Source organism: Uliginosibacterium silvisoli, from assembly GCF_036017035.1.
Classification (GTDB): Bacteria; Pseudomonadota; Gammaproteobacteria; order Burkholderiales; family Rhodocyclaceae; genus Viridibacterium; species Viridibacterium silvisoli.
The window spans coordinates 1866202-1979428 of sequence record NZ_JAYXHS010000001.1 but is presented as its reverse complement, the minus strand read 5'-3'; the positions used below and the strand labels follow the sequence as shown (position 1 = coordinate 1979428).

Here is a 113227-nt window from a genome sequence, read left to right as displayed (position 1 = left end):
CCGGATATCACGACAGTCATCGTCGCCGAGCCCACCGGAGCCGCCTGGGCCTTGTCGCGCGATCTCGCGGAGATCGTTGAAAACGCCAAGGTCACGACGGTATTGCAAGGCTGGTGCGAAGGGTTCGTCTGTCCTGCAATGTTCCTTGCCGGCAAAGAACGCATGTTCAGCGGTATCGCGCGCCCGGAAACCATGTATGTGAGCCTGCCGATATCCACCGGGAATTTCCCGCCAACTGGCGAGGATGCTCGTCGCCCTTGGTCAGACTTGACCGACTGGTGGCGTGAGCACACAAAACTCGGCCGCACGGAATTATGGCCTCGTCATGCGCCCGCACTGCGCTCAAGCATTGTGGCGCGGGTAGAACATCTGAAATTCTTCCACCCTTCAGCCAAGACGTCGAAAGGCTCCGCCATCGAATGCTGGGGAGAGAAGCAGGACTTTCTGAACTGCGTCCCCATGAGCGACAACCGCGATGCGCTTGACGCGGGAATCATTACCACGCTTGATCGATATGTCCCGGCAGACAAGAAAGAAATCACGCAAGATATCGCCCCGCCACCACCAAGCACGTTTGCCAAGCTGGAAGACTCTCCACTGAAAGTCGAAAAACTCAACGAGAAGTGTGAAGCGACGTACGAAGAATTTCTTCGCCACGACTCGCCCCGCGCTTTCGTTGTAAGCGCCAGCGGCGGCTGCTATTTCTCGTCGGCAATCGTCTTCACGCCCTACTCCAGTGCGATGGGCAAATGCCAGAAGGCCACAAAGAACGACTGCCAGTTTTACGCAGTTGACGACAAAGTGGTCTTCGCGGGATTCAAGCCCGCTCCTTGAACGGCATGCGCCGATTGTATTGACCCCACAAGAGGGGCGACACTTCGCGGTGTCGCCCCTTTTTCATTTCCCATGATTCCCTGGCTTGACCCTCGTTCACAACCGGGCTTCCCGCCTGTGCGCCGTGCCCTGACCGAGCCCAACGGGCTGCTGGCCGCAGGAGGCGAGCTATCGCCGGAGTGGTTGCTGACGGCCTACGAGTACGGCATCTTCCCCTGGTTCTCGGCCGGCGAACCTATCCTGTGGTGGAGCCCAGACCCCCGCATGGTGGTCTTCCCCCATGAGCTGCGCTTGACCCGCTCGCTGCTCAAAACCCTGCGCAATGAACATTTCGAGGTGCGCTGTGACACGGCCTTTGCGCAGGTGATGGCGGCATGTGCGGCACCACGCGAGCCGGGCGGAGGAACCTGGATCAGCCCTCAAATCCAGGACGCTTATTGCCGTATTCATGAGATGGGCTGGGCGCACAGCATCGAGGCATGGCGCGAAGACGAATTGGTCGGAGGTCTTTACGGAGTCGCCATCGGCCGGGTTTTCTACGGGGAGTCCATGTTCCATCGCGCGACAGATGCGTCAAAAGTCGCGTTCGCCCATCTGGTAAGACTGCTTGAGCGACTGAATTTCGCCGTGATAGATTGCCAGATGAGTACAGATCATCTGCGCTCGCTGGGTGGGCGCGAATGGCCCCGCGAAGAGTTCCAGGCCGGCCTGAAAGTCTGGACGCAAGAAAACGTGAGGCCCGGCAGCTGGGCTAAGGAATGCATGAGATTCGATTGGCGCTCGCAAGCATGAACACGACAACGAAGAGGCTCGGGCAATGTCCCTGCTGAAGGATCTCCCCTATTCCTTCCTGCAGTTCTATGCGACGGCGCCTTACGCATGCTCGTACCTGCCAGAGCGCACCGCGCGTTCGCAGGTAGCCACACCGAGCCACATGATCGATACGGCGCTCTACAGCGAGCTTGTGCAGAGTGGTTTCCGCCGGAGTGGGGTTTTCACGTATCGCCCGTATTGCGACGCCTGCCAGGCCTGCGTCCCTGTGCGTATCCGCGTCGCCGATTTCAATGCCGACCGCAGCCAGCGTCGTGCCTGGAAACGCCACTATCAGCTCGTTCCCCGCGAACATGCGATGACTTTTCGCGATGAGCACTACGACCTCTACCAGCGCTACCAGCAGTCTCGCCACGCCGGCGGAGGCATGGACCAGGACAGTCGCGAGCAATACACGCACTTCCTGCTGCAAAGCCAGGTGGACACGCGCATGGTCGAGTTTCGCGATCCTGACGGCGCATTGCGCATGGTATCGGTCATCGACTGCCTTACCGACGGCCTGTCCAGCGTTTACACCTTCTTCGATCCAGATCTGCCGCATGCCAGTTTCGGCACTTACAGCATCCTGTGGCAAATCGAAGCCTGCCGGATGATGGATCGGCCCTACCTGTACTTGGGCTACTGGATCCGCGACTCCGTCAAGATGAACTACAAGCAGCGTTTCCGCCCCTTGGAAGGCCGTGTGACGGGCGAGTGGCGGACGCTGTCTGATGAAGACATGGCGCTACTCGGCTAAGCGCAGCTCTTGCCCGGTTATTCGGTTAACCACAAGAGACCAGCATGCCCTCATGCATGGCATTATTGCGGACCCTGAACGAATCACCCGATCAGCGTCTCGATGACCGACAAGCCCTTTCAACGCGTTGTGCTCACAGGTGCCGCCGGCAAGCTAGGTAGCGTGCTGCGCGAGCCCTTGCGCGCGCTGAGCGCGACGCTGGTGCTCTCCGACATCAGTGAACTGGGCTCGCCGCTGCAAGCAGGGGAAGAGTTCGTCGTTTGCGACCTGGCAGATCATGGCGGCGTCGCCCAGCTCGTGGCCGGCGCAGACCTGATCGTGCATTTTGGCGGGGCTTCCCAGGAGCAGGCTTTCGAACCCATCCTGCAAGGCAACATCATTGGCCAGTTCAATCTGTACGACAACGCACTGAACAGCGGGGTCAAGCGCGTCATTCTCGCCAGCTCGAATCACGTGACGGGTGGCTACCGCGCGGATGAGGTCATCGATGCGAGTCAGCCCATGCGGCCCGACGGGCTGTATGCCGTCAGCAAGGGCTATGGCGAGTTGCTGGCGCGCTTCTACCACGACCGCCACGGGCTTGAAACCGTCAGCCTGCGCATCGGCACCTGCATTGCCAGACCCAAGAGCGCCCGCTGCCTTCACGCCTGGCTCAGCTACGGAGACCTGGTTGAGCTCGTACGTTGCGCCGCCCTGGCGCCAAGCGTTGGCTGTGCCGTCGTGTATGGCGTTTCCAACAACCAGCAGTCATGGTGGCGCGGAGACGATGCAGAGCGCATAGGCTACAAACCACGAGACAGTGCCGACAGCTATCGCGAGGAGCTCGCGAGCCTGCGCCCCAATGACGTCGCACCGCCCTGGCAGGGCGGCAACATCTTCATGCGCGACTATCGCAAACCGGAAACGCTAGGCACTTACAAGCCGAGTGAGCCGCCGGTACAGGCAGACCCCGACGTCAGCCACGATTGCTGAGCCGTCAGGCGACGGTAGCACTCTCGGGCGCAGCGCTGGCCTGACGCACTTTCGCCAATCTGCCCGGCTCCGGGCCAATGACGTAGTTGCCGTCCGGCAAGCGAACAACATAACCCGCGCGTAACAAGGATTGCAGAAGCCGCAGGATGGTGCTCTTGTAAAGCCCGGTGCGTCGCGCCAGAAGAGCCAGGCTAAGCGCCGTATCTTCTTCGCGAAAAGCCGAGAGAATCAATAACGCACGATCTACTGCTGCAACGCCAGACTGTGCTTCGCTCATGATGATGGGACCCGGGGATAATAGTTATCCTCCGGTATAGCCACTTTGCGCAGTCAGCGCAAATGCCATATGCAAATTTTTGTAGAAAGCCCGTCAAGCAAGCGGAATACTCCACAAAATTTACAGAAAACGACATGCCACATCAGTAAATGTCGGGCTCCACAGTGGGCGCACCCGCTTCGAGAAAGTCGAAATCGCATCCATCGTTGGCTTGTGTGACGTGCGTCTCGAACAAGCGCCCGTAGCCCCGCCCATGGTGAGGCGCAGGGCGCTGCCAAGCAGCACGTCGCCGCGCCATCTCGGCATCGTCGATCAGTACATTGAGGCTGCGTGCAGAGACATCCAGTTCGATCAGATCTCCATCCCGCACCAGGGCCAACGGGCCACCCACGAACGACTCCGGCGCGACATGCAATATGCATGCGCCGTAACTTGTGCCGCTCATGCGCGAGTCGGAAACCCGCACCATGTCGCGGACACCCTGCTCCAACAGTTTCTTCGGTATTGGCAGCTGCCCCCATTCGGGCATACCCGGAGCCCCCAGCGGACCCGCATTGCGCAAGACCAGCACGGATTCGGCAGTCACAGGCAAGTCCGGGTCATCGATGCGCGCTGCAAGGTCGGCACGGCTGTCGAACACGACAGCTGGCCCCGTATGCCGCAACAAGGCCGCCTGCGCAGCCCCGGGCTTGATGACAGCGCCGTCCGGCGCCAGGTTGCCGCGCAGGACGGCAATGCCATCACACGCCAGCAAGGGCTTGCCCACAGGTCGAATGACCTCCTCGTTGAAGGACTCGGCACCCGCGAGGTTCTCGCCAAGGCTCCGCGCGTTCACGGTGAGGCAATCCAGCGACAGCAGATGCGGGATACGTGCCAGCAAGGCGCGCAGGCCCCCGGCATAGTAGAAATCTTCCATCAGGAAGCGCCCCGCCGGGCGCAAGTCCGCTAGTAGCGGCGTGCGGCGTGCCAGCACATCGAAACGATCCAGCGTCAGCGGCACGCCTGCACGACGCGCCATGGCGATGAGGTGAATGACGGCATTGGTCGAACCTCCCAAGGCCAGGACCGTGACAATGGCATTATCAAAAGCGGCAGGCGTCAGTATCTGGTCCGGCCGCAAGTCCTCCCACACCATGTCGACGATGCGCTTGCCGGTCTGAGTCGCCATGCGCGGGTGTGCCGAATCAGCCGCCGGGATCGAGCTCGCGCCCGGCAGGGTCAGACCGAGCGCTTCGGCAGCACTGGTCATCGTCGATGCCGTGCCCATGGTCATGCAATGCCCCGGCGAGCGTGCAATGCCTTCTTCTATCTCCTGCCAGTCGGCCTCGCTGATCTTGCCGGCACGCAAGGCATCCCAGTACTTCCAGGTGTCCGACCCCGAGCCCAGCACCTCACCACGCCAGTTCCCGCGCAACATCGGCCCCGCCGGCATGAAAATGAACGGCAACCCCATGCTGGTGGCCCCCATCACCAGCGCGGGCGTCGTCTTGTCGCAGCCACCCATGAGCACGGCCCCATCCACGGGATGGGAGCGCAGCAATTCCTCCGCCTCCATCGCCAGGAAATTGCGGTACATCATGGTCGATGGTTTCTGAAAAGGCTCTGACAAAGAGATCGCCGGCAACTCGATCGGAAAGCCTCCTGCCTGCCAGATGCCGCGCTTGACCTCCTCGACACGCTGCTTGAAATGCGTGTGGCAAGGATTGATCTCGCTCCAGGTATTGAGAATGCCGATCACGGGCTTACCCGCATAGTCACTGCGATCAAAGCCCATTTGCGCGGTGCGTGAGCGATGGCCAAAGGCACGCAGATTGTGCGCGCCGTACCAGCGATGACTGCGCAATTCTTCAGGCTTCTTCGACATGCGTGCGGACTCCGAGCGGGGGAAAATGAAAACCGGGACGACCCGGATTGTGGACAGCCGATAGTGGTGAGCGACAACTGCTTTGTCAAACATTGTCAAACGGAATCAGCCGACGTTTGAGAGCGTGATTTTCCTCAATCCAAGTACTGTACAGCCCCCGCACGCAATGGATTAGAATGCCCGCCAGACATACATCCCGCTTTACAACTCGACATGCTGTAAGACAACAACCAGTCCGGAACGGGAGCGATGGCAGATAACACCGCAGCGAAAATCGAAGCAGACGCATCGGAGATCATCACTTCGCCACGCGTGGAAGTCGGGACAAGAGGTGTCAACCGGGTTGATACCGTCTATGCCAGCATCATGGATGCAATGTCGAACGGGGAGTTCCCGGAGAGCGGCCGTCTGCCGACCGAGACCGAACTGGCGCAACGCTTCGGCGTGTCGCGGCCAACCGTGCGCGAAGCGCTCTCGCGTTTACGTCTCGACGGCCTGATTGCCTCTCGTCGCGGCTCCGGCAGCTTCGTACTGCGTCGGCCGGATCGCAACATCAAACGCTTTGCTCCCATCGAAAGCCTGGCCGACGTCCAGCGCTGCTTTGCCTACCGCATTGCGCTCGAATCCGCCGCTGCGGGCCTAGCTGCCGAACTGCGCACCCCACGAGATCTCGACGAGATTGCCCGCGCGCTGGAGCATCTCGATCGTGTCCGCGAACAAGGCACGCTGGGCGTCGACGAAGACCTCCAGTTTCACCTGGCTATCGTACGCGCCTCGCAAAACATCTTTTTCGTCACCGCGCTGGAAATGGTCGGCGACCAGATGCGCGTTGCCATGCAACTCTCACGCAGTCTGTCACTCGAACGCAGCAAGGTACGCCGTGAAGTTGTGCAGGCGGAACACCGCGAGATCGTGAACGCGATCGACAAAGGCTCCTCCGTAGAAGCGGCTGAAGCCATGCGTCTGCACCTGGGCAATGCGCGGCGCAGGCTATTCGAAGGGCCGCAATCAGAGTAAGTTTGATGGCCCACACCACTCAGGCCATGGGCAGCACCGTCAGGGAACACAGGCAGCAATGAACCCGCGCAGCGAAATCACGGTCGGCCCCGAAGCGGTCGTCTCACTACCGTTCTCCAGCAGTTGTGGAGAGAGCCCATATTGGTCGCCGGTAGACGCCGCCTTTTTCTGGGTGGACATTCCCGCAGGGCGCATCCATCGCTGGTCACCAGCAGATAACGGCAGCGCCTCATGGCAACTACCCGAGCAAATCGGCTGCATCGTCCGACAACGCAGCGGAGGGGTGCTCGCAGCATGTGAGACCGGTATCTATTCCGCTGCGCTACAGAGTGCGCAAGCCACGGTAGTCAAACACGCCAGCATCGAACACCCCGCAGCCGGCATGCGCTTCAACGACGGTCGCTGCGATCGCCACGGCCGGCTCTGGGTCACGACCTTCATGACCAGCAGCGACAAGCGCGCCGTAGGTGGCCTGTTCCGCTACACCACAGCGGGTTTGAGCGAAGCCTTGCTGGATGGATTCATGACCCCCAATGGCATGGCTTTCAGCCCTGACAACCGCACGCTCTACATTGCGGACTCGCATGCGTCGGTGCGCAAGGTCTGGGCCGTCGATTTCGACATCGACGACGGTGTGCTCGGCACGAAACGCGTGTTTGTCGACCTCGCTGGTTACGCAGCGCGCCCCGATGGCGCGGCGATCGACACTGATGGCTGCTACTGGGTGGCCGGCATGGATGACGGATGCATCATGCGCTTCACGCCGCAGGGGGCGCTTGACCAGGTGATCCGCTTGCCGGTGCGTCACCCCACCATGTGTTCCTTCGGGGGGCCGGACATGAAGAGCATGTTCATCACATCACTCAAACGCAGCAACATTGCAGCCGAACTCGACCCCCTTGCAGGCAATGTCCTGTGCATTACGCCGGGCGCGCAGGGCATCATCGAGGAGCCTTTTGCAGGCTGAATTTGCGACTTTTAAATCATGTGCAGTGCAGCAAAACATATAGAGCCGCAGCACAAAATAATTACCGGCATTGCATGGTATCTTCGCACGGCGATAGCCGGCCAGACCGGTGCCGTGCGAAACAAGTAACCTGAACTTCGATCAGGACCAAGAGGCGGTTCCCGGCACGTCGGGAACCAGTGAGTTATCGATTTATCGATTGAATCTGTCACGTGATAGGAGATACACAAATGATGCGTGCTTCAAAACTGGCTGTAGCGACTCTGCTGGCCATTGGCTGCCTGAATGCGGTTCACGCGGCCGATGCGCCGAAGATCGCTCTTCGCGCCTCCGACATCTGGGATGATGACTACCCGACCGTGCGCGCACTCAAGAATGCAGGCGAACTGTTGGCTCAGCGTACCAACAACCGTATCACCCTGAAGGTGTTCTCCAACGGCTCCCTTGGTTCCGAGAAAGAAACACTGGAGCAAGTGAAGACCGGTTCGCTCGACGTCGTGCGCGTGAACATCTCGCCGATGAACAACATCTGTCCTGAAACGGCCGTGCCTGCACTGCCCTTCCTGTTCCGCTCGGTTGACCATCTGCACACCGTGCTCGACAGCAAGATCGGTGAAGAAATCCTGAAGACCTGCGAACCGATGGGCTATGTCGGTATGGGTTACTACGACAGCGGCGCACGTTCGATCTACGCCAAGAAGCCTGTGCGCAACCTGGCCGACGCCAAGGGCATCAAGATCCGCGTTCAGCAATCCGACCTGTGGCTGGCCGTTGCTTCGGCAATGGGCGCAAACCCGACACCGATGCCTATGGGCGAAGTGTACACAGCACTCAAGACCGGTCTGATCGATGCGGCCGAAAACAACATTCCTTCGTACGAGAACGGCAAGCACTTCGAAGCCGTGAAGTTCTACTCGATGACGGAACACTCGATGGCGCCAGAAGTCATTATGTTCTCGAAGAAGAAGTGGGACACCATCTCCGCTGGCGACCAAGCCATCATCAAGCAGGCTTTCCGCGACTCGATCCCGCTGAACCGTCGCGCCTGGGCTGAACGTGAAAACAAGTCCATGCAGAAGCTGCTGGCAGGTGGCGTGACCGTCGTGAAAGACATCGACAAGAAGTCCTTCCAGGATGCGATGGGCCCGGTTTACGCGAAGTTTGCTGGCACCGACAACATGAAGAAGCTGGTGAAGGCCATTCAGGACACACCTGACACCCTGCCAGCCAAGAAGTAATCGCGTACTGAAGCTTCAACCGTAGCAACCCGGCCGCCGTTCTGGCGGCCGGTTTTTAACACTTCACAGGAGGGTCCGCAGATGTACACACGCCTCTGCGCAATGCTGTCGAAACTCAGCCTGCAGATAGCAGTGGCCGGATTGATCGTGGTCATCTATTGCGTGCTGGCGCAGGTTTTCGGCCGCTATGTATTGAACAACACCCCGACTTGGGCTGAACAGACCGCCCTGCTTGTCATTCTCTACGTCGCCCTGCTCGGTACTGCAGTGGGCGTGCGCGATGCGGGCCACATTGGCCTGGATTCGTTTCTGGTCATCCTTCCGGCAAGGGTCCGCGAACGCATCGAACTCCTCATTCACGCGCTGCTGATCACGTTCGGCGGCATCATGGCTTACTTCGGTACGAAGCTGGCCATCGCACAGTGGAATATCCCGATTGAAGCACTGGGCTTGCCCGATGGCACCCGCTACGTTCCGCTCGCACTGTGTGGCGCATTGATGGTGCTTTTCTCGATCGAACACATCATTGCCACCCTCAAAGGTACGGAGGTTGAACCAGCATGGCACTGACCATCCTCAGCATTTCTTTCTTCATCTTCCTGATCCTGGGTGTCCCGGTCGTATTCGCGATCGGCCTCGGGTCTGTCGTCACGCTGTTGTATGAAGGCTGGCCCATCGACACGCTGTTCCAGAAGATGGTGGGAGACAGCGGCATGCACGTGCTGTCCTTCCTCGCAATTCCGTTCTTCATCTTTGCCGGTGAGCTGATGCTCTACAGCGGCATTGCCGATCGCATCGTCAGATTCGCCAAGGCCCTCGTCGGCCACGTGCGTGGCGGTCTGGGCATGAGCAATGTGGTGGCTTGTACCCTGTTCGGCGGGATTTCCGGTTCGGCCGTGGCTGACGTCTCAGCCATGGGCGCCGTGCTGATCCCCGTGATGAAGCGCGAAGGCTACGATGCCGACTACGCCGTCAACGTCACGACGCACGCGGCACTGGTTGGCGTGCTGATGCCCACCAGCCTGAACATGATCATCTTCTCGCTCGCCTCGGGCGGCAAGGTATCGGTGTTCGATCTGATCCTCGCTGGCATCATCCCTGCGATCCTGCTGACCGCAGCCAACCTCCTGGCCGCCTACTGGGTAGCCGTGAAGCGCGGCTACCCGAAAGGTGAATGGCAAGGCTGGAAGGAAGTGCTCGTCACCTTTGGTGGTGCACTGCCAGGCCTGTTCGTGGTGGTGATCATTCTGGCGCTGATCGTCGGCGGGGTATGTACCGCAACCGAATCGGCCTCCATCGCCGTGCTCTGGGCGCTGATCCTGTCGGCATTCGTTTACCGCTCGCTGAGCTGGGGGCAGTTCATCGCCGCCTGCGCCAAGGCCGTGAAGACCACTGGCATGGTGCTGACCCTGATCGGCATCTCGGCAATGTTCGGCTACTTCATGGCAATCTACTCGGTGCCCGAGCTGGCTGGCGAGTGGATGTCCCAGGTCTCGAGCTCGCCCTGGGTGATCTTCCTGCTGATCAATATCGCCTTGTTCGTGCTTGGAACCTTCCTCGACATGGCGCCGACGATCCTGGTGTGCACACCGATATTCATGCCGATTGCTGCCCAATACGGCATGGATCCGATCCAGTTTGCCATCGTCATGATGCTCAACTGCGCACTCGGTCTGAACACACCGCCCGTGGGCACGACGCAGTTTGTCGGTTGCGCGATCGGCGAGATCTCGGTGGGGCAAGTCATGAAAACCATTCTGCCGTTCTACGGCGCTCTGGTCGTCGTGATGCTGTTCATCACCTACATTCCGGCCTTGTCGCTGTGGCTGCCACAACTGGTGCATGGATTGAAGTAAGCGGACGAGCCATCCGCAAGAAAAGCCCCCGCCCTCGCAAGAGCCGGGGGCTTTTTGTTTGCACGCATTCCCTTCGCGCAGATGCATTGCTCAGCCCACTTCCGGCTATTCTGTCGGCTGTCCCATGCCGCTTGATCGAGTCGCACAATCACGTTCATGCAAACCTTGCGTATCTGCACCTACAACATCCACAAGGGCTTCTCCCAGTTCAATCGCCGCATGGTGATCCACGAGCTGCGCGACCGCCTGCGGCACCTCGATCCGGACATCACGTTCCTGCAGGAAGTGCAGGGGCTGCATATGGGACACGCCAGTCGACTGGCTGACTGGCCTCGCGAACCGCAGCACGAGTTCCTGGCGCAAAGCCGCTGGACGGCCGCCTATGGTGGCAACGCCGCCTACGAGCACGGTCACCATGGCAATGCCATCCTGTCGCGTCTGCCCATCCTGAACGCAACCAATCACGACGTCACGCTGCACCGTCTGGAATGCCGTGGTCTCCTGCACTGTGAATTGCTCCTGCCCGATGCTCCGCAGCCCATCCACGCCATATGCATACACCTGTCCCTCACCGAGCGGCAGCGCCTGAGCCAGATCGCCAGCCTGGTAAAGCTGGTCGAGAAGTACATTCCACGTGATGCCGGTCTGATCATCGCCGGCGACCTCAACGACTGGCGCAATCGTGCTGAAACGGGCCTTGGAGAACAGCTCGGACTGGTCGAAGCCTTCACGCACCACACCGGCCGCCCTGCTCGCAGCTTTCCGAGCAAGCTGCCCGTGCTGCGGCTCGATCGCATCTACGTCAGGGGCTTCCGCGTCGTCGATGTGGCCGTACACGCAGGAACGCCCTGGTCACGCATCTCGGATCATGCGGCGCTGACGGCCGAGCTCGCGCTTGAACGGACGTAGGGGCACGCAGGCATGAGCCGTCTGCTCTCCGGTAACGCAATCACCTTGTTGCGCAATGGCACGGAATTCTTTCCGGCGCTGCAAACGGCCATCGATTCAGCGCAAAGCTCAGTCCATCTCGAGACCTACATCTTCGAACCGGACCAGACCGGCCGCCGCATCAGCAAGGCGCTCTGCGCGGCGGCCCTGCGCGGCGTGAACGTGCGCGTCGTTGTGGATGGTTTCGGTTCGCGCAGCTTCATGTCATGCCTTCAGGCCGAACTGGAGCAGGCAGGCGTCCACGTCCAGATATTCCGGAAGGAGCTGGGCTTGCTCGCGCTACAACGTCGCCGCCTGCGGCGTCTGCACCGCAAGCTCACGGTGGTCGACAAGCTCACGGCCTTCGTGGGCGGCATCAACATCATCGACGATGCTGACAGCACAGAGCAAAGCTCGCCACGCTTCGACTACGCAGTACGTGTCGAAGGCCCCCTGGTCGGCCCGATCCAGGCCGCACAGGAAGAAATGTGGCGCATCCTGTCGTGGGCCAGTTTTCATCGGCGCCAACGACTACCCAAGGCGTCCGCCGTACCGACAGCGAATATTCCTGCAGCGGGAAACATCCGCGCAGCATTCGTGCTGCGGGACAACTTCCGCCACCGCAGGGACATTGAAGATGCTTACCTGAATGCCATCGCCCGGGCGCGCAACGAAATCATGATCGCCAACGCCTACTTCCTGCCCGGACGCAGGTTCCGGACCGCACTGCTCGACGCGCGCAGCCGCGGGGTAGGCGTGACGCTGCTACTGCAGGGCCGCATCGAGTACTGGCTGCTGCATCATGCTTGCGTGGCAATCTATCCCCAGCTGCTGGCTGCGGGCATCCGCATTGTCGAGTACCGCAAGAGTTTCCTGCATGCCAAGGTCGCAGTCATCGACGACGATTGGGCAACAGTCGGCTCAAGCAATATAGATCCATTCAGCTTGATGCTCGCGCGCGAAGCAAACGTGATCGTACGCAATCGGGATTTCACCACCACGCTGCGCAATAGCCTGCTCGACGAATCGAATGACGGAGGCATTGTCCTGTCGGCCGATCATTGGCGCCAGCGGCCATGGCGACTGCGAGTGTTGAGCTGGCTGGCTTTTGCGCTGGTCAGGTTGCTCACCGGCAAGCTCGTCCGCCACGAGGAATAGCCCCGGCCAGAAGGCTCAGGCTTCGACGCCGCTGGCGATCGCGGCACGCTGGCGCGGCACACGCGCCAAAGACCAATTGGCATGCGCCCAAGCCCACAGATCGCTCAGTGCCCCGCCCTTCAGCTCATCGGGCGGAGCCTGCCCGAGAAAGCCCAGGGCCTGCCACAAGGGCAGTACGGGCTGCGCGACATCCAGCGCTTGCGCGAGCGTCTGCTTGGACAGCTTCTCGCCTTGTGCATTGGTCGCGACCGGCAGGTGCGCATACTGCGGCGTTGCGTAGCCAAGTGCTCGCTGCAAGGCGATCTGCCTGCCTGTCGAGTCGAGCAGATCGGCGCCACGCACGATGTGGGTCACGCCCTGCTCAGCATCATCCACCACCACGGCAAGTTGGTAGGCAAACTGCCCATCCGCACGCAACAGCACGAAATCCCCCACATCGCGCGCCACATCTTCAGACTGCGCGCCTTGCACGGCATCCAGCCAACCTAGCTCGCCAATCGACGTGAGGAAACGCCAGGCGCGAGGCGCACGTCCCGGCAGCAGGCCGTGACGACAAGTACCGGGATAACGCCGCGAACCATCTCGTGCCAGATCGGAATCTGCCATTTCCTTGCGCGAGCAACTGCACGGGAACACCTGGCCGCGCGCAACCAAGTAATCCAGCACTTCGCGATAGCGCTCGAGGCGCTGACTCTGCACGACCACCGGCCCGTCCCAAGCGAAACCGAAAGCCTCCAGCTGGGCGAGAATCTTCTCTGCTGCCCCCGGCACGGTGCGGGGTGCGTCAATGTCCTCCATGCGTAGCAACCAACGGCCTGCCCGTGTGCGTGCTTCGAGGAACGACCCCAACGCGGCCACCAGTGAACCGAAATGCAGCGCGCCACTCGGCGATGGCGCAAAGCGCCCGATGTAAGGAATCTGATCGGAAGTCATTTACGAGAGGATCTTGCAAAAATGCACAACATTGCCACAGACGCTCGGGTGGGCGCCCACTCATGCTGCAGGCAGACAAAGATAGAATAAATCGGCATAAGTGCTGACGTTGGTGACCCACGCTAGCACGGCTTGATAACAGGCAGCACGGAACAAGCACTCTTCTCTGGATCTACCGCATGGTCGCCCTGCGCGCTGCCACATCCTGTCTGCCCCACGAGCTTGAGCGCCAGCGACTGCTGGCGGCCAGCATGCGTATCGGCATGATGGGCATGTGTGCCGTTACGCCACTTGGCGCCTTCTGGCTGGTTCAGCTCGGTTCGCCGTGGTGGGCCTGTCTGTGGGCGGCAGCCACCTGCACCTCGGCCCTTCTGAGCAAACCACTGGCAATACGCGTCCTGCGTGCGCGCAGTGCTCAGGAAGCGCTCACGGCGGAACGCATCTACGCCTTCAAGATGCTGCTATCCGGCGGCCTGTGGGGCGGGCTGGCGCTGTGGCCGGGCGCCAGCGAACTGGATCTGCTCGCGCTCGGCATCCTGCAGTTCCTCATCCTCATCGTCAGCTGCGTCTCGCTGGCCGCTTCGCGCCATGCCTTCCCCCTGCTGCTGACATCCATTGTCCTGCCCCTCACGCTACGCCTCCTCATTTCGCCGCCCGCTGCCCTGCCGCTGATCTCGGCGGGCCTCGTCATCGCGGCACTGGTCCTCGCGGTCGGCCACTTCATGCTTTACCGCACGGTGCGTCGGGTCGTCCTGCGGCGCCAGCAGCGCGACTCCCTCGCGCGCGAACAAGAAGCCCTGTTCCACGCCGCATCCGAAGGGATCCTACTGGTGCGCGAAGCCTGCATCGTGAAATGCAACTGGCAGGGCGCCGCCATGCTGGGCAGCAGCCCAGAACAGATCATTGGCACCACCATCGGCGAATGGCTGCACGAATCGACGAGCTGGCCGCACTACCTCGAAGACATGCGTGCGTCATTCTCGCTCAATGAGCGCTTCGGCTGCATCGCACGTCTGCGCAAGCGCGATGGCGAATGCTTCTTCGCCGAACTGTCAGCCAATCCTCTCGACGCGGACGACCTTGCCGCGGGCGTCGTACTCGTGACTACCGACATCTCGGTGCGCCTCGCCAACGAGGCAGCCCTGCGCAGCAGCGAGCAACGCTTCCGCCGCCTGCTGTCGCTATCATCGGACTGGTACTGGGAGCAGGATGCCGAATTCCGCTTCACGCAGTTGCGCGGTGCGCGCATGGATGACCCGTTCAACACTTTTGCTCATACCGTCGGCAAGCTGCGCTGGGAACTCGATATCGTCGGCGTCGACGAGCAACGCTGGGCCACTCACCGCGCCACGCTCGAAGCCCACTTGCCCTTCAATGACTTCACCTACCAGTTACGCACACGCAAAGGCGAACTGCGCTGGCTGTCCGTCACGGGCCATCCGGTGCACGACGAGGCCGGACACTTCTGCGGCTACCACGGCATCGGCACGGATATCACCGAGAACATCAGGCAGCAGGAGCGTTATCACCACCTCGCTCATCACGACACGCTGACCGGTCTGCCCAACCGCCGCCTGCTGATGGATCGGCTCGATCAATCCACCGCCCTCGCCAAACGCAATCTGCGCCGCGTCGCGGTGATGCTGCTCGACCTCGACAACTTCAAGGTCATCAACGACACCGACGGCCACTCCACCGGTGATCGCGTCCTCGTCGCCGTAGCGGAACGCCTCCGTGGCGCAATCCGTGAAGCCGATACGCTGTCACGCCTGGGCGGCGACGAATTCGTCGTGCTGCTGCCCGCCATCGAGAGCATTGCAGACGCCGAACAGGTCGCGAGCAAGATCACCGCCACGCTCACGCAAAGCCTCGACATCGGCGGCAGTACGTACGTGCTTGGCGTCAGTGTCGGCATCGCCATCTACCCTGACCACACAGCCATGCCCGACAAACTGCTTTCGCTGGCCGACGCTGCGATGTATCAAGCCAAACAAGGCGGCGGCAACCAGTACCGACTGGCCCAACTCAACGATCAGGGACAGTTGCCGCTCTGACGGAGACAAGCACACCGGCGTCGCAATGAAAAACGCCCCGCTGATTTGCGAGGCGTTTTTTATCTTCAAGCAAGTGCGCGATATCAGACGTTGAACAGGAAATTCATGACATCGCCATCCTTGACAACGTACTCCTTGCCTTCGGCGCGCACCTTGCCCGCCTCCTTGGCACCCTGCTCGCCGCCGTACTGAATGAAGTCGTCGTAAGCGATCGTCTGTGCGCGGATGTAGCCACGCTCGAAATCGGTGTGGATCACACCTGCCGCTTGTGGGCCGGTGTCGCCCTTGTGGATCGTCCAGGCGCGCACTTCCTTCACGCCTGCCGTGAAGTAGGTCTGCAAACCGAGCAGATCGTAACCGGCACGGATCAGGCGATTGAGGCCCGGCTCTTCAAGACCGAGATCGGCAAGGAAAGCTTTCTTGTCTTCATCATCAAGATCCGCCAACTCCTGTTCGATCTTGGCGCAGACAGCCACCACGGGCGCGCCTTCCTTCGCAGCGTGCTCGCGCAAGCGATCCAGATACGGATTGTTCTCGAAACCATCTTCCAGCACGTTGCCCGCATACATCGCCGGCTTCAGCGTCATCAGGCACAGCGGCTTGAGCAACAGCTTCTCGTCGTCCGACAAGGTCATGGTGCGCGCCGGCTTGCCCTCGTTGAGATGCGGCAACAGCTTCTCCAGCAAGGCCACGAGCTTCTGTGCGTCCTTGTCGCCAGACTTGGCTTTCTTGTTCTCGCGCTGGATGCCCTTCTCCACCGCAGTCATGTCAGCCAGCGCCAGCTCGGTCACGATCGTTTCGATATCAGCGATCGGATCGACACGACCAGAGACGTGCACCACATTCTCGTCATCGAAGCAGCGCACGACGTTCAGGATGGCGTCCGTCTCGCGGATATTGGCCAGGAACTGGTTGCCAAGGCCTTCACCCTTCGAGGCGCCGGCGACCAAGCCCGCGATGTCAACAAACTCGACGATAGCCGGCTGGATCTTTTGCGGCTTGACGATCTTGGCCAGCTCGGCGAGACGGGGGTCCGGCACTTCGACGATGCCGACATTCGGCTCGATCGTGCAGAAGGGATAGTTTTCCGCAGCGATACCCGCCTTGGTCAGCGCATTGAAGAGGGTCGACTTTCCGACGTTGGGCAGACCAACGATGCCGCATTTGAGACTCATGATGCTTTCCCGGGTTTCGGCGCCGCAGGGCGCGCGTTGATGATTTGACCTGCTGCATTCCAGTCGGCCGCGACGATCTTCGGCCACGCGCCCAATGCGCGCTCGATGGCTTCGTCGATCTCGACTTGCTCTTCACGGCGCGCGCGATTCAGCACGTAGTTTGCCACCTGGTTCTTGTCGCCTGGATGACCGATGCCGATGCGCAGGCGCCAGTAGTCTTGCGTCGACAAACGTGCGGTGATGTCCTTGAGGCCATTGTGCCCACCCAGACCGCCGCCGTATTTCAGGCGCGACTGTCCTGGCGGAATGTCGAGCTCATCGTGCACGACGAGAATCTCGTTGGGCAGGATGCGATAGAAATGGGCCAGCGCAAGCACTGACTGGCCGGAACGGTTCATGAAGGTCTGTGGCAGGAGGATCCAGACATCGCTATTGCCAATGCGCGAACGACCTGCATAACCGTGGAAACGGGATTCGTGGCTCAATGACACGCCGAGCTGCTGCGCAAGGCGCTCACAAAACCAAAACCCGGCGTTGTGCCGGGTTTCGGTGTATTCGGCCCCGGGATTACCGAGGCCGACAATCAGCTTGGGAGCTGGTTGCGATGCCACAGACAATTACGCGGCCGGAGCTGCGGCCTCGCCTGCTGCATCGTCAGTGCCACTACCGCGAACTTGCAGGATGGTGGCAACAACCGGATCGCCTTCACCGTGATGCACAACTTCGACGCCCTTCGGCAGCTTCAGTTGCGACACGTGCAGGGAGTGGCCACCGGACAGATCCTTCAGATCCACTTCGATGAACTCGGGCAGGTCGGCCGGCAGGCAGGTCACATCCAGATCGGTCAGCACGTGCGACACGATGCCGCCTTCGAGCTTCACGCCAGGGCTGACTTCAGCATTCAGGAAGTGCAGTGGCACCTTGGTGTGCAGCTTCTGCGAAGCGTCGACGCGCTGGAAGTCCAGGTGCAGGACGACCGGGCGGAACGGGTGCCATTGCGTAGCACGCAGGATGACGCTTTCCTTCGAACCTTCCACATCAGCAGTCACAACCGAGGAGTGGAACTTCTCGTTGCGCAGCAGGTGGAACAATTCGTTGTGATCAAAATTAACGTTGATCGCATCCTTGTTGGCACCGTAGATGATGCCCGGAATCACACCAGCGCGACGAAGGCGGCGGCTCGCACCCGTACCTTGTTCCACGCGCTTGGTAGCGGCGAATGTAAATTGCATATCAATCTCCAGATAACGATGACACCCGCGACCAGATGTCATCACACAAAAAGGGCATTGCCAGCGGCAACACCCTGAAACCTTCAAGACTCAGTCGTCGTCATCTTCTGTAAACAGCGACGACACAGACTCTTCATTACTGATGCGCAGCATCGTATCGGCCATCAGGGAGCCAATCGAGATCTGCTTGATCTTGCCCGTTGCCTTCGCGTCATCCCGCAGCGGGATGGTGTCAGTCACGACCAGCTGATCCAGATCCGAATCGGCGATACGGCTGATCGCGGCACCCGACAGCACAGCGTGCGTGATGTATGCCACCACGCGCTTCGCGCCCTGCTCTTTCAGTGCCTGCGCAGCCTTGCACAAGGTACCGGCGGTATCGACGATGTCATCCACGATCACGCAGGTACGACCCTGCACGTCACCGATGATGTTCATCACTTCCGACACGTTCGCCTTCGGACGACGCTTGTCGATGATGGCCAGGTCGGTCTCGAGTTGCTTGGCCACGGCGCGCGCACGCACCACGCCGCCCACGTCGGGAGACACCACCAGCAGGTCATTGACTTGCTCGCTCTTGCGCAGCTGGTCGAGCAACAACGGCGTAGCGTAGATGTTATCGACCGGGATATCGAAGAAACCCTGGATCTGGTCGGCATGCAGATCGACGGTCAGCACGCGCTGCACGCCCACGGCCTGCAGCATGTTGGCCACAACCTTGGCCGTGATCGGCACACGCGCCGAACGCGGGCGACGGTCCTGGCGGGCATAACCCAGATACGGAATCGCAGCGGTGATCCGGCCAGCAGATGCGCGCTTGAGCGCATCGACCATGATCATCAGCTCCATGAGGTTGTCATTGGTCGGCACGCAGGTCGGCTGGAGCACGAAAACGTCTTTACCACGCACGTTTTCGAGAATCTCGACATTGACCTCACCGTCGGAGAAACGTCCAACGGTCGCCGAGCCTACGGAAATTCCGAGACGCTTGACCACATCGGCCGCCAACTTCGGGTTAGCGTTACCGGTAAATACCATCAAGCTGCCGTAAGCCATTTGAACCTCATGACAAATGATTTGCCAAGTACTGTAAAGCATAAGGGCAGGCCGCTTTCTACACGGCCTGCCCGATCGTCTGGCTGGGGAAGAAGGATTCGAACCTTCGAATGCCGGAATCAAAATCCGGTGCCTTGACCAGCTTGGCGACTCCCCAAAACTCTTTTCACTCTCTGCTACGCGGCCTGATCAGAAGCCCACGCATGCAAAGGATGCAACTCGATCGAAGGGGCACACCACACACGCCACTCCGTCTTCAATTCTTCAACTACCTTTTCCGCCTGCGCCCGACTCGAACAAGGCAGAAAAACACACGCTCCAGAACCACTCATCCGCGGCCCAGCCCCCGAGAAACCAAAGGGCACCAAAGCATCGAGGGCTTTCTGCACTTCCGGATAAAGGCGGCATGCTACGGGTTGCAGATCATTGCGTGTGTGCCGCTGAAACCACTCCTGCACATCCGCCTGCAACTCCCCGCCAACTGGAGAGGCCGAGATTATGACGGCTTCAGTGTCGCGCGTCAAACCTTTATCACGAAAAATCTCTGGGGTCGGAACGGCTACGGGTGGTTCGACGACCACATACCAGGAAGTTGGCACATGCAACGGTACCAGCGTCTCGCCGATTCCCTCTGCCAGTGCGGTACGTCCGAACACGAAAAAAGGCACATCCGCACCGAGGGATACCGCCCAGTCCTGTAGCGTCTGGCGTGGCACTTCGAGCTGCCATAGCTTGTTGAGCGCGAGCAAGGTCGTTGCGGCATCCGAGCTGCCGCCGCCCAGACCGCCGCCCATTGGCAAACGCTTGTCCACGCGAATATCCGCACCGCGCGAGCAGCCCGTCTTCTCCTTCAGCAGCAGCGCCGCGCGAATAACGAGGTCCTGCTCAGGCGGCACGCCCGGCACATCGTTCACGCGATGAATCGCCCCGTCTGCCCGCACACGAAAATGCAGTACGTCGCCGTGATCCAGCATGAGAAAAGCAGTCTGCAACGTGTGGTAGCCATCGCTGCGACGGCCCGTTACATGCAGGAAAAGATTGATTTTTGCGGGAGCCGGACACGCGATGAAACCGGCCGCATCAGCGCCTAAAGCACCCATTCTTCGATTGCCAGGCGAATGCGCAAAGCACCGTGCTCGACTTCGATGGTCGAGGGCAAGGCCTCCGGCAATTCTGTTTCGTAGCTCAGTACTCGCACCGACCATCCCTGGTCGACAGCCTCAAGCAGACGCCCCTTGGCGTCGCGCGTCGCCGTGGCTCCATTGCCGACACGCCCGACCACCCAGCGCGACAAGGCCTCCAGGGGCACGGGCTGATCGGTAATGCGCGCCATCAACTGATCAGCCGAGCGCGCCTCGAAGCGCTCGCCATCAGCTGTCATCCAGCGTGCGCCGCTGGCATTGCGCTGCAATTCGGCCACCACCATCCCCAGGGATGACGAAAACCCGATCGCATCTTCCGCAACGGAATGCTCCCATGTCAGACGCATGGTGTCCGCGCGCGCGCTCTGGCGAATGATGGCGCGCCCCGACAATCCGAATCTCTGGATGCTCTCGCGCGCTGGTCGCGGCGGAATCGCAACGGGTGGAGGCGGAGCCGATGCGCAAGCCGTCAGCAAGCCTACGCACAACATGGCGCAGTATCTGCGCACGAAATCCATACGAACAGTCTTCACCAGCATCCGAACCTAGATCCTTTGATGTTCATTTCAGCAAGCGCCCCATGACTTCGATGAGCGCCGCGTTGTCCGGACTGCTCTTGCGCGCCTGCTGCCAGACCTCACGTGCTTCATCCTGCCGCCCCTGCTTCCACAAGACCTCGCCCAAATGCGCGGCAATCTCGGGATCCGCCTGCAACTTGTAGGCCTTGCGCAGCAGTTCCGCTGCCGCATCGAGACGATTCTGGCGGAAGCGCAACCAGCCCATGCTATCCACAATGGCAGCCTCATCCGGCGATAGCTTGATGGCCTGCGTCAGCAACTTGTCTGCTTCTTCCAACCGGATATTGCGATCCGCGAAGGAGTAGCCCAAGGCATTAAAGGCCGAGGACTGGTCGGGGCGTACAGCCATCAGATGACGCAGGCGCTGCTCCATGACGTCATAACGCTTGAGCTCTTCGGCAAGCATCGCAGCCTGATACAGCACCTCATGCTCATCTGGTTTGCTCACCAGATATTTATCCAGCAACTCCAGCGCAGCGACCGTCTGCTTGTTCTGGCGCAGCAGGCTCGCCTGCGCGAGCGTCAGCTCGACGGCATTGTCCGGGCTCTTCGCCGAGGCTTCTGCGAGTACGGCGCGCGCCTCTTCAGTCTTGCCCTGGCTGATCAGGATCTGTGCTGCGCGTGCGCGTGCGGTGATGTATTGCGTCCCCGGCTGAACGCTGCGATAGACACTGACCGCCTCTGCCGGACGGGAGGTTTCAAGGATCAAGCCGAGCTGCAGGCGCAGCTGGTCGACCTCGCGGTAGTTGTGATCGATCAAGCGCCGCAGCAAAGGCTCGGCTTTGTCGCTCTCCCCCGCCTGCACCATCGCAACGACTGCACCAAAAATCACATCATCATTATTCGGAAAGTCTGCGCGAAGCCGGTCATATGCTTCGGTAGCCTCATTCTTGCGGCCTTCCGCTGCCAGCCAGCGCGCATAGTCCTCACGCGCGCCGATCGATTGCGGGTAGCGCTTACCAAAACGCCCGAGCTCTTCCATGGCTTGTGTCTGACGCGCCTTGGGCACGGACTGCGCCTTGACGCGCGCAGCGGCCTCCCAATCCGGGCGCAGATCGAGCGCCTTCTGGCTAGTCCGCTCGGCCTTGGTCAGATCTCCTGCCGAGAGCGCCATGACCGAACGCACGAAATACGCTTCAGGCATATTCAGGTAAGGCTGTGTGAGGCGCTCGACCATCGCCAGCGCCGCAGCCTTGTCGGGGTAACGCACCAACAAACCCGGCAATTGCAGCAGGAACACTTCGGTCGGAGTCGTTTCCGACTCCAGCATGCGGCGTAGCGGCGGCTCGATCTCTTCGAGCTTGCTCATCTCGCCAGACATGGCCAACGCCAACGCCTGCAAGGAATTGGTGGCCTTGGGCTCGAGCGCAGCCCACAGCTTGGCGGCCTTGCCGGTCAACTCCGCCTGCCCGCTGGCCAGGCTCAGCTCAGTCGCACGTCGCGCAAGGCGCGCATCCTGCGTGCGCTGTGCCATGTCGACGTAGATATGCGCTGCCAGCTCCAGCTGACCACGCACAGCTGCAATCTCAGCCAGCATGACTCTCGCGAGTATTTCGCCACTCAGCTCGGTCACCACCTTGGGCGCTGGCTGCGGCGTACCAAGGGGTGCCGATTGCGTAAGGCCCGGCAGCGGCTCTGCCGCCTGAGGCGTTCCAAACACAGCCACCAGGGCCAAAGCGCACAACGAATGGCGAAGCGAACAAGACACGAAGGACGACCGGGTGAAAGAAGGCATCGTTGCTCCAGCGTTGCAGGGGGTGGATGGCATCAATTGCACGGCGGAGTCACAATTGCCACCCGCCACGATGGTAACAGCAAGACCCCGCACGCCGCAGCGCAGCGCCTGCAAGACAGACGAACGCAAGATGAAGGCCCGGGCGCAGCGCAGGAAGGTTACATGCCCGAACTCCCCGAAGTCGAAATCACCCGCCGCGGCATCGCCGACCACATCGCGGGCCAGACCATCACCGGACTTGCCGTCCGCCAACCGCAGCTGCGCTACCTGGTCCCCCAGGACCTGGGCGAAAGCCTCACGGGCCAACGCATTGATGCCGTCAGACGACGCGCAAAGTACCTGCTGCTCGACGTCAGCACGGGCAGCATCCTGATTCATCTCGGCATGTCAGGCAGTCTGCGGGTGCTGCCGAGCACGACGGCACCGGGCAAGCACGACCATGTGGATCTGCTATTCGGCGATCGCCTCTTGCGCCTTCACGACCCGCGCCGCTTCGGCGCCGTACTGTGGGTGCCGCCCCCCACCGAAGATCACGCGCTGCTGGCGCATCTGGGGATAGAGCCGCTCGAAGAGCAATTCACCGGCGCCTGGCTGTACGCCGCGACGCGCAAGAGCAGCACGCCAATCAAGCTGTGGATCATGAACGCGCAGCGCGTGGTGGGCATCGGCAACATCTATGCGTCGGAGAGCCTGTTCCGGGCCCGCATCCACCCCAATACTCGTGCAGGCCGCCTGTCGCTGGCGCGCTGCACGCGTCTTGTCGCCTGCGTCCGCGAAACCCTACAGGACGCGCTTGAGGCGGGCGGCAGCACCTTGCGCGACTTCGTGGCGGTCAATGGCAACTCGGGCTACTTCCAGCAGAGCTACTTCGTCTACGCCCGCGAAGGCGAGCCCTGCCGGGTATGCACGACGCCGATCCGCAAGCAGGTCATGGGGCAACGCAGCACCTTTTTCTGCAGCCGCTGCCAACGGCCGTAAACCTGTTTGCGGCGGACCCGAAACGCAAATTGCTGCAGCATGTGTCTCATCGGCGCGACCGGCGGGCCACTCGGGCGCGGAACGGCTTTTTCCGAGTATTGCGGCCGAACCAATTCCAGCTATGCTAGCAATCGAATAAGTAGTTAAGCGATTGATTGCTTAAGAAAACGACCGGCAATACCGCTTTCACGCTGCCGGCGCGACCGAGACCACCACGGGGAGGGGACCCGCACATGGCCCTGATTGACCAGTTTTCCGAATACTCACGCTGGCGCAATGAAGTCAGCTCGGCCGTCCAGCACTTGCGCTCCTGGCTGAACAACAACGACCTTTCCGACGCCCAGGCCGACATGCGCCTGCAGCATCTGCTCGATCGCCTCAAGGAAGACAAGCTCGTCGTGGCCTTCGTCGCCGAGTTCTCGCGCGGCAAGTCCGAACTCATCAACGCCATTTTCTTTGCGCAGTACGGCAGCCGTGTCCTGCCCTCCAGTGCTGGCCGCACCACCATGTGCCCCACCGAACTGGCCTGGGATAACGGTGCGACGCCAGGCATCCGCCTGCTGCCTATCGAAACACGCGGCCGTCAGGAAAGTGTGGCTGAACTGCGCCGCGTGCCTGCGGAATGGACGCTGGAACCCTTCGACGTACAGAGCGCGGAAAGCCTGCAGAAGGCTTTCCTGCGCGTCGCAGAGACCAAGCTCGTCACCCGTGAGGAAGCGGAGCGCCTCGGCTTCCCGATCGACGAAACGGGCAGCGAGGGCTCCCGCCCGGACGCCAATGGCATGGTCGAAGTGGCCTGCTGGCGCCATGCCATCATCCAGTTCCCGCATCCGCTGCTGGAACAAGGTCTGGTTATTGTCGATACCCCGGGCCTCAACGCCATCGGCTCGGAGCCAGAGCTGACGCTGTCGATGATCCCCAGCGCTCATGCGGTCCTGTTCCTGCTCGCCGCCGACACCGGCGTCACCCAGAGCGACCTGCAAGTCTGGCAAAAGCACGTCAATGTCGGTCGTACGCAGAAGAACGGCCGCATGGTTGTGCTCAACAAGATCGACGGCCTGTGGGATGGCCTGCGCAGCGAAGAACAGATCAACACCGAGATCAGCAAACAGGTGTCGACCGTGGCTGAAACGCTGGGCATCACCAGCGATCAGGTCTATCCGGTATCTGCTCAGAAGGCGCTGTACGCCAAGGTTCATCAGGATCGGGCATTGCTCGACCGCTCGCGCATCGACATTCTCGAAAACGCGCTGAGCACCGAACTGCTGCCGACGCGCCAGCACATCACGCGTGAAAACGCCCTGCTCGAGACCGGCGAAATCATCCGTCGCATGAGCGAAATCCTGACGGCGCGCGAACGCGGCCTGCAGGAGCAGCTCAAGGAGATGTCGGACCTGCGCGGCAAGAACCAGGGCGTCATCGAATACATGATGCGCAAGGTGCGCGCCGAGAAGGAAGAGTTCGAAAACGGCCTGCAGAAGTATCACGCCGTGCGCAGCGTGTTCACCAGCCTGTCGAACAAGCTGTTCTCGCACATCGGGGTCGACACCGTGCGCTCGGAAACTCGCCGCACGCGTGCACGCATGGTCGATGCGAACTTCTCCAAGGGCCTGCGCGAAGCCATGCTGCAGTTCTTCGGCAACCTGCGCGGCAACCTGCACAAGTCGTCCGACGAAATCGCCGAGATCACGACCATGCTGGACGCGATGTACAAGCGTTTTGCGGTCGAGCACGGTCTCAAGCTGGCACCGCCCTCAGGCTTCTCGACGGTGCGTTACGAGCGCGAAATTGCGCGCCTGGAAAAGGCTTTCGACGATCAGCTCAACACCATGAGCGCGATGATCACGCAGTGGAAAGGCACGGTCACGCAGCGCTTCTTCGACACGATCGCCATCGAAGCACGCCGCACGTTTGAAGTTGCCAATCGCGACATCGAACAATGGCTGCGTGCCGTCATGGCGCCGCTGGAAACACAGGTGCGCGAGTACCAACTGCAACTCAAGCGTCGCCTCGAAAGCGTCAAGCGCGTGCATGAAGCGACCGGTACGCTGGAAGACCGCATCGACGAACTCCGCCAGGCCGAAGCTGCACTAACACGCCAGCAGGAAGAAGTCGCCATGATGCGTAAAGCCATCGAATCCGCACTGGGCGCCTCGGCGCCCAACAGTGCCAGCGAGGTGCTTGCGGCCTGACCGGCTTCATCGCCAGAAAAACAAAGGGCGCCCGCGGGCGCCCTTTTTCATTGCTCGTGATGAGCCAACACCGGGCTCACTTCACTTCGGTGAGCTTGTAATACTTCTCCATCAATTCGTCCTTGCTTTCAACGATTTCCGGATTCAGCGGAATGCAGTCAACCGGGCACACCTGCTGACACTGCGGCTCGTCGAAGTGCCCCACGCACTCGGTGCATTTGGACGGATTGATCTCGTAGATTTCGACGCCTTGGGAAATGGCTTCATTCGGGCATTCAGGCTCGCACACATCGCAATTGATGCATTCGTCCGTAATCATCAGGGCCATCTTGCAACCTCTTTCAACTTCAATAATTCAGCCGGCTGCGCCGACCTTCTGCTTGATGCGTTCGGCCACCAGGGGATGCACGAACGTGCTCACATCGCCGCCCAGCAGGCCGATCTCGCGGACCATGGTGGCGGAGACGAACATGAACTCTTCGCTCGGCGTCAGGAACACGGTTTCGACGTCCGGATAGAGTCGCCGATTCATGCCTGCCATCTGGAACTCGTATTCAAAATCGGACACTGCACGCAGGCCGCGCACGATGATATGTGCGCCATGGCTGCGAATGAAATCCATCAACAGTCCTGAAAAACCCACCACCTTGACGTTGGTATAGGGCGCCAGCACGGCCGCCGCCAGCTCCACGCGCTCATCGAGACCAAACAGCGGGCGCTTGCTGCCCGTGCTTTGCGCCACACCCACGATCACCTGGTCAAACATGCGTGCAGCGCGGCGCACCAACTCCTCGTGCCCGCGCGTGAGGGGGTCAAACGTGCCGGGGTAAACCACAAGCCTGTTATGCATTACTGATTTACTCCGGTCAGCTCAAGTGGGTCAGGTAGGTGCTTCTGAATTGCTTCACGCGGACGCAGCTGCCGACAGCAAGTGATAATGCACCTGCCCGGCTTTGCCCGATTTGATGACGGTCAGGCCTGCATAGCTTTCAAGCGCGGTCTCAGCTTCGACATACAACCGCGCATCCGGAGCCAGCCATTGCGACAGATGCGGCGCCAGCTTCTCCAGCCAGCCTTGCCGGTACGGCGGGTCCAGCAGGATCAGATCAAAACGCTGCGTTTGCGGCGCTGCAATGAATTTTAGCGCATCACCCTGCAGCAACCTCACATTGTTTGTCGCGAGCGCGGCTTGCGTCTTCTTCAGATGAGCAAACACCTTGGGGACAAACTCAAGCATGGTGACTTCGGCAGCCCCGCGCGATGCGGCCTCGAAACCGAGCGCACCGCTGCCTGCAAACAGGTCAAGGCAGCGCAGGCCGGTCAGATCCTGACCAAGCCAGTTGAACAGGGTCTCACGCACGCGATCAGGCGTAGGACGCAAACCCATCGCGTCAGGCACTTCGATCAGGCGCGAGCGATGCGTGCCGCCAACAATGCGTACGCGGCTCATGGCTGCGCGCCTTGCTTGCTCATGCGGGCATTGCAATCCGGGCCAAGGGTGAGCATCTGGTAGACTTTCGGCAAAATCATGCGGTTTGCGTGCCTCCGATCCGGTGCGCGCGCAGCATCATAAATCAAGCCAGCTTTTCATCAGACCGACATGTTCAGTTTCTTCAAGAAATCCCCCGACAAATCGACGCCCGATGCGGCTGAAACCTCGCCCGAGGTGGCTGCTGAAGCGCCTAAAGCGGGCTGGCTGGACCGGCTCAAGACAGGCCTGTCGCGCACCCGTAACCAGCTCGGCGCGCTGGGCAGCATTTTCTCCCTGCGCAAGATCGACGAGGACCTGCTCGAGGAGCTCGAAACCACGCTACTGATGGCCGATTGCGGCGTCGAAGCCACAACCGCACTGCTCACCGAACTGCGCCGTCGCTGGAAGCAGGACAAGCTCGAAACCGGCGAGCAACTGCAGGCCGTGCTGGCCGAAGCCTTGCGCAATCTACTGTTGCCGCTGCAGGCGCCGCTGCAGACCGATGGCCACAAGCCCTTCATCATCATGCTCGCCGGCATCAACGGCGCGGGCAAGACCACCTCCATCGGCAAGCTCGCCCATCATTTCCAGGCGCAGGGAAAAAGCGTGCTGCTGGCAGCGGGCGACACTTTCCGCGCAGCAGCGCGCGAACAGCTCGAGGAATGGGGATCGCGCAACAACGTCGTCGTCATCGCGCAGGAAGGCGGAGACCCGGCAGCAGTGGCCTTCGATGCAATCACCTCGGCGCGCTCGCGTGGCATTGACATCGTGCTGATCGACACGGCCGGCCGCCTGCCGACCCAGCTGAACCTGATGGACGAGATCGCCAAGATCCGTCGGGTGATCCAGAAAGCCGAGCCCAGCGGCCCGCACGAAGTGTTGCTGGTGCTGGATGCCAACATCGGCCAAAACGCGATCGCCCAGCTCAAGGCCTTCGACAAGGCCATCAATGTCACCGGCCTGGTGGTCACCAAGCTAGACGGCACGGCCAAGGGCGGGGTGGTGGCTGCGATTGCGCGCACGATTCCGAAACCGCTGCGCTTCATCGGCGTGGGCGAAGGCATTGAAGACTTGCAGCCGTTCGATGCGACGGAATTCGTCGATGCCCTGTTCTCCGATAAAACAGCAGCCTGATGTGGTACAAACGCCGGGCGATATATGGCACCGGTCACAACCACATTGGAGACTAAAATATGCGTTTGCCACATCTGCTGTTATGCGGTCTGTTTTCGATGAATAGTTTTCTCCCCGCGATGGCTGCGGACACGGATTTCCAGACGCAGGGCATCAAGGACAACATGCCTACGTTCTACCAGGCACTGAAGGCCAAACTCAACTTCCAGATGGCGTGGACGCCTGCGGTGAAAGACCTGCCGGCGTGGCGCAAGACGGGCCGCGACAAGATGTGGGAGCTGACCCTGCAGTCGCCGGACAAGACGCCATTCGACGCCCGGGTCATCAGCGAAGTCGATCGCGGCAGCTACGTCGCACGCAAGGTCGTCTTCAACCTGACGGCAGAGAGCCGCGTACAGGGCCTGCTGCTGGTGCCCAAGGGCAAGGGCCCCTTCCCCGCTGCGCTGCTGCTGCATGACCACGGCTCGAAGTTCGACATCGGCAAGGAAAAGCTGATCAAGACCTGGGACAACGACGCTCGCCTGACCTCATCCCAGGGCTGGGCAGACAAGTTCTTCTCCGGTCGCTACCCGGGCGACGCACTCGCCGAACGCGGCTACGTCGTCCTGGCGCTGGATGCGCTGGGCTGGGGCGATCGCGCGGCGCTGACCTTCGAGATGCAGCAAGCGGTGGCTGCCAACCTGTTCAATCTGGGCAGCTCGCTGGCAGGCACGATGGCGTTGGAAGATTCGCGTGGCGCCGACTTCCTCGCGTCGCAAGCCGAAGTCGACAAGAAAAAGGTGGCGGCAGTCGGTTTCTCGATGGGCGCTTTCCGCGCCTGGCAGGTCGCGGCCTTGTCCGACTCCATCACCGCAGCCGTCGTGGTGAACTGGATGGCGACGACCGATGGTTTGATGGTGCCGGGCAATAACCAGCTCAAGGGATCATCGGCGTGGAACATGCTGCATCCGGGCGTGCTGCGCTATCTCGACTTCCCCGATGTCGCCAGCCTGGCGGCACCAAAACCGATGCTGGTTTTCGCCGGGGAGAAGGACGGTCTCTTTCCCGTCGATTCGGTCAAGACAGCTTTCGGTAAGATGGCGAACGTCTGGGGCGCATGGAAGGCCGCAGACAAGCTCGATACGCGCATCCTTCCCGGTACGCACGAATACCTGAAAGACACGCAGGAAGCGTCTTTCGACTGGCTGGACAAGCAGTTCGGGCGCGCCAAATAACAAGAGAACCGTTTGGATCTGTAGCGAGAGGCCGTCAGCGGGCTCAGTTACCCGTTCGGAGCAGCACCGGAACCGGAGTGTAGGTCACTACATGAGGATTTCGAGCACACGAGCGTGTAACTGCGGAACCCCGGTCACGGTCTCGCAGGAAGATCGAACGGCTCTGCACAGGGGCTTCGATGATCCAGTTTGAAAACGTCAGCAAGCACTATCCTGGCGGCCACGAGGCCCTGACAGACCTGAGTCTGGAAATCCGTCACGGCGAACTGCTGGTGCTCGCCGGACACTCCGGCGCAGGCAAGAGCACCCTGCTCAAGCTCATCGCCGCGCTGGAGGCACCCACCGCCGGCCGCGTGCTGGTCAATGGTCTCGATGTCGGCCGCATGCGCAAGTCGCAGATCCCTTACCTGCGCCGCAGTCTCGGCCTGGTGATGCAGGAGCATCGCCTGTTGATGGATCGCAACGTGTTCGACAACGTCATGCTGCCGCTGGTGATCGCTGGCGACGCCCCGGCCGATGCGGGCAAGCGCGTGCGCGTGGCACTCGAAAAGGTCGGCCTGGCGAAGTTCGAGACGGCGATGCCGATCACGCTCTCCGGCGGCGAGCAGCAGCGCGTGGCAATTGCGCGTGCCATCGTCAATCGCCCCTCCATCCTGATCGCCGACGAGCCGACGGCCCACCTCGACCCTGCTTATGCCCGCGAGATCGCAGCGCTGTTCCGCAGCTTCCACGCAGCCGGCGTGACGCTCATCCTGGCCACGCATGACGACACGCTGTATTCGCCCTACGGCGCACGCCGCGTTGAACTGGCGCACGGAAAGCTGCTGTCATGAGCGCTCATTTCCCCGCCATCCGCCAGGCGCTTCAGCGCCTGGTGAGCAAGCCGCTGACGACTTTGCTGTCGGCCCTCGTCATCGCCATCGCATTGGCCTTGCCCGCGCTCGGCTATGTGCTGGTCGACAATGTCGCCAGCCTGGCGCGTGGCATTTCCGGCAAGCCGGAGATCAGCGTCTTCCTGAAAGTCGACGTCCCGACAGAGCGCGTCAAGGCCATCGAGACCAGGCTGCGCGCCAACCCGCAGATCGCAGCCCTGCGCTTCGTGCCGCGCGATGAAGCCCTGAAGCAGCTCGCCGCGCGTGGTGGCTTCGGTGACGTGACCGGGGCGCTGGCCGACAATCCGCTGCCGGACGCTTTCATTCTTGATCCGCGCGACGACAGCCCGGCAAGCTTTGAAGCGCTGCGCAACCAGATCAGCACCATCCCCGAAGTCGCCCAGACCCAGCTCGATTCGGAATGGGTGGAACGGCTCCACGCGATCGTCGCCCTGGCGCGCAGCACCACCCTGTTGCTCGCCAGCCTGCTCGGCACTGCCCTGATCATCGTGACCTTCAACACCATCCGCCTGCAGATCCTGACGCAGCGCCACGAGATCTCGGTCAAGTTGCTGCTGGGCGCCACGCGTAACCATGTGCGCCGCCCTTTCCTCTACTTCGGCCTGTTGCAAGGCCTGCTGGGCGGTCTATTGGCCTGGGCGCTGGTCGCGGGCCTGTTGCGGGTGATGGCGCCGCAAATCGAAGCTCTCGCTCAGCGTTACAGCATCGTGCTGGCCATCGGCGGTCCCGCTTTGTGGCAGGCGGCCGTACTATGCGCCTTTGCCGCCCTGCTCGGCTGGCTGGGCGCGGCTATCTCGGTGCGGCGCCACCTGCACGACGGCCTGGTGGACTAAGCAGCCACGCATTCCGTCAAAAAGAACGATCTTGCTCTGTTGCGGAACGGACTGACAGTGCGGCCTTGTTTGCGCTAGAACGGCTCCCATATAGGTGACGGACTTCACGCCCATTGGGCAGCAGGTGCCGGAACTTTTCCTGGCTCTTAGCACTCAACCACTGAGAGTGCTAAAATCGTTCTCGACAGTAGTCGCAAGGAGCTAGACATGACATCTTCTGCATTGATATTCCCGACGCCCAGCGCGCTGGGCAGCATTGATCAGTACATTCAGGCCGCCAACCGCTTCCCCATGCTCACCGAAGAGCAGGAGAAGGCACTGGCGCGTCGTCTCAGCAACGCCAACGACCTCGATGCCGCGCGCCAGCTGGTCTTGTCGCACCTGCGTCTGGTGGTTTCGATTGCCCGTAACTACCTGGGCTATGGCCTGCCACACGCCGACCTGATCCAGGAAGGCAATGTCGGCTTGATGAAGGCGGTCAAGCGCTTCGACCCGGATCGTGGCGTGCGTCTCGTGTCCTTCGCCATCCACTGGATCAAGGCCGAAATCCACGAATACATCCTGAAGAACTGGCGTCTGGTGAAAATCGCCACGACCAAGTCGCAGCGCAAGCTGTTCTTCAACCTGCGCAGCCTGCGTAGCCAGAACGGCGAAGCGCCGCACAGCCTGACGAATTCGGAAGCATCCGACATCGCCGAACGCCTGGGCGTGAAAACCGAGGAAGTCTTCGAGATGGAATCGCGCTTTGCCGGCGGTGATGTGGCGCTGGAAGGTTCGGGGGACGACGATGAAGATCGCCATTACTCGCCGATCAGCTGGCTGGTCGACCCGGCCGCGGAGCCGGCCGAAGTGCTGGAAACCGCGCAGATCGAACACCTGCAGGACACCGGCCTGAAGAGCGCACTGGCGAGCCTCGACGAGCGCAGCCGCGCCATCGTGCAACGTCGCTGGCTGGTTGCTGAAGACGAGACTGCTGCAACCCTGCATGAGCTGGCCGCAGAGTACGGTGTATCCGCCGAGCGCATTCGCCAGATCGAAGTAAAGGCCATGCAGAAGATGCGTGGACAGCTGACGATGGCCTGATGCGCGACTGCATCGCCATGAAAAAGGCCGACATGATGTCGGCCTTTTCTTTTGTGCGCGCGCTACGCCTTATTTGCCGGACAGCAGCAACTTGATATCGGCCAAGAGGTTTTCAGGTGTTTCGCCGTAACGCACGAACAAGCGCGCGCGGCCCTTGGTGTCGAAGAGATAAATGCCGGCGGTATGGTCCATGGTGTACTTGCCGCCAGCAATGTCGCCACGCTTCTCGTAGAACACATTGAAGGACTGAGCAACGGCCTTGGTCTGCGCCAGCGTGCCGCGCATTGCGATGAAGCCGGGATTGAAGGCCGTGACGTACTGGCCGAGCAGCTCTGGTGTATCGCGTTCCGGATCGACAGAGACGAGTATCACCTGCAGGCGCTTGCCGTCTTCGCCGAGTTTGTTCGTCACATCGGCCATCAGTGCCAGACTGGTCGGGCATGCGTCCGGGCACTGCGTGTAGCCAAAAAAAACGGCCACGACCTTGCCAGAGAAATCGCCGATGGATCGGCTCTTGCCGCTCGCATCCGGCAGGTTCAGTGCAGCGCCGTAATCCGCGCCAGTAATGTCGGTCGCGTTGAACTGCGGCGCCTTGTCACATGCTGCCAGCAGCGACGCCAGCAACAAGGCAGCAAGAACTCTGGGGAAGACTGTCAGCGCGCGCACGAAAGCCTCACTTGAGATAGTGATCGACCAGCAATGCCGCGAAAATCAGCGACAGGTACAGGATGGAAAAACGGAAAGTGCGTTTCGCAAGGTCATCGCTGTAGTTACGCAGCAGCGCAATGGCATAGGCGATGAAAACTGCATTCAGCGCCAGCGAGCTGATCAGGTAGACCATGCCCGCCATGTGGCTGGCGAACGGCAACAGGGTCACGCCGGTGAGGATGAAGGTGTAGAGCAGCACGTGCAGGCGCGTGAATCTCGAACCATGCGTCACCGGCAGCATCGGCAAACCCGCTGCGGCGTAGTCCTTGGTGCGGTAAAGGGCCAGCGCCCAGAAATGCGGCGGCGTCCACGTGAAGATGATGAGGAACAGCAGACAGGCGTCGGATGAAACCTCGCCGGTCATGGCTGCCCAGCCGAGCACCGGCGGCATGGCGCCCGATGCACCGCCTATGACGATGTTCTGCGGCGTATTCGGTTTGAGCAAGACGGTGTAGATGACCGCGTAGCCCACGAACGTAGCCAGCGTCAGCCACATGGTCAGTGGATTGACGGCGTGGTACAGCAGCGACAGCCCCGCGCCACCCAGGATGGCCGAGAACAGCAGGGTTTCTTGTGAGGACAGCTGCCCGCGCGGCAATGGCCGCGCCCGCGTACGCGCCATCTTGGCGTCGATGCGCTGCTCGATCAGGCAGTTGATGGCTGCAGCGGCACCCGCGACAGCGGCGATACCCAGCGTTGCGGCAAGCACCAGTGCCGCAGGCGGCAAGCCGGCAGGCACGGCGAGGAACATGCCGATGATGGCGCAGAAGACGATCAGCGTATTCACACGCAGTTTCGTCAGCGCGAGGTAGGCCTGAAGTTTTTGCAACAGGCTTACGCCGTGCCTGCTTTCAAGTTGCGAGCCGTTCATTCCAGATCCTTTCCATATGCGCGCCCGCCGTCACGGCGCGTAGCCGGAAGTTGATCGACACCACAATGACAACCAATAACGCCGCTACTGCATTGTGTGCGACAGCAACCCCCAGCGGCAGGGCAAACACCACGTTGGAAACACCCAATGCAATCTGTGTGATCACGGCAATCATCAGGAACGCGGCCAGCCCGCGCAAAGCTTCGTGGCGCATCAGGCGCACGCCGAAAATCAGCAGGTACGCGCCGACAACCACAGCACCGATGCGGTGACTCCAGTGAATGGCCGTCAGCGCAGCGGCCGACAACAGCTCACCTGTCGCGGTACGGCCCAGCTCGCGGAAGAGCTGGAAGGCTGTGCCGAAATCCATCGACGGCAGCCAGCCATTCTGGCAAGTCGGAAAGTCCGGGCAGGCCAGCGCAGCATAGTTGGTCGATACCCAGCCTCCCAACGCAATCTGCAGGGCCAGCAACACCAGGGCGGTACGTGCGGCAAAGGCGAGTCGCGTCCCGGCCGCATGACGCGCCGCACCGGACTCCCGCTGCACGACCCAGGTCAGCGCCCCCAATGTCGTCAGCCCCAGCAGCAGGTGCGTGCTCACCACCGCGGGCATCAGCTTGAGCGTCACAGTCCAGGCCCCGAAAGCCCCTTGCAGGCAGATGAGGCCGAACAGTGCAAACAGCTGCCCTGGCGAGATGCCCTGCGCGCGCCAGCGACGCCAGGCGAGCACGGCCATGATCAGGCTCAGCAGGCCGAGCGTCGATGCGAAATAGCGATGAATCATTTCCTTCCACGCCTTATGCATGGAAACGGGGCCGTGTTCGTCAGCCGCGTGCGCCGCCTTGATTTCGTCCTGGGCATGATGTGGCGACAGCTCGCCATAGCAGCCAGGCCAGTCAGGGCAACCCAGCCCGGCGTCGTTGAGGCGCACATAGGCGCCGAGCACGACAACAAAGAAGGCCAACAACAGGGAGGAGAGAGCGAGTTTGCGGATCATGTCGGTGAGCACGGGTTCCGTAGCCCGGAATTTCAACCGGGTGGCCGAGGTTCAGCGGGAATACTTGAGCAACTTCTGCAGGTCCTTGACGATGCCTTTCGGCTCGGCATTTTCCGGGAAACGCATCATGAGGTTGCCACGCGGATCAATCAAGGCAATTTGTCCTGCGGGACCTACGGCGCTGGCGAGCGCGGGATCGCTGACCACCAGCAAACCGGGGTGATCGGCCAGCAATTTCGCCTCGGGCTGGCGTGCATCGTCGAAGACCCACAAGCGCGCTACGCGGTCCATGTTGGCGCCTGTAATCGTGCGGATCTGGCGCGTGTAGTAAAGCTCTTGCTGACAGGCCGGATCGCAAGCGCTCGGCGCGCGCACGGCAAGCGTCCACTTACCGCGGATACCCTCGACCAGCGGAGCCCCATCAAGCGTCTTGAGCGTGGCGACGGGTAACGCCACGGGCGGCGACACGACCTTGCCGTAGCTGGCTTGCGCGGAAGGTCGCCAGACGTAGAACGCACCATACGCCGCGAGGACTGGCGCCAGACAGACCAGAAAGAGGAGCACCAGCGTGCGACGCCCTTTTGCAACTTGCTCGGCCGTTGGCGCGGCGGGGGAGAGAATCTGCTCGCTTTTCATTACATCCTTACGCCTTCTTCCGAGGGGACCGACGCCACTGGCGCCAGCCGAAGAATCCAGTCAGGCCAGCAGCCGTGACGGCAAATACAAACCACTGCAAGGCATACGCCTTGTGCTTGCCCACGCCAAGATCCGGACGCGGCCAATCGCGCAGCAAGGCGTCATGACCATCGCTCTCCTGAAACAGGATCAAGGAGCTCACCTTTTCCCCCAAGCGCGTCGCGAAGTGCGCAGGGTCGGCACGCTGCCAGACTGCCCCGGCTTCCTTGCCGTCATCCAGCCGGAAACCTGTCAGATCGGGCTTCAACATCAAGCCGTTCAGCGTAACGTGTCCGGCAGGTGTCGTAATCACAGGCAAATTGCTACGCAACAAGCCGGCGGCAACCCAACCACGATTGACGATTACCACACCTCCGCCGCCATCCAGCCGCAAAGGGGTAAGCACGTGGTAGCCCGTCTGCTTTTCACGCACACGATTGTCGAGAAACACGGTTTGCGGGGCAATCCAGGTGCCGCTCAACGCAACTCGCTGCCATTCCTCCAGCGTTGCAGCCGACTTCGCGGGTAAAGGCGCGCCGGCGGCATCCAGATGAGCCTGCCGCTCTGCCTTGTACTCGGCACGATGCACTTGCCAGAAGCCCAGGCGCACGCACAGGACGCACATCAACACACCCGCAACATACGGCGTGAGGCGAACAATCATGCGGCGGAATTCAGGCACGGGAAGTCTTGAACAAAACCTTGAATAAAGCCCACAGGCACATCGGCCAAGGCGGAAAACTATTGCGGAGCGCCATTCAGCAGCGCGCTAGAATCACGGCCTGAAATTCTACGGAAACGACATCATGCGTTGGGTCGTCATCGCACTATTGTTGGCCATCATGGCCAGCCTGGGCTCAGGTCTTTTCTCGCTCGTCAAAGACAAAAGCAACAGTGACCGCACCGTTCGCGCGCTGACCTGGCGCATCGGCTTGTCCCTGCTGCTTTTCTTGTTGGTACTACTGATCTACCGCATGGGCTGGGTGTCAGGTCACTTATTGGGCTGACTGACCTCAAACCTGCCCCTGACTCGCAACACCGTTCAGGGCGTCAACAAAATGCGGCGAGAGCGTGGCTGGCAAGGCGGCTCGCGCAGAGCAGTGCTTAGGCACGGCGAGCGAGCCAACGATGACCAGCTGCGCTCGCAGCCCATTTTTGTTGGCGTTCCTAGAGTACGTACACCACGATGAACAGTAGCAACCAGACGTAGTCCACAAAGTGCCAGTACCAGGCCGCCGCCTCGAAAGCGAAGTGGCGGTCGGCCGAGAAATGGCCAGCCAGCGAGCGCCCCAGGGTCACGATCAGCATGATCACCCCGATGGTCACATGCAAGCCGTGGAAGCCGGTCATCATGAAGAAGGTCGAGCCGTAGATGCCGGAAGTCAGCTTCAGGCCTTCGTGATAGGCGTGGATGTATTCCTCCGCCTGGCAGCCCAGGAAAACCAGGCCCAGCAGGATCGTCAGTGCGAGGAAGATGTTGAACTGCTTGCGATCACCCTTACGGATCGCCCAGTGCGCCCAGGTCAACGTCGCTGCCGAGGCCAGCAGTAGCGCGGTGTTGATCGCAGGCAGCCAGTCTGTCGTCATGACGCCCAGAAACAGACCGACCAGCACGACAGTCAGCACCAGCACCAGTTGTAGCTGACCACGTTGTCCGTGCTCCAGCGGCTTGTGTGCGTAAGTCACGGCAGCACCAGCTGCCACCATGAATGCCAGACCCAGCATGCTCTTGCCGAACGAAATCGTCGGAGCCATGGTCATTTCGAGCTCGCCCAACGGGCCAGCCGTTGGCCACGCGGCCTTGAACGCCGGCCAGAAGAGATTGCCGTCAGCACTCCCCAGATCATGGATGCCGATATGGCGCACATAGAACAGGGCGCCGAAGAAGGCGGCAAAGAACATCACTTCGGAGAAAATGAACCAGCCCATACTCCAGCGAAATGCCTTGTCGACCTGGGTGCCGTACTTGCCACTCTCCGATTCGCCGGCCACCGCGCCAAACCACGCGAACAACATGTAGATCAGCACAGCAAAGCCAGCGGCCACCAGCCAGGGGCCGACATCGAGATGGTTGACCCAGAACGATGCGCCGGCACCCAACAGCAACAATGCAAGCGAGCCGATCAGCGGATAGGTCGAGGGTTCGGGGACGAAATACTTATCTGTGGTCTGGCTCATGCTGGCCTTCTCCAAGGTTTTGCTTGATTTACTGAATTCAAAAACGACTGGTTTCGAAACTGTCGCGGACGCTTCACTGCGCGGCCTGCGAAATCACAAAGCGGGCGAGCATCGCGATGCTCACCACGAAAATTATGCCGCCAATCACTCCCGCCACGATCAAGTGCTTCGCCTTGAACTGCGCCGCATCGCGTTCGTATGCACTGCGCTTGCGGATGCCGATGAAGGCTCCCAGCACTGCACTTACCGTCGCAAAAAAACCCGGCCTGCCCTGCTTGCCACCCTCGCCATCGGCCACATCCGACCTCACTTTTGCGTGCCTTCCACTTCAAAGAAAGTGTAGGACAAGGTAAACACCGGCACTTCCGTCGGCAGCTTGCTATCCACCGTAAAGACCACCGGCATCACACGCTTCTCATGCGCCGCAAATGTCTGCTGGCGAAAACAGAAGCACTCCAGCTTCTGCACATGCCGTTCCGCAACCATTGGCGTGTAGCTCGGAATAGCCTGTCCGGTTACCGCCCGGTCCAGCGTATTCTCGACTTCGTAATCCACCCGCACCATCTGGCCCGGATGCACTTTCACACTTTCCTGCAGGGGCTTGAAGCGCCATGCTGAATTGCGTGTATTGGCATCAAACTGCACCAACACCGTCCGTGAAGTGTCGACCTGCGTATTGCTTACGCCCTTGTCGGCACGCCCCAGATTATTGAATCCGGCGATCTCGCAAATTGTCTTGTAGAACGGAATCAGCGCAAAACCGAACCCGAACATCGCGCATGCAGCAATCAACAACTTGATCCGCAGGGTGCGGTTTTCGCGCTTCATCTACCACCACACCTGCTGCTTAGAAACCGAACAACCATGTCTTCGCGACGAAGCCGGCAAAAAACGCCAGCGCGATCGATCCGAGTATCAGCAGGGTGCGCACATTCCGGCGTTTCCTGTCTTCCATCACGAGGGCGCTCAGTGGTGCTCCAGATAGCTCGGTGCTTCAAACTTCGGTGGCGTATCGAAGGTGTGGAAAGGCGCAGGCGACGGCACCGTCCACTCCAGACCTTCTGCACCGTCCCAAGGCTTGTCAGCGGCCTTCGGGCCACCCTTGATGCACTTGAGCACGATGTACAGGAAGAACACCTGCGACAGGCCGAAACCGAAGGCGCCGACCGTTGCAATCTCGTTGAAGTTCGTGAAGAACGGGTTGTAGTCCGGGATGCGACGCGGCATGCCGGCCAGACCCAGGAAGTGCATCGGGAAGAAAGTGATGTTGAACGAGATCATCGACAGCCAGAAATGGCGCTTGCCGAGCTTCTCGTCGTACATATAGCCGGTCCACTTCGGAATCCAGAAGTAGGTACCCGCGAACAACGCGAACAGCGAACCCGCCACCAGCACGTAGTGGAAGTGCGCCACCACGAAGTAGGTGTCCTGATACTGAATGTCAGCCGGCGCGACGGCCAGCATCAGGCCGGTGAAGCCGCCCATGGTGAACACGAAGACGAAGCCGACGGCGAACAGCATCGGCGTCTCGAAGGTCATCGAGCCACGCCACATGGTGGCGATCCAGTTGAACACCTTCACACCGGTCGGCACGGCGATCAGCATCGTCATGTACATGAAGGTGATCTGCGTCACGGCCGGCATGCCGGTCGTAAACATGTGGTGCGCCCACACGACAAAGGACAGGACTGCAATCGAAGCCGTGGCATAGACCATCGATGCATAGCCGAACAGCGGCTTGCGGGCGAAGGCCGGGATGATCTGCGAGACGATGCCGAAAGCCGGCAAGATCATGATGTACACCTCGGGGTGACCGAAGAACCAGAAGACGTGCTGGTACAGGACCGGATCACCGCCGCCGGCGGCATTGAAGAAGGACGTGCCGAAGTGGCGATCCGTCAGCAACATGGTGACGGCACCGGCCAGCACCGGCATCACGGCGATCAGCAAGTAAGCGGTGATCAGCCAGGTCCAGCAGAACATCGGCATCTTCATCAGCGTCATGCCGGGTGCGCGCATGTTCAGGATGGTCACGACGATGTTGATGGCGCCCATGATCGACGAGGCACCCATGATGTGCACAGCGAAGATCGTCATGTCCATGCCCATGCCCATTTGCAGGGACAGTGGCGCGTAAAGCGTCCAGCCCGCAGCGGTCGCGCCGCCGGGCACGAAGAACGAGCCCACCAGCAGCAGCGCAGCGGGCGGCAACAGCCAGAACGACCAGTTGTTCATGCGCGCGAAAGCCATGTCAGGCGCGCCAATCATCAGCGGCACCATCCAGTTCGCGAAGCCGACGAAGGCAGGCATGATCGCGCCGAACACCATGATCAGCCCATGCATGGTGGTGAGCTGGTTGAAGAACTCGGGACGCACGATCTGCAGGCCGGGCTGGAACAGCTCGGCGCGGATGGTCAGCGCCAGCACACCGCCGGTGAGGAACATCATGAAGCTGAAGAACAGGTACAGCGTGCCAATATCCTTGTGGTTGGTCGCCGTCATCCAGCGACGCCATCCGGTTGGCATATGGTGGTCATGGTCGTCGTGACCGTGGTGATCATGTCCGTGAACGGCGTCAGGGGTAACTGCGCTCATGTTCAGCTCCTGTGGGGATTCTGTGATGTGGATTCTGTGTGCAGGCGACAATCAGCTGGCCGTCGCAGGCTTCGGCTCGGACGCTGCGGCGGGTGCCGCCACGGCAGCAGAGGCTGCGGCTGGTGGCGCATTCTTCGCAGCAGCTTCAGCAGCCCGGGCAGCTACCCATTCGGTATAAGCCTGCGGTGAAACCACGCGCACGACGATGGGCATGAAACCGTGATCCTTGCCGCACAACTCGGCACAATTGCCGCGGAAGACGCCTTCCTTCTCGGCCTTGAACCAGGCATCACGAATGAAACCGGGAATCGCGTCCTGCTTCACGCCAAAGGCAGGCACCCACCAGGCGTGGATCACGTCCTGCGCAGTCAGCAGGATGCGGACCTTCTTGCCCACGGGAACGACAACTTCGTTGTCGACTTCCAGCAGGTAGTTTTCCCCTTTGTATTCGCCCTGATCAACCTGAGCGCGCGGCGTCGACAAGGTGGAGAAGAAGCTGATGCCCTGCCCTTCACCCTGCATGTAGTCATAGCCCCACTTCCACTGATAGCCCGTAGCCTTGATGGTCATGTCCGGATTGGACGTGTCCTTCATGGCCAGCACGGTCTTCGTTGCAGGCCAGGCCATACCCACGAGAATCAGTACCGGAATGATGGTCCAGAGAATTTCAACGGTGGTGCTCTCATGGAAGGTCGAAGCGACCGCCCCCTTCGATTTGCGGTGCGCGAAGACCGAATAGAACATCACGCTGAACACTGCAACGAAGATCACCACGCAGATCCAGAACATCCACATGTGGAGGTTGAACAGATCTTCGGCGATATGAGTAACGGGATTCTGGAAATTGTACTGACCGTCCAGCGCCAACGCCGGAGTTACAGCCAGCACACCCCCGATGAGAGCTGCTGCGCGTACTGCCATTTTTTTCATGTTTTTGAACACCTTTGTCGCAAGCCCGATCGTGACGCCACAGGAAAGCGCGCCAAAATTTGCGAGATGAACATGCTTGGGTCGATTTCGGGAGCCACGCACAGCAACGCAGCAGGCGTGATTTTGATCAGCGCGGATTTTCGCACAGCCTTGAAATGAGCGGCAAGAAGATTGATCAGAAACAAGCCGTCGCAGGCCTGAATAGCGTACGAAACATGCACTTGACGACGCTCGCTGCGGTTTTTTCAGGGCCATCTGCATACAAAACGCCCCATTCCGTCTGCTCATGCCAGCTGCAGATTGCGCGCAGCGGCGGCCGCCGCGGTGCGCGTTTCGACACCAAGTTTTTCAAAAATATGTTCGAGGTGCTTGTTAACAGTGCGCGGGCTCATGCCCAGGATGTCGGCAATGTCGCGATTGGTCTTGCCGCGTGAAACCCATAGCAGCACCTCGCCTTCGCGCGCTGTCAGCTGCGGCGGATTCCAGCCGTTGCCCGCTGGCGCGGCGTCACCGCGGCTCAATGCGACGATGCCTACCGCCTGGTCTGCCTCGCTGACCCGACGCGCGCGCAGCTTGCCTCCTGTCAGCGGAATCAGGCACTCATCCTGATTCTGTCTGAGCACCAGGATTTCCTGCAGCGGCGCCGCCAACACCGAGCCCTCCGTCAGCTGCAGCCCCGCCGGCGCCTCACCCGACAACTCGCGTAACAATATGCGCGCCGCTTCGTTAGACCACAGCAAGCGCTCGCCATCGGTAGCCAGCATGGCGACATCTGCCGCGTTCACGGCCTCGCGCGTCGCGCGCACGAGCCGCGCCGTGCGCGTGTGCGCCTGCAGGCGGGCGATGACCTCGGGCGGCGCCACCGGTTTGGTCACGTAGTCATTTCCACCCACCTCGAAGCCGCGCACGATGTGCTCCGTCTCGCCGAGGCCGGTCATGAACACCACCGGCATGTCGTCGAAGCGTGCACGGATCTGGCTGCAGGTCTCGAAGCCATCCATGCCCGGCATCTGCACATCGAGCAGGATGGCGCCGGGCGCGTGCCGGTCGAGATGGCGCAGCGCCTCGGGGCCACTGCGCACTGCATGCACCTTGAGACCCGCACCGCTAAGCTCCTGCGTCAGAAGCGCGATGGTGTCGGCGCTGTCATCCACGAGTAGCACATCGCAGTAGTCGTCATGCATCGGCATGCTGGGTCACCCGTTCGTCAGTGTGTTCGCCCGAAGGCTCCGCGTGCGACTGCTCCGCAATGGCTTGCGTCAGGCGCGCATTGAATTCCTGGATGTCATGCTCGATCAGTGGCAACAGTCGCGCGATCCACGCTTCGCATTCCGGCGAGTCCTCCTGCAGCTCGGCGAAACGTGCGCGCAAGGCACGTGGATAACCGCCCGCCGACAGCGCGAGCAATTCACGCAAGACATCGCATGACGGCGCCGTCACCGCGACGCCATGTTCGCCCTCGCGGATCCACTGCAGGCCGAGCACTTCGCGTACGGTCTGCAGCAGATCGGCTTCGGCCACCGGTTTGACGACGAAGCCGTTACTGCCGCTGCTTTGCGCAACGGAGTTCGGTTGCTCGGTGTTCTCATGCGCGTTGGCGGAGACCATCACGATCGGTGACATGAAGCCGCGCTCGCGCAATTGGCGACACACCTGCCAGCCCGTCGTATCGCGCAGATTGATATCGAGGAGGACCAGGTGCGGCTTTTCATCGGGCTGCATGGATTCGATCAGCGCCAGACACTCATCGCCACTGGCCGCATCGGCGATGGAGAAGCCCAGCGGTTCGAGCATGCCGCGCAGCACACCGCGATGCGCAGCCTCGTCGTCGACCACCAACACACGCCGGATGCCGCCCGCATAACCGCGGATCGGGCTATGAGCGACCTGCCCGTCTGCAGCGCTCAGCGCCGGCAGATAGACGCGCACCGAGAAGCGGCTACCCTCGCCGACACGACTCTTGAGCTGGATGTCGCCACCCATCAAGTCCACCAGCAGGCGCGTGATGGTCAGGCCGAGCCCTGTGCCCTCGACATCGGACGGACCCGTGCCGCGCTCGAAGGGCTGGAAGATGCGCTCATGATCCGCCTGTGCGATACCGACGCCCGTATCCGCAATCGTGATGTGCGCGATCTCGCGGCGATAGCGCACCAGCAGGCTCACGCTGCCCTGCTCCGTGAATTTCACGGCGTTGCCGAGCAGGTTGATCAGGATCTGCCGCAGACGTTTCGGATCGGCGTGCACGCGCGCTGGCAGCTTGCCATCGAGTTCGTAGCGGAACTGCAGGCCCTTGGCCTCAGCCATCGGCCGCAACATCTTGACGATCTGGTCCAGAAATTCGCGCAGGTCCACCGCCTCCTGCTCCAGACGCAGCTTGCCCGCCTCGATGCGCGACAGTTCCAGCAAACCATCGACGAGACTGGCGAGATGCTCGCCGCTGCGGCGGATCGTGCCGACTGCATCGCTCTGCGACTCCAGCATCTTCTGCCGCAGCAGGACCTGCGAATAGCCGAGGATGCTGTTGAGCGGCGAGCGCATCTCGTGACTCATGCCCGTAACGAAGCGGCTCTTGGCGAGGTTGGCGTTCTCGGCCAGCTCCTTGGCTTTCTGCAAGGCCGCGTCGGTCTGTCGGTGCGCATCGATTTCGCGCTGCAGCAGCTGGTTCTGCCGATCCGACTCTTCCTGCGCGACGTGGCGACTCTCATTGGCCAGCACCAGCCACCAGGTCACCACTGCGATCAGCAGGAACACGCCGGCAAACACTTTCCAGAACAACACATCGAGATCGCTGGACACCGACAGCGGCTCCACGTGCATGCGCAACCGCTCCTGTGCGTGCAGCAACCACAGCATGGCGCCGAACACACACGACGAACCGACCAACACGAGGCTGTATTGCCCGACACGGCGGATCATCGCGGGCGACACATTGGCGGGCACGAACCAGCGCACCACGTCGGTCAGTTGCTCGTGAATGCGTGTACCCGGTTTGCAGCGGTCGCCACAACGCGCATCCAGCGTGCAGCACAGCGAACAGATCGGACCACCATAAGCCGGGCAATGCGCCATGTCGTCGGATTCGAACTTGTTGCGGCAGATCGCGCAGCGCATGACCTTGTGGCGCGGCCCGAAGTCGACCGGCTCGCGCGCCATGGCGTAGCGGCTGCGCGTGGCGAGCGCGATGAGCGGCGCGGCAAACAATGCGACCAGCAATGCAACCGCGGCAGACGCAGGCTTGATCGCCTGGCCGAATGCGCCCGCGTAGGTCGCCACCGACAGCACCGACGCCAACAGCATTGCGCCGAAGCCGGTGGGATTGATATCGAAGAGATAGCCACGCCGGAACTCGATGTTCTTCGGCGACAGGCCGAGCGGTTTGCAGATCACCAGGTCCGCCACCACTGCACCGACCCAGGCCACCGCGAGATGCGCATAGAGCCCCAGCACCTGGTCCAGCGCCTCGAACACGCCCATCACCATCAGCAGGATGGCGATCAGCACATTGAACACCAGCCACACGACGCGACCGGGATGGCTGTGCGTCAGGCGCGCGAAGAAGTTCGACCAGGCCAGCGACCCCGCGTATGCATTGGTGATATTGATCTTGACCTGCGAGACGATCACGAACAGGCCGGCGAGGAAGATTGCACCGGCGCCGACTCCGACAACCTCCTGGAAACCGGCCAGGTACATCTGCATTGGCTCCAGTGCACGCTGCAACGGCAACTCGTGCTGAAGCGCGAGGAAAGCGAGGAAAGCGCCGCCCACCATCTTCGCTGCCCCCAGCACGATCCAGCCTGGTCCGGCCGTGATCACCGCAGCCCACCAGCGAAGGCGCGTTTCTTTGGTCGGCTCCGGCATGAAACGCAGGAAATCCACCTGCTCACCGATCTGAGCGATCAGCGAGGCTGCCACCGTCGCCGCTGCGCCGAAGGCTGCCCACGAGAACTCGCCCGTGCCGTTGTTACGTCCGTTGAGCGAGGCGAACGCTACGTACGCATGCGGGTCCTTCAGCGCCACGGCAACGAAGGGCAAGGCCAGCAACACGATCCACAGTGGTTGCGTCCACAGCTGCAGGCGCGAGATCAGTGTCACACCGTGCGTCACCAATGGAATCACGATCAGCGCGCTCAGCAGGTAGCCGAGCGAGCGCGGCATGTCGAACCACAACTCGAAGGCCTGCGCCATGATGGCCGCCTCGAGCGCGAAGAAGATGAAGGTGAAGCTCGCGTAGATCAGCGAGGTGATCGTCGAGCCGAGATAACCGAAGCCGGCACCGCGCGCCAGCAGGTCCATGTCGAGGCCACGACGTGCGGCGTGATAGGCGATCGGCAGGCTTGTGAGAAAGATTACGAGGCTCACCACGGCGATGGCCCACATCGCGTTGGTGAAACCGTAGCTCAGGGTGATCGATGCACCAATAGCTTCCAGTGCAAGGAAGGACACTGCACCAAAAGCGGTATTCGCCACGCGGAAGGCGCTCCACTTGCGGAAGCTGCGCGGCGTGAAACGCAGCGCGTAATCCTCCAGCGTCTCGTCCGAGACCCAGCGATTGTAGTCGCGCCGTATCTTGATGATGCGCTGTACCGGTTGCGGTCGTGCGACGGCCTGGTCCACTTCTGTGCGGCTCCCTGAACTTTTCTTGTTCTTATCAAGGCAAGGGTTGTGCCGGTACGCGTTGCGGCGATGTCGGTTCATATATGGGAGCGGGCATGACCCGGCCCTGTTGTCGTTCGTGGTGAAGTCGAAGCATGGGCCGATATGTTCATTACCCGGCCCACACCTCGACTTCATTTACTGCCCGATGCAAACGCTCTGGTGGGTAGCCCCTCGCCCTCACCATTTCCGTTCCACACCCGGCCTTGCGGCCTGCATCACCTCTCCCGTGATGCTGCGAATCATCTTCCTCACCAGATGCGTAGTGCACTACGTCAAACAACGTATTTCTGACTACGCATGCCGGTTCGAAGATGCATCCCAACAACGCAACAGGTGATGCGTTGGCATTTCACAGGGAGAGCACAATGAGCCAGCACGAACGATCCAGTAACCGTCGCCGCATCATGCAGGGCCTCGTGGCCATGCCGCTGATTGCTGCATCCGTCATCAGCTTTGCTGCCAATCCGCCGACGGCACAGGTCAACACGACCAAGCTCGCCGTGACCGACACGGAAGTCACCGTCGGCCAGTTGCACTCCGCAACCGGCACGATGGCCATCTCCGAAACCGGTTCCATCCAGGCTGAGCAGCTCGCCATCGACCAGATCAACGCCATGGGCGGTGTGCTCGGTCGCAAGATCAAGGTGATCAAGGAAGACGGTGCGTCCGACTGGCCGACCTTCGCCGAGAAGTCAAAGAAGCTCTTGATCAACGACAAGGTTGCCGCCGTGTTCGGCTGCTGGACCTCTGCATCGCGCAAGGCCGTGTTGCCGATCTTCGAGAAGGAAAACGGGATGCTGTACTACCCGACTTTCTATGAAGGCCTGGAGCAATCCAAGAACGTGATCTACACGGGCCAGGAAGCCACGCAACAGATTCTGTGGGGTCTCGACTGGGTCGCCAAGGAGAAGAAGGCCAAGACCTACTTCCTCGTGGGTTCCGACTACATCTGGCCACGCACTTCGATGAAGATTGCGCGCAAGCACATCGAAGGTCACCTCGCTACCAGCAAGGTCGTGGGTGAAGAGTATTACCCGCTGGGCCACACCAACTTCAACTCCCTGATCAACAAGATCAAGGCAGCGAAACCGGACGTCATTTTCATCGCGGTGGTGGGCGGCTCCAATGTGTCGTTCTACAAGCAGCTCAAGGCTGCAGGCGTGACGGCTGCCAAGCAGACCCTGCTGACCATCTCGGTGACCGAGGATGAAGTGCTCGGCATCGGCGGTGAAAACATGGCCGGCTTCTACGCCTCGATGAAGTACTTCCAGTCCCTCGATAACGCCAACAACAAGAAGTTTGTTGAAGCTTTCAAGGCCAAGTATGGCGCCAAGGCTGTGATCGGCGACGTGACCCAGGCTGCATATCTCGGCCCATGGCTGTGGAAAGCAACCGTCGAGAAGGCCGGCAGCTTCGATGTCGACAAGATCGCCGCAGCGAGCAAGGACATCGAGTTCAAAGGCGCGCCTGAAGGCTACGTGAAGATCCACGAAAACCATCACCTGTGGAGCAAGACACGTATCGGCATGGCGCAAGCGGATGGTCAGTTCAAGGTGGTTGCGGAGTCGCCTGAGCTCATCGAGCCGAATCCGTTCCCGAAGGGCTATCAGTAATCAGCTCGTCATCCCGGCGAAAGCCGGGATCCAGGTTGCTCGCGTGGAGCTGGATCCCGGCCTACGCCGGGATGACGACGTAAGTGTCTTCTGAAACGAATCAAAACCGGGGGGTACGCCATGTCATTTTCCGAAATGCTCAACATCGGCATGATGCAGGGCTTCGCCGGCCTCAGCCTGTTTGCCGTGCTGTTGCTGATGGGCCTGGGGCTCGCCATCATCTTCGGCCAGATGGGCGTGATCAACATGGCGCATGGCGAGTTCATGACCATAGGCGCCTACACCATCTTCCTGTTCTCGACCGTCACCGAGAACTACTTTCCAAAACTCGTCCAGTCCTACTTCCTCTTCGCGATCATCGCAGCCTTCCTGATCGCGTTCGCCGTCGGCTGGTTCATCGAGTGGGCGCTCATCCGCCATCTCTACAAACGTCCGCTGGACACCCTGCTTGCCACCTGGGGCGTATCGCTCGGCATGCAGCAATGTTTCCGCTCCTTCATCGGCCCGAAGGAAGTCAGCCCGACGCTGCCCGACTGGCTGATGGGTTCCTGGTCGCCGCATGAAGGGCTCGACATCCCCATCAACGGCATGTTCGTGATGGTGCTCACCCTGGTCGTCACCGGCGGCGTGCTGCTGGCCTTGTACAAGTCGCGCTGGGGCCTGCGGGTTCGCGCCACGGTCGCCAACCGCACGATGGCAAATTCCATCGGCATCAACACCAAGAAAACCGACCGCCTGACCTACGCCATCGGCTGCGGCATTGCCGGCATTGCCGGTGCAGCCTTCACCACGATCGGCTCGACCGGCCCTACCAGCGGCTCGCTCTACATCGTCGATGCCTTCCTCGTCGTGACTTTCGGCGGCGCAGCCAGCCTGCTCGGCACCGTGGCCTCGGCCTTCGGTATCGCACAGATGCAGTCGATCAGCGAGTTCTTCATGACCGGCTCGATGGCCAAGGTGCTCACGCTGCTGACCATCGTGATCATTCTCATGATGCGCCCCCAAGGACTTTTCGCTTCGAAGATTCGCCGTTGATCGCTGCATAGACAGCACACGCCCTGCACAACAGAAACGCACGAGGTATCAAGATGCTCAGCAAACTCAAAACCTGGATCGACCAACGCGGCCTCAACGGCTTCGTCATCCTCGCCATCCTGCTGGTCGTGATCTTCCCGCTGGCGATGGACATCTTCCGCCTCAACCTCGTCGGCAAGTACCTGACCTACGGCTTCGTCGCCATCGGCCTGGTCATGGCCTGGGGTTACGGCGGCGTGCTGAGTCTCGGCCAGGGCGTGTTCTTCGGTCTCGGTGGTTATGCCATGGCGATGTTCCTGAAACTGGAAGCGTCGGACCCGATCAGTACCAAGATCCAGTCCACGCCCGGCATCCCCGACTTCATGGACTGGAACCAGCTGACCGCGCTGCCAATGTTCTGGAAGCCCTTCCAGCATCTGCCGCTCGCCATGCTCGCGGTGATCGTGGTGCCAACCCTGCTCGCCTTCATCATCAGCTTCGCCATGTTCAAGCGCCGCGTCGGTGGCGTGTATTTCGCGATCATCACACAGGCGGTGGCGCTGATCCTCACCGTGCTCATCATCGGCCAGCAGGGCTACACCGGCGGCGTGAACGGCATCACCGACCTGAAGACGATGCTGGGCTGGGACATCCGCACCAACAGCGCCAAGTACATCCTCTACTTCGTCACCGTGGCGCTCCTGCTCGGCAGCATCTACCTGTGCCACTGGGTGCAGAAGAGCAAGCTTGGCACGCTGCTACTCGCCATGCGCGACAAGGAAGACCGCGTGCGCTTCTCTGGCTATGACGTGGCGATGTTCAAGGTCTTCGCCTTCTGCCTCGCCGCACTGCTGGCCGGCATCGGCGGCGCGATGTTCACGTTGCAGGTCGGCTTCATGTCGGCGAGCTTCGTCGGCATCGTGCCGAGTATCGAGATGGTCATCTTCGCCGCAGTCGGCGGGCGCATGTCGCTGGTCGGCGCCGTGTATGGAACCCTGCTGGTCAACTTCGGCAAGACCTACTTCTCCGAGAGCTTCCCCGACCTGTGGTTGTTCCTGATGGCAGCGCTATTCATCGGCGTGGTGATGGCCTTCCCGAACGGCCTCGCCGGTGTCTATACGAGCCACGTCAGGCCCTGGGTCATCAAGCGCTGGGCTGCGCGTGGCAAACCCGGCGGCACGGCCAAAGCGGTTGTCACCAACGAAGCCGCGCCGGAAGTGACCGTGATGGAAACACCGGCCACGACACCACGCACTGTCGCACCGATGAATGCCGGCATGGGCGGCATTCAAGGCCAATCGGCCTAAACCAGCGCTCAATCACAGGTACGGGAGCCACATCATGAGCAACACAGATTTCGTACTCGCAGTGGAAGACCTCACCGTCTCCTTCGACGGCTTCAAAGCGATCGACTCGCTCAATCTCTACGTCGATCAAGGCGAGCTGCGCGTGATCATCGGCCCTAACGGAGCCGGCAAGACCACGCTGCTCGACCTGATCTGCGGTCGCACGGCAGCCAGCGCGGGCAGCATCAAGTTCAAGAACGACGAAATGACAAAGCTGCCCGAATACAAGCGCGTGCGGCAAGGCATCGGTCGCAAGTTCCAGACACCTTCGATCTACGAAAACCTCAGCGTCTTCCAGAACCTCGAAGTCTCCTTCCCGCGCGGGCGCGGCGTGTTCGGTGCGCTGGCCTTCAAGTGCGATCAGGAAGTGAAGGACCAGGTGCAGAAAGTCGCCACCGAGATCGGCCTCGCCGACTCGCTCGATCTGGAGGCCGGTCTGCTCTCGCATGGCCAGAAGCAGTGGCTGGAGATCGGCATGTTGCTGATGCAGGACCCGGAGCTGTTGATGCTCGACGAGCCCATCGCCGGCATGAGCGCACGCGAACGCGAAGTCACCGCCGACCTGCTCAAACGCATCTGCAAGAACCGCTCGATGATCGTCATCGAACACGACATGGCCTTCGTCGCACAGATCGCCGACAAGGTCACCGTCATGCACCAGGGAAAGATCCTCGCCGAGGGCTCGATGGACAAGGTGCAGAACGATCCGAAGGTCATCGACGTATATCTCGGTCATTAGGAGAAAGAGCCATGCTGAACGTAACCGACCTCCACGTGGCCTACGGCCAGAGTGAAGCCCTGCACGGCATCTCGTTCGAGGCGAACAAGAACGAGACGGTCGCCATCATGGGCCGCAACGGCATGGGCAAGACCACGCTGTTCAAATCGCTGATGGGCGTGCTGCCGACCAAGAGCGGTTCGATCCAGGTGGCGGGCAACGAAGTGTCGAAAGACGAGAGCTATCGCCGCGTCGCCAAGGGCATCGCCTACGTGCCACAGGGCCGCATGATCTTCCCGACGCTCAGCGTCGAAGAGAACATCCAGACCGGTCTCGAAAACGCAGCGGTGAAGAAAGTGCCGGAAGAGATCTACGCGCTCTTCCCCGTGCTGTGGGACATGCGCCGCCGCAAGGGCGGCAACCTCTCCGGCGGTCAGCAACAGCAACTCGCCATCGCGCGCGCACTGGTCACCAATCCAAAGGTACTGCTGCTCGATGAGCCGACCGAGGGTATCCAGCCCTCCATCATCAAGGACATCGCCAAGGCGCTGAACGAGATCCGCAAGCTGCGCGAGATCACCATCGTGGTTTCCGAGCAGGTGCTGAGTTTCGCCATGGACGTGGCCGACCGTTTGTTTGTGATCGAAGGCGGGCGCCTCGTGCACGAAAGCCCGCGTGCCACCACTGACGTGGCGAAGATCAAGCAGTTTCTCTCGGTGTAGTGAGGACCAGGGCTGTCTGCACACGGCAGAAGTGACGCGTGCAGACAGCCCTCTACTAGCAGCCGGGAGTCTTTTATTTCTGTTCTGTCTTTTGTCTGAAGCACGGGATGCGAGCCATGGCAACTCGCCCCACTAAAATCAAGGAGGTGTGCGATGCCTGAAACACTCATCAAGGTCGACCTGAAGCAGTCCCCGTACGAGAACGAGAACATCCACAACCGCTGGCATCCGGACATCCCGATGGCATGCTGGGTCAACCCCGGTGATGACTTCAAGCTCGAGACCTATGACTGGACCGGCGGCTTCATCCAGAACAACGACAGCGCGGACGACGTACGTGACGTCGACCTGTCCACCGTTCACTTTCTCTCCGGCCCGGTCGGCGTGAAAGGTGCAGAGCCCGGTGACCTGCTCGTTGTCGAGCTGCTCGACATCGGCGCCAAGGAAGACAGCCTGTGGGGCTTCAACGGTTTCTTCTCGAAGAACAATGGCGGCGGCTTCCTCGTCGATCACTTCCCGCAAGCGCAGAAATCGATCTGGGATATTGAAGGCATGTTCACCAAGAGCCGCCACGTGCCCGGCGTGCGCTATGCAGGCCTGATCCACCCCGGCCTCATCGGCTGCCTGCCCGACCCCAAGCTGCTCGAGACCTGGAACACGCGTGAAGTCGACTTCATCGCCACGCAACCGGATCGCGTACCGCCGCTGGCCAACCCGCCCTTCGCCAAGACTGCACACCCCGGCAAGGCCAAGGGCGATGTCGCCGCCAAGATCGCCGCCGAAGGCGCACGCACCGTGCCGCCGCGCGAGCATGGCGGCAACTGCGACATCAAGGACCTGTCACGCGGCTCGAAGATCTTCTTCCCGGTCTACGTCGAAGGGGCAGGCCTGTCGGTCGGTGATCTGCACTTCTCGCAAGGCGATGGCGAAATCAGTTTCTGCGGCGCCATCGAAATGGCTGGCTGGGTGCACATGAAGGTCTCGCTGCTCAAGGGCGGCATGGCCAAGTACGGCATCAAGAACCCGATCTTCAAACCGAGCCCGATCACGCCGAAGTACGACGACTACCTGATCTTCGAAGGTATCTCGGTCGACGAGTACGGCAAGCAGCACTACCTCGACGTGCACGTCGCCTATCGCCAGGCCTGTCTCAACGCCATCGAGTACCTCAAGAAATTCGGCTACTCCGGCGCACAGGCTTACTCGATTCTTGGCACGGCGCCATGTCAGGGACACATCAGCGGCGTGGTCGATATTCCGAACGCATGCGCGACCTTGTGGCTGCCGACCGACATCTTCGAGTTCGATATCAACCCGACTGCGGCCGGGCCGGTGAAGTATCTCGATGGCTCGATCGACATGCCGCTGTCGCCTGATTTGTAAACACCAAGACCCACAAGAGCATCGTCATCCCGGCGAAGGCCGGGATCCAGTAACCCAGCGTGGCGCTGGATCCCGGCCTTCGCCGGGATGACGAAATGTGGTGGTTACACCCAGCAATCCTACTTACCGGGAGGATCGACATGCCCACCTACGAATACACCTGCAACGAATGCGGCGACTTCGACGTCGTGCGTTCCATCGCCTCGCGCAACGATCCTTGTCAGTGCCCGTACTGCGACGCTACTGCCGAGCGCGTCATGCGCACCATGCCGACACTCTCCACGATGGCAGCCACGACACGTACGGCCCACGCCACCAACGAACGCGCCGCGCATGAGCCGAAGCACTCATCGACGCATGTGCATAGTGCGACCTGCGGGTGTGGTAGCGGCAAGAAGACGACGACGGTTAAAGCGCCCGACGGCTCCAAGGCATTCCCGACCAAGCGGCCGTGGATGATCAGTCATTGAGCCAATGATGTAGGTCGGAAAAGCAAAGCGCCTTCCGACATCGGGGCTCGCAAACAACCACGGTGCAAGTTTGGAAGCACGATGTCGGAAGGCGCTTTGCTTTTCCGACCTACGCTCCGTCTACGCCTTGGGCGCATCCTCCGGCAGCCCGAAGAATCTCTGCCGCATCCACTTGGTCATGATCCATTTCTCGCCCGCGAGAATCGGCTTGCCGCCGTGATAGCTCAACGGGTCGACCTGTCCATCGGCATTGCAGTACTGGAAGTAAACCGCAGAGCCCTTCTTCGGCGCGATCGAGATGCCGGCCTTCGGGAAGAAGGTCTCGCCGCCTTCCTGCACGTCGCTCAGATAGGTAATCAAGGTACTCACGCGCTGCCCGCCGATGACCATGCGTTTGTGGCTGCCCGGGTTCTGCGGCGGGAAGTAGTCGTAGTGCGGGTGGTACTGATCGCCGCCGACGCGGTAACGCAGGATGGACAGCCCCTCGCCGTTTTCCTTCGGCGCGTTCAGCAGGCGCGCGATGCGCTCTTCCAGCATGTTGAGGAAGTCGTTCTCCCCACGACGGAAATACATGCCGTCGCTGATGCGATGGCCCGTCACGGTCGACTTGCCCGTCACCGGGTCGATGACGGTAGAGGGCTTGATGCGCGGCGTCGCCATCTCTATCACGCGCGCGCACTCCTCGTCCGACAGCAGGTTGTTGAAGAGGATCACGCAGGGCTTCTCGATGCGCATGGCCACTTCCACCACGCGATCACCTAGATCAATGGAGTTGCCTGCAGCGATATTCACCACGTCGTTCACGTACTCGCCTGTCGCGCCGCTCGGCTTGAAGAAGGGCGGCACGAAGGTCGACTTCGGTGGTGGCATGGGCGGTGGCATGCCGGGTGACATCAGGCTGGCGACGATGTAGGTTGCAGTCTGTGGGTCAAAGCCCGCAGCCACCATCGCCTTGATGATGGTATCCGGCGCAGCGCGCTGCTGGATGTTCTGCCGCAGCCAGTTTCCCCAGTCCTCGTCCAGCTTGATCATGCAAAGCCCTTCCGCTGCCAGTCATCCACAAAGTCGGCGCACACGATAGCGCGAAAGACGGGCCCCGGTTCCCGCAGTGCGCAAGTGCGCGCGCGCCGGCCCTTTCCATACACCCTCCTTTTCATCTCCCTCTCCAGCACAAACGGGCGACAATGCATCCCTGCCGCCACGGAGGCTCATATGCAGCCCAATCACCTCGCCCCCCTTGCCCGTCTTCGTTCGCTTGCTCTGCGCCTCACGCTGGGTGCGGCGGTGTTGCTGCTGAATGCGTGCTCCGGCACGAGCACTCCCACGCCTGCCCGGCCCACGGCCGAGGAGGCCCCACCCAAGAGTGCGCCACAATTCATACAGGCCCATCAGCGCTTTCTTGAGCGCGGCATGCAAGGGCCGGTCGATGTGCTGTTCCTGGGAGACTCGATCACGGCAGGGTGGAGCAAGGCGCCGGACGTCTGGCAACGCCACTATGGCGCGTGGCGACCAGCCAATTTCGGCATCGGCGGCGACCGCATAGAGGACGTGCAATGGCGCATCACGCACGGCGAGCTCGACAACATCCGCCCCAGGGTCGTCGTCCTGATGCTGGGCACTAACGATACGGGCAACCTGAGCGGAGCACAGATTGCTGAAAGGAACCGCGTCGTCATCGACACCGTGCGCACGCGACTGCCCGACACGAAAGTCCTGTTGCTGGCCATCTTCCCCCGCGGCCCGCGCAACACGGAGCCCGCCAATATTGACGACGCCCGACGCCGCATGCAGATCATCCGCGCGGCCAACGACAGGATGGCAGCGTTCGACGATGGCAAGAGCGTGCGCTTTCTCGATATCGGCGAGCGCTTCATGCGTAACGGCCTCATCCCGCCCGAGGTGATGCCCGATCAGTTGCACCCCAGCCACGCCGGCTATGTCATCTGGGCAGAGGCCATGCAACCGCTCTTCGACGAAATGATGCGCTGAGGTGAGTGATGCGGCGGCCATCGGGCAACACGCCCAATCCGCCCTAGCCTCGCCCCTGATGAACGGCGACAATGCACGCCTCTCCTGAAGAGGCCACCATGCCGCTCGCCACGCCGTTTGCCAGCTTCGCCCGCCTCATCCTGCTCGCCGCCATCTGGGGCGCGTCCTTCCTGTTCCTGCGCATAGGCGTACCGGTCTTTGGCCCCGGCAAGCTGATCGTATTGCGCGTCGGCATCGCAGCGATCTTCCTGCTCGGTGTCGCACACTTCGTGAAGAAGCGCCTGCCCTGGCGTGGCAACATCAGTCGTTTCTTCATCATGGGCCTGCTCAACTCCGGCCTGCCCTTCGTGCTCTACGCTTTTGCCGCGCAGAAGCTCAACGCCTCGCTGCTCTCCATCGTCAATGCCACGGCACCGATCTTCGGCGCTGTCGTCGCCGCAGTCTGGTTGCGCACACCGCTGACACGCACGGCCCTTGCCGGTCTGGCCATCAGCTTTGCAGGCGTCACGCTGATTGTCGGCACCAGCGCCGGCACGCATGGCGATGGCTGGTGGCTGGCGATCCTTGCGGCACTCTGCGCACCACTCTGCTACGCCTTCGCCACCAGCTACGCGCGCAAACATGCCACGGACATCTCAGCCTTCGACCAGTCCCACGGCAGCATGTGGGCCGCGACCATCGCCGTACTGCCGCTGGCATTGTTCAGCCCCATACGGCAGACGCCAGGCCTGCACGACTGGCTATCCGTTCTCGCCCTGGCCGTGGTGTGCACCGGCTGGGCCTTCATGATCTTCTTCCGCCTCGTCGACGAGATCGGCCCGGCGCGCACGCTCACCGTGACCTTCCTCATCCCGGTGTTCGGCGTGCTGTGGGGCACGCTGTTCCTCGGCGAGCAGGTCACCGCGTGGATGCTTATCGGCGGGCTTATCGTCCTGCTTGGCACCGCGCTGGCAAACGGGCTGATCAAGCCACCTGCGGCATCCCGCAAAAGCACATAATCGTTCATCCGCCTGGAAGAGACGCGCCATGTGCCAACTGCTCGGCATGAACTGCAACACCCCGACCGACATCGTCTTCTCGTTCGAAGGCTTCCGCCGCCGTGGCGGCCTCACTGACGAGCATGCCGATGGCTGGGGCATCGCCTTCTTCGAAGACGATGGCTGCCGCGTCTTCCTCGACTACCTGCCCTCCGCCACCTCGCCTGTCGCCGAGCTGGTGCGCAACTACCCGATCAAGAGCCGCAACGTCATCGCCCACATCCGCAAGGCGACGCAGGGCAAGGTCAGCCTCGCCAACACCCACCCCTTCCGCCGCGAGCTGTGGGGGCAGGACTGGCTGTTCGCACACAACGGCAACCTGAGCCTGCCCGAGTCGTTTGCCTGCACGCAGGGTTGCAGATTCCAGCGCGTCGGCACCACCGACAGCGAGCAGGCCTTCTGCTGGCTGCTCAACCAGCTCGCCGCCCGCTTCGCGCGCGCACCTGAGCTGGCGGAACTTACCGATGCGGTACGTGAGCTGACCGCAGAACTCGCCGGGCACGGCACCTTCAACTTCCTGCTCTCCAACGGCAAGGCCCTGTTCGCGCACTGCGCCACCAACCTCTACTACATCGTGCGCAAGGCGCCGTTCAACACTGCTCACCTGTCGGACGCAGATGTGACGGTCGACTTCTCACAGGTCACCACCCCCAACGACCGGGTTGCCGTCATTGCCACCCAGCCACTCACCGACAACGAGCAATGGACCCGCATGGGCGCGGGCGAGCTGCTGGTATTCACGGAAGGCCGGCTGGCCAGCTGAGTCGCAAGGCGGCGGGCCCGTCGCCGGGGCTTTCCACGCCCCTCCCGCACGCCCCCAGCCATCCGGGCAGGTCCCGCCTCGCAAGGCAATCCTGCAACAACTCTGTGCGAGCATTTGCGACGCGCCCTCGTCAGTCCCTTGTACGTGAGGGCGCGGCCGTGCCGACACACGAGGCAGGCAAGCCCAGGCGTAAACGGGAGCAGTTCCTGCTTTGTTTGCCCCATGGCGGCGATACGCCGGCAACGATCCTAACGAGAGCGGACACATGCTAGACCGCACACTGCAGTCACTGGAAAGGCACGAGAGCAACCGGTCGCGCACCGCCGGCGTGTGGCTGCACGCCAACGCTGCGAGACTTGGCGCGCTCGTCGTGCTGTGCGCAATCGGGCTGATCGCCTGGAGCATGCTGATCGTCCCGCCCAATATGGACGAGTTCATTCCCTACATGCCCATCGCGTGCGGCGTCCATGAAAACGCGCCGCGTGAGCTGGTGGAGTGGCGTTGCGGGCAGTTCCCGGCCCAGACCGTGTGGCACTACCTCTATGCCCGGCCTTACCAGTACGTTGGCATGCTCTCTTCGGCCATCTATTACCCGGTGTTCCGGGCATGGCCAAGCATCTACTCCAACTACCTTCTAGGCCTGGTTTTCGCACTGGCCTTCTACGCCTGCCTCATCAAGCTGCATCGCCTGAACACGAGCTGGATATGTGCACTGCTGTGCTTCTTTCCCATCACCTTCCAGATGATCCACGACACCGGGCCGGTGAGATTCTCCTTGCTGGCCTTTGGCTGCGTCGCACTACTGACCCGACGCATGGAGTCTGCGGGCACAGCTACGAAGTTCGCGTGCGGGGCGCTTGTGTCGCTGTTCATTGCACTCGCCATCGAGGACAAGCCTTTCTTCGCACTGCTGCTACCGGGCCTGGCCTGCTACGCCCTGGCATTCTGCGAAAGCTCGCCCAGGACTTTCGTGGCCAGAAACTGGCCCGCCCTGGCGACGTCGGCGATCCTGCTCACGCTGTGGGTATCCCTGATCGTCTTCCAGCGCTCTGGCGACAATCTTGACCGGTTCTACTATCAGGAGCTGCTGGTCTCGGGGCGTCTTTACGACATTCCCCACCTGATCGGGCGTACCGGCGCCTATCTCCTGTCACCAGTCGCCTACACCCACCGGATCTATCTCCCGGGCTCCATTGCGCTCGCAAGCTCAGCCGCTTTGTTCGTAGTTTTCTTCTGGCTCCCGATCTTCGCAAGAGGACTCCCGATACGCGACCGCCGCAGCTTCATGTTGCTACTGTCGGCGCTCTTGCTCTTCCTGGCATTCCTCCACAACAAGGCCGTGTGGGCGGGCCATCATTTCATTTTCATGATGGTGCCATTGCTCTCCTTGTACCTCGGGAAACTGGGCGCCCTCCGGGCCATTACGCTGAAAGCAGGCCTGGCCGCAGGCGCGCTCTCGGCGGTGACAATCGTGAGCTTTTCGGGATTCCAGCCCGGCAACAGTGGAAATCGCGACGAAGTATTTGACTACCTGTCGAGCGAGGCCGCGGCAACTGAGAGCGTCTTCAACTTTTCGGAATGGGGCATGTACTACCAGCAGGCGCTGTATGGGCCCTCAGCACAGGTCGTCACGATGCAGTCCATACGCGACCGGGCCGCAGCCACTCCGCTGATCAGGCTCGCCACGAAACAGGGACGCGAGATCCTGAACATCTGTGCGGCCTGTGATCTGCAAACCGTCTCTCGCGGCTTCGGCGGACTCCCCGTCGAAGAGATCAAGCTGGGCGGCACCCCGTGGAAGATATTCAAGGTATCCATCTTGCCCAGCCGGCCCTGATCAGCGCCGAGCACGCGACACACGCGTGCGCACGCAGCCCTGTACGGGTAATCAATTATGGCGATGGAATCCGCCACGGGTGATGCTCTGCACCTGCCGTCGGCCTGCATCCGCAGTGACGGCATCGTCGTCAGCAGCGAGAGGCGGGCCCGAATTTGAGCACCAGCGATCCCATCCTTGAAACCCTGAATCTGACCAAGGCGTTCAAAGGTTTCGTCGCCGTCAACGGTGTTTCGCTCAAGGTCCGGCGCGGCAGCATCCACGCGCTGATCGGCCCCAACGGCGCCGGCAAGACCACCATCTTCAACCTGCTCACCAAGTTCCTTCCGCCCAGCTCGGGCGCCATCTATTTCAACGGCGTCGACATCACTGGCGAGCGCCCGGCACAGACCGCGCGCCGCGGCATCGTGCGCTCCTTCCAGATCTCCGCCGTGTTCCCGCACATGACCGTGCTCGAGAATGTGCGCGTCGCGCTGCAACGCAAGCGTGGCGACTCCTTTCATTTCTGGAAACCCGAAAGCACGCTCGTGCAACTCAACGAGCGTGCGATGCAGTTACTGGACGAAGTGGGCCTCGCCGCCTTCGCTGAGTCCCTCACCGTCGAGCTGCCCTACGGCCGCAAACGCGCGCTCGAACTGGCCACCACGCTGGCCATGGACCCGGAGCTGATGCTGCTCGATGAGCCCACGCAGGGCATGGGCCATGAGGACGTGCACCGAGTAACGGAAATGATCCGCAAGGTCGCCGCCAATCGCACCATCCTCATGGTCGAACACAACATGAGCGTCGTCTCGTCGATCGCCGACGTCATCACGGTCATGCAGCGCGGATCAATTCTTGCTGAAGGCCCCTACGCCAAAGTCTCGGCCGACCCGCAGGTCATCGAGGCCTATATGGGCACGGGCGTGAGCACGGCCTTGCAGGGAGCACACTGATGGGCGCAGCGGAGAATGTCGTCAGCATCAAGGAACTCAACGCCTGGTACGGCGAGTCACACATCCTGCACGGCGTTAACCTCGAAGTGCGCAACGGAGAGGTCGTCACCCTGCTCGGTCGCAACGGCGCAGGACGCACGACCACGCTGCGCGCCATGATGGGGCTCACCGGTGCGCGCAAGGGGTCGATCAGCGTCAGCGGTGTCGAGACCATCCATCTGCCATCGCACCGCGTCGCACGCCTCGGCATCGGCTACTGCCCCGAAGAGCGCGGCATCTTCGCCAGCCTCACGGCAGAAGAAAACCTCATGCTGCCACCGAGGCTCGGCAAGGCAGAGGACAGCCACGCCATGTCGGTCGAGGAAATCTACGCCATGTTTCCCAACCTGCGGGAACGTGCGAAGAGCCCCGGCACACGCCTGTCCGGCGGAGAGCAACAGATGCTCGCCGTCGCGCGCATCCTGCGCACCGGTGCGCGGCTCCTGCTGCTTGACGAGATCTCCGAGGGGCTCGCGCCCGTCATCGTGCAGAAGCTCGGCGAGGTCATCCGGACCCTGAAGCAAGCCGGCTACACCATCCTGCTGGTCGAACAGAACTTCCGCTTCGCCGCCCCGCTCGCCGACCGTTTCTATGTGATGGAGCACGGCAAGGTGGTGCTCGAGTTTACGCAGGCAGAGTTGCCAGAGCACATGAACACGTTGAATGAGTTGTTGGGAGTGTGAGGTGACGAAACTCCCTCACTCCGTCATTCCCGCTTTCGCGGGAATGACGGTCTTGTTTGATTGACGTCCCTACCCGTTTCCGCACCACCCCATGGCCACCCGACCATGCGCACCACAGGAGGCAATCATGAAACTGAAAGCACTTAGTCTTGCCCTCGCCACCGCCCTGCCACTTGCTTTCAGCATGAGCGCAGCCCAGGCGCAGGTCTCCGGCACCAGCGTGAAGATCGGCTTCATCACCGACATGTCCGGCCTCTACGCTGACCTCGACGGGCCCGGCGGCACGGAAGCGATCAAGATGGCCATCGCCGACTTCGGCGGCAAGGTGCTCGGCAAACCCATCGAAGTTGTTTCCGCCGACCATCAGAACAAGGCTGACGTCGCCAGCTCGCTGGCGCGCGAGTGGATCGACCAGCAAGGCGTGGACATGCTCATCGGCGGCACCAACTCCGGCGCCGGCATTGCCATCGCCAAAGTGGTTGGCGAAAAGAAACGCCCTTACTTCAACATCGGCGCGGGCTCGACGCGGCTGACCAATGAAGACTGCACGCCCTACACCGTGCACTACGCCTACGACACGGCAGCGCTCGCCAACGTGACTGGCGCGGCCATCGTCAAGGGCGGCGGCAAGTCGTGGTACTTCCTCACTGCGGACTACGCCTTCGGCATATCGCTCGAAACCGATACCGCTACTGCCGTGAAGGCTGCGGGCGGCACGGTCGTGGGCTCGGTCAAGCACCCGCTGTCCGCCTCCGACTTCTCGTCCTTCATGCTGCAGGCGCAGTCGTCGAAAGCGCAGGTGCTCGGCCTCGCCAACGCGGGCGGCGACTTCATCAACTCGGTCAAGGCAGCACGTGAGTTCGGCGTCACCAAGAACATGAAGCTGGCCGGCCTGCTGGTCTTCATCACCGACGTCCACAGCCTCGGCCTGCAAGCCACACAGGGCCTGCAGCTCACGGACGGCTGGTACTGGGACTCCTCACCCGAGACGCGCGCCTGGTCCAAGCGCTTCTTCGAGAAGATGAAGAAGATGCCGTCGATGGCACAGGCTGCCGACTATTCCGCCACGCTGACCTACCTCAACGCCGTGAAGGCCGCCGGCACGGATGACGCCGACAAAGTCATGGTCGAGCTGAAGAAGGCCAAGATCAACGACGTCTTCGCCAAGGGCGGCTACATCCGCCAGGACGGCCGCATGATCCACGAGATGTACCTGCTCGAAGTGAAGGGGCAGGCAGAGTCAAAGTACCCGTGGGACTACTACAAGGTGATCGCCAAGGTGCCGGGCGAGCAGGCCTTCCAGCCGCTGGAGAAGTCGACTTGTTCGTTTGTGAAGAAGTGATTTGCGCTCCCCTCTCGCGCTTGCGGGAGATGGGTCGGTGGAGAGGGTTGCAACAAGCAATACCCCGCTTGCCGCCTCCGCCCTCACCCGGCGCTGTCGCGCCCCCTCTCCCACGCCTGGGAGAGGGGACTGCAGACAGTTCGCGATATGTGAGGCCCGGACAGCTGGTTGCCTTCCCCTCTACCGCTTGCGGGAGAGGGTGGCGCGACAGCGCCGGGTGAGGGTCACGTAGCAAAACGACAGAGCAAATTTCGACACAAGACACACCAAGCGTCTGACAAATAATTGATGAACCCCTTCGACATCCCCGTCCAGGCCCTCCTCGGCCAGCTCCTCATCGGCCTCGTCAATGGCTCCTTCTACGCCATGCTGAGCCTGGGTCTCGCCGTCATCTTCGGCCTGCTGGGCATCGTCAACTTCGCCCACGGCGCGCTGTACATGATGGGTGCATTCGGCGCCTGGATCCTGATGAACAAGTTCGGCCTCAACTACTGGTATGCGCTCGTACTCGTGCCACTCAGCATCGGCGCGCTCGGTGTCGTCGTCGAGCGCCTGTTCCTCAAACGCCTCTACAAGCTCGATCCGCTCTACGGCCTGCTACTGACCTTCGGCCTCGCCCTCATCGCCGAAGGCATCTTCCGCGATCAGTTCGGCGTCTCCGGCCAGTCCTACAACGTACCGGACGCACTGCAGGGCGCCACCGATCTCGGCTTCATGATCCTGCCCAACTACCGCGCCTGGGTCGTGCTCGCCTCGCTCGTCACCTGCCTCGGCACCTGGTTCGTCATCGAGCGCACACGCCTCGGCGCCACCCTGCGCGCCGCGACTGAGAATGCGCCCATGGTGCAGTCCTTCGGCATCAACGTGCCGGTCATGGTGATGCTCACCTACGGCGCCGGCGCCGCCCTCGCCGCCCTCGCCGGCGTGCTCGCTGCACCCGTCATCCAGGTCACGCCACTGATGGGCTCCAACATCATCATCGTCGTCTTCGCCGTAGTGGTCATCGGCGGCATGGGTTCCATCCTCGGCTCGGTGCTCACCGGCCTCGCCCTGGGCCTCATCGAAGGCCTCACGCGTGTCATCTACCCGGAGGCATCCAACATCGTCGTCTTCGTCATCATGGCCATCGTGCTGGTGCTGCGCCCCGCAGGGCTGTTCGGGAAGGAGGCGTGACATGTTGATGAACTCACAAGAATTCGTCATCCCGGCGAAGGCCGGGATCCAGCACAGCTGGAAAACGGCGAAGACACTGGATTCCGGCCTTCGCCGGAATGACGAAGATGTGAGGGCACATCGACTTACAACCGTTCGTGCTGAGCGTAGAGAGCGAAGCGAGCAGAGTCGAAGCATGGGCCCACACCTCGACTCCGTTTCACTACGCTCAGTGCGAACGGTTTCGGGCAATCACGCAGACCCAGATGGCAACTGAATAACATGCGCCAAGCCAAGTATCTCTACCTCGCCTTGCTCGCCGTCGCACTCCTCGCGCCCCTGCTCGGCCTCTACCCCGTCTTCGTCATGAAGCTGCTGTGCTTCGCCATCTTCGCCTGCGCCTTCAACCTGCTGCTCGGCTACACCGGCCTGCTGTCCTTCGGCCACGCCGCCTACTTCGGCTCCGCCGCTTACGTCACCGGTTATCTCGTCAAGAACCTGCACTTCACGCCGGAGCTGGCCATCCTCGCCGGCATGGCCTTCGCCGCCGTATCGGGTCTCGTCGTCGGCGGCATGGCAATACGCCGGCAAGGCATCTACTTCGCGATGATCACGCTGGCACTCGCGCAGATGCTCTACTTCGTCTGCCTGCAGATGCGCTTCACGGGCGGCGAAGACGGCCTGCAGGGCGTTCCGCGCGGCAATCTGTTCGGCGTGCTGCCACTCGCCAGCGATACGACGATGTACTACTTCGTTCTCGCCCTCTTCGTCGCCGTCTTCCTGCTCATCCGGCGCATCGTGCACTCGCCCTTCGGCCAGATCCTCAAGGCCATCCGCGAGAACGAACCGCGCGCCATCTCCCTCGGCTACGACGTCGCCCGCTACAAGCTGCTCGCCTTCGTGCTCTCCACCGCGCTGGCCGGCATGGCCGGCTCGCTCAAGACCCTCGTCTTCGGCTTCGCAACGCTGTCGGACGTGCACTGGTCCATGTCCGGCGAAGTCATCCTCATGACGCTGCTCGGCGGCGTCGGCACCTTCCTCGGCCCCGTCCTCGGCGCAGGCATCGTCGTCGCACTGCAGGACACCCTCGCCGACAAGGTCGGCTCGTGGGTCAGTGTGATCATCGGCGTGATTTTTGTGGTGTGCGTGATGGCGTTCAGGCGCGGCATCGTAGGAGAGGCGTTCGCACTCTTCGCACGCAAGAAAAAGTCTGTATAAGCTGCTGCGACCAGCGACGGACACACGCACCTCGCATTTATCGTCTGCAGACTCTCTATCCGTGCATCGCATACTCGTCATTGGCAACGCAGGCTCCGGCAAGAGCACGCTGACTGCATCGCTTGCGGCGAATACCGGGTTGCCCAACACGGGACTCGACAAGGTGGTGTGGCAAGCGGGCTGGGGTCGTACGCCGCGCGCAGAACGACTCGCACAGGAACAAGCAATCGCAGCAGGCTCAGCCTGGATCGTGGACGGCGTTTCCGACCTCTTGCTGGACGCTGCTGACACCGTCATCTTCCTCGACTATTCGCGGCGCAGATGCTTCTGGCGTGTGCTTTGTCGCAACCTGCCTTATCTGTTCCGTTCTCGCCCAGGCTTGCCTGAGCGTTGTCCGGAAATCCTCATCGTTCCGACGCTAGTGAAAATCATCTGGCGATTTCCAAAGAATGTTCGGCCGAAGATCCTTGCAGCGTGCCGGTCGCAAGGCAAGAAACTGTTTCACATCCGAAACGATCGCGAATTGCGAGATCTTCTTTCTAGCGATAGCCTTGGCTTCTTAGTCAAGAGAGCACAAGAATGAAAAAGAAAGGCCCCTCGAAAGAAGTCACCGCCCTGCTTGAACCCTTTCCGGGCCTTACGTTGGAACAAGTCGTCGTGCCCGCCACACAGGATGAATTCGCTGCGGCGGCTGCCGAGATCAAGACCGCAGGCGTCGCGGGTTTCGATACCGAATCGAAGCCGACCTTCAACGTCGGCGACATCAGCAAGGGCCCGCACGTCGTGCAGTTCGCGATTGCCAACAAGGCCTTCATATTCCAGGTACATCACGAGGCAGCGCGCCCCTTCCTCGTCGAGCTGCTGCAATCGCCAGACGTACTCAAGGTCGGCTTCGGCCTGAAGTCGGATCACAGCCAGATCCGCGCAAAGTTCGGCACGGGGCTCAATGCCGTGCTCGATCTGGACACCGCATTCCGCAAGGATGGGTACAGCGGCGACATGGGCGTGCGGGCTGCCATCGGCCTGGTGCTCAACCAGAACTTCCGCAAATCGAAGTCGATCACGACCACCAACTGGTCGCTGCGCGAGCTCTCGCCTGCGCAACTGCTCTACGCCGCCAACGACGCCTATGCGGCGCTGAAGGTGTACGAAGGGCTCAGGCTCGCGCGGCCGGAACTTCTCGTATCTGCGAGCTGAGCAGGATCACCCCGCGCATGGGTCCGCACCACAACCAGCCGGCATAACAAGGGCATAATCCGTCTCGGGCCGGCACTGCCGGATGTTCTGACCCCGAGAGTGGATATAACCAAGAATGAAGACCCGATACCTGGCACTGGCCTGTGCCATGAGCATTGCAACCGGAAGCGCTGCAGGCGCTGTTTACAAGTGGGTGGATGAGCGCGGCGTGACGCAGTACGGCGACGTGGTTCCGGAGAAGTACGCCGAGAAGTCGAAGAAGGCCGACGTCATCAATACCAACCCCACGTCGCTGGATCAGTCCGCGGCTCAGCGCAGGCGCGCCCAGGACCAGCGTGAGGTGGATCGACTGGAGGCCACGCCGAAATCCTCTTCGATCAAGAACGACAACAAGACAGCAGGCAATGCCTCCGACTGCCAGAGGCAATGGGACATATATGCTTCGAGCACAGCCTGCTTCAGTCGCTATCGTCTGCCCAACGGCAACCTGCGGTCGGGCGCAAGCAATTGCCCGGAAGTGCCCGCACCAACCTGCCGGCGCTGACGCCGGGAGCCCGGGCCGTGCAGGCACACCTTCTCTGAGGCCGTCATGACCCGCACCGAACTGGAAGTGCTCTGCAGGAATTTCCCGGGCGCGATCGAGACCCTGATGGGTGCGCCTTCGAACGTTCTGGTCTATTCGGTGGGCGGCAAGAACTTCGCGTATTTCAAGACCAGCGAGCCCGAGAAGTGGCGCTTCAGTTTTCGCGTGACACCGGAGCGCTTCGTCGAGCTGACCGACGTGCCGGGTGTGAAGCCGGCGCGCTACATGGGGCGTTTCCACTGGGTGACGGTCGTGGAAGTTCACAGGTTTCCCGCCGACTATCTCGCCGAGCTGGTGACCTGGTCTTACCGCAAGGCATTCAACTCGCTGACCAGGGTCAGGCGCGCAGAGATAGGTGGCCAGCCTTCAGCACGCTGAAACCGCTCGATACGAGCGTGCTGAAATCCTCGACGCCCTGCCCGATGCGGGTGCAAGGGCAGCACACGCAGACTCATGCAGCCTGCATGTTCTGTAGTTTGCGCTCTGCGTCAGCCACGTCCTTGTAGCCATAGAGAACGGCCGTGTGATTCATGGCGGCGGTGGTCATATTCCTGTGGCGCAGCGCCCATAGCGCGATCATCTGCTCGTACGCCAGCAGCGTGGCTGCCGAATAGGTGCCCAGCTCGCCGCGCAGATAGGTCTCAAAGGAAGTGCCCGTCGGCGTGTCCTGCTCCGTGCGGATCAGCCGCGCCTGACTCGACAGCGCGGGGTATTCCGCGGCGAAGTCCTCGCGCCAGGCAACTTGTTGCGCAACGATGGTCTTGATGGCGCCGCGCTGCCAGTCGCTGAGCTGAGGTAGCGTGTGCGCGAAGGTGGCGTAACGCTCCGGCGCGGTGGAGGCCATCATGCGCGCGTATTTCTCCTGCACGAGGTTGCGGCCGGAGCGCTGCGCAACATCGAGATCCGCGCAATAGCTGACGAGGGTTTGCGGGTCCCAGCACAGGAACTGGCTCTTGCGCATGATCTCGAAGGTGGCGTAGTCGTCCTGGCAACTGGCACGCCCACCTTCATTGCGCACCAGGCGGAAGGCGCGCCATTCCATGGCGATGATTTCTTCGATGATTGTCATGTGGGCTGAGCCTGCAGGTCGTAGGGACGTGTTGCCACGCGAGCCATCGTCGGGAGTGCTGCACCGAGAATGTTGTCGACGTGCGCTTCGAGGAAAGCATCACCGGGAAAGGTGTAGCCGAACCTGATGAGTGTCTGCAGCGCCTCGTCGCATATCTTCTCGACCATGCGCTGGCTGGCCAGCGGCAGCGTGTGGCTCAAGCGATCGAGGCGCGCATGCATGTTGGCGAGTAGAGGCATGTGCTGGGTACTGCGATGCAGCCACTTGTAGAACGGCGTGTAACAGCCGTTGAGTGCATGCACCAGCTGGCAGGTACTGCGGATGAATTCGGCCTGCGCAAGGAACGCCGCGCTCGTCTCGCCACGCTGTAGCGAACGCGGCAGATTGTATTGACCGCTCTGCGCCATGCTGGCGACGGCGTTTGCAATTTTTCGACGCCTTACTGTCTCCGGGTAATAGCCCTGCAAGCAGCTGCGGATATGGCTGAATCCGCCGAGCGGATCGCTGAAGACGGCGCCATTCACAGCGGTGGCAAGCCGCTCCTCCGGAATCTGCAACCAGTCCGCATCGCTGACCGGCAACTCGGGAGCACCGAGAAAGCGCGTGTAGAAAGCGGAGATGGAGAAGACTCCCACGCGCTGGTCGCTGCGCGGCGTGGCACGGCGTGGCATGCTGCCGGCAAAGCTCTTGGGCAGTCGGTCATAGCCGGCCTGCAATGCGGGCCCGATGACGGCATGGTCCTCGTCGGCAAGCCAGATACAGAAGCCGGGGCCGAAGTCGTGATCGCGCGAGAACTCGTCATCGAAACCAAAACACTCCGAGCCCGGCCCGACGAGGCCTGTGGCGATACGCTGGCGATAGCCTGCGTAAGGCGCAAGCAATGCGTCGATGCAATGGTCATGATACTGGCGGGCGAGCATCAGGCCCTTCATGGCAGCCTCTACCCTCAGTGCAACGCACCGCGCACGCGCGCTGCCTCGGCCTGCAAGGTCGAGCCGTAGACCGCGTCTACATCCTCATAGACCACGGCGAGGCTCTCCAGCGTCACGGCGTATTGCGCATTCCTGCCATAGCGCAACTCGATCTGCTCCAGGGCGCGCTCGTAGCAACTGATCGCCTCGTGCAGATTGCCCTCGCGATAGCACAGCTCACCCAGCGCAGCGAGGGCGGCGCCGTAGTGCGCGCTGACGCTCTTCTGCCGCTTGAACAAGCGCACGGCGTCGTCGAGATCGCTGCGCGCCTCGGCTAGACGACCGCAACGCATCTTCGAGAGCGCGAGATTCGTGTAGGTCACCGCCTGCTCGGCTTCTCCCTGCGAGCCCTCCACCAGCACCAGGGCCATCTGCAGGTACTTGATGGCCTTGGTGTGGTCGTTCAGCGCCTGCCAGGCAAGGCTCAGGTTGTTGTACAGGCTGGCGAGCAGATGCGGATCATCGACGCGCTCTTCCCGGTAGATGTTCGAGACTTGTTCATACATGTCGACCGCCGTGACGGCCTTGCCCGCCGCGCGATAGGCGGTGGCGATGTTCAGCAACGTGGTTGCGTAGTGCAGCGTGCCGCGCAAACCCATCTCGTCCATCAGCTTGATCGCCTTGCTGGCGACAGACAGACTCTCTTCCACCCGGCTCACGCTGCGGTAGTAGCTCAACAACTCGTTGAGCAGCGTGAGGGCTGAGCCATTGTCGCGTTCGGCAAAGGCCTGCCCGAGATTCACAAGCAACAGCGTTTCGATCTGTCCGTATTCCTTTTTCAGGAAATGGCTGTCGAGTTTGCTCAACACGTTCTGCACGTTCATGGTCTGGCTCTCCGCTATCCGGTGTGCCATGCATGCTAGTCATGCGGACGGGCTGCTTCCTTGCGCAATGCCGGGTTGGCACGCGAAAGGGACGGGAAAAATCGCAGACTGCTGATCTGCGTCAAATGCTGCGGAACCGCCTCTCCCCTTCCGGCTTCAGCCGTGCAGCAACTTGACCGACAGGCCGATCACCGCGCACGCCAGAATCACGTGTATGACATTGCGTTTGAACCTGAACAAGGCAATGGCTGCTGCGAGTGCGATGAGCGCCGCGATCCAGTCGAATGCTCCGGCAAAGCCCTTTGGCCACAGCACGTGGTAGCCGAAGAACAGCGCAAGGTTGAGGATCACGCCGACCACTGCGGCGGTAATGGCCGTCAGTGGTGCTGTGAATTTGAGATCGTTGTGCGTGGACTCCACCAGCGGCCCGCCCGCGAGGATGAACAGGAACGAGGGCAGGAAGGTGAACCAGGTCACCAGCGTGGCCGCTGCCGCGCCGGCGAGAAAGAGGTGGTCCGCACCGAACAGCGCGCTGAGTTGCGGGCTCTGGTAGCCACCGACAAAACCGACGAAAGCCACCACCATGATGAGCGGGCCCGGCGTGGTCTCGCCGAGCGCGAGGCCATCTATCATCTGCGTTGGCGTGAGCCAGTTGTAGTGAGTCACTGCGCCTTGATAGACATAGGGCAGCACCGCGTAAGCCCCGCCAAAGGTCAGCAGCGCGGCCTTGGTAAAGAACCAGCCGAGTTGCGTGAAGGTGTGCGGCCAGCCGTAGGAAAGCGTGAGCAATGCCATCGGTATGAGCCACAGCAGCGCGCCAACCACCACGATGCGGGCCAGGCCGGACCACGAGAAGCGTGCGTGAGCGGGCGTTGGCGTGTCGTCGTCGATGAGCGCACGGCCGAAGGATTTTTCCGCCTTGCCATGGCCGCCGCCGGCCTTGAAGAATTCGGGGCGGGTACGCCCGCCAAGGTAGCCGATGAGCCCTGCGCCGAGCACGATGAGCGGGAAAGGCACATCGAGCGCAAAGATCGCCACGAAGGATGCCGCCGCGATCGCCCACAACACATTGTTCTTCAGTGCGCGCCCGCCGATGCGATGCGCGGCCTGCAAGACGATGGCCGTCACCGCCGGCTTGATGCCATAGAAAAGACCCGCCACCACCGGCACCTCACCGAAGGCGATATAGACCCACGACAGCACGATGAGGATCAGCAGCGAGGGCAGCACGAACAACGCACCGGCGACGATGCCGCCCCAGCTGCGATGCATCAGCCAGCCGATGTAGGTGGCGAGTTGCTGGGCCTCGGGACCGGGCAAGACCATGCAGTAGTTGAGGGCGTGCAGGAAGCGCTTCTCGCTGATCCAGCGGCGGTTCTCGACCAGCTCCTGATGCATGATGGAAATCTGCCCGGCCGGGCCGCCGAAGCTGATGAAGCCGAGCTTGAGCCAGAACAGGAAGGCCTGCCAGAAACTCACTGCGGGCGGTGGGGAGGTGTCATGCGCTGACTGGCTCAATTCCTTCTCCGGATTTCTTCTCAGATTTGATGACTGAACGCCAGCCTGGGGCAATGCAGTTCCCCCGGGCGGACCGCGTCGATCATCGTCATCCCCGCAAGTGGATCGTTACGCCAGGCGGCAAGCCCGCGCGGGGCGCACAGTGTGCCATGGCCGTCGCCTTGCCGCGCTGGCCCCTGCCAGCACTGTGAATTTCTGTTTTTTCGCGCCGTAGCGCTACAAGCAACGAACAGGCTGCCGTTAAGCAAGGATCGAAGGCACGGCCTTGCGTCTGCCGTGCCCCCCAGATTTGCTACGGAAGCCTATGTTCGACCCCAGCCGCATGTTCCTTTTCGACACAGCCCCCGGGCTGCTGCTCGTCGGCAGCTACCAGCCCTGGCTGGTCGTGCTGTCGGTCGGCATCGCCATCTTCGCGGCGACCATGGCGCTACAGGTGGCCGGCATGGCACGCCAGACCGACGTTGTCCTGCATCGTCAGGTGGCGGTGGTGACGGGTGCACTGGCACTCGGCGGCGGCATCTGGGCGATGCATTTCATCGGCATGCTGGCGTTCAGCCTGTGCGTGGCGGTCGAGTACGCGCCGGGCATCACGCTGCTGTCCCTGCTACCGGGGCTGGCCGCGTCCTGGGTGGCGTTGCAACTCCTCATCCAGCCTCGCATCACGCGCTGGCAACTGGGCACGGGCGGCGTGCTGGTCGGCGCCGGCATCGGCACCATGCATTACAGCGGCATGGCAGCGATGCAGATGGCGCCCTCGCTGCGCTACGACCCGGTCGGCTTCGGCATCTCCATCGTCGTCGCCGTGGCGCTGGCCATTCTTGCGCTGGGGGTGCGCTTCGGCAATGGCGGGCGCGGCTGGCTGGCGGACCGCATCGGCCCGCGCTGGGGCATCCTGCCGAGCGGCATCATCATGGGCCTGGCCATCGCCGGCATGCATTACACCGGCATGGCGGCAGCGCGTTTCGTCGGCGTCGAAGAACCCGGCAGCGCCATGGCACTCAACACCGGCTTCGTTGCGCTCGCCGTCGCGCTGGTCGTGGTGACACTGGCCGTCTTCGTCGCGGCGGCCAACAGTCTGCTGCGCTACCGCGAGCTGTATCGTCGGATGCAGTTCAACGAATCGCGTCTGCAAGCAGTGTTCGACACGGCGGCCGACGGCATGATGACGATCGACAGCGACGGCATCGTGCGCGACTTCAATCCGGCGGCAGAACGCATCTTCGGCTGGGCAGCGAGCGAGGTCATCGGCAAACCCGCCAACATGCTGGTGAGCAGTGAGGACGGCAGCGCTTACGACCAGCGCCGGCGCGAATACCTCGCGGACGGCAAGGCGCTCTGGCTGGGCCAGGGCCGCGAGCTGAGCGGCATGCGCAAGGATGGCAGCCAGCTGCCGATCCGCGTCGCCATCGGCCGCATGACCCTGCCGGGCAAGCCGCTGTTCGTCGCCGTGGTGACCGACATCAGCGAACGCCATGCGATGGAACAGTCCCTGCGCGGCAGCGAGCAACAGCTGCGCACCCTGATCCGCAACATGCCGGGCGTGAGCTTCCGCTGCCTCTTCGACGAATTGTGGAGCCTGGTCTTCGTCAGCGACGCCGTGACGGGCGTCACCGGCTGGGAGCCCGACGAGTTCATGCACGGCCGGCGCGGCTGGAAAAGCCTCGTGCATCCCGACGACTACGCCCAGCTCGCCAACGACGTGGCGCAGGCCATTGCCGAGCGGCGCAGCTACGAGGCGACCTACCGCATCGTCGTGCGCGACGGCAGTGAGCGCTGGGTGTGGGAATCCGGCACGCCGGAGTTCGACGCGCAGGGCAATGCCTTGTGGGTAGATGGCGTCTTGCTCGACGTGACCGACACACGCCGCCGCAGCGCCGAATTCGAAGGCACGGTGCACGCCCTCAGTCGCTCGCTGGCCGTCGTCGAGTTCGACCTGTACGGCCAGGTACTGAGCGCCAACGATAACTTCCTGCAACTCACGGGTTACCAGCTCGACGAGTTGCGCGGCCGGCATCACGGCATCCTGTGCGACCCACAATACGTGCACAGCGATGCCTACACCGACCTGTGGGCGCGCCTCGGTCGTGGCGAGTTCGACGCAGGCGAGTACCTGCGTTTCCGCAAGGACGGCCGCCCGTACTGGATACAGGCCACTTACAACCCCGTCTATGGTGCCGATGGTCGCCTGCAGAAGATCATCAAGTTCGCCACCGACATCACCGCACGCAAGCAGATGGAGCAGGACCTGCGCGAAGCGAAAGAGCGCGCCGAGCAGGCCGCCACCGCACGCGCCGCCTTCCTCGCCAACATGAGTCACGAGATCCGCACACCGATGAACGCCATCATCGGCTTCACCGATGTGCTGCTCGACGGCGAACTGGTCGGCGACCAGCGCCGCCATCTCGAGACCGTGCGCAACGCCTCGCGCGCACTGCTGCGCCTGCTCAACGAAATTCTCGATTCGGCCAAGCTCGACCGTGGCGCGGTCGAGCTGGAGCTCGGCGACTTCGATCTGCTCGCGCTGATCGACGAGATCTCCTCCACGCTATCGGGCAGCCTGCGCGACAAGGGCCTCAAGTTCCATCTCGACTATGACAAGGCACTTGGCAATACATATCGCGGCGATGCGCTGCGCGTGCGCCAGGTCATCACCAACCTGTTCTCCAACGCCATCAAGTTCACCGAGCGCGGCGAGATTGCGCTCAGCGTAAAGCCCGAGGGCGACGCCCTGCACTTCAGCGTGCGCGACACCGGCATCGGCATTCCGCCCGACCGCATCGCCGCCATCTTCGACCCCTTCACGCAGGCCGATGCCTCGATGAGCCGCCGCTTCGGTGGCACCGGCCTCGGCACCACGATCAGCAAGCAACTCGTCGAGCTCATGGGCGGGCGCATCTGGGTTGAGAGCGAGGTGAGCGTGGGCTCGGTCTTCCACTTCGTGCTGCCCCTGCCCGCGGCCGAACAGGGCACTGCACCGGTAGACGGGCGCCGCGCCACGCTCAAGCTGCCGCCGCTGCGCGTGCTCGCCGTCGACGATGTGCGCCAGAACCTCGAACTGCTGAGCATCATCCTGCGCCGCTACGGCCACACCGTCGTACTGGCCAACGACGGTGCCAGTGCGGTGGCCTTCGCCACCTCCGACCGTTACGACGTGATCCTCATGGACGTACAGATGCCAGGCATCGACGGGCTGGAAGCCACGCGCCGCATCCGTGCCCGCGAACAGGCGGGCAACAGTCCGCGCGTGCCCGTCATCGCCCTTACCGCAAGCGTGATGGATGCCGACCGCGACGCTGCACGCCAGGCCGGCATGGATGGCTTCGCGTCCAAACCCGTCGAACTGCTGGCGCTCAGCCGCGAGATCGCACGCGTGCTGGGCCTGCGCGATGTCGAGATCAGCAGTGAGCCGGTGGTACGTTCGCGTCAGACCCTGGCCACGCGCAGCGGCCTGATGCGCTGGGGTGGCGAACGCGCGAGCTGGGTCGGTGCCCTGCTACGCCTGGCCGACGACCTGCCGCTCGCCATGCGCACACTTGGCGCGCACCTCGCCAACCGGCGCGAAGCAGACGCGCGCAGCGAAGCGCATCGCCTGCGCGGCCTCGCCGGCAATCTGGGCCTCGAACATCTGGCCGACGCCCTCGAACAACTCGAGAGCGCCTGTGCCGCAGCCGCGCACGAACCTTCGCGCCTTGCCGGCATCCAGGCAGCCCTGAACGACACGGAGCACGCCTGCGAACGCGCCCTGGCCGCGGTGGCCAGCGAGACCGTCGCGGAGCGCGCACGCGAGCAAGCGGCGCAAACGCAGCTCGACATGGACTACGCCACGTTGCGCAGCGCCGGCAGCAGGCTCATCGAAACGCTCGGCCAGGGCGCGCTCGACGACGAAGCCCTGGCCCGCTTCAGCGCGGCGATGCCTGCCGGCATCCCGCAGTTGCAGACCTTGCAGCGCTTCATCGACGACTTCGATTTCGCAGCGGCCCGCCAGCACCTGGCCACCTTCCTCGATGCCTTGCAGGAGACGGAGACCTCTCCATGACCCCACCGGACACGCGCCCCAGCCTGCTCCTCGTCGACGACGAGCCCGCCAACCTGCAGCTACTTCGCCAGATCCTGCAGCACGATTACCGCCTGTTGTTCGCCAAGGACGGCGCACGCGCCATCGAGCTGGCGCGACAGGAACGCCCCGACCTCATCCTGCTCGACGTCATGATGCCGGGCATGACAGGCTACGACGCCTGCCGCGCACTCAAGCACGACGCACTCACCGCGCACCTGCCGGTGATCTTCGTCACTGCGCTGTCAGACATGAGCGACGAGCTGGAAGGCTTCAACGCCGGTGCCGTCGACTACATCACCAAGCCACTGTCACCGCCCATCGTGCGCGCCCGCGTGCGCAACCATCTCTCGCTGGTACGGGTGGACGAGCTGCGCGAGAGCCGCCTGCAGATCGTGCAGCGACTCGGCCTTGCCGCCGAGTACAAGGACAACGAGACCGGCAAGCATGTCATCCGCATGAGTCATTTCTCGCAACGTCTGGGTCGCGCCATCGGCATGAGCGAACGCGAGGCGGACGATCTGCTCAATGCAGCGCCCATGCATGACATCGGCAAGATCGGCATCCCCGATCGTATCCTGCAGAAACCGGGCAAGCTCGACGCCGAAGAGTGGGCCATCATGCAGACACATGCCGCCATCGGCGCAGACATCATCGGCGAGCACGAAGGCGGCATGCTGGCCATGGCGCGCCGCATCGCCCTGACCCACCACGAGAAATGGGACGGCAGCGGCTACCCCAATCGCCTCGCAGGCGAAGACATCCCGCTCGAAGGACGCATCATCGCCGTCGCCGACGTTTTCGACGCGCTGACCTCGGTGCGTCCCTACAAGCGGGCCTGGTCCGTCGACGAAGCGGTCACCCACATCCGCGACGGCGCAGGCCAGCATTTCGATCCGCAGCTCGTCGAGCTCTTCATCGCCGACCTGCCGGCGATGATAGAGATCAAGGAGCGCTGGGCGGAAGACGCGGACACACAGACGGACAACGCCGCCACAGGCGTTCCCGCCGCGGCCTGACGCTCACGCCTGTCGCGCGGCGAACCAGTCTTTCAGGAAGGCCACGCAGACCGATACCTTATGCGGCGTGAGACGTCGCTCGGGATACTGCGCGAAGAGCAGCAGGGGTGGTCGCTCGACATCCGGGAACAACTCCACAAGCGCGCCGGTATCGATTTCCGGTTTCGCCACGAAGCCGGGGAGCACGGCGATACCCAGACCAGCCAGCACCAGGCGTTTCAGGAACAAGGTGTTGTTGGCGCGCATGCGCGGCGTGATGACCACATGGGTCTGCCCGCGCCAGCGCAAAGGCCAGCGCAAGCCAGCCGTGGCATAGACGTAGGCAAAGCAGGCGTGCTCAGCGAGATCGTCCGGCGTCGCCGGCCGGCCATGTCGTTCCATGTAGGCCGGCGCCGCGCAGATATGCAGAGGAAATGCAGCAATACGCTGCGCCACATAACTCGAATCCTTCGGATCGGTCGTGGCGCGCAAGCCGAGGTCGAAACCTTCTGCAAGCAGATCGGCGTGGCGGTCGCCGAGATCAACATCCAGCTCGATACCCGGATGCTCGGCAGCGAAGTCGGCCAGGGCTTCGCCCAGATCAGCGAGCCCGAGTGCCATCGGCATGTTCAGGCGCAGCCGCCCGCTGGCCGAAACCGTAGCCCCCGCCGCTTCGGCATCGGCCTCTTCCACAGCCAGCAGGACAGCGCGCGCCCGCTCGAGGTAGGTTGTGCCGGCTTCGGTCAACGACAGGCGTCGTGTCGTGCGATGCAGGAGCCTGGCGCCAAGTGATGCCTCGAGCTGGTTGATGGCCTTGCTCGCAGCCGACGGCGAGACACCCAGCTCCGCGGCCGCTGCCGCAAAACTGCCCAGCTCCATGAGCCTGACGAAGAGGCGAAACGTATCGAGTCGATCCATGCCTGATTGTGCCTCGCGATTGTTTCCACGGTGCGCAGAATGAATGCACGCGCGCCCGGTTTATCACCGCAGCATTCAGCAATATCGTTCGCTCCGTCAACACGTCGTTGCCAACCCATCACGCAGCGCCCTCACAGGAGAATGAACATGTCGGACCTCATCATCGTCGCGCACGTCACCGCCAAGCCCGGCCACGAAACCGCTCTCGTCGCAGCCCAGAAGCAACTCGTGGACATCGTACGCAAGCAGCCCGGCTGCATCCTCTACGACCTGCACGAATCGGAGCAACAAGCGGGAGACGTGATCTTCTTCGAGCGCTGGGCCGACCGCACCGCGTGGGAGAACCACATGAACGGCGCACACATGGACGCCTTTCGCGCGCAGGCCGGCCACCTTATCGGCAGCTTCGAGCTGAGCCAGATGCGGCAGATCGCCTGAGCTTACTTCCATCAGGCGCCAGGTAGCCGAGACCCCACCGGTTACCCATGGCGCACAAGCCATCAACATACCCAAGGGAGGCAAGCCCTTCACGCGAGCGACACACAGGCTCCATCGATTCCGATACCCTTGGTAACGGCCGATCTCACGAGATTGAAGTGACATGAAAACCGTCAACTACTCAGCATTCATTGCGGCAGTGGTACTCGTTGCCTTCTATCTGCCGTTCGGAAGTGTTCCCCCGGCGGATGGGCTAGACCCATCATGGCAGCAAGCCATTGCACACGGTCTGGCACAGGGCATGCAGTTCGGTCGTGACATTGTGTTCACGTACGGGCCTCTCGGTTCCCTCTACGTGAATTCTGGCGGGGCCCAACTCCAAGAACTCTCCATGCTTCTATGGGGAGCCTTGATCCTTACAATGGTCTTCGTCATCACAGGGCCTCTCCTTCCAACAGACCCACCCCGGTCATGGATACGCCTCTGGGCCCTGCTCCCGCTCCTGGTGACGCCATCAAGAGACGGCTTCGCCCTATGTCTGTTCTTCTGCGTTGCCTGTCGCGCCGAGCGTATCGTTTTGCGAAGCGAGCTCACGGTATTTGTATCTCTCGTCATGGGGAGCCTGGCGCTGTGCAAGTTCACGCTCGGCGTCGCGGGGCTGTGCGCACTTGTTCCACTCAGCATGGCCTCTTATTGGCAGCATTCGGGCTGGAGGCGCTACGCGCCGGGCCCGGCTTATTTCATGGGCTTTCTCGGTGCCTGGCTCGCTGCAGGACAGGATCTGGGTAGTCTGGCGCCCTTCGTCCTGAATGATGCACAGGTGGCCGCCGGCTATTCTGCCGCGATGGGAAAGAGTGGCCCTGACAACGAACTGATCATCGGCGCTCTTCTGTTCTGCATCCTGGTGTGCCATCTGGTTCTCAAGCTGAGGCCTCATCTCACGGGCATCACCTCCAGGGCTGGAATACTCGCTCTGACTACGACGATGGCACTTGTCTTCATGGCCTGGCTTGCATTCAAACAAGGCTTCGTCCGCCACGATGGTGAGCATGTTTCCACCTATCTCGCATTTACAGGGTCAGCCCTTCTGATCTCGCTGCTCGATCCGGAAAAACAGATTCCTCGCAAAACAGTATTCACATCCACGCTTTTGTGGGCGACGCTGTGCTTTCTGGGATCAAGCCTCCCCCATCACGGGCAGGGCAGCGTGCTGGGGCGCACCTGGCTACATATCAGCCAGCAATGGAACGGCTTGCAAGAGTTGCGGGGCAAGGCATCCTCCGGAGATCTTCGCAAAACCCGGCTGGTGTTGATGAGCGCTTCTGCGCTACCTGCAGTCGATGCAACGGTAGATATAGCCTCGATCGATCTGTCCTGGCTATTTGCAAGCAGTCTCAAATGGTCGCCAAGACCGGTGATTCAAAGTTACAGCGCCTACACCCCGTCTCTCGCGCGCCTGAACGGAGATCACATGACATCTGATCTCTCCGCTCCCAGGCATTTCTTTGTCAGTATCGCCCCCATAGATGGACACATCGCGCTGCAGGAAGACCCCCTGTTATGGCCGGAGCTGGTCACCCGCTATGAGCTGGTTACGACCGACCCGATTCCACTTCTCTCTCGCCTGAAGACACAACGTAGTATCACGACGAGACAGATCACGCCGGCGCAGCATGATGGCTACTGGCACCTGCCTGCCGATGCCAGATATGATTTCGCACGCTTGAACATTGCGCCAGCAGTGGGGGTCGCCAAAGCCTTGCTGGCGATTGCCCTGCGCCCCAAAGCAATATTGCTCGAGACCAGACTCTCCAACGGAGAGACCAGGAAAGCGCCTTTCATGGCCTCACTCGGTGGAACATATTTCATATTGTCCCCGTACGTAGAGAGCAACGCCGATTTTGCAATGCTCAATCGCTCGCCTGGAAGCTTGCCAGAGAAGAGAGTGGTCGCCTTCCGTTTGATAGACGGAGCTGGGAATCCGATCGGGGTAAAAACGGCGCCGACCGTTGAATTGACGAACGTGGACATGGGCCGGCCTGTCTGAAAACTCCATGTGCGAGAACGTCACAGTGAGGGCCTCTCCCCAGGCTCGAAAGCCTGACTGTCGGCAACACTCACCACCTGCTTGCCAAGATTGCGCCCCTGCAGCATGTCGATGAAGGCTTGCGGGGCGTTCTCGAGGCCTGCCGCGCGCGCTTCGTGCAACTGGACGCGACCACTTGCCACCCACTCAGCCATGTCGCGGCGGAAAGCCTCAAAGCGCGTGGCGTAGTGATCAAGGATGATGAAACCCTGCATGCGGATGCGCCTCTGCAGCAAGCTCGCCATCAGCTGCGGCAGGCGGTTGGGGCCAGGTGGCAGCGCGTCTTCGTTGTAGTGCGCGATGAAGCCGCACACCGGCACGCGCGCTCCCAGCCGCAACAGCGGCAGCACCGCCTCGAACACGGCGCCGCCCACGCTTTCGAAGTACACATCGATACCGGTCGGGCAAGCCGCTGCCAGGCGCTCGGCAAGTAGCGGTTCGCGATGGTCGAGGCAGGCATCGAAGCCCAGCACCTCGACCGCATGACGGCACTTGTCGGCGCCACCGGCAATGCCGACCACGCGCGCGCCTTTGAGCTTCGCGATCTGGCCGACGACGGCACCGACGGCGCCCGTTACAGCGGCCACGACAACGGTCTCACCGGCCTGCACCTGGCCAATGTCGAGCAGGCCGACGTATGCGGTGAAGCCCGTCATGCCGAGACCGCCAAGCGCCAGCGAAGGCTGGGCCATGTCGCCAAGTGCCAGCAGATCTTCGCCGCTGGACAGCGCATAGTCCTGCCAGCCGGCGTTGGCGAGCACCAGGTCACCTTCATGGAATCGTGCGTGCCGCGAAGCGATGACACGGCTGACCGTACCGCCCACCATGGGCGCGCCCAACGCGACGGGTTCGGCATAGCCGGGGCCGACCTCCTCCATCAGGTTGCGCATGTATGGATCGAGCGAAAGCCATTCCGTACGCAGCAGTATCTGCCCGTCCTGCGGCGCGGGCACTGGCAACTCTTCGATACGGAAGTCCGTGAGGCGCGGCAGGCCATGCGGGCGGGCAGCGAGAACGACACGGCGATTGACGGACGTGGATTGCGTCATGTGATACCTCTGGATGGATTCAGGAAAAGGACAAGCTCGCGGGCATTGCACCCGCGCGCATCACCGGCAGGGCGCACCCGCCGGTGATGCTTACGTCATTGACCACTCATTGCGCAGCACGTGGGCCGTAGCGCAGGGTCAGCAAAGTACCGAGGCTCACCGCCACCGCCGCGAACAGCGGACCACCCAGCGCGCCGATGTGATCGACGAGCAAGCCGCCACCGATGGCGCCACTGGCGATGGCGATCTGGAACGCGGCAACCAGCAGGCCGCCTGCGCCCTCGGCCTGATCCGGCGCGGCACGCACGATCCAGGTCTGGAAGCCGACCGGAAAAGCACCGAAGGCAAAGCCCCACAGTGCAATTGCGATACCCGTGACGATGGCCGAACCGGCGGCGAAGCACAGCGTGATGGCAATCGCCGCGATCAGGGCTCCACCGAACACCACGGCCAGCCGTTCGCTACGCTCGGCAATGAAGCCGCCGGCGAAGTTGCCGAAGAAGCCACCGATGCCGTAACCGAGCAGCACGCCCGAAATCGCTGCCACCGGCAGGTGCGTGATCTCTTCCAGCAGCGGGCGGATGTAGGTGAAACCCGCGAAATGACCCGAGATGACCAGCACCACGGCGATCAGGGCGACGCGCACCGGACCGCGCCCCAGCAGTTCGAGCAGTACACGCAGGTTCGGATTGTCCTTCGGTGGCAACTTCGGAATGGCAAGCAACTGCACGGCCAGCGCAATGAGGCTCACGCCGCCCGCGGCAACGAAGGCGCTACGCCAACCCCATAGCGCGCCCATGTAGGCACCGACCGGCGCGGCGCACACGGTCGCCACAGACACGCCGGTGAGGACCAGTGACATGGCGCGTGCGAACAGGGGCAGTGGCACGAGGCGCATGGCCAGCGCTGCAGCCATCGACCAGAAACCGCCGAGCGCCACGCCCAGCATCACACGCGAAGTCAGCAGCACGGTCAGGTTGTCAGCTGTCACCGCCAGCGCGTTGGAGAGCACCAGCAGCACGGTCAGCGCCAGCATCACGCGCTTGCGATCAAGATTGCGCGTCAGCAGCGGAATCGTCGGCGCAGCGATGGCGCCGACGATGGCCGTTGCCGTCACGGCCTGGCCGGCTGCGCCGTCGGAAATATGCAGATCCGCCGACATGGCCGTCAACAGGCTGGCCGGCAGGAATTCGGCGGTGACGAGGCCGAACACCCCCAGTGTCAGCGATGCGATGGCGGGCCAGTTGGCGACGCCAGTGTCAGCTCCGCCGATGGCGTCACTGTCGGGACCCGTTGCGTCCAGCAGATCGGCGGGGGTGGCGGTATAGCTCGCTTCGTTTGTCATGGCAGCTGGCTTTCTCTCGTGGAGTTTTCTCTTATGGAACGAGGCTCCAGCTTAGAGGTAATATCTTGGCGTTTCCATGCCATAAAAGCCGATATGCTTGCTCAATCGTCCATAGAACCTCGCCAAGACTTGCCCGACATGCTCACCGAGATCCTGCTGGGTCTGCGGCTGGATGGCGTGGAGTACGGTCGCTGCGCGATGCACACGCCCTGGGCCATCAGCTTTCCGGCACAGCGCTCGGCGCGTTTCCACTTCGTTGCACACGGTGCCTGCTGGCTGCGCATGCAGGACGGGGACTGGATCCGCCTGAATCCCGGCGACGCGGTGCTGATGCCGCGCGGCAGCGCGCATGTGCTGGCCAGCTCGCCCGAGGTGCCGCCGGTAGCCATCGAGGCGCTGGCACGCGAACCCGTGGCGGGCAACATCTACCGCGTGCATGACGAAGTCGCGCCGGAGACTGAAACAGCCCTGACGACGATGCCGGCAGCAGCGGCCGACGTGCTGTTCTGCGGCGCCATGCGCTTCAACCTCGACCCCCTGCACCCCTTGATGACGATGATGCCGGACCTCATGCGCGCAGGTGAGCTGGCACAGCGCGACCCTGCCGTACCCGCCCTGCTCGAAGCCATGGAGCGTGAGATCACCCTGAACCGCATCGGAGCCTGCGGCATCCTTGCGCGTCTTGCCGACGTGCTCGCGGCGAGCATCATCCGCGCCTGGGTGGAATGCGCCTGTAGCGATGCCAGCGGCTGGATTGCTGCCGTGCGCTGTCCCGTCGTGGGCAAGGTGCTCGCAGCAATCCACAAGCAGCCGGAACGCGACTGGTCCGTCACCGACCTGGCGGAGCTGATGGGCGCCTCCCGTTCCAGCTTCGCCGACAAGTTCACCCGCGCCGTCGGCGAAAGCCCGGCCCGCTACGTGGCGCGCGTGAAGATGTTCCAGGCGCGCCATCTGATTGCGCGCGAAGGCATGCGCGTGGCCGTCGTCGCCAATCGTCTCGGCTACGACTCCGAGGCCGCCTTCAGCCGTGCCTTCAAGCGCATCGTCGGCCACCCACCGAGCGAGGCGCGGACAAACTGAAGCACCAGAGCCGCGCAGTCGACTGCCGGTGTCATGCCGGGCACATGAGCGCCTGACCCCGCAACCAGTCGCGAAAAACGCCCATCGCAACGCTGGGCTTCCTGCTCTTCAGGCTGGTGAGCCAGTAGGCACCCGTCGTCACCTCGATCGGCAGCGGCTGGACCAGTCGGCCTTCGTTCAGCTCGCTGGCGAACATGGAGGCCGGCGCGAGCGCGGCGCCCGCGCACTGCATGGCCGCTTCAACCATCAGGCGCGATGAATCGAACATCGGCCCGCGAATGGCCGGGCATTCGACACCGGCCGCTGCGAACCATGCGGGCCAGTCTTCAGGGCGATAGGAGCGCAGCAGCGGCTCACGCACCAGTGCGCCAGCCGAAGTGATGCGTAATGCGAGCGTCGGCGCGCACAACACGGTGAGCGGCGCGTTCATGAGGTGTTCGCTCTGCAGACCCTGCCAGTTGCCATCTCCGAAGCGGATGGCGAAATCCAGCCCCTCGGCGGCGAGGTCGACCTTGTTATTGTTCGTCATGAGGCGCAGGTCAACGAAAGGACAAGTCTCGCGAAAGGCACGCAGGCGCGGCAGCAGCCAGCCTACGGCGAAAGTGCCGACGACGCCGACAGTCAGCACCTCGAAGAAGTGACCGCTGTCGAACTGCTGCACGACGGCCTCCATGCGCCCGAAGGAATCCACGAGCACCGGCAGCAAGGCATGCCCTTCGTCAGTCAAGGCGAGCCCGCGCGGCAGCCTGCGGAACAGCATGACACCCAGCCGCGCTTCAAGCCCCCTCACCTGCTGGCTGATCGCCGCCTGCGTCACGCAGAGTTCGGCCGCAGCGAGCGTGAAGCTGAGATGGCGCGCGGCAGACTCGAAAGCCCGTAACGCATTGAGAGGAAGCTGGGTACGCGCCATGGCAAAAGTTTTTCTATCGCAGGGCGACAAATACTATCGCTTGCGAGCCGGCGCGGCGAGGTGGAAAGTGCCGTCTTTCGAAGGAGACGCCATGATCAACAGACGACAGTTCCTGGGCAGCGCGATCATCCCGCTCGCCACGCTTCCGTTCGCCACCTACCCGCTCATCGGCCTGGCGGCGGATGACATTGTCACCAGGCTGCACAAGATCGAAACCAGCACACGCGGGCGCCTGGGTGTGTGCCTGGTCGATAGCGGCAGCGGCAAACGCGCCGGCTTGCGCCTGGACGAGCGCTTCCCCATGTGCAGCACCTTCAAGTTTCTCGCCGCCGCGTACGTGCTGAGCCGTGTGGACGCAGGCAAAGAGCAGCTGGAGCGACGCATCGCATTCACCGAGCAGGACCTGCAGGCGTATTCACCCGGCACGAAAGATCACGTTGGCGGCGCGGGCCTCAGCGTAGCGGCGCTCTGCGAAGCTGCCATTACCCTGAGTGACAACACGGCGGCGAATCTCCTGCTGGCCAGCTTCGGCGGGCCCGCAGGTCTCACCGGCTGGCTGCGGGCCAGCGGCGACAAGCTCACCCGGCTCGACCGCAATGAGCCCTCGCTCAACGAGGCACGCCCCGGCGACCCGCGCGACACCACGACGCCGGCAGCAATGGCCGACACGATGAAGAAGATTCTCTTGGGAGACCTGCTCGCGCCGGGCTCACGAGCAACCCTGCTGAGGTGGCTGGACGCGACACAGACCGGCAATGCCCGCATCCGTGCCGGCGTCCCACCAGGCTGGCTTGTCGGTGACAAGACGGGCACCGGAGACAGGGGCACCAGCAATGACATTGCCATCATCCGCCCGCCCGGTCGCGCGCCCATCCTGCTGAGCGTGTACCTGACCGGCGCAAAAGTACCCGGCCCCCAGCGCGATCTGGCGATTGCAGACGTCGCACGCCTGATCAGCGGCTGGCTGGAGGGCTGACCGCCGAACGCACCTATCCGCCTCAGGCTGCCGCGCGCATCGCGCCACCGTCTCCAGCCGCACACGCAGCGACCCGGACGGCGATCTGCTCGGCAAGGAAGGCCGCATCGCGCGCGACACCCGAGAAGCGGCCCGAGCCCCAGGTGTGCAACCAGGGCAGGCCGAGGAAGTACAGGCCCGGCTGCTTCGTCACGCCACGCACATGGCCTGGATAACCACGGCCGTTGAACACCGGCACGTCGCACCAGCTGAAGTCTGGCGTGAAACCGATGCACCACACGATACTGGTAATGCCAGCAGCCACAGGATCGAGCGCGGTGCGCTCTTCTGTCACCTGCCATAGCGGCTCGTACACACCGCCTGCCGGCGCATCGATGCCCATCTTCGCGATGTACTTGTCGATGCTCGCGTTGATGCCGTTGTAGATCGTGTCGCCATGCTCGAGGTTGGCGGCGAGGTCGGGGGCAAACTGCAGATTGCCATCCGCATAATCGTGCAGGCGTCCGAACAGCTCCATACCCTGTGTCGCGAACTTGCGCAGGTCGATATCGCGCCCGCCATCGCGGCCCGTGACGTAGTGATTGGTGTTGTCGCGCACGCCCTCCTTGAGCGGATGCTGCTCGACGGGCATCTCGTAGTAGTTCATGTCGGCAAGCCAGTCGACCACATCCTTGCCGCGATAGAAACGCGCGCAGCGCGGTGCATCGCCCGTCGCGAGATAGACCTTGCGACCGGCGAGGTGCAGGTCCTCTGCGATCTGCGCGCCCGACTGCCCCGAGCCGACGACCAGCACCGCGCCTTCCGGCAGGCTCCGTGGATTCTTGTACTGTTCCGAGTGCACCTGCGTGATGCTCGCCGGCAAGCGCTCGGCCATGCGCGGCACGATGGGCTGGTGATAGCCGCCCGAGGCGACCACGACCTGATCCGCCGTGAACTCGCCGCGTGAAGTGCTCACGCTGTAGCCGCCCTCTGCGCGCACCGCCACGCGCAGCACACTCACACCTTCGAGCACCGGCGCATTCACGTGGCGCGCGAAGCCATCGAGATATTCGAGAATCTCGTGCTTCACCATGAAGCCATGCGGGTCGTTGCCCTGGTACGGGTAGCCGGGCAAGGCGCACTGCCAGTTCGGCGTGACGAGGCAGAACGTATCCCAGCGCGCATTGCGCCAGCTGTGCATGAGGGTCTTCTTCTCCAGCACGAGGTGATCGACCTGCGACTGTTGCAGGTAATAGCTCATCGACAGGCCTGCCTGACCGCCGCCGACGATGATGACATTGTGATGCTGGATGGTGGAGTTCATGGTGGCGTTTTCCTTCTGCATGTTTCTTGCCGTCATTCCCGCGAAAGCGGGAATCCAGTGGCGTTGATTTCAGGTGTCGATTCAGTTGCGCGGGGTTGCTTCAAATTTCTGGCGACATTCAGACCAACTTGTCGGCCAGCGGACGTGCATTGAACGCCGCTGGATTCCCGCCTTCGCGGGAATGACGGAGTGGGAAGCATGGGCATTCATTCCTCGAACCCCAGCACTTCAATCTGCGCGTCGGGTGTAGTGCTGAATATCTGTGCTCGCGCTTCCAGTTCCGCCAACTGATCCATCGCCGACGAACACGCGAAGCCGTACTTCGCGCGCACACGCTCGGAGGCGATGTTCAGCGCCTCGCGGCTACGGTTCATGAAGTCGCCAAGCGGGTAGCGTTCGCCGGGCGTGAGGAAATCCTTGATGACCAGCGAGGGCGAATAGCAGTTGAGCTCGCTGTTGTCCGGCCAGCGGACGCGGAAGTGCATGACGGGCATGTTGGTTCTCTCAGGTTGTGGCGTCGGCGAGCGCCGACGTGGATTCAGCAAGGTGCTTGCGGTACAGCGCGACGTGACCTTCGGCACTACGTTGCCAGCTGAAGGTGTCGATCAGTGAGGCGGCCAGTTCGCGCAGTGCGGCACCGCGCGTGGCCGACGCTGCGATGCGCATGGCATCGGCGATGGAGTCCGCGTCGGATGGATCACACCAATGGCACAGCGCTTCGTCGAGGTATTCCGTGAAAGGCGCGATCTGCGATACGACGACGGGCGTGCCACTGGCGAGTGCCTCCAGCACAACGAGGCCGAAGCCTTCGCGCAGGGAAGGCATGAGCAATACATCAGCCGCGCGGAACAGCGCGGGCATGTCGGCATCGATGAGCGTGCCGGTGATGTGCACCGCTTGCCCCGCGCCAAAGCTCAGGCCGCTCTCGCGCAGTAGCGTGTGAAACTCGCGGCTGTAACTGTTGTGATCGAGCAGGCTGGCGCCGCCGGCGATGACGAGACGCGCGGCCGGCATGCGTGCGTGGAACTGGATGAAAGCCTGCAGGATGCGTAGCGTGTTCTTGCGTTCTTCAATGCCACCGACGGCGAGGAAGACCGGTTTGTTCATGCCGATGTTCAGCTCGCCTCTTACGCGCGCATCGCTTGCATCGGTGCGTGTCGAATAGCGCTCGGCATCAACACCGTTATGCACGAGCTGCGTGTCGACGCCGTGTTCGCTGCGCATGTGCGCGCGCCACAGCTGACTCACGCACAGCACCGTGTCTGCCTCACGCCAGGCACGCATCTGCCACGTTGCAAGTTGTGGATTGGTGAAGTTGTCGAGGTGATGCACGGTGCGCACGAAGCCTGCGATCAGGCTGCGTTCCTTCAAGTTGGCAAGCGCGTTGCCGCTGATGCTGTCCTGCGCGTGGAGAATGTCGAAGTGCTGGTGCTGCAGGGTGCTCGTGAGGTGGCTTACGTAGGCGTCTATGCGCGATGCGACCATCTCCACTGTGTCTTTCGATGCTGCGGCAACGGGGATGAGTTGCACTTCGCAGGGCATGTCGCGGAAGAGCGTCTGGCCTGCTTCGGCCGGGGCCATGATGGTGACGGTGTGGTCGGCGTTGTGCAGAGCGTTCGCGAGTTCGAGCGTGTGGACTACGCCGCCGCGTGGATTGATCGAATGCGTTAGCAGCGCAATGTGCAGGGGCCGTTGTTGATTGAACGCACCCTCTCCCCCTGCCCCTCTCCCACAAGTGTGAGAGGGGAGCAACTCCTGGCTTGCCACTTGATTGGCAGCCGATGTCTCGAGCCCACAGTTGCCTAAGCGCGCCGATGCGAACTCCCCTCTCCCGCCTGCGGGAGAGGGGTTGGGGGAGAGGGCTGCAGCAATTGCCCTAGACACTTTTCATCTCCCGCACACTCGGCGTGATGAAAGCATCCTGAGAAAAATCCCAAAGCACTTCTGTCTCATTACCCTGCTGCAACACCACCTGCGAACCCGCCTTCACATCACCCACGCACGCACAAGCGATATTCCGCGCAGCAAACAACTCCTGCACCGCACCTACATTCTCAGGCCGCACACTCAACACAAATCCAAAACTCGGAAACGCAGTCAGCCAGCGCTGCAGATCCACACCCTCAGGTCGCGGGATCGCATCGAAGTCTATCACTGCGCCCACACCCGAACACTCCAGCAACATCATCGCCGTGCCAACCGCACCAGCCATGCTGATGTCCTTCGCCGCATCGCACAGCCCGTTCTCGGCGAGCATGGGCAGCAACTCCAGATCGCCACGCAGGCGAGCACCATCAGTGCGTGACGACGCGTTCCACCAGGGATAGGGCTCTTCGAACTGGCCGCGCAGATCGATCGCCATCATCAGCTTGTCGCCGGGCCGCGCGTTGAAACTGGTGAGCAACTTCTTCGCGCGGCCAAGAATCGCGACGGCGAGTTGTCCACGCTCACTGCGGTTGTTGCTGTGCCCGCCGACGATGGGCACGCCATAGGCGGCAGAAGCGGCAGCCATGCCCTTGATCACTTCGTCCGCCGGATGCATGCCCTTGCTCCACAGCGCATCGACGACGGCAATCGGCCGCCCACCCATCGCGGCGATATCGCTGATGTTCACCATCACACCGCTGTAGCCAGCGAACCAAGGCATCTTCGCGATGAAGTCTTCCGTCATGCCTTCAATGGCAAACAACAGGTAGCCGTCGCCATCGGGAATCGCAGCGCAGTCGTCACCCACGGCGACGGCTTGCGACATGTCATTGAAGCCGCCGGGCAGCGACGCAGACAGCGCACCGACCACGTCGCTGATATCGCGTTTGTGCGCGAAACCGCGGCTCTCACGCAGTGCAGTGGTGATGGCTTTCAGGCTCATCGTGCGGCTCGCGATTGCGTGACGAAGCCACTCACCGGGTCGTAACACGGCGGGTAATGATCGAGGTCCGCCTGCATGGCGTGATGGGAGCGGCCGAGCAGCGTCTCCTGGTGCATCACGTTCCAGTGCAGGCGGCGGAACAGCGGCACGTTCTGGCTTTGCACATGCGCGCGGAAAGTCTTGCAGCCCTGTGCATGCGCGCTGGTGACGGCGAGGCGGATCAGCGTTGCGCCGAGCTTGCCGTGATTGCGGAAGGCCGCATGCACGGCAAGGCGCGAGCCGTACCAGAGGTTCGGCAGGCCATCTTCTTCCTCGCGATGGATGCGCACGGTGCCGACGACCTGATCGGGAATGCCGGCCACGCACAGCATGGCGACGAGCAGTTGCGCGCGCTCGTCGATGGCATCGCGGTCATCACCGAGGAAGATGCCCTGCTCGACGCAGAAGACCGCGCGGCGCAGTGCGTGCGCCTCGCGCGCTTCCCAGTCCTGCGTCACCCACTTGATGCGGAATTCGCAGGGGGTGAATACGTCGTGGCGTGAGTCGCAGAATTCGTCGAGGAGGGCTTGAGTGGGTGCGTCGTAAAGTGTGTCGCGTTCAAGGGGCTCGATGTTCTCAGTCAGCATGACAAACCTCCCATGCCTCGTCATCCCGGCGAAGGCCGGGATCCAGAGACTTTTCGTTGCAGCACGGCGGCTGGATCCCGGCCTTCGCCGGGATGACGATGGTTTGATTGTTTCTCATGAGGTTCGCCTCAAGCCTCGTAAGTCGACTGCGAAGAACAAGCCCCACACTTCCCGCAACCCGCTTTGATGTCCGCCGCGCGCAACCCCGCCCCACTCACCATCTTCCCGAGCGGCTCCAGCACCGACCTCATGAACTTCGGCGTCGGCGCAGGGTGGTTCTCCAGCGGCGTGCCGCTGATAGGCACGAAGGGCACCACAAACGGATACACGCCAATCGCAATCAGTTTCTCGCACATCTCGAGAATCGCTTCGCGCGTGTCGCCAAGACCGGCGAGGATGTAGGTGCTCACCTGGCCGCGACCGAACACGCCAACAGCTACTTCGAAAGCGCGCATGTAGCGCGCGAGCGACACCGTCGCCTTGCCCGGCATGATGCGGGCGCGCACTTCGGGCGTGACCGCTTCGAGGTGCATGCCCAGCGTGTCGATGCCGGCGGCCTTCATTCGGGCGAACCATTTGTCATCATTCGGCGGTTCGCACTGGCCCTGGATGGGCAGGTCGACAGCCGCACGAATGGCGAAGGCGCTATCGCAGAGAATCTTCGCGCCACGGTCCGGTGTCGGTGGCGTGCCGGTGGTGAGCACCATGTGCTTCACGCCGTCGAGCAGCACGGCGGCGCGTGCCACCTCGGCGAGTTGTTCCGGCGTCTTGTGCGCGATGGTGCGGCCCGCAGCGAGCGACTGGCCGATGGCGCAGAACTGGCAGGCTGAGTCGCGCTTGTCGTAGCGGATGCAGTTCTGCAGCACTGTCGTTGCCAGCACGTCGGAGCTGTGCAGCGTAGCGATATGCGAATAGGGCACACCGTCGAGCGTCTGCAGCTTGTAGAAGCGCGGCGCCTTCGGGAAGCTGATGTTCGCAATCGGGATGGTGGCGCGCTTGAGGGAGATGCGCCCCTGCGCATCCGGCGCGCTCGCCACGAATGGGGAGTGCGAAGCGGTCGATGTATGCACCGGCACCATGATGGTGTGGCCATCCACCGTCACTGCCTTGTGATCGGATGGCCCAGCGCCGCCGCGCCGGCTCGACGCGCCGGTGTCGATGCTATCCAGCCGCAACCCGTAAGACTGCAACTCCGTCATCAACTGACGTGCCGCCGTGCTGATCGCCGGTGTGTCCAAAGAGATCTCTGCTGTCTTCATGGCCTTGCTCCTGTGCTGCTGTATGCATTGGTGTCACGTACTCGCCGGCCGCATCGTTGATGCGCAGGCTCAACAACTCCGGTCGCGCGTAGTGGCCGACCGAATCCATCATGCGTTTGCGTTTGGTGATGAGGCTCATGTCCATGTCGGCGATGACCATGCCCTCGCCTTCGCGCAGCGGTGGCGCGAGGTGCACGCCCTCCGGCGACACGATGGCGGTGTTGCAGCCGCCGCGCAGCGCGCGCTGCAGGCTGGTGTCGGGCGTGATCGCGGTGATCTGCTCATCCGTCAGCCAGCCCGTCGCATTCACCACGAAGCAGCCGGACTCGGCCGCGTGGTGGCGGATCGCCGCATCGATCTGGTCCGAGAAGATCTGCCCCACCATCGAGCCGGGAAACTGGCTGCAGTGGATCTCCTCGTGCTGCGTCATCAGCGCATAGCGCGCCAGCGGGTTGTAGTGCTCCCAGCAGGCCAGCGCACCGACCTTGCCGACGGCCGTGTCGACCACTTTCAGCCCGCTCGCATCGCCTTGCCCCCACACCATGCGCTCGTGGTACGTCGGCGTGATCTTGCGGCGCTTCAGCTTCAGCATGCCATCCGCATCGAAGACGAGTTGCGTGTTGTACAGGCTGCCGTGGTCGCGCTCGTTCACGCCGAGCACCACTACCACGCCGCGCGCCTTGGCCCGCTCCGCCACCGCCACCGTCACGGGCCCGGGCACCACCACCGCCTGCTCGTAGAGCTTCATGTGGTCGGCGCCCATCGCCATCGCCGGTTTGACGAAGGAGAAGTACGGGTAGTACGGCACGAAGGTCTCGGGGAACACGACGATCTGCGCGCCCTGCGCCGCCGCCGCGTCGATGGCCTCGCACACCTTGTTCAAGGTGCCGTCCGGCCTGTCGAAGACCGGCGTGATCTGGATCGCCGCAGCGCGCACGACCCGGTTCGATGCGGACGTCATCTCACAGCGTCCAGGTGTCGAGGATGAACGCGTTGTTCTTGCGATGGAGCAACACGATGTCGAGCACATCCAGCGGGCTGATCGGCTTGATGCCTTCGATCAGCGATGGCTCGCCGTGACCGTAGAGTGCCTGCAGCGCAAAGCGGCACGCATAGACCTTGCCGCCCTCTTCCATGAACTTCGTGATCTGCTTGTTGAAGTTCAGATGACCCGGAAAGGCCTCGTCGCCCAGCGTCGGAAAACCGCGCTGAACGCCGAGCGTGACGCCGGGGCCGTACAGCAGGATCGAGGTCTCGAAACCCTTGCGTTGCAGACGCGTCGCCTGCAGCAGATTGACGAAACCGATCGAGCCCTCGAAGGCCACCGTGTGAAAGGTCACCAGCGCCTTCTCACCCGGATCGGCCTTCACGTCTTCGAATACCTTCTCCTCGTAATTGACGAAGAAATCACCTTTCTGATGGGCCGGTTTGCTGACTGCGGGCATGTTGCTTCTCCTGTTTTGACTGGTTGATGTGCGTCGTAGCGACATCTCCCTTGAGCAGCATCCATGCCATCAAGTCGGCGGTAACATGCGATCAATATGCAATCAACACCAAGGAAAAACCGGTTCCTGCCAGAAAGTTTTTTGGCACCTCTCCGGGAATGGAAATTGATCGGCATCAAGCGGCAGGCCCAATGATTTCAATGCACTGCGGCCGTGCAGCTCCGCTCGATTGCGGTGCGCAAAAGCGTGCAGAAACCGACTTGCAATGCAATCAAGCACGTGATTTCATGCAATCAAGTCAAACCAGTCACCTCTCTCACATTTATGGGAGAGAGGCCGGGAGAGAGGGCTGGTGGATCAACACGGCTCGCAGCAATGCCCCGATTCGCGAGCCCTCTCCCCCAACCCCTCTCCCGCAAGCGGGAGAGGGGAGCAAGAACCCGAACGCGCTAGCAATCATGTCACGCACGAATGAACCACATGACCAAAACCACCCACTGGATCAAGCAACTCGCAGAGGCCACCAAGCCCGCCTACCTGCTCATCGCCGATCTCATCGCCGAAGACGTGCGCACCGGCCGCCTCACCGTGCGCGATCAACTGCCCACGCTGCGCGATCTCGCCACCGCGCTGAACCTCAACTACACCACCGTCGCGCGCGGCTATGCCGAAGCGCGCAAGCGCGGCCTCATCGACAGCCGCGCCGGCTCCGGCACCTTCATCCGTGGCCAGGCGCCATCCATGCCGCTGCGTGGCGGCAGCGGTGCCGAGATGACCATGAACCTGCCGCCCGAGCCGCAGGACGCAGCCCTCATCACGCGCCTGCACGAAAGCGCGGCGCTCGCTCTAGCCAAAGGAAACTTCTACGAGCTCATGCGCTACCAGGATTTCGGCGGCACCGCCGAAGACCGCGACGTCGCCGCACAATGGCTGCGCCCCTGGCTGCATGAGAGCCGGGTAGAGAACGTCCTCGTCTGCCCCGGCATACACAGCGTGCTCACCGCCCTCGTCTCGCAACTCGCGCGCCCCGGCGAAGCCATCTGCGTCGAATCGCTCACCTACCCCGGCATCAAGGCCATTGCCGCTCAATTGGGGGTGAAACTTTTACCCCTGCCGCTCGACGAAGACGGCCCCAGCGCCAGCGCCTTCGAACACGCCTGCAAGAACCTGCATCCCAAGGCGCTCTATATCAACCCCACGATGCTCAACCCGACCACCACCACGACCTCGCGCGCGCGCCGCGAAGCCCTCGCCGACATCGCCCTGCATCACAGCGTGCCCATCATCGAAGATGATGCCTATGGCATGCTGTCGCGCCAATCACTCAAGACCCTCGCCCAGCTCGCGCCAGACCTCACCTACTACATCTCGGGATTTTCAAAATGCTTCGGCGCTGGCCTGCGCACCGCCTACGTCAGCGCGCCCAACGCACGCCTCGCCCAGCGCCTCGCCGGCGCCATGCGCGCCACCACCGTCATGGCCTCACCCGTCACCAACGCCATCGCCACGCAAGCCGTGCAGGACGGCACCGCCGCCGCCATGCTCAACGCCATCCGTAGTGAAGGCCTGGCCAGACAAGCCCTCGCCGACGAACACCTCGCCGGCCGCGGCCACCTCGCCCAACCCGAAGGCTTTCACCTCTGGCTGCCCGTCGAAGAATCCTGGAGCGTCGTCGAATTCGCCTCCTATCTACGAACCCAAGGCGTAGGCGTCGTCGCCAGCGCCGCCTTCTCTACGGATGCCGACCCACCGAATGCCGTTCGGGTATGTTTGGGCGGACCGATGACATTGCAGGAGTGTGATGTGGCGCTAAGATTGATTGCGGATACGCTGGATCATCCGCGGCATCCACATGCCACTGTGATGTAGTCACATCAACCTACCTCGTCCAAGAACAGGGATGCATTGGCAAACTGTTGAGTCCAGAACCCATGTTCTTGCCCATTGGAATAATTTGCTGGGCGCGCTCTCAGTTCAACAATCTTCTGTTTCGCAGTGGCCTTTAGTTGCTCAACAGCCGTTCGTCTCGTCTCCGCACTCAAGTTTGACAGCAGGCATTTTGCGATCAGATGTGCAGTCAAGCGACCATCCCTTCTGGTGGTACGAACAAATAGACCTGCCTCAACATCCGCACTTGATACAGCAAACAGGGTACGTAAATGGCTTGTGTCTAGAACCAAGAACCCTTGCTCGTGTGCTTTCTCACCGATAGGTATGCGTTGGTCCTCTACCACAAGAATATAGCCGTCTTCCTTAAGGGCTCGTTTGACCAATGACTGCTGCGAGAAAAGATCCACCCAATTCCGCGGAGGTATCTCGTGCAACACATTGCACATTACGACGACATCAACACTTTGATCCTCGTTATGGGTAAAGAAGTCTTCACGCGTGTTGGAGTAGCGCCCTTCCACATCAGGAAAATAGGTGCTTATGACTTGTTTGCAGACATCCTGATCGTGTGGGTATGAATCAAAGGCGAAATAGCTAAGCCGATCTGAGATGGCTAGGCCTTCATCATCAAATTGAGCAGCGATGCCTTGAAGAAGTCTACCTTTACCGGCGCCAAAATCTAATAGACGTAAGCTCTCTCCTACTCGGAGGGAGTCTATTGCTTTGGCAATCTGTTCAACTTGCGGATCATGAACGCCATCGCTCACTACTTTCGGCGCAAAGAGGCTCTCCGTCGCAAAATTGATCGCGGCAAGCTGCGCCGGCAGCCCGGTAAAAGTATTGAGCTGCGCAATACCCTCTGCGCTACCAAGAAGGCTCGTGAGCACTGTCTGCGGGTGCCGACCGGCATTTGTCACTTCCCCATCCTCTACGAACCACAACGACATCGGTTCAATGCTCGCTACGTAGGCAAGTAGCGGCACTGAGTGCGTCGCAATCCATATCTGGGATCCAGTTGCGTTGTACAGCGACTTCAGAAGATCAACAGCAGCCGAGGGATGTAGATGATTCTCGGGCTCATCCAGCAGGAAAATTGTATTGTCGAGCGTGGCCCGTTGAGCATGAAGCGCCACGCAAAGCTGCAGAATTACCCTTTGCCCATCAGAGAATCCGACGTCTCCGATTGCCTTTCCAAACATAGTGGCAGAAGCATCTGCGTCTCTATTGAGTGAAACTCCAAGCAGTTGTTCAAGCGTTGTATTAAGGCTCACATAGTCTTCAATCGCAGACGCTCGATCCTCGTTTGCTCCGCTATATCCGGGGTGAGTCACATTCCACCAACGATCCTGCAGTTGTTGGATATAGAGCAAGCTGTGGGTTGAGCTACCGAGTCCCGGATTTCTAGCGTTCGCTCGGCTAGACAGCAAGGAGCCTTTTGTTTGATGGTGAGGACTGTCCATCTGCAAGCTCTTGGGGACAAATCGTACCGCTTGAAACGGCGTCTCTGTATCAGTTGGAATTATTCGCTGTGTGGCCAACACCAGATTTTTCTCGTGTTCAGCCACCTGGACTTTCCAATTGTCGAAATAAGGAGATCCTGGATTGTTCGCCATTGCTCTTGGTAAAGCCTCAAGTTGCTCCCGAAACCTAGGGACTTGCGGATGCAACTGACGACGCGCGTGAATATAAAACTCCAGCTTGTCTAAGAGCCGCGATTTTCCTGCCCCATTCTTTCCCGCGAGTGCAACAAATCGACCTAAGCGAGACATGTTGATTTCTCGCAGTCCAACATCATTTACTTCCTTGGCAGGAGCAAAGAATCTTTGAATTAGCATGGTCGCAAACCTCTCTTGTATGAATTTCCTATTAGCATAAATTACATTGAGACTTTCATCCTCAACCTCCCCGGCACTTCTCTAACGGCTACTGCGCACGAACTCAGCCCCAATGTCCCGGGCTCAATCTAGAGAGCAACTGCTTCCCTGATTCTCATTGCGCGAGCACATCATCACAGCGAAGACGCGGCCATCGGCGGGACTGACGGGCGCCGATCTTGCTGACTATGTCTGCAAGTAACCAGATCGGAAAAGGAGCCCGCCATGACCATCCGCAACGCCCTCGCCAGCGTGGCCGTCAGCAATATCTCCGCAGCAAGCCAGTGGTACGAACAACTGTTTGGCCGTCCTGCCGATTCACAGCCCATGCCGGAGCTGGCGGAGTGGCGCTTCGAGCGTGGCGGCTGGTTGCAGGTGTATGAGCAACCGAAGATGGCGGGCAAGGGTTCGGTGACGCTTGCTGTGAGCGACATCGCCGAGCAGGCGGAGCATCTCGACACCATGGGTGTCGATACTTCTCACAGGTCGTCCAGCGCACTCGTGAATACGCTGATGATTACCGACCCTGACGGCAACCACATCGCCTTCGCGCAGGCCATCGATCCGAGCCTGGCGCAGTAGCCCCCGATCCAATTCTTCGAAAGGAAACATCATGGGCAAACCGCTTGAGCAGTGGAAAGTCTTGCCGCACGGCAAGCTGGTCGAAGTGGATGAAAACATCCTGAGTGTGGTCGGCCAGATTCACATGCCGCTAGTGGATTTTCCACGGCGCATGACCATCGTGCGCCTGAAGGACCGACGCCTCATCGTGTTCAACGCGATCGCGCTGGATGAGGACGAGATGCTCGCGCTGGAGGGCTATGGCCACATGGCCTTCCTGATCGTGCCGAACGATCATCACCGGCTCGACGCGCCGGTGTGGAAGCAGCGCTATCCCTACATGGAAGTGGTGACGCCGGAAGGTGCGCGCAAGAAGGTGGCGGAAGTGGTGGCGGTGGATACGTCGATGCCGCAATTCGGGGACGAGAACGTGCACTTCGTAACCGTGCCCGGCACGCATGACCGCGAGGCGGCGCTGCTGGTGCATGGGCCTCACGGCTCGACACTGGTCCTCAACGACATTGTCGGCAACATCCGCCACGCCTCGGGCTTCGAAGGCTGGTTCCTGCGCATGTTGGGCTTCGCCGGCGATGAGGCGAATGTGCCGACACCGGTGAAGCTGACCTTGCACGGCGGCAAGGAAGCGCTGCGCAAGCAGCTACTGCAATGGGCGGATCTTGCGACGCTGAAACGGATACTCGTTTCGCATGGCGAGCCAATCACTGAGCGGCCAGACGAGGTATTGCGCGATCTGGCAGCTTCGCTGGAATGAATATCGTCGCACTTGAGACTACCGTTGAGCAGCATGCCTGCGTGGGCATACCCCCTTGATGCTTCGCGCGCATACCTTGCTTGTATGTGACTCTTGCAGCGCAAGTGGTCAAGCCAGTGGGAACAACAAGCTGCAGTGCAGGACAGCTTCGAGGCATTCGTCATTTCTATTGGTGGTTCGACGTGAATGCGGACTACTGTTCCTGATGTGAGTGCGGGCGCAGATCTGACTGAAGCAGTCGCTCATGATGCAGATGGCGACGAGCGATCTGTCGGGGATTCCAGGACTCTTCGGGAGTTGAAGATGCAGAAATCAAAATGCTCGCTCGCTGCTTGCCTGACTATTGCATCGTGCCTTGCTCCGGTACAGGCGGAAGTTCTCTCTTACGATCTTCGTGGCACCGTCACGCAGATCTCTGATACCACGGGCGTTCTCGGATCGCCCGCGGCCGGCACGCCCTTCAGGCTGACTTATCTGGGTGATTTTTCTGTGGGGCTTCGCAATGGAGGCGTGGGCGGATTTGGTAGCTCGAATCATCTTTCCGGCGGTACTTCGCTGCCGGCCGACGTCTGGTATCCGACCATCCAGATTTCACCGATTTCCGCAGTGCTGGAGATCAATGGTCAGGCGCTGAACTTTTCCGGTCGGTACTTCGGGAACGTGCAATACACGCAGAACTGGTTTGACGTGCAGTTCGGCGGATATGCCTATTCGTGGGCAGACCTTGTCGCGGAAGACCGCCTCGACGCGAACAGTCCTGTTCTGAGTCAGATCACCACTTCTCTCTCCAGCCTTTACAGCGGGGCGACGTTCGGATCGGTCGAGACGCTGGGCTCGCATGTGATTGACGGAAGCGCGATCACGGGCTCAACCGACTTCAGGTATCTGTGGGCGGCAGGCACCGCAAATGAAACGCTTGTTTCCGGGGTCCTGAGTCCTGCCAGTTACGTCGTAACTGCCGTTCCAGAACCGGCCGCCTGGCTTTTGCTGGCGCTTGGATTGGCGGGGGTTCATGTCCTCGGGCGAGCACGCCGGGAGTCACGCTGGGAGTCTTATGCTGCGCAGCTGGATCAGCCGGGCCCGGATGCTGCCCGGACTTGATCCAGATCGGCCCAGGCACGCTGACGTTTGTTCGCCCCAGGCAAGCTATGCCTCGGGCGAACAACAGGCTCAGAAACGGAAGCTCGCTGCCAGACCGAACGCTGGCGTGTTGGCCAGGTCCTGGCTGGAGACTTTGTTGCCGTTCTTGTCTTCGACCTTGAGACGGCCGTTGAGCAGCATGCCGGCGTAGGCGTCGAGATTCCACGCAGGGGCTGGCTTCCAGTTCAGGTGCAGGAACACGGGGGCGTAGCTGGCCTTGCCGACGCCACCGGCCGAGACGAGGTTGTCGTCAGCGAGGCGGAAGGTGGAGTTACGCAGGGACGCGCCCAGGCCCAGCTCGACGGCTGGCGCAAGCTGGTAAGCCAGTTCGAGACCTGCCGGCGAGGTCAGGCCGCGTCCGAGTGGATTGAACAGACGCCATTGCTCGTTGAAGCGCCAGTCGACGAGGATGATCGGGAAGACTTCGTTGTCCTTGTCGAGCGTGCGCGACACGGTGAGGCCGAAACCGATCCTGCGGCCTTCGCCGTATTGTTTGCTGACGCCACCGATGAGGCCCCAAGCCACCGAGTCGCTGCTCTTGGCGCCCTCTTCGCCGCTCCATTCCGCGCGCGGCGTGACCAGCACGCTCCAGCCGTCGTCGAGGATGCGGATCAGCGGCACGCCGAGCGAGAAACGTTGCACCGACTTCCAGGGCTTGGTGGTGACGCCATCAAAGCTCCAGTTCTCGTAGTTGGCGCCGAGCTGTACGCCCAGCAAGGTGCGGCCAGCACCGATGACTGCCGTGTGGGAGAAAGACAGCTGGCTCTCGTCGACGCCGGCCTTGCCGCCGGAGGACAGGTCAGCCTGGTTGGCGTGCACCTGGGCCAGCGTGATGCTCGTGCCGGGTGTCTGGGCCTGAGCCGGGGCGGTTGCGAGGGCCAGCAGCGCGGCCGTGCCGAGAAAAACGGAGATGCGGTTGATGCGGTTTGACATGAGTGCGGCTCTCTGAAAATTCTTGCAGGGAGCAGCAGTGTAATGCCCGGAGCAGGTTATCGGCGTCCGTCTGACCGGGTCTCATTCTTGCCGGCGATTTGTGGGGCTGGATGTCGGAAGGCGCCGCGCTTTTCCGACCTGCATGCCAGGCGTGCGCAATCGGTCTCGCAGCCCGGAAAAGCGCAGCCTCCTTCCGATGGTTTTGCTTTCGATAGCGCCCGCGCTGTGGAGCACCGGAGTCGCTGCGCTCGTCCGGGGCTTCGCACATCAGGTCAGCGAGCCGGTCACGCCTTCGAGCATGTAGTTCATCTGGTCGAGGACCGGATCGTAGTTGCCATAGGTCTTGTCGAGCACGACCTTGCCGCTCTGGTCCTTATGCACGCCGGTGAAGATCGGCTTGCCCGCCTTGAGGTCGGCCGTGGCTTCAGCCGCGGCTTTGCGCGCGGCCTCGGTCGCGCCGGCGCCGAACGGTGTGTTCTGCACCATGTCCTTGTCGAAACCGCCGGTGAGCATGTTCGGCAGCTTGCGGCCCTTCTTCAGCTCCTCGGCGTAGAGCTTGTAGATGGTCTCGTACTTGTTCTCGCCGCCGGTGATGAAACCCTTGGGTGCGATGCTGGCTTGCGAGACATTGTGGCCGCAGGACTTCGCGCCACGACGCTCGGCCGTTTCGATACACACCTTGGGACTATCGACGTGGGTGAGGATGACGTCGCAACCGGAGTCAATCAGTGCATTGGTGGCTTCGGCCTCGCGCACGGGCAGGGTCCACTCGCCGGTGAAAATGACCTGCAGCGTGGCCTTGGGATTCACCTTGTTGAGCGCGACGCGCACGCTGTTGATGTTGCGCAGGACCAGCGGGATGGGCTTGGCACAGACGAAGCCGATCTTGTTCGACTTGGTCGACAGACCCGCGGCAATGCCATCCACATAGTGCGCCTGATCCATGTAGCTGTAGTAGCTGCCGAGGTTCTTCGGGTGTTTGTCAGCAGACCACAGCGTGGTCGGGTGACGGAACTCGACATTGGGGTACTTCTTGGCGAGGTCGACCATGAAGGGGTTGAAGTAGCCGAACGAGGTGCCGAGGATCAGCTTGGCACCTTCCTGCTGGATCATCGATTCGATGGCCGTTGCGACCTCCTTGGTCTCCGGCACGCGCTCCTGCTGCACGATCTTCACGCCTGGCACCTTGGCCAGCGGTGCAATGCCTACGGCATGCGACATGTTCCAGCCATAGTCGTCTTTGGCCCCGACGTAGACGATGCCGATGGTGAGGCCGTCGGCGGCAAGCGCCCGGCTCACCTGACCGCCCAGCGCGAGGCTGACGGAGGCTGCGGCGCTGGTCTTGAGGAATGTACGGCGGCTGTTGCTGGTGTCCTGCATGGCAATTCTCCCTGTCGATGTCTGCCGTAAATTGGATACACTATTTGTGGCAAGCCTATTGCTAGCATAAAGTGTGCTGGCTTGATGCAGGTCACCAAAAGCGATCCGAAGAAACAATTCAAGCCATTGTTATTTAAACATTTACAGCTGATTTGACGTGCCGATCAGCAAGGCCGCCCAGCGCGGAACCAGCGCACCAAGAGGGATTCAGCACGCCCCGATTTGGGTTTTCGTGAATCACTTTGGTATACGTTTTTAGAGTCATATTTCGGGAAGCGCGCTTTGCCGCACCAGAACCATTCGAACCGACAGGAGCCGGGACATGCAGGAACATGAGGTCGTGCTGAAACTGAATCAGCAACAGCGGGAGTTGCTGGAGCGCACCGTGGAAAAAGGCGTCGCGACGGACAAGACCGAGCTGGTGCGCCTCGCGCTGCGCGAGTACGCGGAGATGCATGCCGCCGGGCGCATCACGCAAGGCTATGCGGGAGCGCTGAAATGAGCGCGCTGACGGGCACACGCGAACTGCTCGACTCCTGGGTGCTGGAGCCGGGCACGGGCAAGGCCATCGAGCTGCTGCGCGGGCAGATCCTGCGCATCGAACAGATCGAGGGCAGCCAGTGCGTGGACTTCAACTGCTTCAACCTGCATGACTACAAGGAGTACATGCACACCGGGCGCACGCGCACGCTCTACGGCATCAATCCGACCAAGGGTCACTTCATGTGGTCGGCACCGCCGCGCGAACGGCCGATGGCCTACATCCTCGAAGATACGGCCGGCTGCAACGACGTGATGTTCCCGCGTTGCAGCGCCTATCTGTATGAGAGCGTGTATGGCTTCCACACGCATACGAACTGCCACGACATCCAGAGCGAGGCGCAGCGCGAATACGGCCTCACGCCGGACGATGTGCATGACTCGTTCAACCTGTTCATGAAGACCGGCGTCGATGCCAATGGCCGCATGTGGATCGACCGTCAGTCTTCCGCGCCGGGCGACTACGTGGAATTCCTCGCCGTGATGGATCTGCTGGCGGTGCCGAACGTCTGCGGGGCAGACATCATGAAGACCAGCAACTTCGCGATCCGCCCGGTCAGGCTGTCGATCTACTCCGCGACGGACGATGAGATTGCCTCGGTGCCAAGCTTCGCACCGCTCCCCAGCCAGCGCACGCCGGCAGATTTCCGCCAGCCGAAGATCAAGGCCGACCGCGCCTTGCGCAAGGACCCGGCGTACAAGGCCGAGTTTGCGAACACGCCGATACGGTATGAGGATTTCGCGGTGCCCCTGAGCGCGGAGGATTACGCCTTGTTCAAGTCGCTGGCAGACCCGCGCTATGGAGACGACGAAGGCGCGGCTTTGCGCGACATCGTGTTCACCTGGTGGCACGAGCGCTTTCTGGGGAAGTGAAAGCACCGGAAGGCGCGCTGCCGGCCCATGAACGTAGGTCGGAAAAGCAAAGCGCCTTCCGACATCAGGTGGCTCGATAAGCCGCGGGCGTGCTTGTACGTTGAGATGTCGGAAGGCGCTGCGCTTTTCCGACCTACGTGTTGACGTGTTGGCGTGTTGGCTAGGCGCGCTCGCCCGCGACAAGATCGGGGACATCCGCGCCCCAGTCCTGCGCATACCAACCACGCTCCACTGCGCGATGAAATGAGGAGTGAGGCCAATCCACGACCCGCTCCACCAGACCATGCTTCAGCGGGTTGATATGCACGTAATCAATGTGGGCGGCGTAATCCCGATCGTCACGGATCGTGTGTTCCCAGAAGCGTCGCTGCCAGACACCCCTTTCGCCTTTGGCGCTACGCGCAGCAGATAGAGGCTCGATTGCAGGCAGGCTTATGACGAAGGTCTTTTTGATGTCCGTCCACCGCGCGGAGTAGTCGGCGTCACCCTCCGGCAAGGTCCAGATCGCGTGCATATGATCTGGCAGGACCACCCAAGCGTCGATGTGGAAAGGGCGGCGCTCCTTTGCTACTCGCACGGCTTGGCGCAATAGATCGATTTGATCGACAAGCAAGCTGCTGCGCCGATCCAGCAAGTTCACGGTGAAGAAATACGTGCCGCCGGGAAGACGGTAACGGCGGTAGTCGGACATGCCACCAGTATGCAGCGCATTTCGTAGGTCGGAAAAGCGCAGCGCCTTCCGACATCCAGACGCACGAGAAGGCCAGGCGTCTATCGAACCGCCTGATGTCGGAAGGCGCTGCGCTTTTCCGACCTACGCTGCCGGCACGCCTCACCATCGCGCATCCACCCCGCCCTTGAGCCACTCCGGTGCCCGCTGCCGTCGCCGGAAAAACCGTCACTCCAGCCGAGAACCATATCCGGCGCGGTATTCCACGTTGTCCACAATCATGTATGCAAGTGGTTCGGCTTTTGCTTAGTCCTCAGGGCCGCATGTCTTGAGGGGAGTTCGCGATGAGCACAGCCGTGGTGGAAGCCAAGCCGGAGCCAATCAGTATTGATCCTGCCCGCACGGCAGTGATCGTGATCGACATGCAGCGCGACTTCCTGGAGCCGGGGGGCTTCGGGGAGTCATTAGGCAACAATGTGTCGCTGCTGCAAGCCGCGGTAGAGCCGATCAAGGCCCTGCTCGGCGGCGCGCGGCGCAAGGGCATGTTGATCATCCACACGCGTGAAGGGCATCGGCCGGACATGTCGGACGCCCCTCGCGCCAAGGTGGAGCGCGGCGCCCCCAGCGTGCGTATCGGCGCACCGGGGCCGATGGGGCGCATCCTGATCCGGGGCGAACCGGGGCAGGACATCATCCCCGAGCTGTATCCCATCGCTGGCGAGCCCGTCATCGACAAGCCGGGCAAGGGCGCCTTCTATGCCACCGAGCTGCTCAACATCCTGCGCAATCGCGACATCGAATCGCTGATCGTGTGCGGCGTGACCACCGAGGTCTGCGTGCATACGACGGTGCGCGAGGCGAACGATCGCGGCTATCGCTGCATCGTACCGGGCGACTGCTGCGCTTCGTACTTCCCCGAGTTTCACGAAATGGGCCTGCGCATGATCGCCGCGCAGGGCGGAATTTTTGGTTGGGTGTCGGACTCGGGAAAGATCCTGGCCGCGCTCGATTGAAAGAGGTGCCTGCACTGGCCTCGGCGCACACGCTGCAACGAGACCTGTGTGGACACCAAGGGTATTGATCCGGCATGCCAGCAAGAGCACGCGTCAGCGCATCGCGCGCAGCGTAGTCGCCTGATCAACTGAGAGTGTTGTCGTTCGCCCTCATTCGCCGGGCGATCAGGAAGGGAGTGCTGCCATGAAAGCCACGAGTCCAACTACCTTGAGTTCGTTCAAACCCCAGCTATGGACGCCGGGCGACTGGAACGCGCTATTCGGTTTCGGTACCAACATCCTCGTCAACATGCTGGTCCTCACCGGCTTGCTGCGCTTCGTGTTGAAGATGCCAGATGCCATTGTCTTCGGCCGCATCCTGCCCGCCGTGGGTTTGATGATGTTCCTCTCGACCTTCTACTACGCGTACCTTGCCTGGAAGCTGGCCAAGAAGACCGGGCGAACGGATGTGTGCGCCCTGCCCTCGGGTATCAGCGTGCCGCACATGTTCGTGGTGGTCTTCGTCATCATGCTGCCGATTGCGCTCAAGACGGGTGACCCCGTCAAGGGCTGGGAAGCCGGCTTGACATGGGTCTTCGTGCAGAGCTTCGTGCTCATGGCTGGCGGCTTCGTCGCCCCCTACATCCGCAAGATCACGCCGCGCGCTGCACTGCTCGGCACGCTGGCCGGTGTGTCGATCGCCTTCATCTCGATGCGCCCCGCGCAGGAGATGTTCATGACGCCGCTGATCGGCGCGGTGTGCTTCTCCATCATCATGCTGGGCTGGCTCGGGGGCGTGCGCTTCTTCCGGGGCATCCCTGCCGGCCTCGTTGCCATTGCCGTCGGCACGCTGATCGCCTGGGGCTCGACCATGTTTGGTTACCATTTCGGCGGCATGGCGAGCGAGAACATCACTTCGGCGCTATCGAACTTCGGTTTCTCGGTGCCCCTGCCTGCCGTTGGCCACATTTTCTCGGGCTTCGAGTTCCTCGGCATCATCCTCGTCACCGCCATCCCGTTCGGAATCTACGACCTGGTCGAGGCGATGGATAACGTCGAAAGCGCTGCGGTCGCGGGCGACAGCTTCCCGACGACGCGCGTGCTGACTGCAGACGGCATCATCAGCCTGATTGGTTGCTGCATGGGCAACCCCTTCATCAACGCCGTGTACATCGGCCACCCCGGCTGGAAGTCGATGGGCGGGCGCATCGGTTACTCGGCCGCCACGGGACTCATCGTGCTCATCCTCGCCTGGTTCGGCATCATCGCGCTGATGATGGCGCTGATCCCGGTCGTCGCCATCTCGCCCATCCTGCTCTACATCGGCATGCTGATCGGCGCGCAGGCCTTCCAGGAGACTCCGCACCGTCACGCGCCGGCCATCATCCTCGCCATCACGCCGCACCTCGCGGCCTGGGGCAAGCTGATGATAGACAACGCGCTCGGCGCCGCGGGCACCAATGCAGCCGCTGTCGGCTTCGACAAGCTCGGCCAGGTCGGCGTGCTGTATCACGGCCTCGAAGTGATGGGCGGCGGTGCAATTCTCGGCGGCCTGATGCTCGGCGCCATCGGCGTCTGCGTAATCGACCGCCTGTTCATGAAGGCGGCAGCGTTTGCGATCGTGGCCTCGTTGCTGACCTTCTTCGGTTTCATGCACGGCGAGGCGATCGGCATCGGCCAGAGCCCGATCATGGCACTGGCCTATCTGGTCGTTGCCGCCATTCTTGCCACCTGCGCGAAATATGCCGTCGCGTCCCCTGTGATGGAGGAGAAGATGACGCACGGCGAACAACCCGCTGCAGCGTAACCGGCGTGGCAAAGCGCGTGCCATGCGCGCTTTGCTCTCTGCACGATCACGGCGACGGGATCCTGTCGCCGTTTCCGCTTAGAACAGCTCGGCCTTGTCCAGGCCGAATGCCTTGTCTGCTGCACCGGGTGTGGTGCGGAAGGCCACGTTGGCGCGATTCCATGCATTGATGGTCATCACACGGAAGGTCAGCGTTGCCAGCTCCTTTTCGCTGAACTGCTCGCGCATCTCGGCATAGAGCTCATCGGAGATGCCGCCGGGTGCGATCTGCGTCAGCGCTTCAGTGAAGGCCAGTGCTGCGCGTTCCTTCGCCGTGAATAGTGGCGACTCGCGCCAGATCGCGACGTGGTACAGACGCAGCTCGCGCTCGCCATGCAGCTTGGCTTCCTTGACGTGCATATCCAGGCAGAAGGCGCAGCCGTTGAGTTGCGAAGCACGGATGTCGACGAGGTGCGACAGGCGCTGCTCGATGTCGCCGCTGCGTGTGATGGCCATGCTCAGCTCGACGAGTTTGTTGACCAGCTCGGGCGACTGTTGCTGATAGTTCAGGCGGGGTTGGGCAGTATGGTTCATGCTCGTTTGTCTTTCCTGTAGGTGATGTAGGGTGAATGTTTGTGATCACACCCTCAAGACGACGCAGCCCGGCGTCGTGTGACATCACCACGAGAATAACGCTCGGCTCTCCTGCTTTCACACCACGCCCGCACTACGCTCCAGCGCAGCCAGCACGCCGGCCAGTTTGTCGGGATTGCGCTGGACGTACAGCGCGCCGATGCGCCCCGATTCGGTTGCCGACGGTGCCAGGGCGATGGTCTGCACGAGAGTGCCGGCAGCGTCGAATACCAGGCAGCCGGGCAGGCCGTTGATGCGCATCGCCTGCAAGCGCCAGCCCTGACTGGTCGGCAGCCTGGCGAAGCCGATAAAGGTCTGCGCGATCAGTGCCCCGCCGTGCAATGGGCGAGCCACTGCGCTGACCTTGCCGCCGCCGTCAGCCAGCATGACGCAATCGTCGGCCAGCACGCGAGCCAGCGCATCCACATCGAGGCTGCCCAGTGCCTCGCTGAAGGCATTGAACAGGCGATCCCGCTCTTCCGCATCCACCTCGTGACGCGCGTAATCGGTTTTCACGTGGTTGCGTGCGCGGCTGGCCAGTTTGCGACACGCTGCCGCATCGCGCTCGAGGCGACGCCCGACTTCATCAAAGTCCAGGTCAAACACGTCATGCAGCAGGAAGGCCGCACGCTCCAGTGGCGACAGTCGCTCCAGTGCCAGCATGAAAGCCACCGACACATCCTCCGCAAACTCCGCCTGCACCTCGGGCCCGGGCGACCAGCCCGCTTCGTCCAGCAACGGCTCGGGCAACCACACGCCGACATACTGTTCGCGCCGCGCGGCAGCCGAGCCCAGTTTGTCGAGGCATAGATTGGTCACGAGGCGTGAGAGAAAAGCGCCGGCGTGCTGGACCGTGCTCTCGTCCACCTCGGCCCAACGCATCCAGGCCTCCTGTACGATGTCCTCGGCTTCGGCCCGTGAGCCGAGCATGCGGTAAGAAAGTGCGCGCAGGCTGCGTGCATGTTCGCGGTCATAGCGCAGAGCGCGTTCGGCAAGCGTTGTCATGGCAAGGGGAATCATCTGGAATTGCGACAAGTGGAACACATACCCCGTAGACGAAGCAGCCTGCCGCCGTGTGACATGCAGGCGCATGCGAGGCCAGCGCGCCAAAAAAGCCCCGCCGGGAACCGAAGGCGTGCAGACTGGTCCGTGTCGTCATGACCTGAGCGGAGCCAGCCATGTTCCCCGTCGCAAACCAGTCGTGCGTGGTCCCATCCCTCTCTCCACCTGTGACTCCGGCGGAAGCCTGCCAGACCATGCTCACTGGCGGTCGGCATGTTCGATAGTCCGGCGGCGCTCTGGCTGCGCACCAGCCTCGCCTACCCGATACTCGAGACGCTTCACATCATCGGCCTCGCCACGCTGTTCGGCAGCCTCATGATCGTGGACCTGCGACTGCTCGGGCTGTTGCGCCGCCTCGATCTAACCGCCCTTGCACGCAGCGTGCTGCCCTGCACGCTGGCGGGATTCGCACTGGCTGCCGCCACAGGCATGACGATGTTCTACGCGCGTGCCGGCGAACTGATCGCCAACCCGGTATTCACTGCCAAGATCGGTCTCGTCATGCTCGCCGGCTGCAATGCCGGCATGCTCCACGCGCGCGGCCCATTGCGCGAAGATTTCACGAGCCGCTGCCAAGCGGGGCTGTCCGTCCTGATCTGGATCGCCGTCATCATCTGCGGCCGCTGGATCGCCTACATCTGAGGAGAACATCATGCAACGCAGAGACTTCGTTTTCGGCATGCCCTTGCTGCTCGCCAGCGGCAGCGCTCTCGCCCACCACGGCTGGAGCGGCTTCGATGAAACCCGTCCGCTCTACCTTGCGGGCAAGGTCGTCGAAGTGGAATGGCAGAACCCGCACGCCGAACTGATCCTGCAGCTCAACCAGCCCCTCGCCGTGCCGGCGAGTCTCAAATCACGCACCGCGCCAGCGCAATCTGCGGGAATAGACGCGGGCCCCATCTTTGCCCGTGCCGTTGTGCCCACCCGCCGCGACGAGAAATGGGAGATCGAGCTCTCGCCACTGACACGCCTGTCGGCATGGAAAGTGCCGGAGGTCAAGGTGGGCGAGGAACTGGAACTGGTCGGCTATACCTTTGCCGGTGAAAAAGGCGATGCAGTGCTGCGCGCGGAATACCTGATCCGTGGCAACACGGTCACTCCTCTACGCTCGTCACCGGCGTAAGACCTTCGCCATCTCCGCAACAAAGGATGCGTTAGGATGAGGCCCCGCCAGCAATGGCCAAGTAACGTCGCAAGACAAAGGGAGACTCCGTGGGCCTCGCAATCAGTGTTGGATATCTGGCCGATATTCTGGAGCACGATCCAGAAGGCGCTGAGTGGTTTGAAGAAGGCATGACGGCGGCAAACAAGCTGCTCAATGCTGCCGGATTGCCGTCACACACAGAGCCCCGCGTCCTGCCACCCCTCGTATCACGGGCATCGCTATGCTCGTTCCCTTACTCCTTCATTCACTATCTTCGCCGTGCATACGCGTACCGCTCGGAAGATCCGGACTGGATAGCGACACCGGTGAAAGACGGTATTGATCCGGGTTCGGATCCAGCCATCGAGGAGGCTCTCGAGTCGTTCAGCAGCCATCTCCTTTGCCACTCGGATGCAGAAGGCTATTACCTGCCTGTCGACTTTCATGACGTCCTGTTTGCAGACGATGAGGCGGACGATCTTCCGGGAGGCATGCTCGGCTCGTCATACAGATTGCTGGAGGAGCTGGTATTGGTGGCCCCGGCGCTTGGTATCGATTTGCAGGACGGACTGCTGTCGGATGTCGAGGCCGAGCGGATCAATCAAGTCACTCACAGCGATGAAGGGCTCCACAGGGAGTATGCATCCTGGTTGGCTCTCTACGACTCGGCACAACTGAGCATCCAGCATGGCTCCGCCATCGTCTTTTCCTGACTGACCGGTAGGGTCGCCATACGCGAAACGGTTCTGGTTGCTCATACGGCCCGGCTCTCAACGCGCGGCGAACTCGCGCAGCACGGCCGTCGCCTCTTCTTCGAGCAGCGGGCCTTCTACAGAGATCTTGCGTGACGCGCCCGCCAGCACATCGGCTGTCCGCGGCAAGATGTAAGGCGCGCCGCCGATGGCGTTGAGGACCGGAGTGGGCATCGCATAGACGATGCGTGACACCCCCGCCCAGAACAGCGCACCCGTGCACATCGCGCAAGGTTCGCCACTGGCGTAAACCGTTGCGCCGACGAGTGCATCCAGTCCGAGTTTCTGCGCGACTTCGCGCACGAGAACCACCTCTGCATGCCCTGTGCAATCGCCCGTCGTGACCTGGTTGTTGTGCGAGACGTGGGCGCGTCCATCTGCGCTCAGCAAGGTTGCGCCATAGGGGAAATTGCCTTCTGCCACGGCTGCGCGCGAGGCGTCGATGGCAAGTCTCATGTAACGCGTGTCGGCTTCGCTAAAGTTACTCATGTCCTGAACCTCTGTCCGGAAATTTTCTAGATCTCATCGATGGGCGTGCTGCGCCCTTCGCTCTTGTCATGCCCCGGCGCTTCAATGGCGAAGCGGTCGCGCGTGCGCGTGTAGAAGCTCGCGCCGAAACGGCCGACGGGGAAGTAGTCCTGCAGGCGCACACGCCATTTCTCGGTGTCGACGAGGCCGTCGCGCACGTGCAGCCACAACACCCGCCCGAGGAAGATGTGACGGCTCTCGGTGACGATGGTCTCGTAGATATTGCATTCGAAGGCGACCGGCGCTTCGGCGATGCGTGGCGGTTTGATGGCTTGCGATGGCAGTGCGTTGAAACCGACGTGATCCATCTCGCTATGCTCCGGCGGCAGGCTGTCGCCGCAGAAGTGCATGCGCTCGGCGATTTCCTCGTCGGCGAGATGCACAACGAACTCGCCATTGGCGAGGATGTTGCGCGCCGTGTCCTTGAGTCCGCCATCCTTCTTGCGATTGATGCTCACCATCACGAGCGGCGGCTCTTCGCCGACCATGCAGAACATGCTGAACGGCGCGGCGTTGACGACACCGTCCTCGCCCACGGTCGTGACCAGCGCGATGGGGCGCGGCACGATGAGGCTGGCCATCAGCTTGTAGCGCTGGTATTCGGTGATGCTGGTGAAATCGATGTCCATGTTCCAACTACCTTTCATTCTGTGGCTACCGCACTTCACGACGCACATGTAGGAGCGGGCCATGCCCGCGACACCACGGGCACGAAAAAGTCAGTGCCAATTTGAAGCCTGCGTGGTCGCGGGCATGGCCCGCTCCTACAACGTCATCGCGTCAGCCCGGCACCTTTCCAATTACCCCTTCGGCATACCATTTCAAAGACCACAGCTCCTCCTCCGAAAGCACTTTCCCTGCCGCCACGCGTTCCTTGCCTTCGTTGTCCTTGATCGGTCCGGTGAAGGGCTGGAACTTGCCGGCGACAATCTCTGCCTTCTTCGCTTCGAACAACCTGGCCACATCCGCCGGCACGCCGGGGTTGAGCGGCGAAAGCTGCACCATGCCTTCTTTCATGCCCCACTTCGTATCCTCGGGCTTCCACTTGCCTTCCAGCATGTCGCCAACTTTCTTGACGTAGTACACGCTCCAGTTGGCGACGTTGGCCGAGAGGTGTGACTTGGGACCGTGCTTGCTCATGTCCGAGTCCTGGCCGAATGCGTAAAGGCCACGCTCCTGCGCAACCTGCACGACGGAGGGCGAGTCCGTGCCCTGGTAGAGGATGTCCGCGCCCTGCGCCACCAGCGCTTCCGCTGTCTCGCGCTCACGGCCCGGGTCGTACCAGGAGTTGATCCAGATGACCTTGGTCTGCACCTTCGGATTGACGCTGCGCGCGCCAAGCGTAAAAGCGTTGATATTGCGCAGCACTTCGGGAATCGGCACCGAGCCGACGAAGCCCAGCGTATTGGTCTTGGTCATCTTGCCGGCGAGTATGCCGAGCAGGTAGGCACCTTCGTAGAAGCGCGTCTGGTACAGGCCAACGTTGGCCGCCGACTTGTAGCCCGTGGCGTGCTCGAAGGCGACCTTGGGGAACTGCTTGGCGACGCGCAGCGTGGACTCCATGAAGCCGAACGAGGTGGCGAACACCATGCCGCAGCCCTGCTGCGTGAACTGGCGCAGGATGCGCACGGCGTCCGGCGTCTCGGGCACGCTCTCGACGAACAAGGTCTTCACCTTGTCGCCATAGGTCTTCTCGACCAGACGACGGCCAAGCTCGTGTTGATAGGTCCAGCCGGAATCCCCGATCGGGCCGGAATAGCAGAAGCCGATCTTGAGTGGCGAGGCGACCGTGTAGGCGGCCTGCGCAAATTCAGGCAAGACAAACGCTCCGCCAGCGGCGAGCGAGGAAAGAAGGAACTGACGACGTTGCATGGTGAAACTCTCCGGAATGTAGGCCGATTGCGCTGGCGTATGGCTGCAATCAAAAATGTATTCTTTACGCCTTTAAAGTGGATACATGCAACATCCGTTCCAGAAGCCATCTTCTGACTTTAGAACCATGCCTGACGGGTCTTTCGTCCCATCTGACGCTGGCCCAGGCCTCGTCAAAACGCCTTTCAGGCGCACAATTAATGAACACGAAGCGCGATGTCGGTGCATTCTTCCGGAGCACTGGGCGGCATCAGGCCTAGCGCTTGGCAAGCACCATTAAAGTGTATACGATTGTTGGTTAGCAGCGTTCGAAACCGTCACAAAGCGGAGCGAGCGGGTTGTCAGCAAGGCGGCTCGCGCAGAGCAGTGCTCAGGCACGGCGAGCGAGCCACTCATTCACCCAAATTCGCTAACGACCCGCGCAGCCTGATTTGTGGCGGTTTTACAGCCCGAGCAAAGCGCCCAGATCCGGCGCTTCGTCGGCCTTGGGCAGGCGGATACGCGCTTCGAGTGCGCGCAGGTGGGTATCCATCAGCGCGGTCGCACCGGCCACGTCGCTCTTTGCGATCAGTTCGACGAGTTGCTCGTGCTCTTCGTGCTCGCACACGGAGTCGCCCGGCACCTCGTAGAGCGTGACGATGAGGGAGCAGCGTGACATCAGCTGCGTCAGGAAGGCGCTCAACACGCCGTTACCTGCCTGCTCGGCCAGCAACACGTGGAAGTTGCCGGCGCGCTGAGCCCATTCGAGTTGCGAGGGCGTGTGCAGGGCTTCGTGCTCGGCCTTCAGCGCCTTGCGCAGCAGTTCGATGCGCGCAGGCGTATTGTTGGCTATGGCCAGCGGCATGATGGCGGCTTCGATGGCGCGGCGTGCGACGAAGATCTCGCGCGTCTCCTCGGGCGTCGGCGAAGCAACGACAGCGCCGCGATTGGGGCGCAACTCGACGATGTGGTCGCTCTCGAGGCGTTGCAAGGCCTTGCGCACCAGGGTGCGGCTGACGCCGAAGAGCTCGCACAGCTGCGGCTCGGGCAGCTTCATGCCGGGCTTGAGGCGTTGCATCATCACGGCCTGGAAGATCGAGTCGTAGATGCGTGCATCGGCGGCACCCACGCTGTCGCGGCGACGTGGGGCAGCGGGCTTGATCTCTCCGGCAATGGGTTGGCGTCGTTTCATGGCGTAGAGGAATGGAAAATGGAATGAAGGCCCGTGGGCGCGGAGCGCCCGCAACGGTTCGAAGTATGACACGCACGGCGGCCGGGCAATTTTGCGGCCCGCCCATGCGCCCAGCACGAATACTGCTTATTCACCCCGCTGCGGCGACGCGGCGGTAAGCTTGGAAACAAGCTTGGAACGTACGCCCGCCAGTCGACGCTGGCAGCGCAATGCATTGAAAAGGACTTCATATGGCCGTCGTTACCCTCGATCCCGATGCCCCGGACTTTACGCGGCGCTATACCAACCTCGCTGACACGCGCCTCGGTGCAAAGGCCGTTGCCGCCAGCGACGAATTCTTCGCACCGAAGGAGCGCATGCTGGATCCGGCCGAGCCGGTCTTCATCGTCGGCAAGTACGATGACAACGGCAAGTGGATGGATGGCTGGGAATCGCGCCGCAAGCGCGGCCCGGGCAACGACTGGTGCGTGGTGAAACTCGCACGCCCCGGCCGCATCTTCGGCGTCGACATCGACACGCGTCACTTCACCGGCAACTACCCGCCCGGCGCCTCGCTCGAAGCCTGCCATAGCGACAAGGATGTGCCCGCCGCCGACGTGCGCTGGACTTCGCTGCTGCCCACCGTCGCGCTCAAGGGCAACGCGCACCACTACCACGCACTGACGAGCCAGGAGACCTGGACGCATGTGCGCATCTCGATCTTCCCCGACGGCGGTATCGCCCGCTTGCGCGTGTATGGTCGCCCCAGCAGCGATACCACCATTGCTGGCGCAGAGCTCGATCTTGCCGCCGCCATCAATGGCGCTTACGTGGTCGCCGCCAACAACGAACACTTCGGCCTCGCCTCGGCGCTGCTGCTGCCGGGCCGCGGCGTGAACATGG

The 113227-nt window shown here is 61.8% G+C and carries 111 protein-coding genes and 1 tRNA gene (2 of these 112 running past the window's edge); 58 read left to right on the top strand and 54 right to left on the bottom strand.

Annotated elements, in window-relative coordinates; translation table 11 throughout:
• From VVD49_RS09015 to VVD49_RS09000, 4 genes are all read left to right on the top strand, one after another.
• On the top strand, positions 1–834 hold the 3' portion of the coding sequence (locus VVD49_RS09015) for a hypothetical protein (protein WP_327598807.1). 162 nt of this gene lie to the left of the window's left edge; 834 of the gene's 996 nt are visible here — the last part of the coding sequence; its start codon lies off the left edge, out of view; it ends in the stop codon at positions 832–834.
• A gap of 72 nt (positions 835–906) precedes the next feature.
• Positions 907–1626 (top strand): leucyl/phenylalanyl-tRNA--protein transferase, encoded by a 720-nt coding sequence (gene aat / locus VVD49_RS09010; protein ID WP_327598806.1) that lies wholly within the window; start codon positions 907–909, stop codon positions 1624–1626.
• 31 nt (positions 1627–1657) lie between these two features.
• Positions 1658–2401 (top strand): arginyltransferase, encoded by a 744-nt coding sequence (locus VVD49_RS09005; protein WP_327598960.1) that lies wholly within the window; start codon positions 1658–1660, stop codon positions 2399–2401.
• Positions 2402–2503: 102 nt separating this feature from the next.
• Positions 2504–3373 (top strand): NAD-dependent epimerase/dehydratase family protein, encoded by an 870-nt coding sequence (locus VVD49_RS09000; protein ID WP_327598805.1) that lies wholly within the window; start codon positions 2504–2506, stop codon positions 3371–3373.
• 4 nt (positions 3374–3377) lie between these two features.
• Here the strand turns inward: VVD49_RS09000 and VVD49_RS08995 are convergent, their stop codons facing one another.
• Together VVD49_RS08995 and araD are read right to left on the bottom strand one after the other, a co-directional pair.
• Positions 3378–3650, bottom strand: a complete 273-nt coding sequence (locus VVD49_RS08995) for a helix-turn-helix domain-containing protein (RefSeq protein ID WP_327598804.1) — start codon at positions 3648–3650, stop codon at positions 3378–3380.
• Between the two features lie 142 nt (positions 3651–3792).
• Positions 3793–5514 (bottom strand): L-arabinonate dehydratase, encoded by a 1722-nt coding sequence (gene araD / locus VVD49_RS08990; RefSeq protein WP_327598803.1) that lies wholly within the window; start codon positions 5512–5514, stop codon positions 3793–3795.
• Positions 5515–5763: 249 nt separating this feature from the next.
• Between araD and VVD49_RS08985 the strand changes: the two genes are divergently transcribed.
• The 7 genes from VVD49_RS08985 (at position 5764) to clsB (ending at position 12677) form a co-directional block, all read left to right on the top strand.
• Positions 5764–6531, top strand: coding sequence for a FadR/GntR family transcriptional regulator (locus VVD49_RS08985; RefSeq protein WP_327598802.1), 768 nt, complete (start codon positions 5764–5766; stop codon positions 6529–6531).
• Between the two features lie 58 nt (positions 6532–6589).
• Positions 6590–7498 carry an SMP-30/gluconolactonase/LRE family protein gene (locus VVD49_RS08980; protein WP_327598801.1) on the top strand — a complete coding sequence of 303 codons (909 nt, stop codon included), beginning with the start codon at positions 6590–6592 and terminating at the stop codon, positions 7496–7498.
• A gap of 230 nt (positions 7499–7728) precedes the next feature.
• Positions 7729–8736: a TRAP transporter substrate-binding protein gene (locus tag VVD49_RS08975; RefSeq protein ID WP_327598800.1), complete on the top strand. Its 1008-nt coding sequence runs from the start codon at positions 7729–7731 to the stop codon at positions 8734–8736.
• An 81-nt stretch (positions 8737–8817) separates the two neighbouring features.
• Positions 8818–9306, top strand: coding sequence for a TRAP transporter small permease (locus tag VVD49_RS08970; RefSeq protein WP_327598799.1), 489 nt, complete (start codon positions 8818–8820; stop codon positions 9304–9306).
• Entirely contained in the window at positions 9297–10592 is a 1296-nt protein-coding gene (locus VVD49_RS08965; RefSeq protein WP_327598798.1) for a TRAP transporter large permease, read from the top strand. The genes VVD49_RS08970 and VVD49_RS08965 overlap by 10 nt, the downstream gene beginning before the upstream one ends.
• A gap of 156 nt (positions 10593–10748) precedes the next feature.
• Positions 10749–11501, top strand: a complete 753-nt coding sequence (locus VVD49_RS08960; protein WP_327598797.1) for an endonuclease/exonuclease/phosphatase family protein — start codon at positions 10749–10751, stop codon at positions 11499–11501.
• 12 nt (positions 11502–11513) lie between these two features.
• Positions 11514–12677 carry a cardiolipin synthase ClsB gene (gene clsB, locus VVD49_RS08955; RefSeq protein ID WP_327598796.1) on the top strand — a complete coding sequence of 388 codons (1164 nt, stop codon included), beginning with the start codon at positions 11514–11516 and terminating at the stop codon, positions 12675–12677.
• Between the two features lie 15 nt (positions 12678–12692).
• On the opposite strand, the gene gluQRS is transcribed toward clsB, so the two are convergent.
• Entirely contained in the window at positions 12693–13610 is a 918-nt protein-coding gene (gluQRS, locus tag VVD49_RS08950; RefSeq protein WP_327598795.1) for a tRNA glutamyl-Q(34) synthetase GluQRS, read from the bottom strand.
• Positions 13611–13789: 179 nt separating this feature from the next.
• On the opposite strand from gluQRS, the gene VVD49_RS08945 reads away from it, so the two are divergent.
• Complete coding sequence (locus VVD49_RS08945; RefSeq protein WP_327598794.1) at positions 13790–15664, top strand: sensor domain-containing protein; 1875 nt, start codon at positions 13790–13792, stop codon at positions 15662–15664.
• An 83-nt stretch (positions 15665–15747) separates the two neighbouring features.
• Here the strand turns inward: VVD49_RS08945 and ychF are convergent, their stop codons facing one another.
• The 8 genes from ychF to VVD49_RS08905 all read right to left on the bottom strand — a co-directional run bounded on the left by ychF (position 15748) and on the right by VVD49_RS08905 (position 22384).
• On the bottom strand, positions 15748–16839 hold the full coding sequence (gene ychF, locus VVD49_RS08940) for a redox-regulated ATPase YchF (protein ID WP_327598793.1): 1092 nt from the start codon (positions 16837–16839) through the stop codon (positions 15748–15750).
• On the bottom strand, positions 16836–17450 hold the full coding sequence (gene pth / locus VVD49_RS08935; RefSeq protein WP_416384887.1) for an aminoacyl-tRNA hydrolase: 615 nt from the start codon (positions 17448–17450) through the stop codon (positions 16836–16838). The genes ychF and pth overlap by 4 nt, the downstream gene beginning before the upstream one ends.
• A gap of 6 nt (positions 17451–17456) precedes the next feature.
• The gene (locus VVD49_RS08930; protein WP_327598791.1) at positions 17457–18071 is read right to left on the bottom strand and encodes a 50S ribosomal protein L25/general stress protein Ctc; all 615 of its coding nucleotides are present in this window, start codon (positions 18069–18071) and stop codon (positions 17457–17459) included.
• Positions 18072–18161: 90 nt separating this feature from the next.
• The gene (locus tag VVD49_RS08925; RefSeq protein ID WP_327598790.1) at positions 18162–19127 is read right to left on the bottom strand and encodes a ribose-phosphate pyrophosphokinase; all 966 of its coding nucleotides are present in this window, start codon (positions 19125–19127) and stop codon (positions 18162–18164) included.
• 80 nt (positions 19128–19207) lie between these two features.
• Positions 19208–19284: transfer RNA gene (locus VVD49_RS08920), tRNA-Gln, on the bottom strand.
• Between the two features lie 19 nt (positions 19285–19303).
• Positions 19304–20227, bottom strand: coding sequence for a 4-(cytidine 5'-diphospho)-2-C-methyl-D-erythritol kinase (gene ispE / locus VVD49_RS08915; protein WP_327598959.1), 924 nt, complete (start codon positions 20225–20227; stop codon positions 19304–19306).
• Complete coding sequence (locus tag VVD49_RS08910) at positions 20215–20760, bottom strand: outer membrane lipoprotein LolB (protein ID WP_327598958.1); 546 nt, start codon at positions 20758–20760, stop codon at positions 20215–20217. Before VVD49_RS08910 ends, ispE begins: the two co-directional genes overlap by 13 nt.
• A 70-nt stretch (positions 20761–20830) precedes the next feature.
• Positions 20831–22384 (bottom strand): tetratricopeptide repeat protein, encoded by a 1554-nt coding sequence (locus VVD49_RS08905; RefSeq protein WP_327598789.1) that lies wholly within the window; start codon positions 22382–22384, stop codon positions 20831–20833.
• 360 nt (positions 22385–22744) lie between these two features.
• Here VVD49_RS08905 and mutM point away from each other — a divergent pair, with 360 nt between their 5' ends.
• Both mutM and VVD49_RS08895 read left to right on the top strand, forming a co-directional pair.
• Complete coding sequence (gene mutM, locus VVD49_RS08900; protein WP_327598788.1) at positions 22745–23560, top strand: bifunctional DNA-formamidopyrimidine glycosylase/DNA-(apurinic or apyrimidinic site) lyase; 816 nt, start codon at positions 22745–22747, stop codon at positions 23558–23560.
• 233 nt (positions 23561–23793) lie between these two features.
• Complete coding sequence (locus VVD49_RS08895; protein WP_327598787.1) at positions 23794–25752, top strand: dynamin family protein; 1959 nt, start codon at positions 23794–23796, stop codon at positions 25750–25752.
• 76 nt (positions 25753–25828) lie between these two features.
• Here VVD49_RS08895 and VVD49_RS08890 read toward each other — a convergent pair whose 3' ends face one another.
• From VVD49_RS08890 to rsmD, 3 genes are read right to left on the bottom strand one after another with little or no spacing between them, the layout of a single operon-like run.
• Positions 25829–26080 carry a YfhL family 4Fe-4S dicluster ferredoxin gene (locus tag VVD49_RS08890; protein ID WP_327598786.1) on the bottom strand — a complete coding sequence of 84 codons (252 nt, stop codon included), beginning with the start codon at positions 26078–26080 and terminating at the stop codon, positions 25829–25831.
• 27 nt (positions 26081–26107) lie between these two features.
• Positions 26108–26602 carry a pantetheine-phosphate adenylyltransferase gene (gene coaD / locus VVD49_RS08885; RefSeq protein WP_327598785.1) on the bottom strand — a complete coding sequence of 165 codons (495 nt, stop codon included), beginning with the start codon at positions 26600–26602 and terminating at the stop codon, positions 26108–26110.
• Positions 26603–26656: 54 nt separating this feature from the next.
• On the bottom strand, positions 26657–27202 hold the full coding sequence (gene rsmD, locus VVD49_RS08880; protein WP_327598784.1) for a 16S rRNA (guanine(966)-N(2))-methyltransferase RsmD: 546 nt from the start codon (positions 27200–27202) through the stop codon (positions 26657–26659).
• A 150-nt stretch (positions 27203–27352) separates the two neighbouring features.
• Here rsmD and ftsY point away from each other — a divergent pair, with 150 nt between their 5' ends.
• The 5 genes from ftsY to rpoH all read left to right on the top strand — a co-directional run bounded on the left by ftsY (position 27353) and on the right by rpoH (position 32380).
• Positions 27353–28357 carry a signal recognition particle-docking protein FtsY gene (ftsY, locus tag VVD49_RS08875; RefSeq protein ID WP_327598783.1) on the top strand — a complete coding sequence of 335 codons (1005 nt, stop codon included), beginning with the start codon at positions 27353–27355 and terminating at the stop codon, positions 28355–28357.
• 98 nt (positions 28358–28455) lie between these two features.
• Positions 28456–29571 (top strand): dienelactone hydrolase family protein, encoded by a 1116-nt coding sequence (locus tag VVD49_RS08870; RefSeq protein WP_327598782.1) that lies wholly within the window; start codon positions 28456–28458, stop codon positions 29569–29571.
• Between the two features lie 179 nt (positions 29572–29750).
• Entirely contained in the window at positions 29751–30404 is a 654-nt protein-coding gene (locus tag VVD49_RS08865) for a cell division ATP-binding protein FtsE (protein WP_327598781.1), read from the top strand.
• Positions 30401–31297: a permease-like cell division protein FtsX gene (gene ftsX / locus VVD49_RS08860; RefSeq protein WP_327598780.1), complete on the top strand. Its 897-nt coding sequence runs from the start codon at positions 30401–30403 to the stop codon at positions 31295–31297. The genes VVD49_RS08865 and ftsX overlap by 4 nt, the downstream gene beginning before the upstream one ends.
• Before the next feature lie 207 nt (positions 31298–31504).
• Positions 31505–32380, top strand: coding sequence for an RNA polymerase sigma factor RpoH (gene rpoH, locus VVD49_RS08855; RefSeq protein WP_327598779.1), 876 nt, complete (start codon positions 31505–31507; stop codon positions 32378–32380).
• A 69-nt stretch (positions 32381–32449) separates the two neighbouring features.
• Here rpoH and VVD49_RS08850 read toward each other — a convergent pair whose 3' ends face one another.
• The 5 genes from VVD49_RS08850 to VVD49_RS08830 are packed head-to-tail and all read right to left on the bottom strand — an operon-like array spanning position 32450 to position 36295.
• On the bottom strand, positions 32450–33046 hold the full coding sequence (locus VVD49_RS08850) for an SCO family protein (RefSeq protein ID WP_327598778.1): 597 nt from the start codon (positions 33044–33046) through the stop codon (positions 32450–32452).
• 7 nt (positions 33047–33053) lie between these two features.
• Positions 33054–33959, bottom strand: coding sequence for a heme o synthase (gene cyoE / locus VVD49_RS08845; RefSeq protein ID WP_327598777.1), 906 nt, complete (start codon positions 33957–33959; stop codon positions 33054–33056).
• Complete coding sequence (locus VVD49_RS08840) at positions 33940–34968, bottom strand: COX15/CtaA family protein (RefSeq protein ID WP_327598776.1); 1029 nt, start codon at positions 34966–34968, stop codon at positions 33940–33942. The genes cyoE and VVD49_RS08840 overlap by 20 nt, the downstream gene beginning before the upstream one ends.
• A gap of 39 nt (positions 34969–35007) precedes the next feature.
• Positions 35008–35592, bottom strand: a complete 585-nt coding sequence (locus tag VVD49_RS08835; protein WP_327598775.1) for a hypothetical protein — start codon at positions 35590–35592, stop codon at positions 35008–35010.
• Between the two features lie 7 nt (positions 35593–35599).
• Positions 35600–36295: an SURF1 family protein gene (locus VVD49_RS08830; RefSeq protein ID WP_327598774.1), complete on the bottom strand. Its 696-nt coding sequence runs from the start codon at positions 36293–36295 to the stop codon at positions 35600–35602.
• 142 nt (positions 36296–36437) lie between these two features.
• Between VVD49_RS08830 and VVD49_RS08825 the strand changes: the two genes are divergently transcribed.
• Positions 36438–36638 (top strand): twin transmembrane helix small protein, encoded by a 201-nt coding sequence (locus VVD49_RS08825; protein WP_327598773.1) that lies wholly within the window; start codon positions 36438–36440, stop codon positions 36636–36638.
• A 160-nt stretch (positions 36639–36798) separates the two neighbouring features.
• On the opposite strand, the gene VVD49_RS08820 is transcribed toward VVD49_RS08825, so the two are convergent.
• The 8 genes from VVD49_RS08820 to VVD49_RS08790 form a co-directional block, all read right to left on the bottom strand.
• Positions 36799–37809 (bottom strand): cytochrome c oxidase subunit 3, encoded by a 1011-nt coding sequence (locus VVD49_RS08820; RefSeq protein ID WP_327598772.1) that lies wholly within the window; start codon positions 37807–37809, stop codon positions 36799–36801.
• Positions 37810–37882: 73 nt separating this feature from the next.
• Positions 37883–38119 carry a DUF2970 domain-containing protein gene (locus VVD49_RS08815; protein ID WP_327598771.1) on the bottom strand — a complete coding sequence of 79 codons (237 nt, stop codon included), beginning with the start codon at positions 38117–38119 and terminating at the stop codon, positions 37883–37885.
• Positions 38116–38637, bottom strand: a complete 522-nt coding sequence (locus tag VVD49_RS08810) for a cytochrome c oxidase assembly protein (RefSeq protein ID WP_327598770.1) — start codon at positions 38635–38637, stop codon at positions 38116–38118. The genes VVD49_RS08815 and VVD49_RS08810 overlap by 4 nt, the downstream gene beginning before the upstream one ends.
• 19 nt (positions 38638–38656) lie before the next feature.
• Complete coding sequence (locus tag VVD49_RS21800) at positions 38657–38764, bottom strand: cytochrome oxidase small assembly protein (RefSeq protein WP_416384886.1); 108 nt, start codon at positions 38762–38764, stop codon at positions 38657–38659.
• An 11-nt stretch (positions 38765–38775) separates the two neighbouring features.
• Positions 38776–40404: a cytochrome c oxidase subunit I gene (ctaD, locus tag VVD49_RS08805; RefSeq protein ID WP_327598769.1), complete on the bottom strand. Its 1629-nt coding sequence runs from the start codon at positions 40402–40404 to the stop codon at positions 38776–38778.
• Positions 40405–40455: 51 nt separating this feature from the next.
• Positions 40456–41334, bottom strand: a complete 879-nt coding sequence (gene coxB / locus VVD49_RS08800; protein WP_327598768.1) for a cytochrome c oxidase subunit II — start codon at positions 41332–41334, stop codon at positions 40456–40458.
• A gap of 284 nt (positions 41335–41618) precedes the next feature.
• Positions 41619–42524: a DNA-binding response regulator gene (locus VVD49_RS08795; RefSeq protein WP_327598767.1), complete on the bottom strand. Its 906-nt coding sequence runs from the start codon at positions 42522–42524 to the stop codon at positions 41619–41621.
• Positions 42511–45951, bottom strand: coding sequence for a hybrid sensor histidine kinase/response regulator (locus VVD49_RS08790; protein ID WP_327598766.1), 3441 nt, complete (start codon positions 45949–45951; stop codon positions 42511–42513). The genes VVD49_RS08795 and VVD49_RS08790 overlap by 14 nt, the downstream gene beginning before the upstream one ends.
• Before the next feature lie 407 nt (positions 45952–46358).
• On the opposite strand from VVD49_RS08790, the gene urtA reads away from it, so the two are divergent.
• The 7 genes from urtA (at position 46359) to VVD49_RS08755 (ending at position 53259) form a co-directional block, all read left to right on the top strand.
• Positions 46359–47606, top strand: a complete 1248-nt coding sequence (gene urtA, locus VVD49_RS08785) for an urea ABC transporter substrate-binding protein (RefSeq protein ID WP_327598765.1) — start codon at positions 46359–46361, stop codon at positions 47604–47606.
• A gap of 120 nt (positions 47607–47726) precedes the next feature.
• Complete coding sequence (urtB, locus tag VVD49_RS08780) at positions 47727–48641, top strand: urea ABC transporter permease subunit UrtB (RefSeq protein WP_327598764.1); 915 nt, start codon at positions 47727–47729, stop codon at positions 48639–48641.
• Positions 48642–48694: 53 nt separating this feature from the next.
• Positions 48695–49927, top strand: coding sequence for an urea ABC transporter permease subunit UrtC (gene urtC / locus VVD49_RS08775; protein ID WP_327598763.1), 1233 nt, complete (start codon positions 48695–48697; stop codon positions 49925–49927).
• 34 nt (positions 49928–49961) lie between these two features.
• Positions 49962–50705, top strand: a complete 744-nt coding sequence (gene urtD, locus VVD49_RS08770; protein WP_327598762.1) for an urea ABC transporter ATP-binding protein UrtD — start codon at positions 49962–49964, stop codon at positions 50703–50705.
• 11 nt (positions 50706–50716) lie between these two features.
• Entirely contained in the window at positions 50717–51406 is a 690-nt protein-coding gene (gene urtE / locus VVD49_RS08765) for an urea ABC transporter ATP-binding subunit UrtE (protein ID WP_327598761.1), read from the top strand.
• A gap of 153 nt (positions 51407–51559) precedes the next feature.
• A complete protein-coding gene (fmdA, locus tag VVD49_RS08760) occupies positions 51560–52789 on the top strand; it encodes a formamidase (protein WP_327598760.1) in 1230 nt (409 codons plus the stop codon).
• 140 nt (positions 52790–52929) lie between these two features.
• Complete coding sequence (locus VVD49_RS08755; protein WP_327598759.1) at positions 52930–53259, top strand: FmdB family zinc ribbon protein; 330 nt, start codon at positions 52930–52932, stop codon at positions 53257–53259.
• 120 nt (positions 53260–53379) lie between these two features.
• Here VVD49_RS08755 and VVD49_RS08750 read toward each other — a convergent pair whose 3' ends face one another.
• Positions 53380–54291, bottom strand: coding sequence for a 2OG-Fe(II) oxygenase (locus VVD49_RS08750; RefSeq protein WP_327598758.1), 912 nt, complete (start codon positions 54289–54291; stop codon positions 53380–53382).
• 180 nt (positions 54292–54471) lie between these two features.
• On the opposite strand from VVD49_RS08750, the gene VVD49_RS08745 reads away from it, so the two are divergent.
• From VVD49_RS08745 to VVD49_RS08685, 13 genes are all read left to right on the top strand, one after another.
• Complete coding sequence (locus VVD49_RS08745) at positions 54472–55248, top strand: GDSL-type esterase/lipase family protein (protein WP_327598757.1); 777 nt, start codon at positions 54472–54474, stop codon at positions 55246–55248.
• A gap of 71 nt (positions 55249–55319) precedes the next feature.
• The gene (locus tag VVD49_RS08740) at positions 55320–56246 is read left to right on the top strand and encodes a DMT family transporter (protein ID WP_327598756.1); all 927 of its coding nucleotides are present in this window, start codon (positions 55320–55322) and stop codon (positions 56244–56246) included.
• 28 nt (positions 56247–56274) lie between these two features.
• Entirely contained in the window at positions 56275–57048 is a 774-nt protein-coding gene (locus VVD49_RS08735; protein WP_327598755.1) for a class II glutamine amidotransferase, read from the top strand.
• Between the two features lie 265 nt (positions 57049–57313).
• Positions 57314–58885: a hypothetical protein gene (locus tag VVD49_RS08730; RefSeq protein WP_327598754.1), complete on the top strand. Its 1572-nt coding sequence runs from the start codon at positions 57314–57316 to the stop codon at positions 58883–58885.
• 155 nt (positions 58886–59040) lie between these two features.
• Positions 59041–59820 carry an ABC transporter ATP-binding protein gene (locus tag VVD49_RS08725; RefSeq protein ID WP_327598753.1) on the top strand — a complete coding sequence of 260 codons (780 nt, stop codon included), beginning with the start codon at positions 59041–59043 and terminating at the stop codon, positions 59818–59820.
• Positions 59820–60542: an ABC transporter ATP-binding protein gene (locus VVD49_RS08720; RefSeq protein WP_327598752.1), complete on the top strand. Its 723-nt coding sequence runs from the start codon at positions 59820–59822 to the stop codon at positions 60540–60542. Before VVD49_RS08725 ends, VVD49_RS08720 begins: the two co-directional genes overlap by 1 nt.
• A 127-nt stretch (positions 60543–60669) precedes the next feature.
• Positions 60670–61884, top strand: a complete 1215-nt coding sequence (locus VVD49_RS08715; protein WP_327598751.1) for an ABC transporter substrate-binding protein — start codon at positions 60670–60672, stop codon at positions 61882–61884.
• A gap of 288 nt (positions 61885–62172) precedes the next feature.
• Entirely contained in the window at positions 62173–63057 is an 885-nt protein-coding gene (locus tag VVD49_RS08710) for a branched-chain amino acid ABC transporter permease (RefSeq protein ID WP_327598750.1), read from the top strand.
• 261 nt (positions 63058–63318) lie between these two features.
• Complete coding sequence (locus VVD49_RS08705) at positions 63319–64254, top strand: branched-chain amino acid ABC transporter permease (RefSeq protein ID WP_327598749.1); 936 nt, start codon at positions 63319–63321, stop codon at positions 64252–64254.
• A gap of 61 nt (positions 64255–64315) precedes the next feature.
• Positions 64316–64837, top strand: coding sequence for a P-loop NTPase family protein (locus VVD49_RS08700; protein ID WP_327598748.1), 522 nt, complete (start codon positions 64316–64318; stop codon positions 64835–64837).
• Positions 64834–65451, top strand: coding sequence for a 3'-5' exonuclease (locus VVD49_RS08695; protein WP_327598747.1), 618 nt, complete (start codon positions 64834–64836; stop codon positions 65449–65451). Before VVD49_RS08700 ends, VVD49_RS08695 begins: the two co-directional genes overlap by 4 nt.
• 115 nt (positions 65452–65566) lie before the next feature.
• On the top strand, positions 65567–65995 hold the full coding sequence (locus VVD49_RS08690; protein ID WP_327598746.1) for a DUF4124 domain-containing protein: 429 nt from the start codon (positions 65567–65569) through the stop codon (positions 65993–65995).
• A 45-nt stretch (positions 65996–66040) separates the two neighbouring features.
• The gene (locus VVD49_RS08685; RefSeq protein ID WP_327598745.1) at positions 66041–66412 is read left to right on the top strand and encodes an MmcQ/YjbR family DNA-binding protein; all 372 of its coding nucleotides are present in this window, start codon (positions 66041–66043) and stop codon (positions 66410–66412) included.
• A gap of 73 nt (positions 66413–66485) precedes the next feature.
• Here the strand turns inward: VVD49_RS08685 and VVD49_RS08680 are convergent, their stop codons facing one another.
• The 4 genes from VVD49_RS08680 to chrA form a co-directional block, all read right to left on the bottom strand.
• Positions 66486–67103 carry a DUF4125 family protein gene (locus VVD49_RS08680; protein WP_327598744.1) on the bottom strand — a complete coding sequence of 206 codons (618 nt, stop codon included), beginning with the start codon at positions 67101–67103 and terminating at the stop codon, positions 66486–66488.
• Positions 67100–68035 (bottom strand): DUF4037 domain-containing protein, encoded by a 936-nt coding sequence (locus tag VVD49_RS08675; RefSeq protein ID WP_327598743.1) that lies wholly within the window; start codon positions 68033–68035, stop codon positions 67100–67102. Before VVD49_RS08675 ends, VVD49_RS08680 begins: the two co-directional genes overlap by 4 nt.
• Positions 68036–68049: 14 nt before the next feature.
• Positions 68050–68928: a tetratricopeptide repeat protein gene (locus VVD49_RS08670; RefSeq protein WP_327598742.1), complete on the bottom strand. Its 879-nt coding sequence runs from the start codon at positions 68926–68928 to the stop codon at positions 68050–68052.
• A 126-nt stretch (positions 68929–69054) separates the two neighbouring features.
• Positions 69055–70416 carry a chromate efflux transporter gene (gene chrA, locus VVD49_RS08665; RefSeq protein ID WP_327598741.1) on the bottom strand — a complete coding sequence of 454 codons (1362 nt, stop codon included), beginning with the start codon at positions 70414–70416 and terminating at the stop codon, positions 69055–69057.
• Positions 70417–70720: 304 nt separating this feature from the next.
• Here chrA and VVD49_RS08660 point away from each other — a divergent pair, with 304 nt between their 5' ends.
• Together VVD49_RS08660 and VVD49_RS08655 are read left to right on the top strand one after the other, a co-directional pair.
• Positions 70721–74452: a PAS domain S-box protein gene (locus VVD49_RS08660; RefSeq protein ID WP_327598740.1), complete on the top strand. Its 3732-nt coding sequence runs from the start codon at positions 70721–70723 to the stop codon at positions 74450–74452.
• Positions 74449–75489 (top strand): HD-GYP domain-containing protein, encoded by a 1041-nt coding sequence (locus VVD49_RS08655; protein WP_327598739.1) that lies wholly within the window; start codon positions 74449–74451, stop codon positions 75487–75489. The genes VVD49_RS08660 and VVD49_RS08655 overlap by 4 nt, the downstream gene beginning before the upstream one ends.
• 3 nt (positions 75490–75492) lie before the next feature.
• Here VVD49_RS08655 and VVD49_RS08650 read toward each other — a convergent pair whose 3' ends face one another.
• A complete protein-coding gene (locus VVD49_RS08650; protein WP_327598738.1) occupies positions 75493–76386 on the bottom strand; it encodes a LysR family transcriptional regulator in 894 nt (297 codons plus the stop codon).
• A 147-nt stretch (positions 76387–76533) separates the two neighbouring features.
• Here VVD49_RS08650 and VVD49_RS08645 point away from each other — a divergent pair, with 147 nt between their 5' ends.
• Positions 76534–76824: a putative quinol monooxygenase gene (locus VVD49_RS08645; protein WP_327598737.1), complete on the top strand. Its 291-nt coding sequence runs from the start codon at positions 76534–76536 to the stop codon at positions 76822–76824.
• Between the two features lie 163 nt (positions 76825–76987).
• Entirely contained in the window at positions 76988–78871 is a 1884-nt protein-coding gene (locus tag VVD49_RS08640; protein ID WP_327598736.1) for a hypothetical protein, read from the top strand.
• Positions 78872–78891: 20 nt separating this feature from the next.
• On the opposite strand, the gene VVD49_RS08635 is transcribed toward VVD49_RS08640, so the two are convergent.
• Positions 78892–79959, bottom strand: coding sequence for an NADP-dependent oxidoreductase (locus tag VVD49_RS08635; RefSeq protein ID WP_327598735.1), 1068 nt, complete (start codon positions 79957–79959; stop codon positions 78892–78894).
• Between the two features lie 106 nt (positions 79960–80065).
• The gene (locus VVD49_RS08630) at positions 80066–81304 is read right to left on the bottom strand and encodes an MFS transporter (protein ID WP_327598734.1); all 1239 of its coding nucleotides are present in this window, start codon (positions 81302–81304) and stop codon (positions 80066–80068) included.
• Between the two features lie 138 nt (positions 81305–81442).
• Between VVD49_RS08630 and VVD49_RS08625 the strand changes: the two genes are divergently transcribed.
• Positions 81443–82384: an AraC family transcriptional regulator gene (locus tag VVD49_RS08625; RefSeq protein WP_327598733.1), complete on the top strand. Its 942-nt coding sequence runs from the start codon at positions 81443–81445 to the stop codon at positions 82382–82384.
• A 31-nt stretch (positions 82385–82415) separates the two neighbouring features.
• On the opposite strand, the gene VVD49_RS08620 is transcribed toward VVD49_RS08625, so the two are convergent.
• A complete protein-coding gene (locus VVD49_RS08620) occupies positions 82416–83294 on the bottom strand; it encodes a LysR family transcriptional regulator (protein WP_327598732.1) in 879 nt (292 codons plus the stop codon).
• A 91-nt stretch (positions 83295–83385) separates the two neighbouring features.
• Between VVD49_RS08620 and bla the strand changes: the two genes are divergently transcribed.
• Positions 83386–84270, top strand: a complete 885-nt coding sequence (bla, locus tag VVD49_RS08615) for a class A beta-lactamase (protein WP_327598731.1) — start codon at positions 83386–83388, stop codon at positions 84268–84270.
• Positions 84271–84292: 22 nt separating this feature from the next.
• Here the strand turns inward: bla and VVD49_RS08610 are convergent, their stop codons facing one another.
• From VVD49_RS08610 to VVD49_RS08575, 8 genes are all read right to left on the bottom strand, one after another.
• Positions 84293–85573, bottom strand: a complete 1281-nt coding sequence (locus tag VVD49_RS08610; RefSeq protein ID WP_327598730.1) for an MSMEG_0569 family flavin-dependent oxidoreductase — start codon at positions 85571–85573, stop codon at positions 84293–84295.
• Positions 85574–85779: 206 nt separating this feature from the next.
• Positions 85780–86067, bottom strand: coding sequence for an MSMEG_0570 family nitrogen starvation response protein (locus tag VVD49_RS08605; RefSeq protein ID WP_327598729.1), 288 nt, complete (start codon positions 86065–86067; stop codon positions 85780–85782).
• Positions 86068–86077: 10 nt separating this feature from the next.
• Positions 86078–87340: an MSMEG_0565 family glycosyltransferase gene (locus VVD49_RS08600; protein WP_327598957.1), complete on the bottom strand. Its 1263-nt coding sequence runs from the start codon at positions 87338–87340 to the stop codon at positions 86078–86080.
• A gap of 109 nt (positions 87341–87449) precedes the next feature.
• Complete coding sequence (locus VVD49_RS08595) at positions 87450–88442, bottom strand: sll0787 family AIR synthase-like protein (RefSeq protein ID WP_327598728.1); 993 nt, start codon at positions 88440–88442, stop codon at positions 87450–87452.
• Positions 88439–89068, bottom strand: coding sequence for an MSMEG_0567/Sll0786 family nitrogen starvation N-acetyltransferase (locus tag VVD49_RS08590; protein ID WP_327598727.1), 630 nt, complete (start codon positions 89066–89068; stop codon positions 88439–88441). The genes VVD49_RS08595 and VVD49_RS08590 overlap by 4 nt, the downstream gene beginning before the upstream one ends.
• A gap of 128 nt (positions 89069–89196) precedes the next feature.
• Entirely contained in the window at positions 89197–90327 is a 1131-nt protein-coding gene (locus VVD49_RS08585; protein WP_327598726.1) for an MSMEG_0568 family radical SAM protein, read from the bottom strand.
• Complete coding sequence (locus VVD49_RS08580; protein WP_327598725.1) at positions 90230–91288, bottom strand: Nit6803 family nitrilase; 1059 nt, start codon at positions 91286–91288, stop codon at positions 90230–90232. The genes VVD49_RS08585 and VVD49_RS08580 overlap by 98 nt, the downstream gene beginning before the upstream one ends.
• Position 91289: 1 nt before the next feature.
• On the bottom strand, positions 91290–91772 hold the full coding sequence (locus tag VVD49_RS08575) for an MSMEG_0572/Sll0783 family nitrogen starvation response protein (protein WP_327598724.1): 483 nt from the start codon (positions 91770–91772) through the stop codon (positions 91290–91292).
• Positions 91773–92252: 480 nt separating this feature from the next.
• Between VVD49_RS08575 and VVD49_RS08570 the strand changes: the two genes are divergently transcribed.
• Positions 92253–93641 (top strand): aminotransferase-like domain-containing protein, encoded by a 1389-nt coding sequence (locus VVD49_RS08570; protein ID WP_327598723.1) that lies wholly within the window; start codon positions 92253–92255, stop codon positions 93639–93641.
• Between the two features lie 5 nt (positions 93642–93646).
• Here VVD49_RS08570 and VVD49_RS08565 read toward each other — a convergent pair whose 3' ends face one another.
• Entirely contained in the window at positions 93647–95497 is a 1851-nt protein-coding gene (locus tag VVD49_RS08565; protein ID WP_327598722.1) for an AAA family ATPase, read from the bottom strand.
• A 264-nt stretch (positions 95498–95761) separates the two neighbouring features.
• Between VVD49_RS08565 and VVD49_RS08560 the strand changes: the two genes are divergently transcribed.
• The 3 genes from VVD49_RS08560 (at position 95762) to VVD49_RS08550 (ending at position 97970) form a co-directional block, all read left to right on the top strand.
• A complete protein-coding gene (locus tag VVD49_RS08560) occupies positions 95762–96118 on the top strand; it encodes a VOC family protein (protein ID WP_327598721.1) in 357 nt (118 codons plus the stop codon).
• Between the two features lie 31 nt (positions 96119–96149).
• The gene (locus VVD49_RS08555; RefSeq protein ID WP_327598720.1) at positions 96150–96869 is read left to right on the top strand and encodes a hypothetical protein; all 720 of its coding nucleotides are present in this window, start codon (positions 96150–96152) and stop codon (positions 96867–96869) included.
• Between the two features lie 303 nt (positions 96870–97172).
• Positions 97173–97970, top strand: coding sequence for a PEP-CTERM sorting domain-containing protein (locus VVD49_RS08550; RefSeq protein ID WP_327598719.1), 798 nt, complete (start codon positions 97173–97175; stop codon positions 97968–97970).
• A gap of 69 nt (positions 97971–98039) precedes the next feature.
• Here VVD49_RS08550 and VVD49_RS08545 read toward each other — a convergent pair whose 3' ends face one another.
• Positions 98040–98942 (bottom strand): hypothetical protein, encoded by a 903-nt coding sequence (locus VVD49_RS08545; RefSeq protein ID WP_327598718.1) that lies wholly within the window; start codon positions 98940–98942, stop codon positions 98040–98042.
• 267 nt (positions 98943–99209) lie between these two features.
• Positions 99210–100322, bottom strand: coding sequence for a BMP family ABC transporter substrate-binding protein (locus tag VVD49_RS08540; protein WP_327598717.1), 1113 nt, complete (start codon positions 100320–100322; stop codon positions 99210–99212).
• 322 nt (positions 100323–100644) lie between these two features.
• Between VVD49_RS08540 and VVD49_RS08535 the strand changes: the two genes are divergently transcribed.
• Positions 100645–100824 (top strand): hypothetical protein, encoded by a 180-nt coding sequence (locus tag VVD49_RS08535; RefSeq protein ID WP_327598716.1) that lies wholly within the window; start codon positions 100645–100647, stop codon positions 100822–100824.
• Positions 100821–101735 carry an urea carboxylase-associated family protein gene (locus VVD49_RS08530; protein ID WP_327598715.1) on the top strand — a complete coding sequence of 305 codons (915 nt, stop codon included), beginning with the start codon at positions 100821–100823 and terminating at the stop codon, positions 101733–101735. Before VVD49_RS08535 ends, VVD49_RS08530 begins: the two co-directional genes overlap by 4 nt.
• 160 nt (positions 101736–101895) lie before the next feature.
• Here the strand turns inward: VVD49_RS08530 and VVD49_RS08525 are convergent, their stop codons facing one another.
• On the bottom strand, positions 101896–102426 hold the full coding sequence (locus tag VVD49_RS08525) for an REP-associated tyrosine transposase (protein ID WP_327598714.1): 531 nt from the start codon (positions 102424–102426) through the stop codon (positions 101896–101898).
• A 323-nt stretch (positions 102427–102749) separates the two neighbouring features.
• On the opposite strand from VVD49_RS08525, the gene VVD49_RS08520 reads away from it, so the two are divergent.
• Positions 102750–103418: a cysteine hydrolase family protein gene (locus tag VVD49_RS08520; RefSeq protein ID WP_327598713.1), complete on the top strand. Its 669-nt coding sequence runs from the start codon at positions 102750–102752 to the stop codon at positions 103416–103418.
• A gap of 184 nt (positions 103419–103602) precedes the next feature.
• Positions 103603–105204 carry a hypothetical protein gene (locus VVD49_RS08515; protein WP_327598712.1) on the top strand — a complete coding sequence of 534 codons (1602 nt, stop codon included), beginning with the start codon at positions 103603–103605 and terminating at the stop codon, positions 105202–105204.
• 78 nt (positions 105205–105282) lie between these two features.
• On the opposite strand, the gene VVD49_RS08510 is transcribed toward VVD49_RS08515, so the two are convergent.
• Together VVD49_RS08510 and sigJ are read right to left on the bottom strand one after the other, a co-directional pair.
• Positions 105283–105777, bottom strand: a complete 495-nt coding sequence (locus VVD49_RS08510; protein ID WP_327598711.1) for a carboxymuconolactone decarboxylase family protein — start codon at positions 105775–105777, stop codon at positions 105283–105285.
• 117 nt (positions 105778–105894) lie between these two features.
• Positions 105895–106821: an RNA polymerase sigma factor SigJ gene (sigJ, locus tag VVD49_RS08505; protein WP_327598710.1), complete on the bottom strand. Its 927-nt coding sequence runs from the start codon at positions 106819–106821 to the stop codon at positions 105895–105897.
• A 270-nt stretch (positions 106822–107091) separates the two neighbouring features.
• Between sigJ and VVD49_RS08500 the strand changes: the two genes are divergently transcribed.
• From VVD49_RS08500 to VVD49_RS08490, 3 genes are all read left to right on the top strand, one after another.
• Positions 107092–107520 carry a hypothetical protein gene (locus VVD49_RS08500; protein WP_327598709.1) on the top strand — a complete coding sequence of 143 codons (429 nt, stop codon included), beginning with the start codon at positions 107092–107094 and terminating at the stop codon, positions 107518–107520.
• 10 nt (positions 107521–107530) lie between these two features.
• The gene (locus VVD49_RS08495; protein WP_327598708.1) at positions 107531–108001 is read left to right on the top strand and encodes a DUF6152 family protein; all 471 of its coding nucleotides are present in this window, start codon (positions 107531–107533) and stop codon (positions 107999–108001) included.
• Between the two features lie 89 nt (positions 108002–108090).
• Positions 108091–108735 (top strand): hypothetical protein, encoded by a 645-nt coding sequence (locus VVD49_RS08490; protein ID WP_327598707.1) that lies wholly within the window; start codon positions 108091–108093, stop codon positions 108733–108735.
• Positions 108736–108792: 57 nt separating this feature from the next.
• Here VVD49_RS08490 and VVD49_RS08485 read toward each other — a convergent pair whose 3' ends face one another.
• The 4 genes from VVD49_RS08485 to VVD49_RS08470 all read right to left on the bottom strand — a co-directional run bounded on the left by VVD49_RS08485 (position 108793) and on the right by VVD49_RS08470 (position 112345).
• Positions 108793–109263 carry a nucleoside deaminase gene (locus tag VVD49_RS08485; RefSeq protein WP_327598706.1) on the bottom strand — a complete coding sequence of 157 codons (471 nt, stop codon included), beginning with the start codon at positions 109261–109263 and terminating at the stop codon, positions 108793–108795.
• Between the two features lie 26 nt (positions 109264–109289).
• Entirely contained in the window at positions 109290–109931 is a 642-nt protein-coding gene (locus VVD49_RS08480) for a flavin reductase family protein (protein WP_327598705.1), read from the bottom strand.
• A gap of 151 nt (positions 109932–110082) precedes the next feature.
• Positions 110083–111174 (bottom strand): BMP family ABC transporter substrate-binding protein, encoded by a 1092-nt coding sequence (locus VVD49_RS08475; RefSeq protein ID WP_327598704.1) that lies wholly within the window; start codon positions 111172–111174, stop codon positions 110083–110085.
• Positions 111175–111616: 442 nt separating this feature from the next.
• The gene (locus VVD49_RS08470; RefSeq protein ID WP_327598703.1) at positions 111617–112345 is read right to left on the bottom strand and encodes a GntR family transcriptional regulator; all 729 of its coding nucleotides are present in this window, start codon (positions 112343–112345) and stop codon (positions 111617–111619) included.
• Positions 112346–112575: 230 nt separating this feature from the next.
• Here VVD49_RS08470 and alc point away from each other — a divergent pair, with 230 nt between their 5' ends.
• Positions 112576–113227 carry the 5' portion of an allantoicase gene (alc, locus tag VVD49_RS08465; RefSeq protein WP_327598702.1) on the top strand. It continues 356 nt past the right edge of the window, so only the first 652 of its 1008 coding nucleotides appear in the window; the start codon lies at positions 112576–112578; the stop codon falls past the right edge of the window.

Coding starts and splice junctions, on each gene's coding strand:
- aat (WP_327598806.1), top strand. CDS start 907: ATGATTCCCTGGCTTGACCCTCGTTCACAACCGGGCTTCCCGCCTGTG.
- VVD49_RS09000 (WP_327598805.1), top strand. CDS start 2,504: ATGACCGACAAGCCCTTTCAACGCGTTGTGCTCACAGGTGCCGCCGGC.
- VVD49_RS08995 (WP_327598804.1), bottom strand. CDS start 3,650: ATGAGCGAAGCACAGTCTGGCGTTGCAGCAGTAGATCGTGCGTTATTG.
- araD (WP_327598803.1), bottom strand. CDS start 5,514: ATGTCGAAGAAGCCTGAAGAATTGCGCAGTCATCGCTGGTACGGCGCG.
- VVD49_RS08985 (WP_327598802.1), top strand. CDS start 5,764: ATGGCAGATAACACCGCAGCGAAAATCGAAGCAGACGCATCGGAGATC.
- VVD49_RS08980 (WP_327598801.1), top strand. CDS start 6,590: ATGAACCCGCGCAGCGAAATCACGGTCGGCCCCGAAGCGGTCGTCTCA.
- VVD49_RS08975 (WP_327598800.1), top strand. CDS start 7,729: ATGATGCGTGCTTCAAAACTGGCTGTAGCGACTCTGCTGGCCATTGGC.
- VVD49_RS08970 (WP_327598799.1), top strand. CDS start 8,818: ATGTACACACGCCTCTGCGCAATGCTGTCGAAACTCAGCCTGCAGATA.
- VVD49_RS08965 (WP_327598798.1), top strand. CDS start 9,297: ATGGCACTGACCATCCTCAGCATTTCTTTCTTCATCTTCCTGATCCTG.
- VVD49_RS08960 (WP_327598797.1), top strand. CDS start 10,749: ATGCAAACCTTGCGTATCTGCACCTACAACATCCACAAGGGCTTCTCC.
- clsB (WP_327598796.1), top strand. CDS start 11,514: ATGAGCCGTCTGCTCTCCGGTAACGCAATCACCTTGTTGCGCAATGGC.
- gluQRS (WP_327598795.1), bottom strand. CDS start 13,610: ATGACTTCCGATCAGATTCCTTACATCGGGCGCTTTGCGCCATCGCCG.
- VVD49_RS08945 (WP_327598794.1), top strand. CDS start 13,790: ATGGTCGCCCTGCGCGCTGCCACATCCTGTCTGCCCCACGAGCTTGAG.
- ychF (WP_327598793.1), bottom strand. CDS start 16,839: ATGAGTCTCAAATGCGGCATCGTTGGTCTGCCCAACGTCGGAAAGTCG.
- VVD49_RS08930 (WP_327598791.1), bottom strand. CDS start 18,071: ATGCAATTTACATTCGCCGCTACCAAGCGCGTGGAACAAGGTACGGGT.
- VVD49_RS08925 (WP_327598790.1), bottom strand. CDS start 19,127: ATGGCTTACGGCAGCTTGATGGTATTTACCGGTAACGCTAACCCGAAG.
- ispE (WP_327598959.1), bottom strand. CDS start 20,227: ATGGGTGCTTTAGGCGCTGATGCGGCCGGTTTCATCGCGTGTCCGGCT.
- VVD49_RS08910 (WP_327598958.1), bottom strand. CDS start 20,760: ATGTTGTGCGTAGGCTTGCTGACGGCTTGCGCATCGGCTCCGCCTCCA.
- VVD49_RS08905 (WP_327598789.1), bottom strand. CDS start 22,384: ATGCTGGCTGAGATTGCAGCTGTGCGTGGTCAGCTGGAGCTGGCAGCG.
- mutM (WP_327598788.1), top strand. CDS start 22,745: ATGCCCGAACTCCCCGAAGTCGAAATCACCCGCCGCGGCATCGCCGAC.
- VVD49_RS08895 (WP_327598787.1), top strand. CDS start 23,794: ATGGCCCTGATTGACCAGTTTTCCGAATACTCACGCTGGCGCAATGAA.
- VVD49_RS08890 (WP_327598786.1), bottom strand. CDS start 26,080: ATGGCCCTGATGATTACGGACGAATGCATCAATTGCGATGTGTGCGAG.
- coaD (WP_327598785.1), bottom strand. CDS start 26,602: ATGCATAACAGGCTTGTGGTTTACCCCGGCACGTTTGACCCCCTCACG.
- rsmD (WP_327598784.1), bottom strand. CDS start 27,202: ATGAGCCGCGTACGCATTGTTGGCGGCACGCATCGCTCGCGCCTGATC.
- ftsY (WP_327598783.1), top strand. CDS start 27,353: ATGTTCAGTTTCTTCAAGAAATCCCCCGACAAATCGACGCCCGATGCG.
- VVD49_RS08870 (WP_327598782.1), top strand. CDS start 28,456: ATGAATAGTTTTCTCCCCGCGATGGCTGCGGACACGGATTTCCAGACG.
- VVD49_RS08865 (WP_327598781.1), top strand. CDS start 29,751: ATGATCCAGTTTGAAAACGTCAGCAAGCACTATCCTGGCGGCCACGAG.
- ftsX (WP_327598780.1), top strand. CDS start 30,401: ATGAGCGCTCATTTCCCCGCCATCCGCCAGGCGCTTCAGCGCCTGGTG.
- rpoH (WP_327598779.1), top strand. CDS start 31,505: ATGACATCTTCTGCATTGATATTCCCGACGCCCAGCGCGCTGGGCAGC.
- cyoE (WP_327598777.1), bottom strand. CDS start 33,959: ATGAACGGCTCGCAACTTGAAAGCAGGCACGGCGTAAGCCTGTTGCAA.
- VVD49_RS08835 (WP_327598775.1), bottom strand. CDS start 35,592: ATGAAAAGCGAGCAGATTCTCTCCCCCGCCGCGCCAACGGCCGAGCAA.
- VVD49_RS08830 (WP_327598774.1), bottom strand. CDS start 36,295: ATGATTGTTCGCCTCACGCCGTATGTTGCGGGTGTGTTGATGTGCGTC.
- VVD49_RS08825 (WP_327598773.1), top strand. CDS start 36,438: ATGCGTTGGGTCGTCATCGCACTATTGTTGGCCATCATGGCCAGCCTG.
- VVD49_RS08820 (WP_327598772.1), bottom strand. CDS start 37,809: ATGAGCCAGACCACAGATAAGTATTTCGTCCCCGAACCCTCGACCTAT.
- VVD49_RS08810 (WP_327598770.1), bottom strand. CDS start 38,637: ATGAAGCGCGAAAACCGCACCCTGCGGATCAAGTTGTTGATTGCTGCA.
- VVD49_RS21800 (WP_416384886.1), bottom strand. CDS start 38,764: ATGGAAGACAGGAAACGCCGGAATGTGCGCACCCTGCTGATACTCGGA.
- ctaD (WP_327598769.1), bottom strand. CDS start 40,404: ATGAGCGCAGTTACCCCTGACGCCGTTCACGGACATGATCACCACGGT.
- coxB (WP_327598768.1), bottom strand. CDS start 41,334: ATGAAAAAAATGGCAGTACGCGCAGCAGCTCTCATCGGGGGTGTGCTG.
- VVD49_RS08795 (WP_327598767.1), bottom strand. CDS start 42,524: ATGCCGATGCATGACGACTACTGCGATGTGCTACTCGTGGATGACAGC.
- urtA (WP_327598765.1), top strand. CDS start 46,359: ATGAGCCAGCACGAACGATCCAGTAACCGTCGCCGCATCATGCAGGGC.
- urtB (WP_327598764.1), top strand. CDS start 47,727: ATGTCATTTTCCGAAATGCTCAACATCGGCATGATGCAGGGCTTCGCC.
- urtC (WP_327598763.1), top strand. CDS start 48,695: ATGCTCAGCAAACTCAAAACCTGGATCGACCAACGCGGCCTCAACGGC.
- urtD (WP_327598762.1), top strand. CDS start 49,962: ATGAGCAACACAGATTTCGTACTCGCAGTGGAAGACCTCACCGTCTCC.
- urtE (WP_327598761.1), top strand. CDS start 50,717: ATGCTGAACGTAACCGACCTCCACGTGGCCTACGGCCAGAGTGAAGCC.
- fmdA (WP_327598760.1), top strand. CDS start 51,560: ATGCCTGAAACACTCATCAAGGTCGACCTGAAGCAGTCCCCGTACGAG.
- VVD49_RS08755 (WP_327598759.1), top strand. CDS start 52,930: ATGCCCACCTACGAATACACCTGCAACGAATGCGGCGACTTCGACGTC.
- VVD49_RS08750 (WP_327598758.1), bottom strand. CDS start 54,291: ATGATCAAGCTGGACGAGGACTGGGGAAACTGGCTGCGGCAGAACATC.
- VVD49_RS08745 (WP_327598757.1), top strand. CDS start 54,472: ATGCAGCCCAATCACCTCGCCCCCCTTGCCCGTCTTCGTTCGCTTGCT.
- VVD49_RS08740 (WP_327598756.1), top strand. CDS start 55,320: ATGCACGCCTCTCCTGAAGAGGCCACCATGCCGCTCGCCACGCCGTTT.
- VVD49_RS08735 (WP_327598755.1), top strand. CDS start 56,275: ATGTGCCAACTGCTCGGCATGAACTGCAACACCCCGACCGACATCGTC.
- VVD49_RS08730 (WP_327598754.1), top strand. CDS start 57,314: ATGCTAGACCGCACACTGCAGTCACTGGAAAGGCACGAGAGCAACCGG.
- VVD49_RS08720 (WP_327598752.1), top strand. CDS start 59,820: ATGGGCGCAGCGGAGAATGTCGTCAGCATCAAGGAACTCAACGCCTGG.
- VVD49_RS08715 (WP_327598751.1), top strand. CDS start 60,670: ATGAAACTGAAAGCACTTAGTCTTGCCCTCGCCACCGCCCTGCCACTT.
- VVD49_RS08710 (WP_327598750.1), top strand. CDS start 62,173: ATGAACCCCTTCGACATCCCCGTCCAGGCCCTCCTCGGCCAGCTCCTC.
- VVD49_RS08705 (WP_327598749.1), top strand. CDS start 63,319: ATGCGCCAAGCCAAGTATCTCTACCTCGCCTTGCTCGCCGTCGCACTC.
- VVD49_RS08695 (WP_327598747.1), top strand. CDS start 64,834: ATGAAAAAGAAAGGCCCCTCGAAAGAAGTCACCGCCCTGCTTGAACCC.
- VVD49_RS08690 (WP_327598746.1), top strand. CDS start 65,567: ATGAAGACCCGATACCTGGCACTGGCCTGTGCCATGAGCATTGCAACC.
- VVD49_RS08685 (WP_327598745.1), top strand. CDS start 66,041: ATGACCCGCACCGAACTGGAAGTGCTCTGCAGGAATTTCCCGGGCGCG.
- VVD49_RS08680 (WP_327598744.1), bottom strand. CDS start 67,103: ATGACAATCATCGAAGAAATCATCGCCATGGAATGGCGCGCCTTCCGC.
- VVD49_RS08675 (WP_327598743.1), bottom strand. CDS start 68,035: ATGAAGGGCCTGATGCTCGCCCGCCAGTATCATGACCATTGCATCGAC.
- VVD49_RS08670 (WP_327598742.1), bottom strand. CDS start 68,928: ATGGCACACCGGATAGCGGAGAGCCAGACCATGAACGTGCAGAACGTG.
- VVD49_RS08660 (WP_327598740.1), top strand. CDS start 70,721: ATGTTCGACCCCAGCCGCATGTTCCTTTTCGACACAGCCCCCGGGCTG.
- VVD49_RS08655 (WP_327598739.1), top strand. CDS start 74,449: ATGACCCCACCGGACACGCGCCCCAGCCTGCTCCTCGTCGACGACGAG.
- VVD49_RS08650 (WP_327598738.1), bottom strand. CDS start 76,386: ATGGATCGACTCGATACGTTTCGCCTCTTCGTCAGGCTCATGGAGCTG.
- VVD49_RS08645 (WP_327598737.1), top strand. CDS start 76,534: ATGTCGGACCTCATCATCGTCGCGCACGTCACCGCCAAGCCCGGCCAC.
- VVD49_RS08640 (WP_327598736.1), top strand. CDS start 76,988: ATGAAAACCGTCAACTACTCAGCATTCATTGCGGCAGTGGTACTCGTT.
- VVD49_RS08635 (WP_327598735.1), bottom strand. CDS start 79,959: ATGACGCAATCCACGTCCGTCAATCGCCGTGTCGTTCTCGCTGCCCGC.
- VVD49_RS08630 (WP_327598734.1), bottom strand. CDS start 81,304: ATGACAAACGAAGCGAGCTATACCGCCACCCCCGCCGATCTGCTGGAC.
- VVD49_RS08625 (WP_327598733.1), top strand. CDS start 81,443: ATGCTCACCGAGATCCTGCTGGGTCTGCGGCTGGATGGCGTGGAGTAC.
- VVD49_RS08620 (WP_327598732.1), bottom strand. CDS start 83,294: ATGGCGCGTACCCAGCTTCCTCTCAATGCGTTACGGGCTTTCGAGTCT.
- bla (WP_327598731.1), top strand. CDS start 83,386: ATGATCAACAGACGACAGTTCCTGGGCAGCGCGATCATCCCGCTCGCC.
- VVD49_RS08610 (WP_327598730.1), bottom strand. CDS start 85,573: ATGAACTCCACCATCCAGCATCACAATGTCATCATCGTCGGCGGCGGT.
- VVD49_RS08605 (WP_327598729.1), bottom strand. CDS start 86,067: ATGCCCGTCATGCACTTCCGCGTCCGCTGGCCGGACAACAGCGAGCTC.
- VVD49_RS08595 (WP_327598728.1), bottom strand. CDS start 88,442: ATGAGCCTGAAAGCCATCACCACTGCACTGCGTGAGAGCCGCGGTTTC.
- VVD49_RS08590 (WP_327598727.1), bottom strand. CDS start 89,068: ATGCTGACTGAGAACATCGAGCCCCTTGAACGCGACACACTTTACGAC.
- VVD49_RS08585 (WP_327598726.1), bottom strand. CDS start 90,327: ATGAAGACAGCAGAGATCTCTTTGGACACACCGGCGATCAGCACGGCG.
- VVD49_RS08580 (WP_327598725.1), bottom strand. CDS start 91,288: ATGACGTCCGCATCGAACCGGGTCGTGCGCGCTGCGGCGATCCAGATC.
- VVD49_RS08575 (WP_327598724.1), bottom strand. CDS start 91,772: ATGCCCGCAGTCAGCAAACCGGCCCATCAGAAAGGTGATTTCTTCGTC.
- VVD49_RS08570 (WP_327598723.1), top strand. CDS start 92,253: ATGACCAAAACCACCCACTGGATCAAGCAACTCGCAGAGGCCACCAAG.
- VVD49_RS08565 (WP_327598722.1), bottom strand. CDS start 95,497: ATGCTAATTCAAAGATTCTTTGCTCCTGCCAAGGAAGTAAATGATGTT.
- VVD49_RS08560 (WP_327598721.1), top strand. CDS start 95,762: ATGACCATCCGCAACGCCCTCGCCAGCGTGGCCGTCAGCAATATCTCC.
- VVD49_RS08555 (WP_327598720.1), top strand. CDS start 96,150: ATGGGCAAACCGCTTGAGCAGTGGAAAGTCTTGCCGCACGGCAAGCTG.
- VVD49_RS08550 (WP_327598719.1), top strand. CDS start 97,173: ATGCAGAAATCAAAATGCTCGCTCGCTGCTTGCCTGACTATTGCATCG.
- VVD49_RS08545 (WP_327598718.1), bottom strand. CDS start 98,942: ATGTCAAACCGCATCAACCGCATCTCCGTTTTTCTCGGCACGGCCGCG.
- VVD49_RS08540 (WP_327598717.1), bottom strand. CDS start 100,322: ATGCAGGACACCAGCAACAGCCGCCGTACATTCCTCAAGACCAGCGCC.
- VVD49_RS08535 (WP_327598716.1), top strand. CDS start 100,645: ATGCAGGAACATGAGGTCGTGCTGAAACTGAATCAGCAACAGCGGGAG.
- VVD49_RS08530 (WP_327598715.1), top strand. CDS start 100,821: ATGAGCGCGCTGACGGGCACACGCGAACTGCTCGACTCCTGGGTGCTG.
- VVD49_RS08525 (WP_327598714.1), bottom strand. CDS start 102,426: ATGTCCGACTACCGCCGTTACCGTCTTCCCGGCGGCACGTATTTCTTC.
- VVD49_RS08520 (WP_327598713.1), top strand. CDS start 102,750: ATGAGCACAGCCGTGGTGGAAGCCAAGCCGGAGCCAATCAGTATTGAT.
- VVD49_RS08515 (WP_327598712.1), top strand. CDS start 103,603: ATGAAAGCCACGAGTCCAACTACCTTGAGTTCGTTCAAACCCCAGCTA.
- VVD49_RS08510 (WP_327598711.1), bottom strand. CDS start 105,777: ATGAACCATACTGCCCAACCCCGCCTGAACTATCAGCAACAGTCGCCC.
- sigJ (WP_327598710.1), bottom strand. CDS start 106,821: ATGACAACGCTTGCCGAACGCGCTCTGCGCTATGACCGCGAACATGCA.
- VVD49_RS08500 (WP_327598709.1), top strand. CDS start 107,092: ATGTTCGATAGTCCGGCGGCGCTCTGGCTGCGCACCAGCCTCGCCTAC.
- VVD49_RS08495 (WP_327598708.1), top strand. CDS start 107,531: ATGCAACGCAGAGACTTCGTTTTCGGCATGCCCTTGCTGCTCGCCAGC.
- VVD49_RS08485 (WP_327598706.1), bottom strand. CDS start 109,263: ATGAGTAACTTTAGCGAAGCCGACACGCGTTACATGAGACTTGCCATC.
- VVD49_RS08480 (WP_327598705.1), bottom strand. CDS start 109,931: ATGGACATCGATTTCACCAGCATCACCGAATACCAGCGCTACAAGCTG.
- VVD49_RS08475 (WP_327598704.1), bottom strand. CDS start 111,174: ATGCAACGTCGTCAGTTCCTTCTTTCCTCGCTCGCCGCTGGCGGAGCG.
- VVD49_RS08470 (WP_327598703.1), bottom strand. CDS start 112,345: ATGAAACGACGCCAACCCATTGCCGGAGAGATCAAGCCCGCTGCCCCA.